Annotated in this window: 115 protein-coding genes, 1 other RNA gene, 1 pseudogene and 3 other annotated features (1 of these 120 running past the window's edge); of the genes and pseudogenes, 98 read left to right on the top strand and 19 right to left on the bottom strand. The window is 39.0% G+C overall.

What is annotated here, in order from left to right; all coding sequences use genetic code 11:
* From nadB to yajC, 13 genes and pseudogenes are all read left to right on the top strand, one after another.
* A protein-coding gene (nadB, locus tag ACE198_RS07255; protein ID WP_251457556.1) for an L-aspartate oxidase crosses the window boundary here: on the top strand, window positions 1-800 show its 3' portion. 784 nt of this gene lie to the left of the window's left edge; only the last 800 of its 1,584 coding nucleotides appear in the window; its start codon lies off the left edge, out of view; its stop codon occupies window positions 798-800.
* Window positions 769-1,617, top strand: a complete 849-nt coding sequence (gene nadC / locus ACE198_RS07250; RefSeq protein ID WP_375375089.1) for a carboxylating nicotinate-nucleotide diphosphorylase — start codon at window positions 769-771, stop codon at window positions 1,615-1,617. The genes nadB and nadC overlap by 32 nt, the downstream gene beginning before the upstream one ends.
* A gap of 1 nt (window position 1,618) precedes the next feature.
* Window positions 1,619-2,713, top strand: a complete 1,095-nt coding sequence (nadA, locus tag ACE198_RS07245) for a quinolinate synthase NadA (protein ID WP_375375088.1) — start codon at window positions 1,619-1,621, stop codon at window positions 2,711-2,713.
* Between the two features lie 173 nt (window positions 2,714-2,886).
* Window positions 2,887-2,973, top strand: a pseudogene (locus ACE198_RS07240) (LysM peptidoglycan-binding domain-containing protein); the annotation flags it as partial.
* Between the two features lie 1,954 nt (window positions 2,974-4,927).
* On the top strand, window positions 4,928-5,917 hold the full coding sequence (locus ACE198_RS07235) for a phosphotransferase (RefSeq protein ID WP_251457547.1): 990 nt from the start codon (window positions 4,928-4,930) through the stop codon (window positions 5,915-5,917).
* Window positions 5,918-6,022: 105 nt separating this feature from the next.
* A complete protein-coding gene (locus ACE198_RS07230; protein ID WP_375375087.1) occupies window positions 6,023-6,718 on the top strand; it encodes a YhcN/YlaJ family sporulation lipoprotein in 696 nt (231 codons plus the stop codon).
* Window positions 6,719-6,848: 130 nt separating this feature from the next.
* Window positions 6,849-7,403 carry an intercompartmental signaling factor BofC gene (locus ACE198_RS07225; protein ID WP_098575615.1) on the top strand — a complete coding sequence of 185 codons (555 nt, stop codon included), beginning with the start codon at window positions 6,849-6,851 and terminating at the stop codon, window positions 7,401-7,403.
* Window positions 7,404-7,485: 82 nt separating this feature from the next.
* On the top strand, window positions 7,486-7,767 hold the full coding sequence (locus ACE198_RS07220) for a hypothetical protein (RefSeq protein ID WP_375375086.1): 282 nt from the start codon (window positions 7,486-7,488) through the stop codon (window positions 7,765-7,767).
* A 92-nt stretch (window positions 7,768-7,859) separates the two neighbouring features.
* Complete coding sequence (gene ruvA / locus ACE198_RS07215; RefSeq protein ID WP_251457649.1) at window positions 7,860-8,471, top strand: Holliday junction branch migration protein RuvA; 612 nt, start codon at window positions 7,860-7,862, stop codon at window positions 8,469-8,471.
* 10 nt (window positions 8,472-8,481) lie between these two features.
* The gene (gene ruvB / locus ACE198_RS07210; RefSeq protein WP_251457538.1) at window positions 8,482-9,483 is read left to right on the top strand and encodes a Holliday junction branch migration DNA helicase RuvB; all 1,002 of its coding nucleotides are present in this window, start codon (window positions 8,482-8,484) and stop codon (window positions 9,481-9,483) included.
* A 33-nt stretch (window positions 9,484-9,516) separates the two neighbouring features.
* Entirely contained in the window at window positions 9,517-10,545 is a 1,029-nt protein-coding gene (queA, locus tag ACE198_RS07205; RefSeq protein ID WP_251457535.1) for a tRNA preQ1(34) S-adenosylmethionine ribosyltransferase-isomerase QueA, read from the top strand.
* A gap of 28 nt (window positions 10,546-10,573) precedes the next feature.
* Window positions 10,574-11,713, top strand: coding sequence for a tRNA guanosine(34) transglycosylase Tgt (tgt, locus tag ACE198_RS07200; protein WP_251457532.1), 1,140 nt, complete (start codon window positions 10,574-10,576; stop codon window positions 11,711-11,713).
* A 29-nt stretch (window positions 11,714-11,742) separates the two neighbouring features.
* The gene (yajC, locus tag ACE198_RS07195) at window positions 11,743-12,033 is read left to right on the top strand and encodes a preprotein translocase subunit YajC (protein ID WP_098575610.1); all 291 of its coding nucleotides are present in this window, start codon (window positions 11,743-11,745) and stop codon (window positions 12,031-12,033) included.
* 46 nt (window positions 12,034-12,079) lie between these two features.
* Here the strand turns inward: yajC and ACE198_RS07190 are convergent, their stop codons facing one another.
* The gene (locus ACE198_RS07190; RefSeq protein WP_251457647.1) at window positions 12,080-12,442 is read right to left on the bottom strand and encodes a TIGR04086 family membrane protein; all 363 of its coding nucleotides are present in this window, start codon (window positions 12,440-12,442) and stop codon (window positions 12,080-12,082) included.
* Window positions 12,443-12,700: 258 nt separating this feature from the next.
* Here ACE198_RS07190 and ACE198_RS07185 point away from each other — a divergent pair, with 258 nt between their 5' ends.
* Window positions 12,701-13,360, top strand: coding sequence for a DUF421 domain-containing protein (locus ACE198_RS07185; protein ID WP_251457529.1), 660 nt, complete (start codon window positions 12,701-12,703; stop codon window positions 13,358-13,360).
* A 33-nt stretch (window positions 13,361-13,393) separates the two neighbouring features.
* On the opposite strand, the gene spoVB is transcribed toward ACE198_RS07185, so the two are convergent.
* Window positions 13,394-14,941, bottom strand: a complete 1,548-nt coding sequence (gene spoVB, locus ACE198_RS07180) for a stage V sporulation protein B (protein WP_251457526.1) — start codon at window positions 14,939-14,941, stop codon at window positions 13,394-13,396.
* 138 nt (window positions 14,942-15,079) lie between these two features.
* Between spoVB and ACE198_RS07175 the strand changes: the two genes are divergently transcribed.
* From ACE198_RS07175 to dtd, 6 genes are all read left to right on the top strand, one after another.
* Window positions 15,080-15,376: a post-transcriptional regulator gene (locus ACE198_RS07175; protein WP_251457521.1), complete on the top strand. Its 297-nt coding sequence runs from the start codon at window positions 15,080-15,082 to the stop codon at window positions 15,374-15,376.
* Between the two features lie 144 nt (window positions 15,377-15,520).
* Window positions 15,521-17,785, top strand: coding sequence for a protein translocase subunit SecDF (gene secDF, locus ACE198_RS07170; RefSeq protein WP_375375085.1), 2,265 nt, complete (start codon window positions 15,521-15,523; stop codon window positions 17,783-17,785).
* Window positions 17,786-17,885: 100 nt separating this feature from the next.
* A complete protein-coding gene (gene recJ, locus ACE198_RS07165) occupies window positions 17,886-20,249 on the top strand; it encodes a single-stranded-DNA-specific exonuclease RecJ (RefSeq protein WP_375375084.1) in 2,364 nt (787 codons plus the stop codon).
* Window positions 20,240-20,752 carry an adenine phosphoribosyltransferase gene (locus ACE198_RS07160; protein WP_026563464.1) on the top strand — a complete coding sequence of 171 codons (513 nt, stop codon included), beginning with the start codon at window positions 20,240-20,242 and terminating at the stop codon, window positions 20,750-20,752. The genes recJ and ACE198_RS07160 overlap by 10 nt, the downstream gene beginning before the upstream one ends.
* A gap of 179 nt (window positions 20,753-20,931) precedes the next feature.
* Window positions 20,932-23,130, top strand: a complete 2,199-nt coding sequence (locus tag ACE198_RS07155; RefSeq protein ID WP_098575603.1) for a RelA/SpoT family protein — start codon at window positions 20,932-20,934, stop codon at window positions 23,128-23,130.
* An 11-nt stretch (window positions 23,131-23,141) separates the two neighbouring features.
* Complete coding sequence (dtd, locus tag ACE198_RS07150) at window positions 23,142-23,585, top strand: D-aminoacyl-tRNA deacylase (RefSeq protein WP_251457512.1); 444 nt, start codon at window positions 23,142-23,144, stop codon at window positions 23,583-23,585.
* 46 nt (window positions 23,586-23,631) lie between these two features.
* Here dtd and ACE198_RS07145 read toward each other — a convergent pair whose 3' ends face one another.
* A complete protein-coding gene (locus ACE198_RS07145; RefSeq protein WP_375375083.1) occupies window positions 23,632-25,143 on the bottom strand; it encodes an N-acetylmuramoyl-L-alanine amidase family protein in 1,512 nt (503 codons plus the stop codon).
* Window positions 25,144-25,308: 165 nt separating this feature from the next.
* On the opposite strand from ACE198_RS07145, the gene ACE198_RS07140 reads away from it, so the two are divergent.
* The 7 genes from ACE198_RS07140 to ACE198_RS07110 all read left to right on the top strand — a co-directional run bounded on the left by ACE198_RS07140 (window position 25,309) and on the right by ACE198_RS07110 (window position 32,123).
* On the top strand, window positions 25,309-25,485 hold the full coding sequence (locus tag ACE198_RS07140; RefSeq protein ID WP_186328577.1) for a hypothetical protein: 177 nt from the start codon (window positions 25,309-25,311) through the stop codon (window positions 25,483-25,485).
* Window positions 25,486-25,545: 60 nt separating this feature from the next.
* Window positions 25,546-25,787: a binding site (T-box leader), on the top strand.
* Between the two features lie 98 nt (window positions 25,788-25,885).
* Window positions 25,886-27,157 carry a histidine--tRNA ligase gene (gene hisS / locus ACE198_RS07135; protein ID WP_098575600.1) on the top strand — a complete coding sequence of 424 codons (1,272 nt, stop codon included), beginning with the start codon at window positions 25,886-25,888 and terminating at the stop codon, window positions 27,155-27,157.
* 13 nt (window positions 27,158-27,170) lie between these two features.
* Window positions 27,171-28,940 carry an aspartate--tRNA ligase gene (gene aspS / locus ACE198_RS07130; RefSeq protein ID WP_251457505.1) on the top strand — a complete coding sequence of 590 codons (1,770 nt, stop codon included), beginning with the start codon at window positions 27,171-27,173 and terminating at the stop codon, window positions 28,938-28,940.
* 66 nt (window positions 28,941-29,006) lie between these two features.
* Window positions 29,007-29,205, top strand: a non-coding RNA gene (ssrS, locus tag ACE198_RS07125) — 6S RNA.
* 158 nt (window positions 29,206-29,363) lie between these two features.
* Window positions 29,364-30,131 (top strand): tRNA threonylcarbamoyladenosine dehydratase, encoded by a 768-nt coding sequence (locus ACE198_RS07120; protein WP_251457502.1) that lies wholly within the window; start codon window positions 29,364-29,366, stop codon window positions 30,129-30,131.
* Between the two features lie 125 nt (window positions 30,132-30,256).
* A complete protein-coding gene (locus ACE198_RS07115; protein ID WP_251457499.1) occupies window positions 30,257-31,186 on the top strand; it encodes an ABC transporter ATP-binding protein in 930 nt (309 codons plus the stop codon).
* The gene (locus tag ACE198_RS07110) at window positions 31,179-32,123 is read left to right on the top strand and encodes an ABC transporter permease (protein WP_375375082.1); all 945 of its coding nucleotides are present in this window, start codon (window positions 31,179-31,181) and stop codon (window positions 32,121-32,123) included. Before ACE198_RS07115 ends, ACE198_RS07110 begins: the two co-directional genes overlap by 8 nt.
* Window positions 32,124-32,176: 53 nt before the next feature.
* Here the strand turns inward: ACE198_RS07110 and ACE198_RS07105 are convergent, their stop codons facing one another.
* Window positions 32,177-33,448, bottom strand: coding sequence for a replication-associated recombination protein A (locus tag ACE198_RS07105; protein ID WP_375375081.1), 1,272 nt, complete (start codon window positions 33,446-33,448; stop codon window positions 32,177-32,179).
* A gap of 163 nt (window positions 33,449-33,611) precedes the next feature.
* Here ACE198_RS07105 and cymR point away from each other — a divergent pair, with 163 nt between their 5' ends.
* The 22 genes from cymR (at window position 33,612) to ACE198_RS06995 (ending at window position 54,392) form a co-directional block, all read left to right on the top strand.
* Window positions 33,612-34,031 carry a cysteine metabolism transcriptional regulator CymR gene (gene cymR, locus ACE198_RS07100; protein WP_251457491.1) on the top strand — a complete coding sequence of 140 codons (420 nt, stop codon included), beginning with the start codon at window positions 33,612-33,614 and terminating at the stop codon, window positions 34,029-34,031.
* A 45-nt stretch (window positions 34,032-34,076) separates the two neighbouring features.
* Entirely contained in the window at window positions 34,077-35,219 is a 1,143-nt protein-coding gene (locus ACE198_RS07095) for a cysteine desulfurase family protein (protein WP_375375080.1), read from the top strand.
* A gap of 39 nt (window positions 35,220-35,258) precedes the next feature.
* Window positions 35,259-36,377: a tRNA 2-thiouridine(34) synthase MnmA gene (gene mnmA, locus ACE198_RS07090; protein ID WP_285850963.1), complete on the top strand. Its 1,119-nt coding sequence runs from the start codon at window positions 35,259-35,261 to the stop codon at window positions 36,375-36,377.
* Between the two features lie 36 nt (window positions 36,378-36,413).
* Window positions 36,414-36,563, top strand: coding sequence for a hypothetical protein (locus ACE198_RS07085; protein WP_375375079.1), 150 nt, complete (start codon window positions 36,414-36,416; stop codon window positions 36,561-36,563).
* Window positions 36,564-36,649: 86 nt separating this feature from the next.
* A complete protein-coding gene (locus ACE198_RS07080) occupies window positions 36,650-37,303 on the top strand; it encodes a tetratricopeptide repeat protein (protein ID WP_251457485.1) in 654 nt (217 codons plus the stop codon).
* Window positions 37,304-37,335: 32 nt separating this feature from the next.
* Window positions 37,336-39,786: an SF1B family DNA helicase RecD2 gene (gene recD2 / locus ACE198_RS07075; RefSeq protein ID WP_251457482.1), complete on the top strand. Its 2,451-nt coding sequence runs from the start codon at window positions 37,336-37,338 to the stop codon at window positions 39,784-39,786.
* 33 nt (window positions 39,787-39,819) lie between these two features.
* Window positions 39,820-40,293, top strand: coding sequence for a PRC-barrel domain-containing protein (locus tag ACE198_RS07070; protein WP_251457479.1), 474 nt, complete (start codon window positions 39,820-39,822; stop codon window positions 40,291-40,293).
* An 11-nt stretch (window positions 40,294-40,304) separates the two neighbouring features.
* Entirely contained in the window at window positions 40,305-40,496 is a 192-nt protein-coding gene (locus ACE198_RS07065; protein WP_026563482.1) for a hypothetical protein, read from the top strand.
* Window positions 40,497-40,578: 82 nt separating this feature from the next.
* The gene (locus ACE198_RS07060) at window positions 40,579-40,713 is read left to right on the top strand and encodes a YrzQ family protein (RefSeq protein ID WP_098575590.1); all 135 of its coding nucleotides are present in this window, start codon (window positions 40,579-40,581) and stop codon (window positions 40,711-40,713) included.
* An 89-nt stretch (window positions 40,714-40,802) separates the two neighbouring features.
* A complete protein-coding gene (locus tag ACE198_RS07055) occupies window positions 40,803-41,882 on the top strand; it encodes an AI-2E family transporter (RefSeq protein ID WP_251457476.1) in 1,080 nt (359 codons plus the stop codon).
* Between the two features lie 63 nt (window positions 41,883-41,945).
* Window positions 41,946-42,174: a binding site (T-box leader), on the top strand.
* A gap of 56 nt (window positions 42,175-42,230) precedes the next feature.
* Complete coding sequence (gene alaS, locus ACE198_RS07050; RefSeq protein WP_251457473.1) at window positions 42,231-44,867, top strand: alanine--tRNA ligase; 2,637 nt, start codon at window positions 42,231-42,233, stop codon at window positions 44,865-44,867.
* A 72-nt stretch (window positions 44,868-44,939) separates the two neighbouring features.
* A complete protein-coding gene (locus ACE198_RS07045) occupies window positions 44,940-45,206 on the top strand; it encodes an IreB family regulatory phosphoprotein (protein WP_026563485.1) in 267 nt (88 codons plus the stop codon).
* A gap of 2 nt (window positions 45,207-45,208) precedes the next feature.
* The gene (ruvX, locus tag ACE198_RS07040) at window positions 45,209-45,625 is read left to right on the top strand and encodes a Holliday junction resolvase RuvX (protein ID WP_098575587.1); all 417 of its coding nucleotides are present in this window, start codon (window positions 45,209-45,211) and stop codon (window positions 45,623-45,625) included.
* 12 nt (window positions 45,626-45,637) lie between these two features.
* Complete coding sequence (locus tag ACE198_RS07035; protein ID WP_098575586.1) at window positions 45,638-45,949, top strand: DUF1292 domain-containing protein; 312 nt, start codon at window positions 45,638-45,640, stop codon at window positions 45,947-45,949.
* A 167-nt stretch (window positions 45,950-46,116) separates the two neighbouring features.
* Window positions 46,117-47,253, top strand: coding sequence for an endolytic transglycosylase MltG (gene mltG / locus ACE198_RS07030; protein ID WP_375375078.1), 1,137 nt, complete (start codon window positions 46,117-46,119; stop codon window positions 47,251-47,253).
* Between the two features lie 303 nt (window positions 47,254-47,556).
* On the top strand, window positions 47,557-48,207 hold the full coding sequence (locus tag ACE198_RS07025) for an O-methyltransferase (RefSeq protein ID WP_251457467.1): 651 nt from the start codon (window positions 47,557-47,559) through the stop codon (window positions 48,205-48,207).
* Window positions 48,204-49,133 carry a peptidase U32 family protein gene (locus ACE198_RS07020; RefSeq protein WP_251457465.1) on the top strand — a complete coding sequence of 310 codons (930 nt, stop codon included), beginning with the start codon at window positions 48,204-48,206 and terminating at the stop codon, window positions 49,131-49,133. Before ACE198_RS07025 ends, ACE198_RS07020 begins: the two co-directional genes overlap by 4 nt.
* A 54-nt stretch (window positions 49,134-49,187) precedes the next feature.
* On the top strand, window positions 49,188-50,459 hold the full coding sequence (locus tag ACE198_RS07015) for a peptidase U32 family protein (protein WP_251457462.1): 1,272 nt from the start codon (window positions 49,188-49,190) through the stop codon (window positions 50,457-50,459).
* A 1-nt stretch (window position 50,460) separates the two neighbouring features.
* Window positions 50,461-51,096: a uridine kinase gene (gene udk / locus ACE198_RS07010; protein WP_098575581.1), complete on the top strand. Its 636-nt coding sequence runs from the start codon at window positions 50,461-50,463 to the stop codon at window positions 51,094-51,096.
* Between the two features lie 161 nt (window positions 51,097-51,257).
* Window positions 51,258-51,734: a transcription elongation factor GreA gene (gene greA / locus ACE198_RS07005; RefSeq protein ID WP_026563493.1), complete on the top strand. Its 477-nt coding sequence runs from the start codon at window positions 51,258-51,260 to the stop codon at window positions 51,732-51,734.
* A gap of 87 nt (window positions 51,735-51,821) precedes the next feature.
* Window positions 51,822-53,582, top strand: a complete 1,761-nt coding sequence (locus tag ACE198_RS07000; protein ID WP_251457459.1) for a peptidoglycan D,D-transpeptidase FtsI family protein — start codon at window positions 51,822-51,824, stop codon at window positions 53,580-53,582.
* 114 nt (window positions 53,583-53,696) lie between these two features.
* On the top strand, window positions 53,697-54,392 hold the full coding sequence (locus tag ACE198_RS06995; protein ID WP_251457456.1) for a YrrS family protein: 696 nt from the start codon (window positions 53,697-53,699) through the stop codon (window positions 54,390-54,392).
* A gap of 44 nt (window positions 54,393-54,436) precedes the next feature.
* Here ACE198_RS06995 and ACE198_RS06990 read toward each other — a convergent pair whose 3' ends face one another.
* Window positions 54,437-54,640 (bottom strand): DUF2536 family protein, encoded by a 204-nt coding sequence (locus tag ACE198_RS06990; protein ID WP_251457453.1) that lies wholly within the window; start codon window positions 54,638-54,640, stop codon window positions 54,437-54,439.
* Between the two features lie 324 nt (window positions 54,641-54,964).
* On the opposite strand from ACE198_RS06990, the gene mtnN reads away from it, so the two are divergent.
* From mtnN to ltrA, 6 genes are all read left to right on the top strand, one after another.
* Complete coding sequence (gene mtnN / locus ACE198_RS06985; protein WP_251457450.1) at window positions 54,965-55,660, top strand: 5'-methylthioadenosine/S-adenosylhomocysteine nucleosidase; 696 nt, start codon at window positions 54,965-54,967, stop codon at window positions 55,658-55,660.
* Window positions 55,661-55,673: 13 nt separating this feature from the next.
* The gene (locus ACE198_RS06980) at window positions 55,674-56,597 is read left to right on the top strand and encodes a PLP-dependent cysteine synthase family protein (protein ID WP_251457447.1); all 924 of its coding nucleotides are present in this window, start codon (window positions 55,674-55,676) and stop codon (window positions 56,595-56,597) included.
* The gene (locus ACE198_RS06975) at window positions 56,598-57,734 is read left to right on the top strand and encodes a bifunctional cystathionine gamma-lyase/homocysteine desulfhydrase (RefSeq protein WP_098575575.1); all 1,137 of its coding nucleotides are present in this window, start codon (window positions 56,598-56,600) and stop codon (window positions 57,732-57,734) included.
* A 488-nt stretch (window positions 57,735-58,222) separates the two neighbouring features.
* Window positions 58,223-58,363 carry a YrzI family small protein gene (locus tag ACE198_RS06970; RefSeq protein ID WP_081825320.1) on the top strand — a complete coding sequence of 47 codons (141 nt, stop codon included), beginning with the start codon at window positions 58,223-58,225 and terminating at the stop codon, window positions 58,361-58,363.
* A 45-nt stretch (window positions 58,364-58,408) separates the two neighbouring features.
* Window positions 58,409-58,549, top strand: a complete 141-nt coding sequence (locus ACE198_RS06965; protein ID WP_098575574.1) for a YrzI family small protein — start codon at window positions 58,409-58,411, stop codon at window positions 58,547-58,549.
* A 991-nt stretch (window positions 58,550-59,540) separates the two neighbouring features.
* The gene (gene ltrA, locus ACE198_RS06960; protein WP_375375077.1) at window positions 59,541-60,803 is read left to right on the top strand and encodes a group II intron reverse transcriptase/maturase; all 1,263 of its coding nucleotides are present in this window, start codon (window positions 59,541-59,543) and stop codon (window positions 60,801-60,803) included.
* A gap of 87 nt (window positions 60,804-60,890) precedes the next feature.
* Here ltrA and ACE198_RS06955 read toward each other — a convergent pair whose 3' ends face one another.
* On the bottom strand, window positions 60,891-62,687 hold the full coding sequence (locus tag ACE198_RS06955) for a M3 family oligoendopeptidase (protein WP_251457441.1): 1,797 nt from the start codon (window positions 62,685-62,687) through the stop codon (window positions 60,891-60,893).
* Between the two features lie 182 nt (window positions 62,688-62,869).
* Between ACE198_RS06955 and ACE198_RS06950 the strand changes: the two genes are divergently transcribed.
* Together ACE198_RS06950 and ACE198_RS06945 are read left to right on the top strand one after the other, a co-directional pair.
* Window positions 62,870-63,553, top strand: a complete 684-nt coding sequence (locus ACE198_RS06950; RefSeq protein WP_251457438.1) for a response regulator transcription factor — start codon at window positions 62,870-62,872, stop codon at window positions 63,551-63,553.
* A gap of 35 nt (window positions 63,554-63,588) precedes the next feature.
* The gene (locus tag ACE198_RS06945; protein ID WP_251457436.1) at window positions 63,589-64,566 is read left to right on the top strand and encodes a F510_1955 family glycosylhydrolase; all 978 of its coding nucleotides are present in this window, start codon (window positions 63,589-63,591) and stop codon (window positions 64,564-64,566) included.
* A 22-nt stretch (window positions 64,567-64,588) separates the two neighbouring features.
* Here the strand turns inward: ACE198_RS06945 and sigK are convergent, their stop codons facing one another.
* A complete protein-coding gene (gene sigK / locus ACE198_RS06940; RefSeq protein WP_026563502.1) occupies window positions 64,589-65,302 on the bottom strand; it encodes an RNA polymerase sporulation sigma factor SigK in 714 nt (237 codons plus the stop codon).
* A 344-nt stretch (window positions 65,303-65,646) separates the two neighbouring features.
* The gene (gene pssA / locus ACE198_RS06935) at window positions 65,647-66,186 is read right to left on the bottom strand and encodes a CDP-diacylglycerol--serine O-phosphatidyltransferase (protein WP_026563503.1); all 540 of its coding nucleotides are present in this window, start codon (window positions 66,184-66,186) and stop codon (window positions 65,647-65,649) included.
* Window positions 66,187-66,313: 127 nt separating this feature from the next.
* Between pssA and ACE198_RS06930 the strand changes: the two genes are divergently transcribed.
* A complete protein-coding gene (locus ACE198_RS06930; protein ID WP_251457433.1) occupies window positions 66,314-67,093 on the top strand; it encodes a phosphatidylserine decarboxylase in 780 nt (259 codons plus the stop codon).
* Window positions 67,094-67,137: 44 nt separating this feature from the next.
* On the opposite strand, the gene ACE198_RS06925 is transcribed toward ACE198_RS06930, so the two are convergent.
* Window positions 67,138-67,278 carry a sporulation histidine kinase inhibitor Sda gene (locus tag ACE198_RS06925; RefSeq protein ID WP_251457430.1) on the bottom strand — a complete coding sequence of 47 codons (141 nt, stop codon included), beginning with the start codon at window positions 67,276-67,278 and terminating at the stop codon, window positions 67,138-67,140.
* Between the two features lie 470 nt (window positions 67,279-67,748).
* On the opposite strand from ACE198_RS06925, the gene ACE198_RS06920 reads away from it, so the two are divergent.
* The 8 genes from ACE198_RS06920 to ACE198_RS06885 are packed head-to-tail and all read left to right on the top strand — an operon-like array spanning window position 67,749 to window position 72,798.
* Complete coding sequence (locus tag ACE198_RS06920) at window positions 67,749-68,264, top strand: YqeG family HAD IIIA-type phosphatase (RefSeq protein WP_026563506.1); 516 nt, start codon at window positions 67,749-67,751, stop codon at window positions 68,262-68,264.
* A 3-nt stretch (window positions 68,265-68,267) separates the two neighbouring features.
* A complete protein-coding gene (gene yqeH, locus ACE198_RS06915; RefSeq protein ID WP_251457427.1) occupies window positions 68,268-69,374 on the top strand; it encodes a ribosome biogenesis GTPase YqeH in 1,107 nt (368 codons plus the stop codon).
* Between the two features lie 32 nt (window positions 69,375-69,406).
* Window positions 69,407-70,246 carry a shikimate dehydrogenase gene (gene aroE, locus ACE198_RS06910; RefSeq protein ID WP_251457425.1) on the top strand — a complete coding sequence of 280 codons (840 nt, stop codon included), beginning with the start codon at window positions 69,407-69,409 and terminating at the stop codon, window positions 70,244-70,246.
* Window positions 70,240-70,530: a ribosome assembly RNA-binding protein YhbY gene (gene yhbY / locus ACE198_RS06905; RefSeq protein WP_098575567.1), complete on the top strand. Its 291-nt coding sequence runs from the start codon at window positions 70,240-70,242 to the stop codon at window positions 70,528-70,530. Before aroE ends, yhbY begins: the two co-directional genes overlap by 7 nt.
* Window positions 70,531-70,554: 24 nt before the next feature.
* Entirely contained in the window at window positions 70,555-71,124 is a 570-nt protein-coding gene (locus ACE198_RS06900) for a nicotinate-nucleotide adenylyltransferase (protein WP_251457422.1), read from the top strand.
* Window positions 71,114-71,680: a bis(5'-nucleosyl)-tetraphosphatase (symmetrical) YqeK gene (gene yqeK / locus ACE198_RS06895; RefSeq protein WP_098575565.1), complete on the top strand. Its 567-nt coding sequence runs from the start codon at window positions 71,114-71,116 to the stop codon at window positions 71,678-71,680. The genes ACE198_RS06900 and yqeK overlap by 11 nt, the downstream gene beginning before the upstream one ends.
* Before the next feature lie 3 nt (window positions 71,681-71,683).
* On the top strand, window positions 71,684-72,040 hold the full coding sequence (gene rsfS / locus ACE198_RS06890) for a ribosome silencing factor (RefSeq protein ID WP_251457419.1): 357 nt from the start codon (window positions 71,684-71,686) through the stop codon (window positions 72,038-72,040).
* The gene (locus tag ACE198_RS06885; RefSeq protein ID WP_251457416.1) at window positions 72,037-72,798 is read left to right on the top strand and encodes a class I SAM-dependent DNA methyltransferase; all 762 of its coding nucleotides are present in this window, start codon (window positions 72,037-72,039) and stop codon (window positions 72,796-72,798) included. The genes rsfS and ACE198_RS06885 overlap by 4 nt, the downstream gene beginning before the upstream one ends.
* 55 nt (window positions 72,799-72,853) lie before the next feature.
* Here ACE198_RS06885 and comER read toward each other — a convergent pair whose 3' ends face one another.
* Window positions 72,854-73,678: a late competence protein ComER gene (gene comER / locus ACE198_RS06880; protein ID WP_375375076.1), complete on the bottom strand. Its 825-nt coding sequence runs from the start codon at window positions 73,676-73,678 to the stop codon at window positions 72,854-72,856.
* An 87-nt stretch (window positions 73,679-73,765) separates the two neighbouring features.
* On the opposite strand from comER, the gene ACE198_RS06875 reads away from it, so the two are divergent.
* The 3 genes from ACE198_RS06875 to ACE198_RS06865 all read left to right on the top strand — a co-directional run bounded on the left by ACE198_RS06875 (window position 73,766) and on the right by ACE198_RS06865 (window position 77,347).
* Window positions 73,766-74,407, top strand: coding sequence for a helix-hairpin-helix domain-containing protein (locus ACE198_RS06875; protein ID WP_375375075.1), 642 nt, complete (start codon window positions 73,766-73,768; stop codon window positions 74,405-74,407).
* A gap of 74 nt (window positions 74,408-74,481) precedes the next feature.
* Window positions 74,482-74,940, top strand: a complete 459-nt coding sequence (locus ACE198_RS06870) for a ComE operon protein 2 (protein WP_098575560.1) — start codon at window positions 74,482-74,484, stop codon at window positions 74,938-74,940.
* A gap of 79 nt (window positions 74,941-75,019) precedes the next feature.
* Window positions 75,020-77,347 carry a DNA internalization-related competence protein ComEC/Rec2 gene (locus ACE198_RS06865; protein WP_375375074.1) on the top strand — a complete coding sequence of 776 codons (2,328 nt, stop codon included), beginning with the start codon at window positions 75,020-75,022 and terminating at the stop codon, window positions 77,345-77,347.
* A gap of 72 nt (window positions 77,348-77,419) precedes the next feature.
* Here ACE198_RS06865 and ACE198_RS06860 read toward each other — a convergent pair whose 3' ends face one another.
* Entirely contained in the window at window positions 77,420-77,554 is a 135-nt protein-coding gene (locus tag ACE198_RS06860; protein ID WP_026563518.1) for a YqzM family protein, read from the bottom strand.
* A 304-nt stretch (window positions 77,555-77,858) separates the two neighbouring features.
* Between ACE198_RS06860 and holA the strand changes: the two genes are divergently transcribed.
* Window positions 77,859-78,875: a DNA polymerase III subunit delta gene (gene holA / locus ACE198_RS06855; protein ID WP_251457401.1), complete on the top strand. Its 1,017-nt coding sequence runs from the start codon at window positions 77,859-77,861 to the stop codon at window positions 78,873-78,875.
* A 44-nt stretch (window positions 78,876-78,919) separates the two neighbouring features.
* Here holA and rpsT read toward each other — a convergent pair whose 3' ends face one another.
* Entirely contained in the window at window positions 78,920-79,180 is a 261-nt protein-coding gene (gene rpsT, locus ACE198_RS06850; RefSeq protein ID WP_098575557.1) for a 30S ribosomal protein S20, read from the bottom strand.
* Window positions 79,181-79,391: 211 nt separating this feature from the next.
* Between rpsT and gpr the strand changes: the two genes are divergently transcribed.
* From gpr to deoC, 13 genes are all read left to right on the top strand, one after another.
* Window positions 79,392-80,516 carry a GPR endopeptidase gene (gene gpr / locus ACE198_RS06845; protein WP_251457398.1) on the top strand — a complete coding sequence of 375 codons (1,125 nt, stop codon included), beginning with the start codon at window positions 79,392-79,394 and terminating at the stop codon, window positions 80,514-80,516.
* Window positions 80,517-80,641: 125 nt separating this feature from the next.
* The gene (gene spoIIP / locus ACE198_RS06840; protein WP_251457395.1) at window positions 80,642-81,844 is read left to right on the top strand and encodes a stage II sporulation protein P; all 1,203 of its coding nucleotides are present in this window, start codon (window positions 80,642-80,644) and stop codon (window positions 81,842-81,844) included.
* 19 nt (window positions 81,845-81,863) lie between these two features.
* Window positions 81,864-82,190, top strand: a complete 327-nt coding sequence (locus tag ACE198_RS06835) for a DUF3679 domain-containing protein (protein ID WP_098575640.1) — start codon at window positions 81,864-81,866, stop codon at window positions 82,188-82,190.
* A gap of 116 nt (window positions 82,191-82,306) precedes the next feature.
* Complete coding sequence (gene lepA, locus ACE198_RS06830) at window positions 82,307-84,142, top strand: translation elongation factor 4 (protein WP_251457392.1); 1,836 nt, start codon at window positions 82,307-82,309, stop codon at window positions 84,140-84,142.
* Window positions 84,143-84,221: 79 nt separating this feature from the next.
* On the top strand, window positions 84,222-85,355 hold the full coding sequence (hemW, locus tag ACE198_RS06825; RefSeq protein ID WP_375375073.1) for a radical SAM family heme chaperone HemW: 1,134 nt from the start codon (window positions 84,222-84,224) through the stop codon (window positions 85,353-85,355).
* Between the two features lie 132 nt (window positions 85,356-85,487).
* Window positions 85,488-86,519 carry a heat-inducible transcriptional repressor HrcA gene (hrcA, locus tag ACE198_RS06820; protein ID WP_251457642.1) on the top strand — a complete coding sequence of 344 codons (1,032 nt, stop codon included), beginning with the start codon at window positions 85,488-85,490 and terminating at the stop codon, window positions 86,517-86,519.
* A 106-nt stretch (window positions 86,520-86,625) separates the two neighbouring features.
* A complete protein-coding gene (grpE, locus tag ACE198_RS06815) occupies window positions 86,626-87,225 on the top strand; it encodes a nucleotide exchange factor GrpE (protein ID WP_373561729.1) in 600 nt (199 codons plus the stop codon).
* A 30-nt stretch (window positions 87,226-87,255) separates the two neighbouring features.
* On the top strand, window positions 87,256-89,091 hold the full coding sequence (dnaK, locus tag ACE198_RS06810; protein ID WP_251457386.1) for a molecular chaperone DnaK: 1,836 nt from the start codon (window positions 87,256-87,258) through the stop codon (window positions 89,089-89,091).
* 162 nt (window positions 89,092-89,253) lie between these two features.
* Window positions 89,254-90,381 carry a molecular chaperone DnaJ gene (gene dnaJ, locus ACE198_RS06805; RefSeq protein ID WP_098575552.1) on the top strand — a complete coding sequence of 376 codons (1,128 nt, stop codon included), beginning with the start codon at window positions 89,254-89,256 and terminating at the stop codon, window positions 90,379-90,381.
* An 18-nt stretch (window positions 90,382-90,399) separates the two neighbouring features.
* The gene (gene prmA / locus ACE198_RS06800; RefSeq protein WP_251457384.1) at window positions 90,400-91,341 is read left to right on the top strand and encodes a 50S ribosomal protein L11 methyltransferase; all 942 of its coding nucleotides are present in this window, start codon (window positions 90,400-90,402) and stop codon (window positions 91,339-91,341) included.
* A gap of 106 nt (window positions 91,342-91,447) precedes the next feature.
* Window positions 91,448-92,197 (top strand): 16S rRNA (uracil(1498)-N(3))-methyltransferase, encoded by a 750-nt coding sequence (locus ACE198_RS06795; protein ID WP_251457382.1) that lies wholly within the window; start codon window positions 91,448-91,450, stop codon window positions 92,195-92,197.
* Between the two features lie 6 nt (window positions 92,198-92,203).
* Entirely contained in the window at window positions 92,204-93,571 is a 1,368-nt protein-coding gene (gene mtaB / locus ACE198_RS06790) for a tRNA (N(6)-L-threonylcarbamoyladenosine(37)-C(2))-methylthiotransferase MtaB (RefSeq protein ID WP_251457380.1), read from the top strand.
* Window positions 93,572-93,670: 99 nt separating this feature from the next.
* Window positions 93,671-94,345 (top strand): deoxyribose-phosphate aldolase, encoded by a 675-nt coding sequence (gene deoC / locus ACE198_RS06785; RefSeq protein ID WP_251457378.1) that lies wholly within the window; start codon window positions 93,671-93,673, stop codon window positions 94,343-94,345.
* Window positions 94,346-94,369: 24 nt separating this feature from the next.
* Here deoC and ACE198_RS06780 read toward each other — a convergent pair whose 3' ends face one another.
* Complete coding sequence (locus ACE198_RS06780) at window positions 94,370-95,305, bottom strand: Na/Pi symporter (protein ID WP_251457376.1); 936 nt, start codon at window positions 95,303-95,305, stop codon at window positions 94,370-94,372.
* A gap of 216 nt (window positions 95,306-95,521) precedes the next feature.
* Here ACE198_RS06780 and rpsU point away from each other — a divergent pair, with 216 nt between their 5' ends.
* From rpsU to ACE198_RS06755, 5 genes are all read left to right on the top strand, one after another.
* Window positions 95,522-95,695, top strand: coding sequence for a 30S ribosomal protein S21 (rpsU, locus tag ACE198_RS06775; protein ID WP_007087607.1), 174 nt, complete (start codon window positions 95,522-95,524; stop codon window positions 95,693-95,695).
* A 15-nt stretch (window positions 95,696-95,710) separates the two neighbouring features.
* Complete coding sequence (locus tag ACE198_RS06770) at window positions 95,711-96,157, top strand: GatB/YqeY domain-containing protein (RefSeq protein ID WP_251457374.1); 447 nt, start codon at window positions 95,711-95,713, stop codon at window positions 96,155-96,157.
* Between the two features lie 122 nt (window positions 96,158-96,279).
* On the top strand, window positions 96,280-96,915 hold the full coding sequence (locus ACE198_RS06765) for an NfeD family protein (protein WP_251457371.1): 636 nt from the start codon (window positions 96,280-96,282) through the stop codon (window positions 96,913-96,915).
* A gap of 16 nt (window positions 96,916-96,931) precedes the next feature.
* The gene (floA, locus tag ACE198_RS06760) at window positions 96,932-97,924 is read left to right on the top strand and encodes a flotillin-like protein FloA (RefSeq protein ID WP_251457368.1); all 993 of its coding nucleotides are present in this window, start codon (window positions 96,932-96,934) and stop codon (window positions 97,922-97,924) included.
* A gap of 32 nt (window positions 97,925-97,956) precedes the next feature.
* Window positions 97,957-98,394, top strand: coding sequence for a hypothetical protein (locus ACE198_RS06755; RefSeq protein ID WP_251457365.1), 438 nt, complete (start codon window positions 97,957-97,959; stop codon window positions 98,392-98,394).
* Window positions 98,395-98,632: 238 nt separating this feature from the next.
* Here the strand turns inward: ACE198_RS06755 and ACE198_RS06750 are convergent, their stop codons facing one another.
* The 6 genes from ACE198_RS06750 to ACE198_RS06725 all read right to left on the bottom strand — a co-directional run bounded on the left by ACE198_RS06750 (window position 98,633) and on the right by ACE198_RS06725 (window position 105,456).
* Window positions 98,633-99,235 carry a recombinase family protein gene (locus tag ACE198_RS06750; RefSeq protein WP_375375072.1) on the bottom strand — a complete coding sequence of 201 codons (603 nt, stop codon included), beginning with the start codon at window positions 99,233-99,235 and terminating at the stop codon, window positions 98,633-98,635.
* A gap of 623 nt (window positions 99,236-99,858) precedes the next feature.
* On the bottom strand, window positions 99,859-100,035 hold the full coding sequence (locus ACE198_RS06745; protein WP_375375071.1) for a hypothetical protein: 177 nt from the start codon (window positions 100,033-100,035) through the stop codon (window positions 99,859-99,861).
* Window positions 100,036-100,182: 147 nt separating this feature from the next.
* Window positions 100,183-100,428, bottom strand: a complete 246-nt coding sequence (locus ACE198_RS06740; protein WP_375375070.1) for a cold-shock protein — start codon at window positions 100,426-100,428, stop codon at window positions 100,183-100,185.
* A gap of 1,337 nt (window positions 100,429-101,765) precedes the next feature.
* On the bottom strand, window positions 101,766-101,969 hold the full coding sequence (locus ACE198_RS06735) for a hypothetical protein (RefSeq protein WP_375375069.1): 204 nt from the start codon (window positions 101,967-101,969) through the stop codon (window positions 101,766-101,768).
* Between the two features lie 703 nt (window positions 101,970-102,672).
* Window positions 102,673-103,701 (bottom strand): hypothetical protein, encoded by a 1,029-nt coding sequence (locus ACE198_RS06730; RefSeq protein ID WP_375375068.1) that lies wholly within the window; start codon window positions 103,699-103,701, stop codon window positions 102,673-102,675.
* Window positions 103,702-103,857: 156 nt separating this feature from the next.
* Window positions 103,858-105,456 (bottom strand): recombinase family protein, encoded by a 1,599-nt coding sequence (locus tag ACE198_RS06725; protein WP_375375067.1) that lies wholly within the window; start codon window positions 105,454-105,456, stop codon window positions 103,858-103,860.
* Window positions 105,457-105,565: 109 nt separating this feature from the next.
* Between ACE198_RS06725 and yqfC the strand changes: the two genes are divergently transcribed.
* From yqfC to ACE198_RS06675, 10 genes are all read left to right on the top strand, one after another.
* Window positions 105,566-105,868: a sporulation protein YqfC gene (gene yqfC, locus ACE198_RS06720; protein WP_026563539.1), complete on the top strand. Its 303-nt coding sequence runs from the start codon at window positions 105,566-105,568 to the stop codon at window positions 105,866-105,868.
* Window positions 105,865-107,058 (top strand): sporulation protein YqfD, encoded by a 1,194-nt coding sequence (gene yqfD / locus ACE198_RS06715; RefSeq protein ID WP_251457362.1) that lies wholly within the window; start codon window positions 105,865-105,867, stop codon window positions 107,056-107,058. The genes yqfC and yqfD overlap by 4 nt, the downstream gene beginning before the upstream one ends.
* A complete protein-coding gene (locus tag ACE198_RS06710) occupies window positions 107,055-108,023 on the top strand; it encodes a PhoH family protein (protein WP_251457359.1) in 969 nt (322 codons plus the stop codon). Before yqfD ends, ACE198_RS06710 begins: the two co-directional genes overlap by 4 nt.
* A gap of 204 nt (window positions 108,024-108,227) precedes the next feature.
* On the top strand, window positions 108,228-110,399 hold the full coding sequence (locus tag ACE198_RS06705; RefSeq protein WP_251457356.1) for an HD family phosphohydrolase: 2,172 nt from the start codon (window positions 108,228-108,230) through the stop codon (window positions 110,397-110,399).
* On the top strand, window positions 110,396-110,866 hold the full coding sequence (gene ybeY / locus ACE198_RS06700; RefSeq protein WP_375375066.1) for an rRNA maturation RNase YbeY: 471 nt from the start codon (window positions 110,396-110,398) through the stop codon (window positions 110,864-110,866). Before ACE198_RS06705 ends, ybeY begins: the two co-directional genes overlap by 4 nt.
* On the top strand, window positions 110,850-111,230 hold the full coding sequence (locus ACE198_RS06695) for a diacylglycerol kinase family protein (RefSeq protein ID WP_251457350.1): 381 nt from the start codon (window positions 110,850-110,852) through the stop codon (window positions 111,228-111,230). The genes ybeY and ACE198_RS06695 overlap by 17 nt, the downstream gene beginning before the upstream one ends.
* A 268-nt stretch (window positions 111,231-111,498) precedes the next feature.
* Window positions 111,499-112,422: a GTPase Era gene (gene era / locus ACE198_RS06690; protein WP_026563545.1), complete on the top strand. Its 924-nt coding sequence runs from the start codon at window positions 111,499-111,501 to the stop codon at window positions 112,420-112,422.
* Window positions 112,423-112,577: 155 nt separating this feature from the next.
* Window positions 112,578-112,721 carry a YqzL family protein gene (locus ACE198_RS06685; protein ID WP_066257674.1) on the top strand — a complete coding sequence of 48 codons (144 nt, stop codon included), beginning with the start codon at window positions 112,578-112,580 and terminating at the stop codon, window positions 112,719-112,721.
* 34 nt (window positions 112,722-112,755) lie between these two features.
* Window positions 112,756-113,508: a DNA repair protein RecO gene (gene recO, locus ACE198_RS06680; protein ID WP_098575537.1), complete on the top strand. Its 753-nt coding sequence runs from the start codon at window positions 112,756-112,758 to the stop codon at window positions 113,506-113,508.
* 50 nt (window positions 113,509-113,558) lie between these two features.
* Window positions 113,559-113,744 (top strand) — a binding site (T-box leader).
* A 65-nt stretch (window positions 113,745-113,809) separates the two neighbouring features.
* Complete coding sequence (locus ACE198_RS06675; RefSeq protein WP_375375065.1) at window positions 113,810-115,192, top strand: glycine--tRNA ligase; 1,383 nt, start codon at window positions 113,810-113,812, stop codon at window positions 115,190-115,192.
* The last annotated feature ends 151 nt before the right edge of the window (window positions 115,193-115,343 follow it).

The following is a 115,343-nucleotide window of genomic DNA, read 5'->3' as shown; positions in this document are numbered from 1 at the left end:
GCATTATGGAGGGCGTTCACCCCTTAAAAGATCTCGGGCCGAGACATATCGTCTCTCAACGAATATATGAATACTTGAAAAAAGGAAAGCAGATCTATTTGGATATAAGTTCCATTGAAGAATTTAGGAAACGATTTCCTTCGATTACATCCCTTTGTGAGGACAACGGGATCCGGATTGAAGATGGGAAAATCCCTGTAGCTCCAGGCAGCCACTTTTTAATGGGCGGAATTAAAACCGATTTAATCGGAAGATCTTCTCTAAATGGACTATATGCAATTGGCGAAGCCTCCTGTACAGGTTTACACGGTGCGAATAGACTTGCAAGTAATTCCTTGTTAGAGGGATTATTTCAGGGGAAACAGTTATCGAAGTGGATAAATGAAGGATGGCAAGGTTCCCAAATAGAATCAAAACTTCCTGATTGTCATCCTAAAAAAGAGAAAGCAATACATTTACCGCATGTCCAACAAATTAAGGATTCAATGATGGAACAGGTGGGAATTGTTCGTAATGAAGGGAATTTAAAGAAACAGCAAGCCTGGTTACAGCAATTCAGGGCCGAAACGATCCATTTGGATACCTGTACAACGCAACAGATAACAAAGATTTTTATGCTGGTCACTGCCAAGCTAATGACAGATGCAGCTCTAGAACGGACAGAAAGCCGGGGAGGGCACTTTCGAAGTGATTGCCCGAAAGAAGATAATCACCATTGGTTAAGAAAATCAATCATTCATAACTTGAAACAAGGAAGGGAAAAGTCCAATGAACACATTGAAACTGCGCTCGCAACTTGAGAAGTTTTTTATAGAGGATATCGGGGAACAGGATATTACCACTGATTTAATCTTTGCAGAGGAAACAAATGGAGAAATTGTTTTTCTTGCAAAAGATCAAGGGATTTTTTGTGGAGAGGAAATTATTAAGACAGGCTTCCAGTTGCTAAATAACGAAATTTCCACGCATGTGTTTGTGAAGGAAGGCCAAGCAATTAACTATGGTGATAAATTAGCCCAAGTTTCTGGGAAAATAGCTAATTTATTAAAAGGAGAAAGAGTGATCCTGAATCTAGTCCAACGTATGAGCGGGATTGCCACACTCACACGAAAAACGGTCGATACCCTGGATAGCGGCCATACGAAAATATGTGACACTCGGAAAACTACTCCTGGCCTTCGCATGCTTGAAAAGTATGCCGTTCGCTGTGGTGGCGGCTATAATCACCGCTTCGGTTTATATGATGGGGTCATGATCAAGGATAACCATATCTCTTTTGCTGGTTCCATCTCGAATGCGGTAGAAGCGGTTCGAAAAAAGGCGGGTCATATGGTGAAAGTGGAAGTCGAAGTGGAAACGGAAGCTCAGGTGCTGGAAGCGGTAAATGCAGGGGCAGATGTAATCATGTTTGATAACCGAACCCCCGATGAAATTAAAGAATTCATTCAATTGGTTCCATCGACGATTATTACTGAGGCCTCTGGCGGAATCCAATTGGCTAATATTGCTGATTATCGTGACACGGGTGTCGATTATATTTCCCTCGGGTACTTAACTCATTCTTATAAAGCACTAGATATCAGTGTAAAAGTGCAATGGAATAAAGGAGACGAGTAACATGAATCTACTAGCCGCTTTACAAAAAAATATGATTCCTGAGAAATACAAACAAATGTCGAGAGAAGAACTAGAAAATCGGGTCATCGAGGTCAAAAAGGAACTAGGTTCTCGTCTTTATATCCCTTGTCATCATTATCAAAAAGATGAGGTGGTCCAGTTTGCTGATGCCACCGGTGATTCTTTACAACTAGCACAATTATCAGCAAAAAACACTGACGCTGAATTTATTGTGTTCTGTGGTGTACATTTTATGGCAGAGACAGCGGATATTTTGACGAATCAAAACCAAAAGGTAATTCTGCCTGATATGCGCGCAGGCTGTTCGATGGCTGATATGGCTGATCTTCAGCAGACTGAAAGAGCTTGGGAAAAGCTTCAGGAACTCTTTGGTGATACGATTCTTCCATTAACTTATGTTAACTCAACAGCAGCCATTAAATCGTTTGTTGGTGCACATGGCGGGGCAACGGTTACTTCTTCTAATGCCGAGACGATGGTTAAGTGGGCATTTGAAATGAAGGAACGAATTTTATTCTTACCGGATCAGCATCTTGGCCGAAATACAGCCGTCGAACTAGGGGTAGGATTAGATGAAATGGCAGTCTGGAACCCAATTACAAATGAACTGGAGTTTGAAGGTGACACGTCAGAAATTAAGGTCATCCTCTGGAAAGGTCATTGTTCGGTTCATGAAAATTTTACGGTACAAAATGTGATTGATACTCGCTATAAATATCCTAAGATGAAAATCATTGTTCATCCGGAATGCCGCCGCGAAGTAGTAGAATTAGCAGATATGGCAGGCTCAACGAGTTATATTATTAAGGCCATTGAAACCGCGGAGCCTGGAACGGCATGGGCAATCGGTACAGAAATGAACCTTGTCAATCGCTTAATTCAAAACCATCCGGATAAAAATATCATTTCGTTAAATCCGCATATGTGTCCATGTTTAACGATGAATAGAATTGACCTGCCTCATTTGGTATGGAGCCTTGATACACTTGAGGAGACAAATAATATCATTCAGGTTAGTCCTGAGGTTGCGGAAAATGCAAAATTGGCTCTGGAGCGGATGCTGATAAATTCATAGTAAGAGATAAAAAGATGCAATTTTTCCTGATTGCATCTTTTTATATTTCATGAATTCATCAGGCGGGATTCATATTCTTTTGAAAAATAGCATAAGTTTTTGTGAAGAAGGATAGCACTTTGCCCATTTTCACATAGACTATATGGACTTATGCCATAGGAGGGGAAATCAGAGTGAAGATCCATATCGTACAGAAAGGGGATACTCTTTGGAAGATTGCCAAGAAGTACGGAGTGAATTTTGAAGAGCTGAAAAAGTTGAATTCACAGCTCAGCAACCCTGATATGATTATGCCCGGTATGAAAATAAAGGTCCCAACTTCAGGTGGAACAATAAAGAAAGAAGCACCAATGGGAACTAAACCCGGTACAAAAATCACTTTAGGAATGAAGAATGAACAGCCGCTTGCTGAGCAGCCGTTAGTCAAAGAGAAACCCATAAAAGAAGCACCAATCAAAGCAATGCCGATTAAGGAAGCACCAATTAAAGAAGCACCAATCAAGGAGGCGCCAATTAAGGAGGCTCCAATCAAGGAAGCACCAAAAGCACCATATACTCCAAAAATGCCCCTACAAATCGTCCCAGAAATAGATATTAACAATTATTACATGATGAACATGCAAAATATGACAGTACAACAACCACAATTGCCGCCTAAACCTGCCAATATCCTGCCTGAGATCAAAGAAGTACCAAAGAAAGAGATGCCGATTAAAGAAATGCCAATTAAGGAAATGCCAATCAAAGAAAAACCAATCAAAGAGATGCCAATAAAAGAAGCACCAATCAAAGAAATGCCAATCAAAGAAACACCTGTTGTTCCTGCACCGCCACCAGTAATGGAAGCACCTGAACAGGTAGCACCGCAACAGGATTATTGTGTTCCAGTTACTCCAATCATGCCGGGGCCAGGATTCTGTCCTCCATTTGGTGGATTCCCGATGCCAGTACAGCCATACATGCCTTACCCACAAGGGCAAGGTGGGGCGATTCCAACACCGCCGGTAATGCCAAGTGGGTTCCCGGGCAATCCCGGGGCAGCGCCAACTGTTGCTGGAACATCGTTTGTTGCACCGCAATTCGATGATGAATCATCCTTTATGCCGCAATTGCCTGTTATGAATCCTGCCTATAATCCGGGGGCAGTAATGGGTGCTCAATCACACCAGGCGCCAATGGGTTACCCTTATGATCCATCCGCATTCGGTCAATCACCACAAGGATTTGGTCAGCAAATGCCAGGAGGCTTCGATCAAATGCCACAAGGATTTAGTCAGCAAATGCCAGGAGGCTTCGATCAAATGCCACAAGGATTTGGTCAGCAAATGCCAGGAGGCTTCGATCAAATGCCACAAGGATTTGGTCAGCAAATGCCAGGAGGTTTCGATCAAATGCCACAAGGATTTGGTCAGCAAATGCCAGGAGGCTTCGATCAAATGCCACAAGGATTTGGTCAGCAAATGCCAGGAGGCTTCGATCAAATGCCACAAGGATTTGGTCAGCAAATGCCAGGAGGCTTCGGCCAAATGCCACAAGGATTTGGTCAGCAAATGCCAGGAGGCTTTGGACAAATGCCACAAGGATTTGGCCAACAAATGCCAGGAGGCTTCGATCAAATGCCACAAGGATTTGGCCAGCAAATGCCAGGAGGCTTTGGTCAAATGCCAACAGGTTTCCCAATGGAAAGTCCTTCAGGATTTGGAATGCCACAAAATCCAGCTGTCTTTGCACCAACTCAGGTAATGCCAGGAAGCATGTTTGGAAATCCTGCTATGGGAAATACGTATGGAATGGGTGTACCTTATGGACAAATGCCATTCGGCTACCCGCAAATGAGTGGTCCAATGGGCGTACCACCTCATTTCCAATCACCAGAAATGGCTGGCCATGGTTCGTTCATGCAGGCACCACAAGGTTTTCCAGCAGGAGCTGGAGGTGATTGCGGCTGTGGAGGGGCACCAGTAGGAATGCCAGCGGGAATGCAGGCACCGATGGCGATGCCGCAGCTAGCACCAATGCAGCAGCGGGAAGCTATGCAACAACGGGAACCAATACAACAGCAAGAACCGATGGCACCAAACTTTGAGCCGCCAACCCCGCCAATTTACAGCGCACCATATACAGGGCCAGTTAATGCAGCACAGCCTCCGTATATGAATCCATATGGTATGGGGCCGATCGGAACAAGTCCTTATGGGATGCCAGGTTACCAAGATGAGAGCCTTTAATATACCAAATCAAAAAAAGGGAGACGATGATTATTTTGATCGTCTCCTCTCTTATTTTCAATCCCAGTTCCTTGAACGAATCGTTCAAATGGTTCCGATTCGAAAATCTGTTATTTATTTAAGAACAGATAAAAATACTTACGTCCTAAAAGGGTATCATACCAATAATAGGCTAAGACTCCAAGAAGCCTTTACAACCACCCTAAAAAAAGAAGGATTTACAAAGACCTATTTATTTTTAACTTCCCCAATGAGAGATCAGCTTTTTTTTGAAGGAACCTACTTTGGATGTATGGAGTACATTCCTCCAAATAAATCGGTATTTTCGTTCCAGTCGCATAAAAATCGTCAAGAAGGAATTGAGTTATTAGAACAATATCACCACACCACGGCATCGTTTGAAGCACGCTATCGAACTTTACTTCCAAAAGGTCATCTTATCGAAAAATGGTCGGAGCGACTAAATGTTTTTTCCAATAATCTTCCCTATCTTGGTTATTTTATCAATGAGCCAGTGATTACAGAAATGCTTGCTTGGGCTGACTGGTCACTAGAAGGGATGGAAAATAATCGGAGCTTCTTTCAAACGGAACCTTCTCTCATTCTCCATGGGGATGTAGCCCATCATAATTTCTTAAGGGATACAGGCGGACAATTAAATCTTATTGATTTTGATTTAATCAGCATTGGTCCTGCTTCCTTTGATTATTTACAATATGCGAATAGGATTTTACCTTATCTTGATTGGTCATTCGAAAAACTTTCTAGTCTTAAACAAATAAAGAAATACTTACACGAGGCCGCTTTTTTATATGCATTAGCCTATCCAGCAGATATCTTTCGGGAATGGAATCGAATGATTCGTGAAAAATCATATATGGACCATATGAAATATAAACAAGTAATGGACTTAACAATCAGTCAATTTTATGCTAGGAAAAAATTTATTGATCGTTTAATGGAGTTAGTGGATTAACCAGAGCTGGAATTTTCCGTCTGAATGAAATCCCCTCAAAAATAACACCCTAATAATGAGCATGGGTTTCACATGCTCAGGATGTTAATGGAGGGGGTTTTTCGCTTGAATAAGAAACAGTGGATGATTCCTCTTTCAGCCACATTAATGTTGGGACTGGCTGGATGTGCGAATAATGATAATCGTGCAGGGGTTAACGATAACAATAAAAATTCTTTAAATCCGGTCGGATATTATTCCAATGAAAACCACCCAAACTCAGATAATAATCTTTTTAGAGATGACGACGGGGCAATTACGGAAATGATGGATCATTCTCTAGGGGATGAGGACCAAGTTACGAATGAAAATAGAAGAAGGCAGCTTCAAACCAAGGATGGAAATGGGAATCTAAAGAATCCAACCAAACCTTTAGCTTCCAATGACCGTAATTTTTTCCAACGAGATAATCGCTTTAGTACGAGTGATATGAATTATCACGGTCATTTAAATGTAAACACCAGAAATACTGGTGTGAAAACCGACCCTGACTTTCAAAATAATATTACGAATAAAATCAGGAACAAAGTAGGTGCAGTTCCGAATGTACAGGACGTTCGATCCGTTGCCTATGGAAATTCGATTATTGTTTCCGTGCATTTAAATAACCATGGCAAAGCTGCTGCTACCAAAAGAGCGATTCAGAAAGCAGTACAGCCATACGCAAACGGAAGAACAGTAAAGGTCATCATTGACGAGGGAACCCTTGGACGCGATCGTAACTTTTATAATGATAGTCAACAGGAAAAAGGCGGAAGATAATCCTTACGGGGTGAGGGTAAAGCTATTTAGCTTTACCCTTTTTAACATGTTATGGAGGATAAAAAGGCAAAATAAGGCTAAACTATTACTGTATAGAATGTTTAATTTTTAACAATAAGAGGTGAGTAGCATGAGGTATCATTGGATGGCATGGTGTAGGTATATGTTCGCCGGATTCGCTGTTCTTCTCTTCATGTTTATTTTTAATGCCAACGAAATGACCATTATTGGCTCGGCCGCTCCCATGGATAAACCTCAGAAAGAGGAAAAAGCTGAACCTCTAACTATGAAGGTTATTTTGGAAAGGGTATATTTGGATGGGGAAATAAGTCAAGAAGTGGTCAATGAGACATGCTGGTCCTTGGAGAACTTTTGGGCTAAGTATGACCAATGGCAGTTGATTGACATTGACGGATCGACATTTGTTTTTCAAAAACAAGTCAATGACATATCCCCCTTGCTAAAAGCAAATGGCTTTTTTGGAATTACTGAAGAGGGTGTTTTGAGTATTTTTAATGGAAAACCTGATCAATTAAAAATTATCCAATCATTTTTTCAAATAGACATTAAGAGGCTCGAGAGCACAAAGCAAGAGGAATTAATTCAAGGCATTCCAATCAAAAATAAGAATCGATATGTAGAAGTATTAGAGACATTTAAGCCATATTCTTTAAAAAATGAATAGAAAAATCTATTAATCAGACTGATGCCGCCCTTTCAGCCTGGTTTTTTTTCGAAAATAGAGGTCAATTAGGGTGTTTCAGAGGTTGAATGAGCGAATTCCGATGATTAATGAGCGAATCCCGTACTTTAATAAGCGAATTCCGTACTTTAATGAGCGAATCCAATTTCTTTCAGGGAATTCCAAGTATCTATCAGTGAATCTCAAATTTCTATCAGCGAATTTCAAGCAATTATCAGCGAATATCCAGTATCTATCAGTGAATTCCAAGCATCTATCGGCGAATATTGCACTTCTATCAGCGAATCGAATAATTCCCCTCCTTGCGAAGCCGAACTCCGAAAGCCGAACTCCGAATTCCGAATAGTTCGATGTTTCTCCCAATAGTTATTTTCTATAACTTACTCAAAATTGTATGGTAGAATGAAATACAGTGTAAAACTAGGGGAGAGAATGCAAGTGTACGAATTTATTAAAGGGACCGTCGACTTTGTCGGGCCAGAATATATAGTGATCGAAAACAACGGAATCGGCTACCAAATCGCAACGCCCAATCCGTTTATCTATGCGGGTAAAATGGAAACAATGGTAACCGTATATACCTATCATTATGTTCGTGAGGATATCAATGCACTCTACGGCTTTGAAACTAGAGAAGAGAAAAAACTTTTTACAAAATTATTAAATGTCTCAGGAATCGGTCCAAAAGGGGCACTAGCCATCCTTGCGTCAGGTGAAGTGCAGCAGGTGGTTACAGCTGTTGAAAATGAAGATGAAAGCTTCCTCGTCAAATTCCCGGGAGTTGGCAAAAAAACAGCCCGTCAAATGATCCTAGACCTAAAAGGAAAATTACAGGACATTGTTCCAGACTACTTCCCTAACTTATTTAATGCTGACCAACTTGAGCTGCAAACACAAAAGGGAAATTCAAATTTAGAAGAAGCCATTCTTGCCTTGAAAGCATTAGGTTATTCCGAGAAAGAAATCAAAAAGATAACGCCTGAGCTAAGAAAAGAACAAATGTCTACGGACCAATACATTAAAAAAGCCCTGCAGCGGCTTTTAAAATAGGTGATGATTCATGGAAGATCGGATTTTATCTAGTGAAGTTAACGAGAGCGAGATGAGCATAGAACAGAGCCTTAGGCCGCAAGTTCTCAGTCAATATATAGGGCAAGATCAAGTAAAGGAAAACCTCGATATTTATATAAAGGCTGCAAAAATGCGGAAGGAAACATTAGACCATGTCCTTCTCTATGGGCCGCCCGGATTAGGGAAGACAACACTTGCCGTGATTATCGCCAATGAAATGGGCGTAAATATCCGGACCACTTCAGGACCAGCCATAGAAAGACCCGGTGATTTAGCAGCGATTCTTACGGCTCTTGAACCTGGAGATGTATTATTTATTGATGAAATCCATCGCTTGCAACGGACGATCGAAGAAGTGCTTTATCCAGCGATGGAGGATTTTTGTCTTGATATTGTCATTGGCAAAGGACCAAGCGCGAGGTCTGTCCGCCTGGATCTCCCACCGTTTACTCTGGTTGGTGCGACAACGAGGGCTGGCTCCTTATCAGCCCCATTACGCGACCGGTTTGGAGTTTTAAGTCGACTCGAGTATTATAAAGAAGACCAATTGAAAAATATTGTCCTGCGAACAGCGGAAGTGTTTGGAACTGAAATCGATGACCTTTCAGCAGCAGAAATTGCTCGGAGATCACGGGGGACCCCGAGGATTGCGAACCGTCTCCTCCGCCGGGTGAGAGATTTTGCCCAAGTAAGAGGGGATGGAACGATTGATCTAGCTCTTGCAGGGGAAGCACTTGAACTGCTTCAAGTCGATAAACTAGGATTAGACCATATCGACCATAAACTGCTGAAGGGCATTATCGAAAGATTCCGCGGTGGTCCCGTCGGTTTGGATACAATTGCGGCTTCGATTGGAGAAGAATCTGAAACTATCGAAGATGTTTATGAACCATATTTATTACAAATTGGCTTTTTACAAAGAACTCCACGCGGCAGGGTGGTAACCTCGCTGGTCTATCAGCATTTTGGGATGGATATGCCTGCCAATTGATTGATTATAAAAAAAAGATTAGGGTGTCATATTATGAAAGTAGATTTATTTGATTTTCATTTACCGGAGGAATTAATTGCGCAGGTGCCGTTGCACAATCGGACCGACAGCCGTTTAATGGTCCTTGATAAACAATCCGGAGATATAAAGCATGAAGTATTTAAAGATGTGATTGAATATTTGCGTGAAGGAGATTGCCTTGTCTTAAACGATACAAAGGTACTTCCTGCACGTCTTTTTGGTGTCAAACAAGATACAGGCGCCAAAATTGAAGTTTTACTCTTGAAGCAGCTAGAAGGAGACAGTTGGGAAACACTTGTCAAGCCTGCAAAAAGAGTAAAAGAAGGAACCGAAATCGAATTCGGCAATGGATTACTTAAAGCCGTTTGCACTGGAACCTCGGACCATGGCGGGCGTGTCTTAGAATTCAAATATGAGGGCATATTTTATGAGGTTCTCGACCAATTAGGAGAAATGCCGCTCCCACCATACATAAAAGAGCAGCTAGAGGACCGGGATCGATATCAAACTGTGTATGCGCGTGAACCTGGTTCAGCCGCAGCGCCAACAGCAGGTCTTCATTTCACCGACAGCTTATTGGAGGAAATTAAAGCAAAAGGTGTCCATATTGCCTTTATTACCCTCCATGTCGGACTGGGGACTTTCCGTCCTGTGAGTGTAGATGATGTATTAGAGCACGATATGCATTCTGAATTTTATATAATGACAGAGGGGACAGCCCGGCTGCTAAATGAGGTTAGAAGTAATGGGGGCAGAATCATTTCAGTAGGGACAACCTCCACTCGTACCCTTGAAACCATTGCCTCGGCAAATGATGGACAATTTATAGAAGGAAGCGGCTGGACAAGTATATTTATTTATCCCGGCTATGAATTTAAAGCCATTGATGGAATGATTACGAACTTTCACTTGCCAAAATCAACTCTGATTATGCTTGTCAGTGCGTTAGCAGGCAGAGAACATGTGTTACATGCCTATCAAACGGCTGTAGCTGAGCGGTATCGTTTTTTTAGTTTTGGTGATGCAATGTTGATCATCTAAGGATTGCCTTAGGAAGGAGATAAAAATTTTGACTGCTATTCGTTATGAATTAATAAAGACATGTAAACAAACAGGGGCCCGGCTAGGCCGAGTCCATACCCCGCACGGATCATTTGATACTCCTGCATTTATGCCTGTTGGTACACTTGCTACGGTAAAAACAATGGCACCTGAAGATTTAAAGGAAATGGGTGCAGGAATTATATTAAGTAACACCTATCATCTATGGCTAAGACCTGGACATGAAATCATTAAGGAAGCGGGCGGATTGCATAAATTTATGAACTGGGATCGTGCAATCCTTACCGATTCGGGTGGGTTTCAGGTGTTTAGTTTAAGTGAATTCCGTAAAATTGAAGAAGAAGGAGTTCATTTCCGCAACCATATGAGTGGTGAAAAATTATTTTTATCACCAGAAAAGGCGATGGAAATTCAAAATGCTCTTGGTTCCGATATTATGATGGCCTTTGATGAGTGCCCGCCATTTCCTGCCACTTATGAGTATATGCAAAAGTCTGTGGAGCGAACATCACGCTGGGCGGAGCGTTGTTTAACTGCCCATAGCCGTCCGAATGACCAAGGTTTATTTGGAATCGTTCAAGGGGGAGAATATGAGGAACTTCGCAAGCAGAGTGCGAAAGACCTTGTTTCCTTAGATTTTCCAGGCTATGCTGTTGGAGGATTGTCAGTCGGTGAGCCAAAAGATGTCATGAACCGTGTCCTTGAGTTTACGACACCATTGTTACCAACGAATAAACCGCGTTATTTAATGGGAGTGGGATCACCAGATTCATTAATTGACGGCTCGATTCGCGGAATTGATATGTTTGACTGTGTATTGCCAACACGAATTGCCAGAAATGGAACATTGATGACCAGCACAGGACGACTTGTCGTGAAAAATGCTCAATACGCAAGAGATTTTGGCCCACTTGATGAAAATTGTGATTGCTACACCTGCCGAAATTACAGCCGTGCATACATCCGCCACTTAATAAAATGCGATGAAACGTTTGGAATTCGTTTAACGTCTTACCATAATCTTTATTTTCTGTTAAGATTAATGGAGAAAGTCAGACAAGCCATCATGGAAGACCGGCTTGGTGATTTCAGAGAAGAATTTTTTGAACGTTATGGTTTTAACAAACCGAACGCGAAAAATTTCTAATAGATGTTTATTGAAAGGAGGGAAACAAGATGTCTGGAGGAATTGGTACAATCATTCCATTAATATTAATGTTTGTGTTATTTTATTTCCTATTAATTCGCCCGCAACAAAAGCGCCAAAAAGCGGTTCAGCAAATGCAAAACGATTTAAAAAAGGGTGATAAAATCGTCACGATTGGCGGACTACATGGTTTTATAGATTCAATTGATGATAATAAAGCCGTAATTAAATGTGGTGACGGAAGCCGTCTTACATTTGACCGTAATGCTATTCGTGAAGTCACTGCTGATGCAGGCGAAAGCGTAAACCTTTCAAAATAATAACTAGCAAAAAAGGAAGCCGCGAGTCGGCTTCCTTTTTTTTAGATTACACAGATCTTCGAGAATTGTTTGTAGATATATTTACCCCTAAAATACCACCCATCATCGCAATTAATGTGTAGCAAGTATGGTAAATCACTTGTTCGGCATCAAACAAGCGATCATATCCTAAGTACTGGAACAAAAAGACAATGACCGAGTAGATTAAGCCAGTCATTCCCCCAATAAGCCAGCCCTTTTCTTTTCTTTTTCCACCGGATAAAAAACCGCCTCCGAATAGCCCGATAAATGATAATGCTGTAATTACGTATTGGAGTGATACCTCCCGTGCAGACGTGAACCTAAGAATAAACGCAAATATTAGGCTGCTAATTACAGCAAAAACGAGAATAAAAATTAATCCGTACAGAATGGAAGTGCCAAAGCTTTTTGATTCGATTTTAACTCTCCCCCTTCAATTGCCCTTTAGGCTGGCATTTATATAAACTCTTTCGTGCCACCCTCTAGTAAAGTTTCTTCCTAGTACAAGCGTATTCGTGGATTGGGAAAAGTAGAATAAATTTTATAGAATTTTTCAAACGGAAGAGGGTGTTGGTATTTTATTCCGCTAATTTTTCACTTTAAAATGCAAACAATATCGTTGAATGTAAAAAAAGGGGCGACAGTTATGGAAGAATATGTGACGATTGTGTTTCGAACATTGTTTTTTTATGTACTTATCCTAGTTATTTTTCGTGTTATGGGGAAAAGGGAAATTGGAGAATTAAGTATTCTGGATCTCGTTGTTTTTATCATGATTGGTGAAATGGCTGTTGTTTCAATCGATGAACCAAAGGATCCTTTGATTTATACAGTTGTCCCCATGATTTTACTAATGCTCATTCAAATACTTCTAGCACTCATTTCTTTAAAAAGTAAAAAATTTCGTAATCTCATTGATGGACAGCCAAGCATTATTATTAATCGGGGGAAAATTGATGAGAAAGCAATGCGGAAGCAGCGGTACAATTTTGATGATTTAATGACACAGCTCCGTGAAAAGGACATCCGTAGTATTGCTGACGTTGAGTTTGCAATTCTTGAATCCTCTGGAAGTTTGTCCGTCATTGAAAAGATAAAGAATGAAAACGCAGAATCTCAGCAAGGCGATATTACGATTCCTTTAATACTAGATGGGAATATTGATGATGAAAATTTACTTAGAATTAATAAAACAAATCTCTGGCTGCGGCAGGAGTTGAAAAAACAGGGCTATCGGGATGTTAAAAAGATCTCCTTTTGTAGCTATGAAAACGGAAAGTTCTTTATTGATTTAAAGGATGAATGAACAAAAGACACGCTCGGGCGTGTCTTATTTCTTTTATACAAATAAATTTCCAATCCAAGGAATCCGTTTTAGTTCATCCCTTTTAATTAGACCTAACATTAGAACCAAAACAATATAGGAAATGGTCATAGTTAGTAATGATAATAGGACTCTTATGGTTAACACTTCATTTAGAAATAGGTGTGCAAATGACCAATATCCAAGCCAGCCAGATCCACCCATAACAAGAAATCCCTTTACATAATCACGAACATAAAACGAAAAGGAAATCTTTTTTAGTACAGTGGCAAAGTGAAGAATGGTCACTAAAACAAAGCCGACGAGAATGCCTATTGCCACCCCATTAATACCAAAGGAAGCTTGGGACGCCAATAAAAAGATGACGGCTGTTTTAACGATGGCCCCAATCAGACTATTAATCATAGCAGCTCGGGCAAGATTCAACGCCTGCAATACTGCTTGTAATGGACCTTGATAGTAATAGAATAGGAAGAAAGGAGCCATCAATCGAATAAAATAAGAGCCCTTTGCTGAGCCATACATAAGTTGCATTAACGGGTCAGCCAATACATAGAGAACAACAACGGCCAATCCACCTGATAAGAAGGCAAACCTTAAAGCTTGTTGTAATCGATATTCAATTAACTTCTTGTTGTTTTGGGTATTGGCTTCACTAATCGCCGGGACGAGTGAAGTGGCTAAAGAGAAAGTGATGAAAGACGGTAACATCAATAGCGGCATGGCAAAACCAGTTAATGCCCCATATTGTTTGGTGGCTTCGACGGTGACGACACCTGCAAGGGCTAAGCTATGAACCACAACAATAGGTTCAAAAAACCATGCCACCGAACCAATCATTCGGCTTCCCATGGTTGGCAAGGCAATATCCATTAAGTCTTTAAATGTTTGTTTCCCACTGTGAACAAATTGAAAGAATTTTTTCCGGAGCCTAAATCGTTTTTTTAATTTAAAAGTTGTCATTAAATAAATAAGTGAGACAAGTTCACCAATCACAGAAGCGATCATGGCAGCTGCGGCTGCATATTCAATTCCATAAGGAAGAAACGCTCTTGTCATTACGGCAATCAGGGAAATTCGAACAATTTGTTCTAAAACTTGTGAAATTGCAGACGGACGCATCTGTTGTCTACCTTGAAAGTACCCTCTTAACACAGAGGAAATCGCAATCACGGGAACAACTGGAGCGATCGCAATTAAAGGATAAAATGTCCGCGGGTCGGTAAACAATGTTTTCGACAGCAGTGGTGCAAGTAATAATAGTGCAGGGGTAAAAATAAGGGACAGAGAAATCGTTATCGCTAGGGAGACAACCAGAATTTTTTTAATCTCTGCAAAATTTCCCTTCGCTTCTGCTTCGGCCACATTTTTTGAAATAGCTACAGGCAGTCCCATCTGAGTGAGCGTCACTACTAGAATAAAGGTAGGAAACGCCATCATGTATAAGCCCACTCCTTCTTCCCCTATACTCCGAGCTATAACAATCCGATTTATGAAACCAAGGACTCTTGTGACAAGGCCTGCGATTAATAGGATAAAGGTCCCTTTTAAAAACTTCGACATGCTGATTCCCACCTTCTCAAATAAGAAGAATTCATATACAATTAACTATATGCGTAAGGGTGGACAAAGCATGACAAGTTGTATCAGCTTTTTGGCAAGGTTCAATTAATGGGGAGATTTTCCAAGGAGGCAGTCGTAATGGATGAAAGTCACAGATTCGAACATTTTCGCTCCCAAGTCCAGCCAGCCGTAGCGAGTAAACTTATAGAGTTTCAGTTGCTAGGGCTTGATTCGGTAACAGAGGAGGAATTTTGGGTTTTTTTAATTAAGAAAAAGTGGAAAAAAATCAAGAAAGAAATGAAACTGTACGAAATGATCCAAGAAATTCTGTCTGTTAAAGCAAGTGATTATCTCAATTTTGCGACGATAGAGGCCTATAAAGCTTCCGACTTCTCCATGGATGATGAAGATGAATTGAAGGAACTTTTAAAATAGAAATAAGATAGACCTTCATATTATTGTAAATTGACAGCCAATCCATATTCTTTCATAATGAAGGAAGTGACTTTTTTCTTATTTTCATATAAGGATTAGACGGAACAGTGCCGATGCACATGCATTAAGGAGGAACAATACATAATGGTAAAGCGCAGTAGAATCGTTGCTTTCTTACTTGTGGTCCTAATTATCGGAAGCACAATGGGGGCAACAACAAAGAACATCCTAAACAATATGAAACTTGGACTGGATCTTCAAGGTGGATTTGAAGTTCTGTACGATGTGAAGGAAGCAAAAAAAGGACAAAAAATTGACAAAAATGTAATGGCTAGTACCGCTGAGGCACTTGATAAGCGTATTAATGTCCTTGGTGTCAGTGAACCGAGTATCCAGATTGAGGGAAAGAATCGCGTTCGTGTGCAGCTTGCTGGTGTCACAGATCAGAATAAAGCTCGTGAAATCTTATCTACACAAGCAAATCTTACCTTCAGGGATGCCAATGATAAATTGATGATGGATGGTTCCGACTTAAAACAAGGCGGTGCCAAGCAAACATTTGATGAAAACGGAGCACCAAGCGTTTCCCTAACATTAAAGAGTGCCGATAAGTTCCGCAAGGTAACTGAACAAATAAAGAATATGGCACCTAATAATGTTCTTGTTATTTGGCTTGATTTTGAAGAAGGAAAAGATTCCTTCAAAAAAGAGGTAACAAAGGCAAATCCTAAGTATTTATCAGCACCAACTGTAAATCAAATCTTTAATCAAAATACAGTTTCAATTGTTGGTAGTTTCACATCTAAAGAAGCTCAAACTTTGTCATCACTTTTAAATGCGGGTTCGTTACCTGTTAAACTTGATGAGGTTTATTCCACCTCTGTTGGAGCGAAGTTTGGTGAACAAGCATTACATGATACGATTTTCGCAGGAATCATCGGTGTCATTATTATCTATCTGTTTATGATTTTCTATTATCGTTTTCCAGGCCTTATTGCTACCGTTACGCTAACTATTTTTACTTATCTAGTTCTATTAATTTTCGATTGGATGAATGGGGTTCTGACTTTACCAGGAATTGCCGCGATTATCCTCGGGATTGGTATGGCCGTCGATGCCAATATTATTACGTATGAACGGATTAGAGAAGAATTAAAAGTTGGCAGATCCATTAAATCAGCATTCCAGGCTGGTGAGAAGCATGCATTTACCGCTATTCTTGATGCAAACTTAACGACAATCTTAACAGCAGGTGTGTTATTCTTTTACGGGACAAGTTCGGTAAAAGGTTTTGCGACCATGTTAATCGTGAGTGTCCTTATGAGCTTTCTTACCAATGTTTATGGTGCGAGGTTATTGCTCGGGCTATGGGTTCACAGTGGTTTCTTAAACAACAAACCAGGTTGGTTTGCTGTACGCAAGTCCCAAATTAAATCTATTAACGATAATGTAGATACAGTTGATCTACCTACTCGTTTTGATAAAATTGATTTTGTAAAACTTAGAAATAAAGTATTTATCCTTTCGGGAGTTCTCATTGTCGCTGGGATTATCGCGATCGCTATTTTCCGTATGAATTTAGGGATTGATTTTTCAAGTGGAACACGGGTAGAAGTTCAATCGAAAACACCTTTAACAACCGAACAGGTGGAAGCTGCATTTACGAAGCATCATTTAGATCCAGACGATATCGTTATTTCTGGTGATAAAAAGCAAATTGGGGCAGTCCGAATGATTGGAGTCCTTTCTAAAGATGAAATTTCTACGTTAAAAGCAGATTTTAAAGAGCAATTTGGCTTTGAGCCGAATGTCAGCACAGTTTCTCCAACTGTTGGTAAAGAACTGGCGAAGAATGCCTTTATTGCCGTCTTATTAGCATCAATCGGTATCATTCTTTATGTATCGATCCGATTTGAAGCATATATGGCAATCGCAGCGGTTGCTGCCATCCTTCATGATGCCTTTTTCATGATTGCTATTTTCAGTATCACAAGACTAGAAGTAGATTTAACCTTTATTGCAGCAGTTTTAACGATTATTGGTTACTCCAATCATGATACGATTGTTACTTTTGATAGAATTCGTGAGAATATGCAAAAGAAAAAACGACTCAAAACTGTTCAAGATATTGCTGATGTGGTCAATGTAAGTATTCGTCAAACATTAACCCGGTCATTTAACACTGTTTTAACCGTCCTAATTACTGTATTGTGCTTAATGATTTTTGGAAGCCCATCAATTCTCAATTTCTCCATCGCATTATTTGTAGGATTGGTAATCGGTGTTTATTCTTCCGTCTTTGTCGCAGGTTCTTTATGGTATGTTATGAAGTGTAAAGAATTGAAGAAGAAAGGCGTTATTAAAACGGTAAAAGAAAAAAGAAAATACTCTGATCAACCACAAGTGTAAGTTTTCGAAAAAAACCGCAGATCCTCTGCGGTTTTTTCTTTTCATTGAATCCTGTCCTGTACTCCTGTATAATGAGAAAGTCTGAGGGGTGAACATACACATGTTAAGTTCGAAAACTAGATGGATTGTTCGGAAATCCGATGAGCAACTAATAAAAAAGCTTGAAACTGAATTGAAAATTACGCCTCTTGTCGCTTCACTGCTTGTTAACCGTGGCTTTGATACCGTTGAATCAGCACGGTATTTTTTATTTGGAAAGGAAGAGTTTCACGATCCTTTTCTTCTAAAAGGGATGGATATAGCTGTAAATAGAATTCGTCAAGCCATTGAACAGCAAGAGCCGATTCTTATTTTTGGTGATTATGATGCGGATGGAGTAAGCAGTACATCCGTATTGATGATTACACTTCGAGAACTTGGAGCCAATGTCCAATTTTATATCCCTAACCGCTTCACTGAAGGTTACGGTCCGAATGAGACTGCATTCCGGCATGCAGCGGAAAATGGAATAAAGTTGATTATTACTGTGGATACTGGAATATCTGCTGTACATGAGGCAGCCGTTGCCGAAGAGCTTGGATTAGATCTAATTATTACTGATCACCATGAGCCAGGTCCGGTATTACCAACGGCACTTGCAATTATTCATCCAAAGCTCCCCGATAGTACCTATCCGTTTCGAGAGTTGGCTGGAGTAGGTGTTGCCTTTAAATTAGCCCATGCCCTCTACGGAAAAGTACCAGATCATTTATTGGAGATTGCTGTAATTGGGACAATTGCTGATTTAGTCTCTCTAAAAGATGAGAATCGACTGATTGCTAAAAAAGGACTTGAAAAGTTAAAAACAACCAAAAATATTGGCTTGAAAGCCATATTAAAACTGGCAGGGGTTGATCCACTGTCAATAAATGAAGAAACGATTGGTTTTACACTCGCACCAAGGATTAACGCCGTAGGCCGCTTAGAAGATGCTGACCTTGCCGTCCAGCTTATCTTAACAGATGACCCGATTGAGGCAGAGACCTTGGCAGCGGAAATGGATGACCTTAATAAGTTAAGACAGTCTATTGTTAATGCAATTACGGCAGAGGCAATGGAAGAGGTTGAAACACACTTCCCAATTGATACCAATAAGGTTCTTGTCATCGGTAAGGAAGGCTGGAATGCTGGTGTTATAGGAATTGTTGCCTCCCGTCTGGTTGAAAAGTATTACCGTCCGGTAATTATTTTGAATTTTGATCCAGAAAAAGGGGTAGCTAAGGGTTCTGCCCGTAGTATTGCTGGTTTTGATCTCTTTAAGAATTTATCAACCTGCCGTGACATTCTTCCTCACTTTGGCGGACATCCAATGGCAGCAGGAATGACCTTAAAGCTAGAAGATGTTGCTGGACTCCGCACACGATTGAATACACTTGCTGAGGAGCAGCTTACGGATGAAGATTTTATTCCGGTCACCTATCTTGATGAGGAAGTCCAGCTGGAACATGTAAATTTATCTTCTTTAGATGAGATGAGTCTTTTAGCTCCTTTTGGTATGGACAATCCTAAGCCAAAAGTTTTAATAAATAATGTGGATATCACAAGTATGAGAAAAATCGGCAGTGAGCAAAACCATTTAAAGCTCCTTGTAAAAGAGAAGGATGCAAATCTGGATGGCGTCGGTTTTGGACTGGGCCACCTGGTGGACCATATCTCACCTGCATCAAAAATTTCGTTAATTGGAGAATTATCTGTCAACGAATGGAACAATATACGTAAACCACAAATTTTTATTCATGATATCGCAGTTGAGTCATGGCAATTATTTGATTATCGAGGACAAAAGAGAATCAACAGTCTTTCAAATACAGTCCCAGCGGAAAATCGGAAATTTATTATTTTTAATGAAGAGCACCTTGAAAAAATAAACCCTAATTTGATGCCCGAGACCATTCTAATTCAGGATATAGAAGCAGCAAAAGCTTTCGATGGGAAAAAGGCAAACATTGTTCTGGTTGATTTTCCATCCTCGAAAGAGATTCTCAAGGTTTTATTTAAAGGGAAACAACCTGCGAGGATTTATGCTTATTTTTATAAAGAATCGAGTGATTTCTTTAGTACGGTTCCGACCCGAGACCATTTTAAATGGTTTTATGCTTTTCTCTTAAAGAAGGGGCCGATTGATCTTAAACGTAATGCTGATGATCTTGCTAAACACCGCGGTTGGTCGCAGGAAACCATTAACTTTATGTCAAAGGTGTTTTCTGACCTGGATTTTGTTACAATAAACAATGGATTTATTACTTTAAAAACTGGAGCGCAAAAGCGTGACTTAACTTACTCACGAACCTATCAGTTAAAACAAGCACAATATGAACTGGAAAGAGAGTTATTATTTTCGTCCTTTCAGGAATTAAAAGGCTGGTTCGATCAAGTAATTCAAGAGTCGGTTGAATTTGAGGAGGCAATTACAGAATGGACTTAAAGGAATTTATTACAATTGTGCCTGACTGGCCAAAAGAGGGTATTAAATTTAAAGATATTACACCGTTAATGAATAATGGTGAAGCATATAAATATGCAACAGACCAAATCGTTGCATACGCCAAAGAACGTAAGATTGATATTATCGTTGGACCTGAAGCTCGTGGTTTCATTATTGGTTGTCCTGTGGCTTATGCCTTAGGTATTGGTTTTGCCCCTGTTCGTAAAGAAGGAAAGCTTCCTAGAGAAACCATTAAGGTAGGATATGGTCTTGAATATGGAAAGGATATTCTAACCATCCATAAAGATGCTATTAAGCCAGGGCAACGCGTCCTTATCACGGATGATTTATTAGCTACTGGTGGAACAATTGATGCTACGATTCAATTAGTGGAGCAACTTGGCGGTGTTGTTGCCGGTATCGCTTTCCTAGTTGAGTTAAGCTATTTAGAAGGCAGACAAAAACTTGATGGTTATGATGTTTTAACATTAATGCATTATTAAACCATTAGTGAGGGCACTCGAAGCGCGAGTGCTCTCTTTATATAATAAAAAAACTTCTCAATCCCTTTACATCTTGGCTATTTTTTTCGATAATAGTAACAATCGTTCATATTCAAGGAACTAATTTTTAGCGAATGACATTTATATAAATAAATTGAGACGAAAATAAAGGTGATTTCATGGCGAATGATTTAGTGTTGACAGCCGACCAAGTCATCGACAAGACTCGGAACTACTTAAATGAGGAACATGTTGAATTAGTAAAAAATGCATACGAATTCGCAAAACATGCTCATCGTGAACAATATCGAAAATCGGGAGAACCCTACATTATCCACCCCATCCAGGTTGCGGGCATTTTAGCTGACTTGGAGATGGATCCTGCTACGGTTGCTGCTGGTTTTCTTCACGACGTCGTAGAAGATACGAGTGTATCCTTAAAAGATATCGAAACAGCTTTTAATGACGAAGTGGCGATGCTTGTCGACGGTGTAACAAAATTAGGGAAAATTAAATATAAATCTCACGAGGAACAGCAAGCAGAAAATCACAGAAAAATGTTTGTGGCCATGGCTCAGGATATCCGGGTTATTCTGATTAAGCTTGCCGACCGTTTGCATAATATGCGGACACTTAAACATCTTCCTGTAGAAAAACAGCGTCGGATTTCAAATGAAACACTTGAAATTTTTGCACCTTTGGCACATCGTCTTGGGATCTCTAAGATTAAATGGGAGCTCGAAGATACAGCATTAAGGTATTTAAATCCGCAGCAATACTATCGAATTGTTAACCTAATGAAAAAGAAGCGGGCCGAACGCGAGCAATATTTAGAGGATGTCATTGACGAAGTAAAAAGCAGAATGGGAGAAGTGGCTATTAAAGCAGAACTTTCTGGCCGCCCAAAGCATATTTATAGTATTTACCGAAAAATGGCTTTGCAAAATAAGCAATTCAGTGAAATTTATGATTTACTAGCTGTCCGCATCGTCGTGAACAGTATTAAAGATTGCTATGCTGTCCTAGGAATCATTCACACCTGCTGGAAACCGATGCCTGGCCGGTTTAAGGATTATATTGCGATGCCTAAACCGAATATGTATCAATCGTTGCACACCACTGTAATTGGCCCAAAGGGAGATCCGCTTGAAGTTCAGATTAGGACGAAGGAAATGCATCGGATAGCCGAATTCGGGGTTGCTGCTCACTGGGCGTATAAAGAGGGCAAAGAAGCAATGAATGATACCACCACGTTTGAACAAAAACTAACCTGGTTTAGAGAGATCCTTGAATTTCAAAATGATACCGCTAATGCGGAAGAGTTTATGGAGTCATTGAAAATCGACTTATTTTCCGATATGGTGTTTATATTTACGCCAAAAGGTGATGTAATTGAGTTGCCATCTGGTTCTGTTCCTATTGATTTTGCTTATCGAATTCACTCTGAAATTGGCAATAAGACGATAGGTGCAAAAGTGAATGGCAAAATGGTTACCCTTGACTATCGACTCAAGACTGGCGATATTATTGAAATCCTTACTTCGAAACATTCATACGGTCCAAGTCAGGATTGGTTGAAGCTTGCGCAAACATCACAAGCGAAAAACAAGATCCGGGCCTTCTTTAAGAAACAGCGTCGTGATGAAAATGTGGATAAAGGTAAAGAGTTAGTAGAAAAAGAAATTCGTAATATGGAATTTGATATTAAAGAAATATTAACTACAGACAATCTGAAAAAAGTTGCTGAAAAGTTTAATTTTTCCAATGAAGAAGATATGTATGCAGCGGTGGGCTATAATGGAGTAACGGCCTTACAGGTGGCAAACCGTTTAACTGAGAAATGGCGTAAAAAGAGAGATCAGGAACAAAGTTCGAATATTACGAATGCCATAACGGATTTAAAGACTTTCCCAGCAACGAAAAAGCGGGAATCCGGTGTCCGAGTATCAGGCATCGATAATTTATTGATTCGCTTATCAAGATGCTGTAACCCTGTACCTGGAGATGAAATCGTAGGTTTTATTACGAAAGGCCGCGGGGTATCTGTTCATCGCTCGGACTGTACGAATATTGATTCGAATGATGCACAGTCAAGGTTAATTCCGGTTGAATGGGAATCATCTTTAAATGACCGGAAAGAATATAATGTTGACATTGAAATTAGCGGCTATGATCGCAGAGGGCTTCTGAATGAGGTGCTTCAAGCGGTAAATGAAACAAAAACAAATATTTCTGCGGTTTCTGGTAAAACAGATCGGAATAAAATGGCTACGATAAACATGTCGATTGCCATCCATAATGTGGCCCACTTGCAAAAGGTGGTCGAACGCATTAAACAGATCCCGGATATCTATTCAGTACGTCGAATGATGAATTAAGGAGTTTCAGAATGCGTGTTGTTGTGCAAAGAAGTAAAAATGCCAGCGTAACCGTTGCTGGGGAAGTAACGGGGGAAATAACCAAAGGACTAGTCCTGCTTGTCGGTGTGACCCATGAAGACAAACAAGAGGACGCTGCCTATCTTGCTGATAAAATTGCTAATCTCCGTATTTTTGAAGATGAAGACGGAAAGATGAATTTTTCTTTAATGGATGTCGGTGGTGAAATTCTTTCCGTTTCGCAATTTACCCTTTACGGGGATTGTCGAAAGGGAAGAAGGCCTAATTTCATGGGTGCGGCACGTCCAGAACAGGCTGTTGAACTTTATGAGGTTTTTAATAGCTTGCTTCGTGAAAAAGGCATCCGTGTGGAAACCGGTATTTTCGGTGCGATGATGGATGTTGAACTAATCAATGACGGTCCCGTAACGTTGATTATTGATAGTAAAGCATAAAAAGGCTTAGCACTTAATCAAGTGCTGAGCCTTTTTTTTTCGAAGTTTATTCATTTTCTTTAAAGTAGCGGGCCAGTCCATCAAACATCCCCGCTGCCGCATTTTCTTGGAATCCAGCAGATGTTATTACCATTTCTTCAGCTGGATTGCTTAAATAGCCTAGTTCCATTAAAACAGCTTTTTGACTATTTTCACGGATGACATGGAAATCACCAAAACGGACGCCCCGACTAGTCATTTTCGTTTGACCGACGGTTGATGCAAAAATGGATTCAGCAAGGGCTTGTTGATAAGAGTGATAATAATAGCCAGTCATACCGCGGGTACTTGGATCAACATTGCTATCGTAATGGAGACTGATAAAGGCATCCGCATTGTAAGAACTTGCTATATTCACACGAGAGGCTAGTTGTAAGTAAGAATCATTTATTCTCGTTATGTAAACATTAGCCCCTGCTGCCATTAATTTATCTGACAAAAGTTGTGCCGTCCGAAGTGTAAGGTCTTTTTCATATGTTCCGCTGACACCCGTTGCCCCTTTATCCGTACCGCCATGCCCTGGATCAAGGACAATCGTTTTATTTTTAAGATAGCCTTCAGCGCCTTGCTTTTTAATCTGTGGGTTGTTCCCGTTAACGGAAACCAGCCAGCCAGCAATATAACCAATTCTTCCGTTTTCTAACTTAACTTCATACCAGTCATTGATGATGCTTTTTACGGAATATGCTGCACCTGTATTGGTCCGTTCGATAACATCTGACTGTACATCTGGACCTTTGCGGATATTTGTCCCGTTATTTATTATCGTAATAATAGTTTCCTTCACGGTTTGTCCAGTTTGAGTTTTGGAAGTCTCTTTCTCGAGAAACCAGCCGGCTACCCACCCGAAACTACCAGACTGGTACTCTATCTTTGCCCAATTATTCAATTCTTCTACGATCGTAAAACGTTGCCCCATAGTTACAGTTCCAATAAGGTTGGAATTCAATGAGGCATTTGAGCGGACACTAAGGCTGTCGGCTGTTACTGTTCCAATCAAGCCATTCCTTTTTGCCGTACCTGAAGATGTGTCACCTGCTGCTTGGACGTCAATAAAATCAGAGATAACCCAGCCTCTTACATTTGAAAAACCAATCTCCAGCCAATTATCTTGTTTCGAATATATGGTGACGCTTGTCCCATAGGTAAGTTTCCCAACAACTGAGCTTAATGCGGAAGGTTCCTGGCGCATATTTAAGGTATCAGCATTCACCATACCGTAATTAGTTTTTATAGCCGAATTGGTTTCTTTGGTGACGAGCCAATTAACGAGCCAGCCTGTTTGACCATTTGCAAGTTCAATTTCAATCCAATCGCCTTGTTCTTTCACAATCGGATACTTTTCGCCCCGATATACAATTTTTATTAGTGGGTAACTTAGACCTGGACCGCCGCGAAGATTGACATTATCGGTGGAAATCGTAATGGACTCTGTTGCTGCCACACTTTTACCATGAGGCATAAAAGTTATCAAAATAAGAATAATAGATAATAGCCATAAACTACCTTTTTTGACCATAAAGCCCTCCTTTTCTATTCTATTATTTTAGCGTATCAAAAGCTGAAAATCATGCCTAAATTGCTAATATTGTCCAATTTGGTGAGAAAATCCTATCAGGATGCAAGTTTTTCACGATTGGTGGAGATAATATGAGTAATGATGAAAAGGCTGAGGTGATTAGAAGTGAGAGCAAGTGAAAAAGGAATGAACATCCAATCTATGGATGGACGGCTTTTCGGTGTTGATTTTCATGATTTTATTCAAAAGGAACAGCATGCAACCTCGTTTGAACTCGCATCAGAATTCGGAATAACAATGGGTGATGTCAGAAAGTTAAAAAAACATTTAGAAAGATCATAATTGGCTATTGACAATATCTGCGATGCTCCGTAATATTAATTAAATAAAATGACATATTGTGATATACCAATGATGGAGCATAGTAATTAAGCAAACTCATGAATAGAGAGGAAATGTCCTGGGCTGAAAGCATTTCTACATGGAACTTAATGAATGAACACTCCGTAGGCTTCTCTCTGAAAAAGGGTACCCTCTAGTAGGAGAAGAACGTAGCAGGCGTTAACTGTTAAAGAGGAAGTGCATGTTGTTCATGCCTTCAACTAGGGTGGCACCGCGGGATTAATCAAACTCTCGTCCCTTGTATTCATACAAGGGATGGGAGTTTTTTGTTTGTTTTTATTTAGGAAAATAGTAATAATTCCATCTACTTACATAAGAAAAAATAAGGAGGTTTTCCACTATGTCCATTAGCATTCCTCGGGGAACGCAAGACATTTTACCTGGAGAGGTAGAAAAGTGGCAACTGATTGAAGCTAAAGCGCGTGAACTTTGTGAGAAATATCAATATAAAGAGATTCGCACCCCAATATTCGAACATACAGATCTTTTTTCAAGAGGCGTTGGCGATAGCACAGATATCGTTCAGAAAGAAATGTATACATTTGAAGACCGCGGCAAACGTAGTCTAACCCTACGCCCAGAAGGTACCGCAGCAGTTGTCCGTTCTTATGTGGAGAAAAAAATGTTCGGGCTGGCTAATCAGCCGGTCAAGCTTTACTATATGGGACCGATGTTCCGATATGAACGTCCACAAGCAGGGCGCTTTCGCCAGTTTGTTCAATTCGGAATTGAAGCATTAGGAAGTAATGACCCTGCCATTGATGCAGAAGTCATTTCCCTTGCGATGAACCTATATAAAGAAATGGGTTTAAAAAAGCTGAAGTTGATTATTAATAGCCTGGGTGATAAGGAAAGCCGCGGCGCTCACCGCGATGCACTTGTCAATCACTTCAAACCAAGAATCGGTGAGTTTTGTCATGATTGTCAAAATCGACTTGAGAAAAATCCACTCCGGATCTTGGATTGTAAGCAGGACCGCGACCATGAATTGATGAAAACAGCACCATCGATTCTTGAATTCCTAAATGATTTTTCAAAGGATTATTTTGAAAAATTACAGAAGTATTTAACACAATTGGATATTCCTTTCGAGGTCGATGCCAACTTAGTTCGCGGACTCGATTATTACAACCACACGGCATTTGAAATTATGAGTAATGCTGAAGGATTTGGAGCGATCACCACGTTATGCGGCGGAGGCCGTTATAATGGTTTAGCAGAAGAAATTGGCGGACCTGAAACACCAGGTATCGGATTTGCTTTAAGTATTGAACGATTTATTGCGGCTCTCCAAGCAGAAGGGATTGAGCTTGCAGGTAACGAAGGCATTGATTGTTACCTTGCCGCACTCGGGGAGGAAGCGAAGGATTACACCGTTGGATTGTTACAGCAGCTGCGTCGTGCAGGTTTCTCAGCAGAAAGAGATTATTTGGATCGGAAAATTAAAGCTCAATTTAAAGCAGCCGATCGTCTAAGAGCTAAGTTTGTAGCGGTTTTAGGTGATGAAGAACTTAAAAATAATAAAATCAATGTAAAAAATATGGCTACAGGTGAGCAAGTAGAAATTGATTTAGCAACTTTTATTAAACAGTTCCAAGAGTTACAGGATTAAGAGGGGGATAATTATGTTTGGCAGATCATATTTTTGTGGGGAAGTCCCAGAATCAGCAGTTGGTGAAAAAATAACATTGAAGGGTTGGGTCCAAAAAAGACGTGACCTTGGCGGATTAATTTTTATTGATCTCCGCGACCGTTCAGGGATTGTTCAAGTAGTTTTTAATCCGGATTTATCACAAGAAGCATTGCAAATTGCTGAAACAATCCGTAACGAGTTTGTGTTAGATATAGTTGGAACTGTTGTAGCACGTGATGCAGCAACCTTCAATGAAAACCTGAAAACAGGGAAAATTGAAGTACAGGCAGAAAAAGTAACAATCATAAATGAAGCAAAGACACCGCCATTTATGATTTCTGATAAAACCGATGCATCTGAAGATGTCCGCTTAAAATACCGTTACCTTGATTTCCGTCGTCCGGTTATTTTTGAAACCTTAAAGATGCGTCATCAAGTGACCAAGCAAATCAGAGATTTTCTTGATGGAGAAGGCTTCTTAGATATTGAAACACCTATTTTGACAAAAAGTACCCCTGAGGGAGCACGGGATTATTTAGTGCCAAGCCGTGTTCATCCAGGCGAGTTTTATGCCCTGCCGCAATCACCACAACTGTTTAAACAATTGCTCATGGTCGGGGGCATTGAACGTTATTACCAAATTGCACGCTGCTTCCGTGATGAGGATTTACGTGCAGACCGTCAGCCAGAATTTACCCAAATCGATATCGAGACAAGCTTTTTAAGCCAGGAAGATATCATGGGAATGATGGAAAAGATGATGACAAAGTTAATGAAAGAAGTAAAAGGTGTAGACCTGCCTGAGGCATTCCCTCGGATGACCTATGACGAGGCAATGAGCCGTTATGGCTCGGATAAACCTGATACTCGTTTTGGATTAGAGCTCGTCGATCTTTCTGAAATTGTTAAGGACTCAGGCTTTAAAGTATTTGCATCGGCAGTTGCAAATGGAGGCCAAGTAAAAGCAATCAATGTGAAAGGTGCCGCTGACAATTACTCACGTAAAGACATTGATGCCTTAACAGAGTTCGTTGCTGTATATGGCGCGAAGGGGCTTGCGTGGCTTAAAGTCGATTCTGAAGGGCTAAAAGGTCCGATTGCAAAATTCTTCTCAGAAGAGGATGCCCAAGCGCTTAAAGCAACCCTTGAAGCAACAGAAGGAGATTTACTTCTATTTGTTGCTGACAAGAAAAAGGTTGTAGCCGATGCTTTAGGTGCCCTTCGCCAAAAGTTGGCCAGGGATTTAGATTTAATTGACCCAAGTTTATTCAATTTCTTATGGGTAACGGACTGGCCGCTTCTTGAGTACGATGAGGAGGAAGGACGTTATTACGCGGCTCACCATCCGTTTACGATGCCATTTAGGGAAGACCTTGAATATTTAGATTCTGACCCGTCAAAAGTCCGTGCACAGGCCTATGATATTGTCTTAAATGGATATGAGCTTGGCGGCGGATCCCTTCGTATATTCGAGCGTCCGATCCAAGAAAAAATGTTTAACATTCTTGGATTTACACCGGAACAAGCCAATGAGCAATTCGGTTTCTTATTGAATGCGTTTGAATATGGAACACCACCACACGGCGGGATCGCGCTTGGATTGGACCGATTGGTTATGCTTCTTGCTGGAAGCACCAACCTAAGAGATACCATTGCATTTCCTAAGACTGCTAGTGCCAGCTGCTTGTTAACGGATGCTCCTGGGGAAGTTTCTGAGGCCCAATTGAAGGAATTACATCTGTCACTAAATGTTAAAAAATAGCAGGAATTCGCTTTCATGAATCCTTGAATCCGGATTTTCAATATGCTATTATAAAAGCAACAAAGAAGAGTCCTGAGATGTACGTTGCGTTGCCTGAAGTTTTGACCGAACATTAATTATTCGGGAGTCTAGAGTTTCCTGATTGCGTAAATGCCCCACTCTTATACGGGTAAGGGGACTTACAATTTCGGGAACAGGGCACCCCCCTGCTGAATGCGGGATCAAAACTAAGGATGTTAAAAGTGACGGCATAATTGGGACTCTTTTCAATTGCAAAATGCTCAACCTCCTGGAGATTTCGGGAGGTTTTATTTTGCTTTTTACTTGATTCATCCTATCAAGATGCTTGTTTTTGGTAGAGTGTATGATATATTTTTAATCGGGAAAAAGAAACATAACGAATTTATAATTGGAGTGAACATCATGTTGCATCAATTTTCACGGAACGAACTAGCCATCGGTAAAGAAGGCCTAGAAATTATGAAGAACAGTACGGTCGCTGTTTTAGGTATCGGCGGTGTCGGTTCTTTTGCAGCCGAAGCATTGGCCCGTTCAGGCGTCGGCCGGTTAATTTTAATAGATAAAGACGATGTGGATATTACCAATATCAACCGCCAGTTGATCGCATTGCTTTCCACTGTTGGAAGGCCGAAAGTGGAAATTATGGAGGAGCGGATTCGAGATATTAATCCTGAATGCGAAGTTATTTCCTTAAAAATGTTTTATACAGAAGAGACCTATGAACAAATTTTTAGCCATAATTTAGATTTTGTGGTTGATGCTTCAGATACGATTATTTATAAAATACATTTAATGAAGGAATGTTTAAAAAGGAATATTCCAATTATTTCAAGTATGGGAGCAGCCAATAAAATGGACCCAACCCGTTTTAAAATTGCGGATATTTCAAAGACCCATACGGATCCGATTGCCAAAGTCATCCGTACGAAACTGCGGAAGGAAAGAATCCACAAAGGAATTCCTGTTGTGTTCTCTGATGAAAGCCCGATTGTGATTCGTGAAGATATTAAAAAAGAAGTAGGAAATGAAAATGCACCCATCCGCAAAGCGCAAATGCCGCCAGCATCAAATGCCTTTGTACCATCAGCCGCTGGTTTGATTATGGCAAGCTATGTGGTGCGACAATTATTAAGCAGCATCAAAATTCAACGTGTATCAGATGAGAAATAAGCTTTTGATGGAGCCCTAAAACCTTAATTGGTTTGGGGTTTTTCTTATATTTTGAAGTTTTAGGGAGGTAAATTTTTCTAGAATAAGATAAACTAGTGTGAGAATACATAGTGAGGAGAGAGAGTTTGGAAAAAATTGTCGAGTTGAAAAATGTAACGAAGGTAATTAAAGGTCGAACCATCATAGATAACATTAGCTTTCAGGTAAATAAAGGAGAGGTATTTGGCTTTTTAGGTCCAAATGGCGCAGGAAAAACAACGACAATTCGAATGATCGTAGGATTAATGGCGATTACATCTGGAGACATCGAGGTTGGCGGTTCCAGCATTAAAACTAATTTTGAAGAGGCTGTTCGTCATATCGGTGCAATTGTAGAGAACCCGGAAATGTATAAATTTTTGACGGGGTACCAAAATTTGATTCACTATGCCAGAATGGCAAATGGTATTTCCAAAGAGAAGATTGCTGAAATAGTAGAACTTGTAGGATTAACTGATCGAATTCACGATAAGGTAAAAACCTATTCACTAGGAATGCGCCAAAGACTAGGATTGGCTCAGTGCCTCTTACATGACCCTCAAGTCTTGATTTTGGACGAACCAACAAATGGATTAGATCCCGCTGGTATCCGAGAGATCCGCGACTATGTCCGTCTCTTAGCACGTGAAAAAAATCTAGCTGTGATTGTTTCAAGCCATCTGCTTTCCGAAATGGAAATGATGTGTGATCGGATTGGCATTATCCAAAGTGGCCGCTTAATTGATGTACAGCTTGTCCAGGAACTTGTTCACGGTGCTTCTGAAACGACCCATGAACTGGAAGTAGTCCCCGCTGATAAAGCCTTACAGCTGATTGGTGTTCACTATCCCAATGCTCGAGCGAACCTTTCTAGGAATGGAATAACGATCGAACTTCCAAAGGAACAAATTCCTTCACTAATTAAAAGTTTCGTAACGGAGGATATTCAGGTTTATGGAATCAGGGAAGTTGCGAAGACATTAGAAGATCGTTTCCTTGAATTGACAACCGAAAAGGGGGTGCCAAACCGTGGTTAATTTAATTAAAAATGAATGGATGAAAATTTTTAAACGACCTGGAACCTATGTAATGATCGCCATTCTTGTTGTAATAACTGCTGCCTTTGGTATCTTTCATAAGTATCAAGAAAAAGATTTCAGCATCGATAAAAATTGGGAACAGACATTACAGCAGGAAAATGACGCATTAAAGAAGCAGATGGAACAAAGCACTTCAAAGCTGGAAAAGCAATTTTATAAAGAGGAAATCGCAATAAATGATTACCGTATCAAGCATCATATCCCCTTTCACGAAAAATATAATGTCTGGACATTTGTAAAAGATGCGTCCCAACTGATAATCCTGCCTGGATTATTTACAATTATCATTTCAGCTGGAATTGTCGCCAGTGAATTCAACTGGGGAACCATCAAATTGTTATTAATACGACCAATTAACCGAAGCAAGATATTGATCTCGAAATATTTGACTGTCTTATTGTTCGCGTTATTAATGCTTGGCATTTTATTTGTTTTCTCAGCTTTGCTAGGCGCACTTCTTTTTGGAATGCCAGACCAAGCTGTTCCATATCTAAATTATTCTAATGGCCAAGTAACGGAACAACCGATTGTTATTCACTTGTTAATCTATTACGGATTAAGTTCCATTGATACGATTATGTTAGCGACGATGGCATTCATGATTTCATCTGTATTCCGGAACAGTTCCTTAGCCATCGGCTTATCATTATTTTTATTGTTCACAGGGGCTCAATTTACTGTCCTATTGTCTCTTAAATTTAGCTGGGCTAAATACATCTTGTTTGCAAACACAAACCTTATGCAATATGTAGAAGGGACACCTATGGTCGAAGGGATGTCAATGACATTCTCAGTCATCATGTTACTCATCTACTTCGCGGTATTCCAATTCTTTGCCTTCACCGTCTTTAAGAAACGTGATGTGGCCTCATAAAAAACAAAAGGGTGTCAGGCACCATGTGAAGAATTCACATGGCGCCTGACACCCTATTTTTTCTTTGTTAACTTTTCGTATACGATTGCAAGGGCTTGTTCGAATTTTCCGGTTTTCTTTGGTTGGTAGTATTGTTTATGTTTTAATCGATCGGGTAGATATTGCTGTGGAACCCAGCCGTTCTCATAGTCATGTGGGTACTTGTAGTCGACTCCTCTGCCTAGTTCCTTAGCTCCTTTATAATGCGCATCCTTTAGATGGTCAGGTACTTCTCCAACGATCCCTTTTTGGATATCTTCGAGTGCAGCCTGAATAGCCAGAACAGCCGAGTTTGATTTTGGTGACAGACATAATTCAATCACGGCATTGGCCAGTGGAATTCTTGCCTCAGGAAAACCAATTCTCTCAGCCGTTTCAATCGCAGCTAACGTGCGTGCACCAACGGGTGGATTAGCTAACCCGACATCTTCATAAGCAATCACGATCAATCTTCGGCTGATACTTGGCAGGTCTCCTGCTTCGATTAATCGGCCCAGATAATGGAGTGCAGCGTTGACATCGCTCCCGCGGATCGACTTTTGAAAGGCAGAGAGGACATCATAATGCCCATCCCCGTCTTTATCTGCAACAAGACTCTTTTTCTGCAAACATTCTTCAGCTGTCTTTACATCGATATGAATGATGCCATGTTCATCTTTATCCGTTGATAATACAGCTAATTCTAAGGCATTTAGAGAACTTCTTACATCCCCATTGGATCCCTGGGCAAAATGCAGCAGGGCTTCATTGGCCATTTCTACTTTTATCTTTCCGAGTCCACGTTCCTCATCCTCGAGTGCACGATGTAATGCCAATTTTACTTCATCGGGTGTAGGTGGTTTTAATTCGAAGATCTGACAGCGGCTCCTGATTGCTGGGTTAATGGCGTGATACGGATTACTGGTGGTAGCGCCAATTAAGACGATCATGCCGTTTTCTAAGTAAGGTAATAAAAAATCCTGCTTCCCTTTATCTAAACGATGGACCTCATCAAGAAGCAAAATGACTTTTCCTGACATTTTTGCCTCGGCGGCAACAATTTCCATATCCTTTTTATTATTCGTGACGGCGTTAAGTGTCCGAAAGGCATATTTGGTGCTGCCGGCAATTGCACTGGCAATGGATGTTTTGCCTATACCGGGCGGACCATATAAAATCATCGAGGTCAGTTGTTTTGCCTTCACCATTCTTGATATGATTTTTCCATCGCCAACCAAATGCTGCTGCCCGACAACTTCTTCAATTGTTCTAGGCCGCATCCGAAACGCTAAAGGCTTTTGCTGCATGATTACATCTCTCCAAAATTCGAATAACAATCTAACTATATATAGCCTTACTTTACCATTTTCCGTTGAAAAAGCATATTAAAGAAGAATATGATATAATTAATGCCTATCAAATTACTATGGATTTTAAATTAAATTTTATAGATACGAATAGAGGTGCGATATGAAAATATCAACAAAGGGTCGCTATGGTTTAACGATTATGATTGAACTTGCCAAAAAGCACGGCGAGGGTCCAATATCATTAAAAACAATTGCACAAGCGAATGATTTATCAGAACATTATTTAGAACAATTGATAGCCCCATTGCGTAATGCGGGTTTAGTAAAAAGTATTCGTGGTGCATACGGCGGCTATATTCTAACCAACATCCCATCCAAAATTACTGCTGGTGATGTGATCCGTGTATTAGAGGGACCAATTGCCCCAGTGGAAGGGATAGAAGATGAAGAACCAGCTAAGCGGGAATTGTGGGTTCGAATTCGGGATGCTATTAAGGATGTGTTGGACAACACGACCTTAGAGGACCTAGCGAATCATAGTAATGACGAAACGCCAGAAGGATATATGTTTTATATTTAGGGTAAAAAAGTAACATTGAGAATTATTTTGATAGAAGGTGTAAATGTGGAACGAATCTATCTCGACCATGCGGCAACATCGCCTATGCATCCTATGGTTATTGAAAAAATGCTTGAGGTGATGCAATCAACTTTCGGAAATCCTTCAAGCATCCATTCTTATGGGAGGGAAGCCCGTCACCTAGTTGACCAGGCCCGTTCGGTGTTAGCAGGCAGCATTGGTGCAAAGGAAACCGAGATTATCTTTACAAGCGGCGGAACAGAAGCGGATAATATGGCGTTATTTGGAGCCGCTGAAACGTATCAACATAGGGGCAAACATATAATCACCACTGAAGTGGAGCACCATGCTGTCCTCCATGCCTGCCAAAAATTAGAAAAACTAGGATATGAGGTCACTTATTTACCCGTCGATGATAGTGGCCAAATTTCGTTGGCAGACCTTCAAGCTGCACTAAGAAAAGATACCATATTAGTGTCGATTATGTACGGTAACAACGAAGTAGGAACGCTCCAGCCAATAACGGAGATTGGACTGTTATTAAAAGATCATCAAGCAATCTTCCATACGGATGCTGTCCAAGCATATGGTGTTGAAGAAATAGATGTCAATCAAAGTTTCATTGATTTATTATCTGTTTCAGCTCATAAAATCAATGGACCAAAAGGAGTAGGTTTCCTTTTTTCAAAATCTAATATTAAGCTTTCTCCACGTTCCTTCGGTGGTGAGCAAGAACGAAAAAGACGGGCAGGGACGGAGAATATTGCCTCAATAGTTGGTTTTCATGAAGCTGTTTTAATATCAAATGAAAATCGTGAGGCAAAGCGCAAACAATTCCTAGATCTGAAACGAACGTTAATTGATAAGCTGCAAGAGCTAGATGTAGAATTTAACATAAACGGATTACTTGATAACTCTTTGCCACATGTATTAAACTTAAGCTTTCCTGGGACAAGTGTGGAAGCAATGCTCGTCAATCTTGATTTAGCAGGTATTGCTGTATCGAGCGGCTCCGCCTGCACTGCGGGCTCAATTGAACCTTCCCACGTGCTTGTTGCCATGTTTGGAAAAAACTCAGAACGATTAACTAATTCGATTCGGTTCAGCTTTGGTTATAATACAACCATTGAAGAAGTTGTTAAGGCTGCGGAAGAAACTGCTAGAATTGTTACCCGTTTGAAAAAATAAATTTAGTAAAAGCTTTTGGCAATAGAGAGGTGAAATTCATTGGAAACAAAAGATCCGAAAAATACAAGAGTGGTAGTCGGAATGTCAGGTGGAGTAGATTCTTCTGTGGCAGCACTTTTGTTGAAGCAGCAAGGCTACGATGTCATCGGTATTTTTATGAAAAACTGGGATGACACAGATGATACCGGTTTTTGTACTGCAACAGAAGATTATGAAGATGTCATACGTGTATGTAACCAAATTGGCATTCCATATTATGCAGTTAATTTCGAAAAACAATATTGGGATAAGGTATTTACCTACTTCCTTGAAGAATATAAAGCAGGACGGACCCCTAATCCGGATGTTATGTGTAATAAGGAAATTAAATTTAAAGCTTTCCTTGAACATGCCATGAATTTAGGAGCGGACTATTTAGCGACCGGTCACTATGCTCAAGTTGAGTATCGGGATGGAGAATATAAGATGCTGCGCGGTCTGGATGAAAATAAGGATCAAACCTATTTCTTGAACCAATTGACCCAAGAGCAATTAAGTAAGGTAATGTTCCCAATTGGTAATCTTGAAAAACCAAGAGTCCGGGAAATTGCGAAGGAAGCAAACCTTGCCACGGCTGCTAAAAAAGATAGCACGGGGATTTGTTTTATTGGCGAACGGAATTTTAAAGAGTTTTTAGGTCAATATTTACCTGCCCAGCCAGGGAATATGGAGACGTTCGCCGGTGAAGTTAAAGGTAAACACGAGGGCTTGATGTACCATACGATTGGTCAGCGCCATGGTCTAGGGATTGGCGGTTCGGGTGAGCCGTGGTTTGCAATTGGTAAGGATTTAGAAAGAAATATCCTTTATGTCGGTCAAGGTTTTCATCATGAAAAACTCTATTCAGACTCGATTACGGCTGTCAATGTCAGCTGGGTATCCGACCGTGAAAAGCCAGCGGAATTTAAATGTACTGCAAAATTCCGCTATCGCCAGGAAGACAATAACGTAACCGTTCGTCTCTTAGAAGATAATCAAGTGGAAGTTATTTTCGACGAACCGATTCGGGCAATTACACCAGGACAAGCAGTTGTGTTTTACAATGGTGATGAATGTCTTGGCGGTGGGACGATTGATCATGTTTTTAAAAATGGTGAACGTTTAACCTATGTGGGATAATAGAAGACCTGATTCCTCAAATGGAATCAGGTTTTTTTGTGGGTAATTCAAGGGTTTGGCGAAATAAAAGTGAAAGTTGGCGAAATCTCCCCAGAGTTTGGCGAAATAAAAATTAAAGTTGGCGAAATCCCTCTAGAGTTTGGCGAAATAAACTTCAAACTTGGCGAGATCCCAAAGGGCAGTTAAATAGGGAATACCCCGTTTGGTTACAACTCTTGAAATTATTTTTTAATAAAATATGATATACTTTCTCTTAGATTGGAGTGGTACTAATGGATAAAAACCAATTAGGTGTACAATACATGCAGGATGGCAATCTGGAAGAGGCGGCAAAGGCCTTTAATGAAGCCATTCAAGAAAACCCAAACGACCCAGTTGCCTATATAAATTTCGGAAATGTACTTTCTGCAGTTGGGGACGACGAAAAGGCTCTTAATTTTTATCAAAAAGCCATTGAAATAGATGATAACGCTGCGGCTGCTTATTATAGTATTGGGACTTTGTTATTTAGCAAGGACCTATTAAACGAAGCTAAGAATATGTTTGAGACTGCAATGAAAAAGGGTCTGCAATCCAGTGATAATTATTTCATGTTAGGGCTGACGCTTGTTCAATTAGATCAAGGGAAATTTGCTCTCCCTTATCTACAAAGAAGTGTGGAGTTAAATGAAACTGATGCGGAAGCTCGTTTTCAATACGGATTATGCCTTGCACAACTAGAATTCATCGCTGAAGCTGTCATTCAATTTGAAAAATGTATCGAATTGGATCCAACACATTCCGATGCCTTTTATAATTTAGGTGTTTCCTACGCATTTCAAGACAATCCAGCGAAAGCATTAGAAATGTTAAACAAAGCACTCGACATTCAACCCGACCATCTGCTCGCAGGTCATGCGAAAAAATTAATAGAAAACAATCAATAATACTCATTATTATATAGAAGGGAGGGAGCTAAATGGAAAAGCAAGACACGTTGGATTTATTTGCTGAACAGGGGAAATTTGTAAAAGGCAGACCGATTGTCACCATTTTTCACAATGAACAAAACCTTTACACGGTTTTACGAATAAGAGTCGATGAAACCAATCATTCTTATGAGGACAAAGAGGCTGTGGTCACCGGTTATTTTCCAAAAATCCATGAACAGGAGACCTATATCTTTTTCGGGGAATTTAAGGATCATCCTAAGTTTGGACTGCAATTTCATACCAATCATTTCCGCAAAGATATGCCCCAATCGAAACAAGGGGTCATCAACTATTTATCAGGTGAGATGTTTAAAGGTATTGGGAAAAAGACGGCCGAAAACATTGTTGAAACCTTAGGAGAGGACGCCATTTCAAAGATTCTCCACCAGCCGTCATTGCTCGACTCCATTCCAAAACTCCCTCCAGAAAAAGCAAAAATGCTTTACGATACATTAATGGAGCATCAAGGGTTAGAGCAAGTCATGGTCGCTTTAAATCAATATGGCTTCGGACCTCAAATCTCGATGCGGATTTATCAAGCCTATAAAGAACAGACGCTTGAAATTATGCAGAAGAATCCTTATAAACTTGTTGAAGATATAGAGGGAATCGGTTTTGGCCGGGCGGATGAACTCGGGTACCAACTAGGGATTTCTGGGAATCACCCTGACCGGATTAAGGCAGCCTGTCTCTACATCCTTGAAAATGAAAGCATGCAGACGGGGCATGTTTACATCCATGCTGAGGACTTATTGGAACAGGTAAAAGACCTTTTAGAAGAGAACAAGCGCGATCAAATAGAATACATAGATATTTCAAATGAAGTCATCAAGCTGCAAGAAGAGGGCAAATTAATTGGTGAAGAGAAACGCGTGTACTTACCATCCTTATATTTTGCCGAAAAAGGGCTAGTAACAAATATCCAGCGTATCCTCGAACAAACCGAATATAAGGATCAATTTCCGGAATCTGAATTTCTTCTCTCATTAGGAAGTTTAGAGGAACGACTGGGTGTCCAATATGCACCCTCGCAGCGTGAAGCCATCCAAACGGCGTTAATGTCGCCTATGTTGATTCTAACTGGTGGACCAGGGACAGGAAAAACTACGGTTATCAAAGGAATTGTAGAACTTTATTCAGAACTGCATGGCTGTTCCTTAGAGCTTAAGGATTACCAGAAAAAAGGCGAACCCTTTCCGTTCTTATTAGCAGCCCCGACTGGAAGAGCCGCTAAAAGGATGAGTGAATCGACCGGCCTCCCTGCGGTAACCATCCATCGCTTACTTGGATTTAATGGTCAAGAAGGATTTGACCGTGACGATGCAAGTCCGCTCGAAGGGAAAATTATCATCGTAGATGAAACCTCTATGCTCGATATATGGCTTGCAAATCAATTGTTTAAGGCGCTTCCCGAAAATATCCAAGTCATCATGGTTGGTGATGAAGATCAATTACCATCGGTCGGACCGGGACAGGTCTTAAAAGATTTGCTCACATCTGAACGGATTCCAACCGTACGGTTAACGGATATTTACCGACAGGCAGAAGGTTCTTCAATTATTGAACTTGCCCATGAAATTAAAAAAGGCTACTTGCCCGCTGATATCACTCAGAAGCAAGCAGATCGGTCGTTTATTAAATGTTCAACAGCCCAGGTAGCACAAGTGGTTGAAAAAGTCGCCTTTAATGCGAAAAATAAAGGCTATTCCGCAAAGGATATTCAAGTGTTAGCGCCTATGTACAGGGGGCCTGCTGGAATTGACCGCTTGAATGTTTTATTACAGGAAATATTTAATCCTAATCCTGATGGTAAAAGAAAGGAAATTGCTTTTGGTGAGGTCAAATATCGGATTGGTGATAAAGTACTCCAACTGGTGAACCAACCAGAAAGCAATGTTTTTAACGGGGATATTGGGGAAATTATCTCGATTATCTATTCGAAGGAAAACACCGAAAAACAGGATATGATATACATTTCCTTTGAAGGCAATGAAGTCGAGTACACTAGACAAGATTTAACTCAAATTACCCACGCCTATTGCTGCTCCGTCCATAAATCGCAGGGCAGTGAATTCCCGATTGTCATTTTGCCAGTGACAAGAAGTTATTATCGGATGTTACGTAGAAATTTAATCTATACAGCCATCACACGAAGTAAACAATCCTTAATTCTTTGCGGTGAAGTCGATGCTCTTAAAATGGGCGTAGAAAGAGCGGATGAACTTTCCCGTCAAACTACATTGTGTCAAAAGCTGCAAGAGTCGATTGCACCGGCTTCACATGTTGGTAAAAAGCATGAATCAAATACAGCGATAGAAAGTAATGACCAAGGTGAAGAAATAGGTTCTGCCATGTCCTACGAAGAAAAATTCATGCAGGCTAATCCAATGGTTGGAATGGAAAACGTTTCACCTTATGATTTCATGGCAAATGACTAACACTATGAATGTTCACAGGAGGTGGGACACTCTTTGCGGACATTCTCTTTATTAAAAGGACAGCCTGTTTTTGAAACAAACAGCGGTCAGAAAATTGGCGAGGTAAGTGATTTATGTATCTCGAGCACCGGCAGGGTAGACGGATTATTGGTAAAAAAAGGCGTTTTTTTCAAACAATCCTTTTTTTTGGATATCCAAAAAGTGGCTTCCTTCGGTGTAGATGGGGTAATGATTGAGGATAACACCTCTTTAGTAAAGCTGAAAGACCCCCAATATACACTTACACATCAACAGCCATTAGACGGGATGATGATGCTTTCAAAAAGCGGGGAATCCCTTGGTTTGTTAAAAGATGTATATTTTCAGGAGGAATTGGGCACAATCATAGGGTACGAAATCACGGATGGCTTCTTTTCGGATCTTACGGAAGGCAAACAAGTCATTCAATCCGGGAAGCCCTTAGCAATCGGAAAGGATGCCATTATCGTAGATGTAAATAATACGTGAGGTGTCTTTCCATGTTAAAGTGTCCCAATTGTCAAAGTAAGGATATCGGTAAAATTGGAATTAACCAATATTATTGTTGGAATTGCTTTATTGAACTTTCAGTAAACAAAGGCCTAATCAATACCCATCAAGTCGAAGAAGACGGGTCACTTAGTTCCTTGGACGATTTGTTTGAAGAAGAAGAGCGTCGTTACACCCTTTAAGAGAGAAAAGCGGAAACGCTATGCTAGACCGTTATCAAAGTGAGTAGAAACTTATTTAACGTCTATTAAAGAGGTGAAACGTATGAATAAAATGATGACGACGATGATTGCGTTTGGTGCGGGGATGGCAGCCTATAATGTCGCCCAAAGAAATAATATGATGTCCACCCGCAATATGAAAAGAATGACAAAGAAAGTAAAACGAGCGATTTTTTAGAACGAATCCCCCTCGCAGCAGAGGGGGATTATTAATGCATATTTTTACCGAGTGTCTCTAACACTAACCTGAAGGGAGGCTCGGATAATGTGGAAATTCGTATGAAGTGGTATTACCGCATCGGTTTTTTACTCCTTTTATTAATTGCTATTTATGTTTTTCTAAAAATCCGCTTTGTGTGGCTGCCTATTTTAAGGGTGGTTATCCTTATTATTCTTCCCTTTGCAATTGGAGCATTTATCACCTACTTGCTCCATCCAATTGTGGAAAAATTACATCAAAAGGGTCTCCACCGTGGATTAGCTATTTTTCTAATTTATATCTTATTTTTTGGTGGACTCGGCTTTTGCGTGTATAAAGGAGTTCCAGCAATCATTGACCAAATAAAAGATCTCTCTGAAAGTGCACCAGTATTAGCAGAGCAATACAGAGGTTGGATTACTACGCTTCAATCGCACACACGGGAATGGCCAGATGGTCTGCAGACTAGAATGGATGAAGGCATTGATGCGTTTGAAAAAAAACTGGATTCCTTATTAACGGTCATTGTCAATATTTTAATTAAGTTTCTTAATTCAGCATTAATTATGATGATCATTCCATTTATTGCCTTTTATATGTTAAAGGATTTTCCGTTGATCAAACGGGCAATTTGGTATATAACACCTAAACAATGGCGGAGAAAAGGGACGCTATTCCTGAAGGATGTGGATGAATCCCTTGGCAGCTATATTAGGGGACAACTACTGGTATGTATCATTATTGGCAGTGTCTCTGCCCTATTGTTTTGGCTGTTCCATTTAAAATATCCGTTAATATTAGGTTTAATAGTGGGGATTACAAACGTCATTCCCTATTTTGGGCCCATCATCGGGGCAGTCCCGGCCGTCATTATCGCTGCCACATCATCCGTAAAATTAGTATTGATTACATTAGTTATCGTGTTTGGTCTCCAATTTCTTGAAGGAAACATTTTATCCCCTTTGATTGTGGGGAAAAGTCTTCATATGCACCCCTTAATTATTATGGCTGCATTAACAGCTGGAGGAGAAATCGGCGGGATTCTGGGACTGATCTTGGCCGTCCCGGTCCTTGTGGTGATCAAAGTAGCCATAATTCATGCGAAAAATCATTTTATTCGAAGGAATGCAAAGGAACCTAGCACTTAAGCGGAAAGATTGATTTGACAAACTTTTTTCGGGTGTCTATAATTCGTGTTATAGAGTCATTGGATGAAAATGTTGAAGGATAAAGTATGTTGTAGTCCATCTGTATCGCATTTGCGAAGAAGAGAGGAGCTTCCCTAGCTGAAAGAAGCTCTAGATGAAGGACGACAGAAAGCTAATCTGGAGTGCAGCTAATCACTGCCGTATGCCTGCGTTAAGGGTTTTTTGAGAGATGGATACGTTTTATTGTATCCATAATCAGGGTGGTACCGCGAGATAGGCTCTCGTCCCTGTTTTTTGGGATGAGGGCTTTTTTGTATGCTTTTTTATAAAAAAGGAGGTCTTCTACATATGAAAGATTTAACAGGTTCACAAATTCGTTCCATGTTTTTAGAGTTTTTTAGCAAAGAAAAAGGTCACACGATTGAGCCAAGTGCATCACTAGTGCCTCATGATGATCCATCACTTTTATGGATTAACAGTGGTGTCGCAACCTTAAAGAAATATTTTGATGGACGTGTTGTTCCTGAAAATCCGAGAATTACAAATGCACAAAAATCAATTAGAACCAATGACATTGAGAATGTTGGGAAAACGGCTCGACACCATACATTCTTTGAGATGCTTGGTAACTTTTCCATTGGTGAATATTTTAAGGTGGAAGCGATTGAATGGGCGTGGGAATTCTTAACATCTGAAAAATGGATTGGCTGGGATCCAGAACTTCTTTCAGTTACGATCCATCCTGAAGACAACGAGGCATATGACATTTGGAGAAACACCATTGGTTTGCCAGAAGAGCGTATTATTCGTTTAGAAGGGAACTTCTGGGATATTGGAGAAGGCCCAAGCGGCCCGAATACTGAAATTTTTTATGACCGCGGTCCAGAGTATGGAAATGATCCATCAGACCCAGAGCTTTATCCAGGCGGTGAAAATGACCGTTATTTGGAAGTATGGAACCTTGTATTTTCACAATTCAATCATAATCCTGACGGCACTTATACACCGCTGCCAAAGAAAAATATTGATACGGGGATGGGATTAGAGCGTATGGCTTCTGTTGTACAAAACGTCCCTACCAATTTTGATACAGATTTATTTATCCCGATTATTCGTGCAACAGAAGAGATCTCTGGTGAAAAGTACGGTCAAAACAAAGAAACCGATGTTGCGTTCAAAGTAATTGCTGACCATATTCGGACGGTTGCTTTTGCTGTCGGAGATGGAGCATTGCCATCCAACGAAGGCCGTGGCTATGTACTTCGCCGCCTGCTGCGCAGAGCTGTTCGGTATGCCAAACAAATCAACATTAATCGTCCATTCATGTATGAACTCGTACCAGTAGTTGGCGAAATTATGGATGACTTCTATCCAGAAGTAAAGGACAAAACAGATTTCATTCAAAAAGTTATCAAAAGTGAGGAAGAACGCTTCCATGAGACACTTCATGAAGGCTTAGCGATTCTAGCAACTGTCATTAAGAAGGAAAAAGAAAAAGGCAGTGATACCATCAAAGGTGCTGATATTTTCCGACTTTACGATACCTATGGATTCCCTGTTGAATTAACAGAGGAATATGCCGAAGAAGAGGGGATGAAGGTAGACCATTCCGGCTTCGAGGTCGAAATGGAGCAGCAGCGTGAACGTGCCCGTGCAGCAAGACAAGATGTTGATTCGATGCAGGTTCAAGGTGGAGTCCTTCGTGATGTAAAGGTTGAGAGTAAATTTGTTGGCTACGATGAACTCAAAACAAATTCTACTATAGCAGCGATTATTAAAAATGGTGAACTTGTTGACAGTGCGACAAGTGGTGAGGAAGTACAATTAATTCTAGATGTGACACCATTCTATGCCGAGAGCGGCGGACAAATTGCTGACCGTGGTGTAATTGTAGGTGAAGGCAGCAGTGTTGCTGTTAAGGACGTACAAAAAGCACCAAATGGTCAAAATCTACATCAAGTCATGGTTACAGCTGGAACCTTAAGAACGAATGACAAAGTGAAAGCTGAAGTGGATGCCGAAAATCGTGTCAAAATTATTAAAAACCATACAGCGACACATTTGTTACACCAAGCCTTAAAAGACGTACTTGGCGAGCACGTGAATCAAGCGGGTTCCCTCGTAGAACCTGATCGTCTCCGCTTTGATTTTTCGCATTTCGGTCAAATTAAGCCAGAAGAACTTGAACAGGTTGAACAAATCGTCAATGAAAAGATCTGGAGAAATATCGAACTGGATATCAGCTTAAAACCAATTGCTGAAGCAAAAGCAATGGGAGCGATGGCTCTTTTTGGCGAAAAATATGGTGACATTGTTCGTGTCGTAAGAGTGGGAGACTACAGTCTTGAGCTTTGCGGCGGATGCCATGTACCGAATACCTCGGTGATTGGATTATTTAAGATTGTTTCTGAGGGTGGAATTGGTGCTGGTACAAGAAGGATTGAAGCAGTAACCGGTGAATCGGCTTATAAGTCCCTAAATGAGCAGGTTGGTATGTTAAAGGATGCAGCTGAGAAACTAAAAACCAATCCTAAAGATATCGCTGCAAGAATTGATAGTTTGATGCTTGAAATCAAACAACTTCACAGAGAGAACGAATCTCTTGCAACGAAGCTTGGAAATATTGAAGCTGGAAATCTCGTAACCAAAGCAAAAGAAATTGATGGGGTGACTGTATTAACGGCAAATGTTCAAGGTGCTGATATGAACAACCTCAGAAATATGGCGGATGACTTAAAGCAAAAGCTTGGCTCTGTTGTGATTGTTTTGGGAAGTGCACAGGAAGGAAAGGTAAACTTAATTGCAGCGGTAACGAAGGATCTAATTGAAAAAGGTTACCATGCTGGTAAGTTAATCAAAGAAGTTGCTACACGCTGCGGCGGTGGCGGCGGCGGTCGTCCTGACATGGCTCAAGCTGGTGGGAAAGACCCAGAAAAGCTTGATGCAGCGCTTCAATTCGTTGAGGAATGGGTAAAATCCATTTGATATTGAAATAAAGTAGTGTAAAATGAAGAGAAATAGAATAATTTTCCTCAAATAAAAAGCGAGGTGCATGCAATGAGCTCATTTGACAAAACGATGCGATTCAATTTTCCTGAAGAACCATTTGAACATGATATCAATGATGTTCTTAATCAAGTGTATGAAGCTTTGCAGGAAAAAGGCTATAACCCGATTAACCAAATTGTTGGTTATCTATTATCAGGAGATCCTGCCTACATTCCACGTCATCGTGATGCTCGCAATATAATTCGCAAGCTTGAACGTGATGAAATTATTGAGGAATTGGTAAAATCCTATCTTAAACAGCAGCGAGAGGGTTAATAATGCGCTTATTGGGTTTAGATGTAGGCACGAAGACAGTCGGTGTGGCGTTAAGCGATGAATTCGGCTGGACTGCTCAGGGCCTCACCACTCTTAAAATCAATGAAGAAAGAAATGAGTTTGGTTTTGAGGAAATTGGTCAATTAATAAAAGAGTATCAAGTAGAGAAAGTTGTTATCGGTCTGCCTAAAAATATGAACGGGACGATCGGACCACGTGCAGAAGCAAGTATGCAATATGCCGATGAAATTGAAAAGCAATTTGCCGTTCAAACAATTCTTTGGGACGAGCGTCTTACAACTATGGCAGCTGAGCGCGTATTACTTGAGGCCGATGTGAGTCGGAAAAAACGGAAGAAAGTTATTGATAAGATGGCAGCAGTAATGATTTTGCAAGGCTATCTTGATAGTAAAAATTAATGAGGTGAAGAAATGGTAAACGAGCACGAGCACGAACATGAAGAGGAACAATATATTACATTAGTAGACGAAAATGGTAATGAACAGTTACATGAAGTACTTTTTACTTTTGATTCTGAGGAATTCGAAAAGTCCTATGTATTCTTTTATCCAGTCGGATCTTTTGATGATGAGGAAGAAGATGTCGATATCCATGTCTATGCCTACATTCCAACAGAAGACGGCGGATATGGTCCGTTAATGCAAATTGAAACAGACGAAGAATGGGACATGGTTGAAGAAGTTTTCAATACCTTCAACGAAGACCAAGAAGACGAAGAATAGAAACAGAAAAACCGGCCATTTCCATGGTCGGTTTTTTTTATGGATTTCGTTTTAAAATCTGACAAATTTATTGTTAAATTGACATTCTTCTTACTATATGCTGAAATAATTAAGATGGTCTATTTTTTCGTACGTAGTTCGATGAGTCAAAGGAAAGGGGGAGTCAAATGACAACAAACCATACAGATACAAAAAAAGATGTTATTCGTAAAAAAATGTTAGAACATCAAAAAGAAGCAAAAGTTGTCAGAAAGATAGTTTTGATTATTTCTATTTTATTGCTATTATTTATACTCTTAATCAGTGGTGGAGGATATTTGTATATAGATTCAGCGCTTAAACCTATTGACGCAGATAGCAAGAAGTTTAAACAGGTTGATATTCCGTTAGGTTCATCGGTAACTGGTATTGCCGAAACATTAGAATCAAATGGCATAATAAAGAGTGCAAAAGTATTCAAATATTATGTTAAGTTAAAAAATGAAGGCGGGTTTATGGCAGGGCAATATCAACTAAGTCCGTCTATGGATGTCCCTGAAATCGTCAACCGCCTCAAGACGGGAAAAGTACTGGCACAAGCCAGCTTCAAAATTACAATACCAGAAGGTAAACAACTAAGGGAAATCGCTGTGATCATGGCGAAAGCAACTAAGCAGAATGAAAATGATGTTTTTAATAAATTGAACGATCAGGAATTTATTAAATCATTGATGGCTAAATATCCTGATATCTTAACAGAGGAAATCTTAAATTCCTCAGTGAAATATCCTCTTGAGGGGTATTTGTACCCTGCAACCTATCCGTTTTATAAAAATAATCCCTCAGTGGAGGAAATGGTTGCTGCTATGCTTACGAAAACTCGGACAGTATTATCTGACTATGCGGAACAAAGTGAGAAGAAAAAGCTATCTGTTCATCAACTTTTGACGATGGCCTCCTTAGTAGAAGAGGAAGCAACCGAAAAGGCAGACCGCAAAACGATTGCAAGTGTTTTTTATAATCGCATAAAAAAGGGAATGATGCTCCAAACAGATCCAACTGTTCTCTATGCACAAGGGAAACACAAGGCAAGGGTATTATATAAGGATCTAGAAGTGGAATCTCCCTATAACACTTATCAAAATACCGGTTTACCTCCAGGACCAATTGCCAATGCTGGAAAGTCTTCGATTGAAGCATCACTTGATCCTGCGCAAACAGATTTTTATTACTTCATAGCAACAGCTGACGGAGAGGTTATTTTTACAAAAACACTCGAAGAACATAATAAAGAAAAAGCAAAACATATTACTAGTAAAAAATAAAGGCTTCTACGAGGGAAACAATCGCTTTCCCTCGTTTTTTTGTTGAAATTTACGTTTGGTTTATGATAAAATAGTTCAAGTATTTTAATAAAGGATCCATAGCGTAACTCACAGTAAAGGTACCCTAAGCAGCAACTGCTTGGAACGCATGATGGCGGATTTTTGCCGTTAAATGCTGAAGATTACTGTGAACGCTATTTTTTCATGTCTAAAGAGCATTATGGATAGAGATAATAAAAGTATTTTACTTAGAGAATTGCTACATGAGTGCAATTCTTATTTAAGGATAGAGGTGAGGGCAGCTTGTTAAATGAAAAGCTGCATTCTTATATAGAAGGTCTTATTTCAGAACGAGATCCATTACTAACAGAAATGGAAAACTATGCAAGTATTCATAATGTTCCTATTATGGAACTCGCGGGTATAGAAACCATGCTTCAATTATTGCGGCTTCACCGTTCGGCAAGAATTCTTGAGGTAGGCACGGCAATCGGTTATTCAGCCTTACGAATGGCTGATGCGTTGCCAAAAGCCCATATCGTTACCATCGAACGTGATATGGAACGGCTGCAAGTGGCAGAGGAATTTATTCAACGTTCGGAACATCAAAATCAAATTACTTTGATTAAAGGTGATGCACTAGAAGTTGAGGATGCTGTGAAAGACCATGCCTCATTTGACGTCATTTTTATTGATGCAGCAAAAGGTCAATATAAAAAGTTCTTTGAGATGTATTCAAAATATTTAAGTGATGATGGAATGATCATTACTGACAATGTTTTATTTAAAGGACTGGTCGCTGAACCAGAAATTGAAACGAAAAGAATTCGTAATCTCGTCAAAAAAATTGATGAATTTAACCACTGGTTAATGAGCCATCCAGATTATCATTCGGTCATTCTACCTGTAGGGGATGGGGTTGCGATCAGTAAAAGAAGAGGTGAGAGGGAATGAAAAAACCGGAATTACTTGTAACTCCGTTGACAGTTGATGATATCTTGCCATTAATTGAAGCAGGTGCAGATGCGTTTGTAATTGGTGAACAACGCTATGGGCTGCGGCTGGCGGGTGAATTTACTCGTGACGATGTACAAAAAACGATTGAACTAGCTCATTCAAAAGGTAAAAAAGTCTATGTGGCCATGAATGCGATTTTTCATAATGAAAAAATTGATGAATTAGATGATTATATTAAATTTGTTTCTGACGCAAAGGCTGATGCGATTATTTTCGGTGACCCAGCCGTTTTAATGACTGCCAGAGAGGTTGCTCCTGATATGAAACTCCATTGGGGTACGGAAACCACTGGAACAAACTGGTTTACTTGCAACTATTGGGGAACAAAGGGTGCAAAAAGAGCTGTCCTTGCCAGAGAAATAAACATGGACGCCATTGTGGAAACAAAAGAAAATGCAGAAGTGGAAATCGAAGTTCAAGTTCATGGGATGAGTTGTATGTTCCAATCGAAACGTTCCTTGCTGGGAAATTATTATGAATACCAAGGGAAGGTATTAGAAATCGAAAACCGCAAAATGGAAAAGAATATGTTCCTGCATGATAAAGAACGTGAGAATAAATACCCCATTTTTGAAGACGAAAATGGAACCCATATTATGAGTCCAAATGATATTTGTATCATTGATGAATTGCAAGAAATGTTAGAAGCGGGTGTAGATTCGTTTAAAATAGATGGAATCTTAAAAAGCTCTGAATATATTCTTGCAGTAACAAAGGCTTACCGGGAAGCCATCGATTTATTTAGTGAAGATCCAGACGCATATGAAGATAAAAAGGACGAGCTTTTAGCTGCAATTGAAGAAATTCAGCCAGAAAATCGTTCATTAGATACAGGATTCTTTTTCAAAGAGACCGTTTATTAACAGAAAAGTGGAAGCGCCTAGGCGCAGAAGCTAGACAATTGGAGGGGTTCAGCTATGAGTACAGTTAAAGATAAGATTTCTGAAATTATCGATGGAAAACGTGTCATTGTTAAGAAGCCGGAACTCCTTGCTCCAGCTGGAAATCTTGAAAAATTAAAAATTGCTGTCCATTATGGTGCTGACGCCGTGTTTATCGGTGGCCAGGAGTATGGACTTCGTTCAAATGCAGACAACTTTACCTTCGAAGAAATGAAAGAGGGTGTAGAGTTTGCTAAGAACTATGGAGCAAAGATTTATGTAACTACTAATATTTTTGCTCATAATGAAAATTTGGACGGATTAGAGGAATATATCTTAGGCTTGAAGAAAACAGGAATTGCGGGAATTATTGTTGCAGACCCGTTAATTATTGAAACTTGCCGCCGTCTTGCACCGGAAATTGAAATCCATATTAGTACACAACAATCACTTTCTAACTGGAAGGCAGCTCAGTTTTGGAAAGAGTCAGGGGCAGAGCGAGTTGTTTTAGCACGTGAAGTAAGCGCAGAAGAAATTAAGGAAATGAAAGAAAAGGTCGATGTCGAGATTGAAACCTTTATTCATGGTGCCATGTGTATCGCTTATTCAGGCCGTTGTACTTTGAGTAACCATATGACTGCGAGAGATTCAAACCGTGGCGGCTGCTGTCAATCATGCCGCTGGGATTATGATCTTTACCAACTGGAAGGCAGCAATAAAGAAGTGGCTCTCTATGAAGAGGGAGACGCTCCATTTGCAATGAGCCCGAAAGATCTTAACTTAATTCAAGCAATCCCGCAAATGATTGAACTTGGAATCGATAGTTTAAAAATTGAAGGCAGAATGAAATCCATTCACTATATTGCAACAGTCGTTAGTGTATACCGCAAAGTAATCGATGCTTATTGCGCCGATCCTGAGAATTTTGTTATCCAGAAGGATTGGTTAACAGAGCTGGACAAGTGTGCTAATCGAGAAACAGCACCAGCATTTTTTGAAGGTGTTCCGGGGTATAAAGAGCAGATGTTTGGTAATCATAGCAAGAAGACAAATTTTGAATTTGTAGGTCTTGTTTTGCATTATAATCCAGAAACCCAAATGGTTACACTTCAGCAGCGAAACCATTTTAAACCAGGTGAAGAAGTGGAATTTTTTGGACCTGAAATTCAAAACTTTACACATGTCATTGATAAAATATGGGATGAAAAAGGTAATGAATTGGACGCAGCAAGACATCCACTTCAAATTGTACAATTTAAATTGGACAAACCGGTCTACCCTAACAACATGATGCGAAAGGAGAACTAGCATGATGCGTAAACCGGTTGTTATTGGTGTAACCGGCGGCTCCGGCTCCGGAAAAACCAGTGTAACAAAATCCATTTATGAAACGTTGAAAGATCTTTCGATTTTAGTTATAGAACAGGATTATTATTATAAGGACCAGAGTAATTTACCATTTGAAGAGCGTTTGAAAACAAATTATGATCACCCGCTTGCGTTTGATAATGACTTACTTATTGAACATATCGAAAAACTTTTACGATATGAAATCATCCAAAAACCTGTTTATGACTATTCAATCCATACACGTTCTGACAAGGTCATCCCTGTAGAACCAAAAGATGTAATCATTTTAGAAGGAATCTTAGTACTTGAAGATGAACGACTACGAAATTTAATGGACATTAAATTGTACGTAGATACGGACGCAGATTTACGAATTATCCGCCGTTTGACACGTGATATTAGTGAGCGTGGCAGGACCTTTGATTCCGTTATTGAACAATATCTAAATGTTGTTCGTCCGATGCATAATCAATTTATTGAACCTACTAAGCGATATGCAGATATTATTATCCCTGAAGGCGGCCATAATCATGTGGCGATTGATTTAATGGTCACAAAAATTCAAACAATTCTTGAACAAAAGTCTTTTTTATGAAACAATAGCAAGGAATAGTCTAAATATTAATTTCAGACTGGAAAAATATTTTCTGTCGCGCGCCCTTATAAAAGAGGACGCGCTACTATCTATTATGCTGATGGGCATAGAATTACATAGAGTACATACACAATTCTTAAGGACTAGAAGGAGTGAGGGTTTTGGCTACAGAGAAAGTATTTCCGATGACACAAGCAGGTAAAGAAAAACTGATCCAAGAACTTGAATATTTAAAAGCTGTGAAACGTAAAGAAGTGGTGGAGAGAATTAAAATCGCGAGAAGTTTTGGTGATTTATCTGAAAACTCTGAGTACGATTCTGCGAAAGAGGAACAGGCATTTGTTGAAGGCCGAATTACTACTTTAGAAAATATGATTCGTAATGCCAAGATTATTGCAGAGGCTGCCATGGCAAGTGACTCTGTAACATTAGGTAGTTCTGTTACGTTTGTTGAGCTTCCAGATGGTGATGAAGAAACGTATTCGATTGTCGGAAGCGCTGAAGCTGATCCATTTGAAGGGAAAATCTCTAATGATTCCCCAATCGCCAAAAGCCTTTTAGGTAAAAAAGTAGGCGATCAAGTATCAGTTCAAACTCCTGGCGGAGAAATGAGCGTCCGAATCGTTAGCATAAAATAATCGTTATTATAACTATTTTTGGTCTTTCATTTGAATAATTGATTGAAATAAGAAAACCTCGTCAAAACTTTTGACGAGGTGTTTTTTATGTGGCGAAAACGAGCGATAGGATGGCTTATAATATCTATAACCGGTTTGCTATTACTTTTAGCACGTTTAATGCAAATACAGTTAATTGAGACAGAGACATTTTCGAAACATAATGTAAATTTACTAGAAGAAAGCGTAAAACAACGAACACAGGAACTAGTTATTGATAATGGCAGAGGGAATTTTCTAGACAGAAATGGTGAAATGCTCACGCATAAAAAGGTGTCTGTTCTAGTCCTTTTCCCTTTTTTAAAAAAAATGGACTGGGATACTGACAGGGTATCTGACATTTCTGGTATACCTGTAGAGGTCCTTAAAAAGGCTGTGGAAAGAGCGAAAAAGCCTTTTGCCTTTGGTGACCCTGAACCTTTAGAACTTACGACTTCACAAAAGGATAGAATCAATCGTTTGAAAATCCCAGGAGTATTTGCGATTGAAAAGAAATTTGAGCGTTCAGAAATACCAGCAGAGCAGCTAATTGGGCTTACAGGAGAAAATGCAACCGAATTAAAGAAGCGTTACCCGGATAAAGAACTAACCGAGAAAACCTTGATTGGTGTATCAGGGCTGGAAGAAAGTTTTGATGAATTCCTTCTTCCTGAAGGAAAGTCTAAGCTCATTTATCATGTCGATGGAGGCGGGGCGCCCCTGTTTGGAATTAATGTGAAATATGTGGATCCGGCTAATCCGTTTTATCCTGTTAATGTTCGGACAACCCTTGACAAGACTTTGCAGCAAAAAGCGGAGGATTTAGTGGACCAATATGAAATTAAAAAAGGGGGGGTGGTTCTTCTTAATATTGAGGATAATAGCATTCTTTCACTTGTTTCGCGGCCAACCATCAATAAAAATGATCCCTATAATGGTGCAGGAATGACAAATATGATGTTAAAACAGCAGATTATGGGTTCAGTTTTCAAAACGGTTGTCGCAGCTGCGGCTATCGATCATAATCTTGATAATCCGCAGCGACTGTTTGATTGTAGTAAGAAAATCAATGGAAAACCTGAGTTAAGATATAATTACGGAATGTTGGACTTTACGAATAGCTTTGCGAGAAGCTGTAATCGAACGTTCGGGGAAGTAGCAAAGGAATTGCAAAAAATAAATCCACACCTTATAGAAGACTATGCAGAAAAACTGTCGCTTACAAGTTCTGTTGGCTGGCATGGCGATATTTTTCATACAAATGATTTTAAACAACTGGCTGATGAAGATAGAGGCAGAGTATTTCTATCGGATGATGCAAGAAAGGATGCAAATATCGCGGCGATGTCTGGAATTGGTCAGCATGAGGTACGGGCAACTCCTTTGGCTGTCGCTAATATGATGGCAACAATCGCAAGAGGTGGAGAAAAAGAGATGGTAAGAGCCGTCTCAAAAATAGAGTATAAGAACGGGACGACAATGGCAGATTTCCCAAAGCAAAACCTAAAAGGTGAGAACATCTCTCCTTATACCGCAATGAAACTTCAAAGATTACTGCGGGAAGTTGTCGTAAACCCAAATGGAACGGGAAGATGGTTTAAAGACTTGCCCTACGAGGTCGCAGGGAAATCCGGGACAGCAGAGACTGGAAAATATCAAGCGGGGATGCAGCTGCATAATAAATGGTTCGCAGGTTATTTCCCTTATGAAAATCCCAAATATGTCCTTGTTGCCGTGAATTTAGATGTGCTCGATTCGGAGGGCGGAGTAAATTTGTTATTCGCTGAAATGGTAAAAATGTTATATCAAAAAGATCATGGAATGCAATAGGAAATGGTTTTTCCTTCAAGTTCTCTTGAAATCATGTTAGAATATTGAGAGTCTATAAATGTCGGGCTCCAGTCTGTAGGGGAGTTCTGTATTTTTACTTAGGAGGGAATAATTTTGACTAATAACATTAATTCTAAATCACGTTCAGGTTATCGTGCAAAAAGAAAAAAGACTAATATCGTCTTAAATAGTTTAATCGTCGTTGTACTCTTACTGATAATTTTTGTCGCATACAATATTTTTGCTACAGGAAATGATAATGCATCACCAAAAAAGGAAACAACGAAAACAGAACAAAAAGAATCGGCACAAAAGGATACAGAAAAAACAAAGTCGGAAGATGTCACTTCAGCTGAGGACGACACTGATACTGATACTGCTGCACAAGAAGAAGAACTAAGTGAAGAGACTTCAACAACGGAAGAATCCGCAACGACAGAAGATTCTTCAGCTACTGAGGAAGCGGATAAATCACAGGAAGTGGTAACAGAGGGTGATGGGGGAAGTGAGACTGAAAATTCATCATGGGAGCCTGTTGGTACAACTCAAACGGGCGAGCATATCGCTAACTATGATAAATCTTCCGCTGACTGGCAAGAAATGTTAAATGCTATTTCCTATGCCACTGGTTTAGACCAAGCCAACATGACAGTATATTGGCTTGGAAGAGATAAATCTACCGCAAATGGCTCGTTTAGCACAGTCGCTTCAAAAGATAATAAGCAGAAGTACAATGTCTACCTTCAGTGGGTGGATGGCCAAGGCTGGAAACCTACCAAGGTAGAAGATCTCTCTGGGAATGACCATTAAAAAATGGATAGTGAAAAACCTCTCAAAATCTCTGAGAGGTTTTTTTATTTCTTTTTAAAATGGACAACAGCAGTAAAATATGTTTGGCCATTTTCATTAACATGCATTTGGTGGGAAACGGAATGGACAGAAAGTAAAATTGCCCGATTTTCGTCAATTTGCGATTCAATCTTTTTTTGTAAGGTTTTTAAATTATTTGCCTCAAAAAATTCCACTTTATCCTCAATAAGTTCAAATTGAAAATTCATATGATCACCTTCCTATTGTTTGTATTTTAGCTTTTTCCAAGAATTCGCACAACGAAATTGTGAAGAGCCTGGCAAATATAATTCGTTGGGAACAGGTTTTTCACGAACCCATATGATACTTATAGGATTGGAGATATAGCTCTGTCGCGGGGGAAATTGGAGAAGTACTTGCTGTATTATTAGCATGCTTTTTTCAAAAACGGTAGAATAGTGTTTGCGGATACGATGGATGAATCCGAGGAAGATTATTAGCAGAAACGTTACGACCTTAAACAAGGCTAGACAGCTAAGGAAGGCGTAAAAAAATGAGAAAGAGGTCCAAGTATGAAAATCGCAATTATCGGAGCAATGGAAGAAGAAGTTACCTTACTTAGAGACAACATCACCAATCAAACACAAGAAACCGTCGCAGGATGTGAGTTTACTTTTGGGCAAATGCATGGTGCGGATGTTATTTTGCTCCGCTCTGGAATCGGGAAAGTAAATGCGGCCATGTCAACGACTATCCTGTTAGAAAAATATAAGCCTGATTGTATCATAAACACTGGTTCTGCAGGTGGCTTTAACCCATCACTTAATGTGGGAGATGCGGTTATTTCTACTGAAGTCAGACACCATGATGTTGATGTAACGGCATTTGGCTATGAATATGGTCAAGTACCACAGCTGCCTGCTGCATTTTTAGCAGATGAAAAATTAATTTCAGTTGCTGAAACAGCTGCACAAGAGCTTGATAATTTCCAAATTGTTAAAGGCTTGATTGTCACAGGAGACTCATTCATGGAAGACCCGGTCCGAGTTGACTTTGTCCGGTCTAAATTTAATGACCTGCAGGCCGTTGAAATGGAAGCAGCAGCGATTGCCCAAGTGGCCCATCGATTTGGAGTTCCTTTCGTAATTATTCGTTCGCTTTCAGATATTGCTGGAAAAGAATCCGAACTTTCGTTTGATCAATTCATTGATAAAGCGGCGACCAATTCTGCAACCCTTGTAATGAAAATGGTGACAGCTTTACGATAGTAGAGGTGGAAAAATGAAGGTTTATAAAAATGTTCATGAGCTGATCGGGCATACCCCGATTGTTGAGATTTCACAGTTTCCTTTGCCTGATGGAGTTCGTATTTATGCAAAGCTAGAATTTATGAATCCAGGCGGCAGTGTAAAAGACCGCCTTGGGGTCGAGCTATTACAGGAAGCATTTGCATCTGGAAAATTGCAGACCGGTGGAACTGTGATTGAACCCACCGCCGGGAATACCGGGATTGGTTTAGCACTTGCTGCTATTAACAAAGGAGTACAGGTGATCCTATGTGTTCCTGAAAAGTTTAGCATGGAAAAGCAAGATTTAATGAAAGCACTTGGAGCTAAGATCGTTCATACTCCAACTGAGCAAGGAATGAAAGGGGCAATTGCCAAGGCTGAGCAGCTTCTGAAGGAAATACCTGGTTCGTATTGTCCACAGCAATTTGGTAACCCTGCCAACCCTGAAACGTATTATAAAACACTTGGACCGGAACTTTGGGATCAAATGGACGGTCAAATTGATATCTTTGTAGCGGGAGCAGGCACTGGCGGAACATTTATGGGAACTGCTCGTTACTTAAAAGACCAAAAGAATACTGTGAAAACAGTGATTGTTGAACCGGAGGGCTCTATCCTTAATGGTGGAGAATCAGGTCCGCATAAGACTGAAGGGATTGGAATGGAATTTTTGCCAGGATATATGGATCCTGATTACTTTAATGCAATTCATACTGTACCTGATGATTCTGCTTTTGCTTTGGTAAAGGAAATCGCTATGAAAGAAGGCTTGCTGGTGGGCAGCTCTTCGGGAGCAGCCTTTCATGCAGCATTGATAGAAGCTATGGCGGCTGAGCCTGGCACAAATATTGTGGTTATCTTCCCTGATGGAAGCGAACGATATTTAAGCAAGAAGATTTTTGAAGGAGGTATTTAGATGAAAAGGAAAACCCAATTGATTCATGGTGGAATAAGTAATGATCCTGCAACGGGGGCGGTTACCTTTCCTATTTATCAAGTGAGTACGTATAAGCAAGAAGGTGTCGGTGGACATAAGGGGTATGAATATTCTCGTACCGGAAATCCTACAAGATTTGCGCTTGAGGAATTGATTAAAGAGCTTGAAGGAGGAAAAGCAGGATTTGCTTTTGGCTCTGGGATGGCAGCCATGACAGCAGTAATGATGCTGTTTAACAGTGGGGATCATGTCATTTTAACAGATGATGTTTACGGTGGCTCGTTTCGTGTAATGACTAAAGTCTTGAATCGGTTAGGCATTGATTCTACTTTTGTTGATACAAGTAAGGCTGATAATATTTTAAGTGCCATTAAACCCAATACGAAAGCGATCCATTTAGAAACACCTACCAATCCGCTATTAAAAATTACGGATATTGAGGCAGTTGCAAAGCTTGCCAAAGAACATAATCTTTTAACCATTGTCGATAATACATTTTCAACACCTTATTGGCAAAATCCAATCGAACTGGGTGCGGATATTGTTGTGCATAGTGCCACCAAATATCTTGGCGGGCACAGCGATGTCGTCGCAGGCTTAGCTGTTGTAAACAGTGAAAAGCTCGCGGAAGATCTCCATTTTGTGCAAAATTCAACAGGAGGAATCTTAGGTCCGCAAGATTCTTATTTATTAATTCGTGGGATTCGTACTTTAGGGGTTCGCTTGGAAGAGATGGAAGCCAATACAAAGGCTATTGTAGAATTTCTACAAGGACACGAGAATGTGAAGAAAGTTTATTACCCTGGGCTTGAAACACATCCCAATCATCAAATCGCCAAAAAGCAAACAAGAGGATTTGGCGGGATGGTTTCATTTGATGTTGGAAGTGCCGAGAACGCTGACAAATTACTTAGTAAGGTGAAATATTTTACATTAGCAGAAAGTCTTGGAGCAGTAGAAAGCTTGATTTCAGTACCAGCAAGAATGACACATGCATCGATACCAGCAGAACGCAGAGCAGAACTTGGAATCACAGACGGCCTCGTAAGAATCTCAGTGGGCTTAGAAGACGCAGAAGACCTCATCGAAGATCTTGACAATGCATTAAAAGCTTAAAACTTGGGTGTCAAGCACATGTGAAGAATTCACATGGTGCCTGACACCCTTTTTTAAATTAGGCTTATTAATTAATTTATAAAAACTTCTGTAAAAAAGGTTTACAAAGTGGTAGTGTATGGATATAATTACCGTAGAAAGTAAAAAATTCCAAAAAGGAGGTCGAAGAAAATGATGTTAACTTTAACTCGTAAGATTGTTGCACCAATGGGCATGACTTTAGCATCTACAACTGTATATATGAATATCAAACATTCGACCCGACTGGAATGGATTGCTTAAGATTACGTTAAGTTACCCATACATATCCATGCCGCAGGGAGAATGATCCTTTGCGGTATTTTTGTGCCTAAAAAATCACCAATCCGCAGGGGATAATCTTCTGCGGCCTTTTTGTGCCCTTTTTGAGAGCATTTTGGATATGTGCTGCATAAATTAAATTTGTTGTGACTGAGTAATTAAAAATTATTTAAAGGAGGTGGTACCACATGACCCTGAACATACTCTTCTTCACGATTACATTCAAAAAACGTGAGATCAGTCTTCAAGAGGCTGCAAACCAGGAAATGGTAGAAAAGCTTTATGAACAAAACAAGGATAAACAAATTTCCATGTACCGCTATATGTAATGGAAATCCTTAATTAAAAGCTAAAAACAAAGGAAGTGTACCGAAATGACTCTAAATATCATCTTCTTTTCGATTACGATTAAGAAAAGAAAAGTAAGTACAGAAGAAGCTATTCATCAAGAAATGGTTGAGAAGCTTTATGAACAAAACAAGGACCGTCAAGCATCCATGTTCCGCAGCATGTAATTAGCAATAAATTTGATAAAAAGAAAGGTGGTTTTAAATATGAAGTGTTTAGTAATGCAAGGTCGGGGTGCAAGTTTCTGGATTATGAAGGATACCACCTAGCTGAGAATAAAAATTAGGAGGTAACGAGATGCCGCTCCATATCTTATTATTGTCGCTATTCTTTAAATCAAAGAAAAAAAGTTCATAATGATATCATAGGTAAATATTATTGCTAATAGCCTCACTTTTTTGTTAACAAAATGTTCGAATTTCCCCCCGGTAGATACTGTGAAAATATGATAAATTCAAATTAGAAAGAACAGGATCTATCTAAGGGGTGGAGAGTATGTTCATGGTTGTGATGGCAATCGTCATTACTGCGGCAATCAGCTGCGTAATTTCAGCTGAACTTAGTGTAGAATAAAAGTAAGCATCGACCACACCAATCGGTCGATGCTTTTATTGTGTGCCCGGCATGGGTGCAGGCTCTAGGGTGCGAGTCCCGAACGGTGAAGGCAGTAGTAACCGTAGCTTAAGACAAGGATATGCGGGGTGACCTTCATATCTGAAGGAAGTCAGCGGCAAACTTCCGCTCCGAGGAACACGAATCTCATATAAGGCTAGGTGACTCTGGATGAGTCTGCAATACAAGACAAAGTCCATACTGCCGAAGGGGTCACAGAGTAAATGAGGCGGAGACATGGAAGGAAAGTCTGCACTCTTACCCGGGGAGAACCTGTCGGTATGCCGTACTCATGCGGTAAGCCTATCCGTGAGGATAGGTTGAACGACAGGCGTCAGCAGAAGCCATAGTACTTATTCGCTTAAGAGGATAAGGAAGGGCTGAACCAGTTATGGAAAATAGGGACTAGGCGTATCTTTCCTTCAATGAAACAGAAAATATGTACCTGTGTAATGAAAGAAACGGTGAATCCGTGGGGGTCTTTAAACAGGGTGGAGAACGGGAAGAACACAAACAGAATACCTATTTACGCAGGAGGTTATATCAATGTTAATGGAACGAATCCTGTCACGGGAGAACCTACTTAACGCAATTAAAAGGGTTGAAAAGAATAAGGGGAAACATGGAGTAGACGAAATGCCCGTTACTGCTCTTCGTGGACATATTATGCTCAACTGGAGTGAACTGCGAGAATCCCTCTTCGAGGGAACCTATATCCCATCCCTCGTCCGTCGAGTCGAAATCCCGAAACCAGACGGCAAAGGGAAGCGGAAACTAGGAATCCCCACCGTGACCGACCGTTTCATTCAACAGGCAATTACCCAAGTGCTTTCCAGAAAGTACGACCCAGGATTCTCCCAAAATAGCTTTGGATTTCGTCCTAATAGGCGAGCACATCAGGCTGTTAAATTAGCCCAGAGCTATATAGAAGAGGGTTATCGATGGGTAGTCGATATTGACCTTGAAAAGTTCTTTGACAAGGTTAATCATAATAGATTAATGAGCAAATTAGCTGAGAGGATTAATGATAGAATTCTCCTAAAACTAATCAGACGATTTTTAACCTCTGGTGTTTTGGAAGGCGGACTTGTCAGTCCGAACCTTGAGGGTACACCACAAGGTGGACCTTTAAGTCCCCTTCTTTCGAATATTGTTTTGGATGAACTGGATAAAGAATTGGAGAGCAGAGGACATCGTTTTGTACGTTATGCCGACGATTGTAATATCTATGTGAAATCTAAAAGAGCCGGTGAAAGGGTTATGAAGGCGATGACCTATTTTATCGAGGGGAAGCTTAAACTGAAGGTTAACAGGGATAAAAGTGCTGTAGACCGCCCATGGAAAAGAAAATTTCTTGGATTCAGTTTTACAAGAAACCTTAAACCGAAAGTGAGAATTTCACCTCAGTCAATTAAGCGGTTTAGAGATAAAATCAGACTACTCACAAGCAGACGAAAATCAATTAAGATGGAAGCTAGAATTCATAAACTCAATGAATACCTTGTGGGTTGGGTCAATTATTATCATTTAGCTGACACTCGCTCAGTAATCGCAAAGCTCGAAGGATGGCTAAACCGAAGGTTAAGAATGATTCGATGGAAAGAATGGAAACATCCACGAACTAAGGTCAAGAAGCTAATCAAACTAGGCGTACCGGAAGGAAAAGCACACGAATGGGGAAATACGAGAAAGGCTTATTGGCGAATATCCAAAAGTCCAATCCTTCATAAAACATTAGGGAAAGCCTATTGGCTTTCCCTAGGATTGAAAAGTATCACTGCTAGATATGACGTACAGCGTTCGACATAATTAGGAACCGCCGTATACGGAACCGTACGTACGGTGGTGTGAGAGGGATAAATGGAGGTTAGTCGCCTCCCCCTATCTCAATTTTCCTTATTTATCTGTTAACATTAAGAACTCATCAATATCATCAAGACAAATTTGAACGGCTTTCTCCCAGAATTCTGGTTGAGTTAAATCAACCTGTAAATGTTTCTTTGCAAGGTCTTCGACTGACATGGATGCTGTATCCCTTAACAGGGCAATGTACTTTTCTTCATAACCTTTCCCTTCTACTAGCGCCTGTGCATAAATGCCAAGTGAGAAAAGAAAACCGAATGTATACGGAAAATTATAAAACGGAACCCCAGTAATAAAGAAATGTAGTTTTGAAGCCCAGAATAATGGATGATACTCTTCTAATGCATCGTTATAGGCCATTTTTTGAGCTTCAAGCATTAACTCATTTAAACGTTCCACCGCAACAGGCCCTTGTTTTCTTTCCGCATAAAAACGTGTTTCGAATAAGAAGCGCGCATGAATATTCATCAATAAGGCAACAGTTCTTTGGATTTTGTCATCTAAAAGAACAAGTTTTTCTTCCTTATCCTTCGCATTTTTCACGGCAGCATCTGCAACAATCATTTCAGCAAAGGTTGAAGCCGTTTCAGCGACATTCATCGCATAATTGCGGTTGAGATGATGGACACCCTTCATGGCAAATGTGTGGAAGCCGTGACCTAGTTCATGTGCTAATGTTGAAACGTTTGATGGTGTTCCTGAGTAAGTCATGAAAATACGAGACTGATTACTTTCCGGAAAGAAAGTACAAAAACCGCCAGGTGCTTTTCCAGGTCGATCTTCCCCCTCAATCCATCGTTCTTCAAATGCTTTTCGAGCAAAAGAAGCCATTTTCTCTCCAAAAATCGCGAAGTTCTGTTCGATAAATTGAGCTCCCTCTTGATAAGTAACCTTTGAAGCCGTTTTTCCCAATGGAGCATCTAAATCGTACCAGCTCAATTTTTCAATACCTAAGAGCGATGCTTTCCGATCTAAATACTTAACGAGCTTTTGTTTGTTATCCGAAATGACTGCCCACATGGTTTCCAAAGTACCCTTTTCCATACGGTTAATGCTAAGCGGCTCTTTCAATATATCCTCCCAGCCTCTTTTCTGGTAAACATTTAAACGAAAGCCCGAAAGGTGATTAAGGGTTTTGGCTAATAAATCAGCCTGTTCTCCCCAAGCCTTCTCCCAATTCGCAAAGATTGCTGCGCGGATATCTCTGTCAGGGCTTGAAAATTTGTTGAAAGCCTGACCGACGGACAGTTGTTTCTCTTCTCCGTTTTCGTTAAAAGGGATTTTTATTTTTCCAACGATTAAATCATACAACTGACCCCAACTATGATAACCATCCACACCAAGGGCGCTAATTAATGCTTCTTCTTCTTTAGATAGTTTATCTTTTGCACGTTCACGCCGTTCCGTTAATATGTAAGAAAGGACATTTAATTGTTCATCCGCTAACAGCTTCGTCCAAACTTCATCAGTGATCGATGTTAATGAAATGTCAAACTTACTAAGAGCTGTTTGAAAGGCAGCACTTAAGCTGGTTACTTTGGAGTCCAAGTAGTATGCCTTTTTATCGTCTGTATTTTGTGCCTGCAAACACCCAACAAAGGCACCTGCCTGACGCAGCTTTTTAGCAGCATGCTCAAAGTCCTCAAGTAATTCTTTCAAGAGATTTGCGTCCTCAATCGCATTGAGTGGTGACCAGTTATTCACTTTTGATTGGAATAGCTCAATTAATTCTGAGGTGAGGATTAAATGGTCTGCAAATTCAGCGGATTCACTGCCACCTTTAAAAATTGCGTCTAGGTCCCAAACATCTAAATATGGAGTGGTTGTCAATCTATATACCCCCTTTATGTATTTACAATATAATTATATAAATTTCTTTCGAAAAATTCTATAAACTACGCTTTCCGAAGAATCGGTCGAAAGCGTAGGAAATTACTATTATCTTCATATTTGTATTAGTTGGTATATAGTATAATTTAAATCTAGATTTCTATTTATGGGAGTGGAAGTTCGTGAAAAAAATACTACTCGTAGACGATGAACCAAGAATGTTAGATTTACTTTCCCTTTATCTAACTCCCAAGGGATATACCTGCATAAAAATGACTACTGCTCGTCAGGCCATTCATTATTTGCAAGAAGAGAAAAAAGCAGAAATCATTTTGTTAGATGTAATGATGCCTGAAATGGGGGGGTGGGAAGCATGTCAGGAAATTCGAAAACACTGGGACATCCCAATCATCATGCTAACCGCACGAAGTGAAAAAAATGATATTGTAAAAGGTTTAAACATGGGGGCAGATGACTATATTTCAAAACCCTTTGATGAAGAAGAATTACTTGCTCGTATTGACGCCGTTTTAAGAAGAAAAACAGGTTTTACAGGATTGATTGACTTTAAGGGTCTTGAATTGAACGAGGACTCTTTCAGTGTTGTTTTCAATAATCAGCAAATCCCTGTAACACCAAAAGAATTTGCTTTATTAGCGCTTTTCCTAAAAAATCAGAATAAAGTGTTTACCCGTGAACACTTATTGACAACAATCTGGGGTTATGCGGCTCAGGCAGAAGACCGGACAATTGATTCCCATGTTCGTAATTTACGAGATAAATTACGAAAAACAGGATTTCCAGTTGATGAATATTTGACAACCGTATGGGGACTGGGGTATAAGTGGATGGATAAGGATTCATAAGTGAATACCTCATAGTTTAGTATGGAGGGAAAAAAGTGAAGAAAACAATGAAAGTCTTTCTTGCAATGTTGATTGGAACCATGTTGCTAGTGGCCTCAGGCTGCCAAGACACAAGCCAAGAACAAAAGCAGCGGCCACAACCAGAAAAGAAAGAAAAGGTCACCTATGATATTATTCAAGCAAAATCATTAAAAGTAGATCAGATTCTTGGTATTGGTTATCCAGGAAATGATTTTGCTTTATACGTTGCGACCGATAAGGGCTTAAAAATGTTTAACGGTTCAAATTGGTTTGAAACAACAACGAACCAACATGAATACTATAGTTTTCAAGCGGTAAGTACTGGTTTTATTGCAAGCGGACATCCGCAAAAAGGATCGGGATTAAAGGACCCGCTTGGTATCATTCAAAGTGTCAATAAAGGACAAACTATCAGTAAACTATCCTTCTACGGTCAATCGCTTTTTCATTTCATGGGGGCAAGTTATTCAGGAAAAGGTCTCTATGTTATTAAAGAAGACCAAAATGCAAAAACCTTAGGCCAAGGCCTGAACTATTCTAAGGATAATGGGAAGACGTGGAAAAATAGTACATTAAAGAATTTTAATGCGGATTCCTATGGGAGGATTGCCGTTCATCCGAAAAATGGGGATATCATCGCGATGCCGACACGGTCTGGTATTTATTATTCGACCGATAAGGGAAATACGATGAAACAAATTACCAATCCATTTATGGTTACGTCACTTACATTTAGCGGAGATTCAGTTTTATTTTCAAGTGTGGAAAATAAGAACATATTATTAAAAACGATTAATCCTGCAACCGGTGAACAAAAAAATATCGAGATTCCCTTCCTTGATTATGAAAATCCAATCACTTACTTAGCAGTTAATCCTCAAGATCCTAAGCAAATAGCTTTCACCACCATAAATAATGATATCTATGAATCGATAGATGGTGGAGTTAAATGGAATAATCCGATGCAGAATGGAAAAACAGAGCTGAAATAAACTTTCGGCTCTGTTTCATTTCTTATTTTTTCTTTTTTTCTTTCTCAGCCCGATAAAATTCATGGAACATTTTCATTAAGGCGCGTTTTTCAATTCTTGAGACATAGCTTCTTGATATGCCCAATTCTTTCGCAATTTCTCGTTGTGTTTTTTCCTTTTGCAGGTCTAGTCCGAAGCGTCCGACAATTACTTCTTTTTCTCGGTCATCGAGAACTTCAATGTATTTCTTTACTTTCTCAAGTTCCATGTTCAACTGAATTGTATCAATCACATCTTCGGATTCTGATTTTAGTACATCGATTAATGATATTTCGTTTCCTTCCTTATCTTGACCAATCGGATCATGTAAGGAAACATCTTTTTTTGTTTTTTTAAGGGCCCGTAAGTGCATCAAAATTTCGTTTTCAATACAACGTGCAGCATAGGTTGCTAGCTTAGTTCCTTTTCCTTCTGAGTAGCTCTCGATCGCTTTAATTAGCCCAATCGTTCCAATCGAAATTAAATCTTCCGAGTCTTCCCCTGTGTTTTCGAATTTCTTGACTATATGCGCGACCAGTCTCAAATTGTGTTCAATTAGCATATTACGCGCATGTGAATCCCCCTCTGCCATTAAGCGAAGATATTTTCTTTCTTCTGCAGCAGATAGGGGTTGAGGAAAGGCATTATTTTTAACATAGGAGACAAGGAATAAAAATTCTTTCATTAAATATCCGAGAGCTGTTAAGATTCCAGACATCCGCATCTACCCCCGTCTTTTTTGGCCATTTCGCCTATTATTAATTCCTATGAAGGAAAAGGGAAATTGTGTCTGTCCATAAACTTTTTTATTTGAGAGACATTTTTTTGGCGTAGTGTTAAATAAACTAGTCTGTTGATTTCCTCTCCAGGCACTTTGCTTTCCGCGGGCGTTGCGGGGAGCCTCCTCGGCGCTTTCAGCGCCTGCGGGGTCTCCCCTGCCCCGTACTCCCGCAGGAGTCTTCGTGCCTTCCGCTCCAATCAACAGCGGCAAAAATTCACTTCGAAATATAACCAGAAAAAAACATCCATCGTCGGAGTGATGGATGCTTTAAGTTTCAATAATTAGACTTTTTTCAGTTTAAATGGACTTACCATAAGGAATGATAGAATGATGGTTATGAATAAGAATGATTGCGATGGAATATAAGGAATGGCCAAGTAGCTTAGAGTTGCTAAGCAACCTGCTGCGGTAATGGGTAAACCTGTAAAGTATCCATTGCTTTCCGATATATTGAAGCGTGCTAATCTGAAGGCACCACAACCAATGTAGAAAACGGTGAAAAATGAACCCGGTCCGCCAAATTCATGTAAAATTCCTTGATATAGTAATAGTGCAGGTGCTACACCAAATGATATAATATCACTCATGGAATCTAACTGTTTGCCTAATTCCGATTCGATATTAAACTTTCGTGCAACCATGCCATCAAAACGATCTGCCAAAGCCGCAATAAAAATTAACAGCAAGCTTAATCTTAGATTCCCATGAAGCCCGAATATAATTGCAAATCCGCCAAGCGATAAGTTTGTTAAGGTGAGTACATTAGCTGTTTGGGATTTAAGTTTTTTTATTGTTTGATCAAGTACGTCCAACAAAAACATTCTCCACATCACTCCTTTTTTTAGCCAAAAGGGAAATCAAATTTGTTAATTTATTCTATATTATTTAATTTTAAGCGTTTTATGTCTTTTCGTAAAGAGTATTTTTACACTATTTGGGGGTAGTTCGATGATTCAAGGTCTTTATCGTTTCATGATTGAGTTAACCAATGGCAGGTGGACTTCAGTTATATTAAGAAGGTTTGCTCGTTCATCTGTCAGTCGTTTTATGATACCATCCTTCGCCAAGATTTATCACTTAAACTTAGAAGAAACGGAGAAGGATTTGTCAGACTATGCTACTCTTCATGATTTATTTGTTAGGACACTGAAAAAGGAAGCAAGAGTAATTGATAAAAACGAAGAAACAGTTGTTAGCCCTGTGGATGCAGTTATTGAAGATGTTGGCCCAATTACAGAAACAAGTGATATTCTGGTCAAGGGCAAGACGTATTCCATTAAAGAAATGCTCGGCGACCAAGAATTATTAGCCAAATATATACATGGTACATATATGATCCTTTATTTAAGCCCAAGTCATTATCATCGTATTCATAGTCCTGTTAATGGAGTCGTCACCAAGCAATGGACGCTGGGAGCTAAATCATATCCTGTCAATAAGCTGGGATTAAAATATGGGGTTCGAACGCTTGCCAAAAATTATCGGGTAATTACTGAAGTTAAAACAGATTACGGGCATGTAGCCATTGTTAAGGTAGGGGCAATGTTTGTTAATTCGATTGAAACCACCCACAAGGGATCCGAATTAGAAAAGGGCGGAGAATTAGCTTACTTTAGTTTCGGTTCAACGGTTGTCTTGTTATTCGAAAAAGATATTTTTCAAATCGATTCAACCATACATACCCCGAAGGACATTAAAGTGGGAGAGAAAATTGGGATTTTTAGATAGTACGAAAGAAAAATGGGCAAAAAGAAAAGCCCGATTAGGGCGGATTATGAAGACATTTTTATTTTATGGTATAAGGAACGTCGCAGCATTTCTGACTCGATTAGTCCAATAAATTCAGGACTAAGGTTTAATTCTCTTGCTTTAAAATACGATTCAATTAGTAATTCATCTGAAAGTTTTCGCACGGCAAATTCCACCTCCGATTTGCAAATAAAGTGTTCTATTATAGGAATGATAAACATAAAATGGTATGTTCAATGGTGTACCCTAAATCTACCAAATTTATTCCTATAGAACAATCGTTCCAATTATCCACATATTCTGGTGGATAACTTGTGATTACTTTGTTTATAAAATGATGAAAAGTGTATGATTCAATGGGTATAATGTTAATAACTTTATCCACAATATTTGGAAATGATGAAATTTGTCGAAAAATATTTTTAATCTTTTTATCAAGTGGATTTTTTTATTGCTGCAAGAAGAGATTCTACGGATGAACATGGAGAGATAAATTATTCATCATGCATTATCATGTTTTGATGAATAATAAGTTTAAAACTTCTTTTAATCTTTGAAACAAAAGTTAAAATTGGTTATGATGGTACATGTGAAAAAAATGAACGAATTTTGATGTCAATGAGGTGTTAACTTAGTGTTAAAACAATTTTTACCGAATGAGCATGTCAAAAGCATTCTTGATATATCTCCTGAGCAGTTAAGTGCCAAAGGAATAAAGGGGATCATTACGGATTTAGATAATACGTTAGTAGAGTGGGACCGTCCCTTTGCTACTCCTCAGTTAATTAAGTGGTTTGAGGAAATTAAAAGACACAATATCCTGGTGACAATTGTATCTAATAATAATGAAGAACGAGTCAAAGCTTTTTCTGATCCTTTGAAAATTCCGTTTATTTTTAGGGCGAGGAAGCCTTTTGCAGTCGCTTTTCATAAAGCAATTTCACAGATGGGAATAAAAAAGGAAGAGGCTGTAGTAATTGGAGATCAGTTACTAACAGATGTACTTGGCGGAAACCGGGGTGGATTTCATACTATCCTGGTTGTCCCTGTTGCGCAAACGGATGGCTTTTGGACAAAGTTTAACCGTTTTGCTGAAAGAAGGATTTTAAATTGGTTTCGAAAAAAAGGTATGCTTCAATGGGAGGATTAATGTGTGAGTGAACATCAACATATATGTATGGGTTGTGGAGTAAAAGTTCAAACCGATAACCCAGAGGAACTAGGATATGCACCAACATCAGCTTTGGAAAAGGACATGATTATCTGCCAGCGATGTTTTCGTCTTAAGCATTATAATGAAGTTCAAGATGTCAGCTTAACGGACGATGATTTCTTGAAAATATTAAATGAAATGGGTAAGTCAGATGCTTTAATTGTCATGATTGTCGATATTTTTGATTTTAATGGCAGCTGGCTCCCAGGGTTACACCGTTTTGTTGGAAGCAATAAAGTGCTTCTTGTCGGGAACAAGGTAGATTTGTTACCCAAATCTGTAAAACATAGCAAATTAATTCATTGGATGAAACACGAGGCAAAAGAACTTGGATTAAAGCCGGAAGATGTATTCCTTGTTAGTGCAGCGAAAGGGTTGTTTGTTCGAGAAACCGCGGCCGCCATTGATGAGCATCGAAACGGTAAAGACGTCTATGTTGTGGGTTGTACAAATGTTGGGAAATCTACCTTTATTAATCGAATTATTAAAGAGGTAACTGGTGAAACCGATGTAATTACCACATCTCATTTTCCAGGAACGACATTGGATATTATCAAAATTCCGCTCGATGATGAAAAGTCATTAATTGATTCTCCTGGTATTATAAACCATCATCAAATGGCGCATTTTGTTGATAAGCAGGATTTAAAAATTATTACCCCTAAAAAGGAAATCAAGCCTAAAGTATTTCAATTAAATGAAGGTCAGACTTTGTTCTTCGGCGGGTTGGCTCGCTTTGATTATATTAGCGGCGGCCGTAGGTCATTTGTTTGTTATGTCTCCAATGAATTAAATATTCATAGAACTAAAATGGAGAATGCCGATGAGCTTTATGAAAAACATGTGGGGGAAATGTTAACTCCGCCACGTATGAATCAAATCGATTCCTTTCCGGAACTTGTGAAACAGGAATTTACCATAAAAGAAGCAAAAACAGACATTGTATTCTCTGGGCTTGGATGGATTACTGTCAATGAGCCTGGTGCGAAGGTAGCTGCTTACGTGCCTAAAGGGGTACAAGCATTAATTCGGAAATCCTTAATATAAATAGACAATGCTTAATGGGTGGGGGGATACTGGTGAAGAAATTATATGCTGTTTTAGGGGATCCAATCGGACATTCAATGTCTCCGTTTATGCTTAACGATTTATTTTCCTTTTATAACATGGATTCCGTTTATTTACCATTTCATGTAAAGTCTGAGAATTTACAAGATGCTGTCAAGGGTTTAAAGGCAGTGGGTGTCGGTGGATTCAATGTAACTGTCCCACATAAAAGCAATATTATTCCCTTTTTGGATGGTATAGATGAATTGGCTGAAAATATCGGAGCGGTCAATACAGTTGTGAATGAGAATGGTCAATTAATTGGCTATAACACGGATGGTCCTGGTTTTTTAAAAGGATTAAATGCTATATTACCTAATTTAACAGGCCAAAAAGTTTTAATTATTGGAGCCGGCGGCGCAGCGAGAGCCATCTATTTTACCTTGGCAAAGGAAAACACTCAGAGATTAGACATTGCCAATCGTACAATGGATCGGGCTATTGGATTGATCAATGATTGCCCTTATTCCGTTGATTCTCGAGCGTGTTCTTTTGAAGAAGCCATTGAATCATTAGGTGAATATGATTTAATTATTCAAACAACATTGATCGGCATGTCTCCCAAAATTTATGAGCAGCCGATTGCAATAAATAATGTACGGAATCAGTCAGTCTTTTGTGATATCATATACAATCCACTTGAAACACAATTTTTAAAAGACGCACGTCAAAATGGAGCAAGAATCCAAAACGGAATAGATATGTTTGTTTATCAAGGTGCGCTAGCTTTTGAAAAATGGACAGGAATATTCCCGGATGTAGAAAGAATGAGAGATAATGTGTTAAAACAACTAGGAGGAAAAACATGTTAACAGGAAAGCAAAAAAGATTCTTACGTTCAATGGCCCACCACTTAGATCCTATTTTTCAAGTAGGTAAAGGGGGAGTAAATGAAAATATGATTAAGCAAATTGCTGATGCACTTGAAGCAAGAGAGCTTTTTAAAATCAGCGTCTTGCAAAATTGTGAAGAAGACAAAACCGTCGTTGCTGAGCAATTAGCAGAGGGTACAGGAGCAGAAATTGTGCAACTAATTGGTAACACGATAGTTCTCTATAAAGAGTCTGTAGAAAAGAAGACAATCAAGCTTCCATAATTGAATGTATAAGGAGACGAGCTCATGAAAAAGGTGGGGATATTGGGAGGAACCTTTGATCCTCCGCATTACGGACATCTTTTAATTGCAAATGAGGTTCTTTCCAGCCTTCATCTAGATGAAATTTGGTTTATGCCAAATCAAGAGCCTCCACATAAGAAAAAATCGGAATCGATATCAAATGAAGACCGCCGGCAAATGCTTGAATTAGCCATCAAAGGAAATGATGCTTTTCGAGTCGAAACGATTGAACTTCATAGAAAAGGCCCTTCTTATACAGTCGATACGATGAAAATGATCAATGCCCAGTATTCTGACCATCAATTTTTCTTTATTATTGGCGCTGATATGATAGAATACCTCCCAAAATGGCATAAAATTGAAGAGCTGATTAAACTGGTCCAATTTGTTGGAGTTGAGAGACCAGCATATAGCAGTCAAACTGAATACCCTGTCCTTTACGTAGATGTGCCAGCAATGGATGTATCATCGAGTATGATACGTGAGAGGGTAAAAAACAAACAGACCATTCGGTATCTATTGCCGGATTCGGTCATTCAATATATCGAGGAGAAGCATTTGTATGGAACGTGAAGCGGCCTTAGAACTTGTTAAGAAACAATTAACCGACCATCGTTATCAGCATACCTTAGGAGTAATGGAGACAGCAATCGTCCTTGCAAAGCAATATGGCGGGGATGAACAGAAAGCAGAATTAGCAGCCATTTTCCATGATTATGCAAAATTTCGGCCGAAAGAAGAAATGAAGGAAATTATCGCTAGTCAAGGATTCCCAGAGGATTTACTTCATTTTAATTCAGAATTGTGGCATGCCCCTGCTGGTACGTACTTGGTGGAAAAAGAAGCGGGCATAACCGACCCTGAAGTGTTAGATGCCATTCGTTATCATACATCAGGAAGACCAGGAATGACCCTTTTAGAAAAAATAATCTATTTGGCCGATTACATTGAACCTGGCCGTCATTTTCCAGGTGTGGATGAAGTAAGAGAAATGGCGAAAGAAAATTTAGATAAAGCATTAATTATGGCAATTAAAAATACAATTAGCTTTTTATTAAAAAAGAATCAAACGGTTTACCCTGATACATTCTATACGTACAATGACCTAATCGCGAAACTGGAGGATTGATTCATGGATAATTATGAACTACTAAAAATTGCCGTAAAGGCTGCGGATGACAAACGAGCGGAAGATATTCTTGCATTAAATATGAAGGGGATTTCCCTAATTGCAGATTATTTTATCATTTGTCATGGTAATTCAGATAAACAAGTACAAGCAATTGCAAGGGAAATAAAAGAAAAAGCGCAAGAGCAAGGATGTGAAGTAAAAAGAATAGAAGGCTTTGATGAAGCTAGATGGGTATTAATTGACCTTGGTGATGTCGTTGCCCATGTATTTCATCGTGACGAACGAAGCTATTATAAGTTGGAACGCTTATGGGGCGATGCACCAATGGAAGATATCCTTAGTGAGTTAAATACATGAGGTATCAACAATTCGCGTATCTTTATGATGAATTAATGAAGGATGCACCCTATGAGGAGTGGGTCGAATTCGTTAAAGATAGGTGCGTAAAATATCATGTTGAGGGCACTCGCTTCCTTGATTTAGCATGTGGCACGGGTGAATTATCTGTCCGTTTAGCCCAAGATGGTTTTCAGGTAACGGGTGTCGATTTATCTGAGGATATGCTAGCAGTGGCCCATGCAAAAGCTGAGGAAACAGGGCTAAGAATTCCATTTTTTCAACAGAGTATGACAGATTTGGAAGGACAGGCGGAGTTTGACGTCATTGGTATTTTGTGTGACTCGTTAAATTATCTCCAAACTGAGGACGAAGTTAGGGAAACTTTTTCAAACGTTTTTCAGCATTTGAGCACTAAGGGAATTTTCCTCTTTGATGTCCATTCCATTTATAAAATAGCTCATCTATTTATAAATCAAACATATGCTTCAAGTGAGGAAAATGTTTCCTTTATTTGGAATAGCTTTGCTGGAAAAAGTCTAAATAGTGTCGAGCATGAGCTGAGTTTCTTTGTTCTGGACGAACAGACCGGTAAGTATGACCGCTTTGATGAGCTTCATTTTCAACGTACATATACCATACAGCAATATTCAAACTGGTTAATTGAGGCCGGTTTTGAAGTCCTGGAAGTCAGCGCGGATTTTGAAAATACCGACCCTCACTCACAATCAGAACGAATCTTCTTTGTAGCAAGAAAACATAAAGAAAGCCATCTATAAAAAAAGATGGCTTTTTTATCATAATAAAAAAGGAATTTGTCAGTTCATAGCGAAATTAATAATTTGAGAATTGTGATTCGACTTTATCAAGGTCGTCTTTAAATTTTGCTTTTGTTGCCTGAAAGATATGTTCAAAAACATCCCCGAGTTCATTATCTAATACTTTTATTCCTTCACCTGTAATTCCGCCCTTAACACATACCTTATCTTGTAGTGACGGCAAGGTGTAATGCCCTTGCTTTAATAATTCACCTAGTCCGACAATCATTTCACTAGCCATCGTCGTTGCATCATTTTCATTAATTTCAGTCTCTTTAACTGCCGCATTAATGAAGCTTTGGAGTAGATAACTGAAAAATGCAGGACCACAACTTACGATATCAGAGGCAGCCCTCGTAATTTTTTCGTTGATATGGACTGGCACTCCAATTTTAGTAATTATTTCTTCGATCTTCCTCTTCCATCTCTCACTGCAATTTTCTCCATAGGTAATCAGCGTTACCCCGGATAATGCTCGGTTGGTAATACTTGGGATTACTCTTGCGACTGAACAGGAAACCTTTTTTTCAATTTGGCTTGTACTGACAGGACTCGTTATCGTGATTACACATTTTTTTGGACTTAACCGTGGTTTAATTTCATGTAAAATTTTATATACATCTAATGGTTTGACACAAACAAATACCAAGTCGGACTCAGCAGCTACTTCTCCTGGATTTGCCCCAACCTTTATTTCTTTATATTTATCTTTAAGCAACAAGGCTTTTGATTTTGTTCTGTTTGTAATGATCATAGAAGCAGGGGAAATGGCTTTTCCTTCAATCATGGCTTCTACCAACATGCTCCCCATATTACCAGTACCGATAATACCTATATTCATTGTTCCGACCCTCCTCACATGCAATTATTCTTTTATAACCATATGAAATCAGGTAGTGAAATATACCTTTAGAAAGGAAGGATCAAAGTGAAAGACTGGTTGATTGAACACAAGATTTCTGTTTTGCTGGGGGCTTTATTAACTTTAGGCGGTATTTATTATTTTTATGTTAGTGATTCTGCAACCACTTCCCCCGTTAACACACTTAGTATGGAAGAAAAGGTTCAAGAGAATGTGGGAGAAAAAGGAAGTACCCAATCCGGCAACCAACCTGAACTACCAGAAAAAATTATGGTGGATGTGAAAGGACAAATTAAACAGCCTGGAGTTTATCAAGCAAATACGGGTGAAAGAGTGATTGATGTTATTAGCCGGGCTGGTGGTTTAACGGATAAAGCAGACCAAGGCATGGTGAATTTTGCCGAACACGTCAAGGATGAAATGATCATTTACATACCCGCAAAGGGAGAGGAGGGTCTTTCTTCACCTATTACCTCATCAGGTAACCCAGCTTCGTCAGTTGGTAGTCAAAATGAAGCAAAAATTAACATTAATAAGGCAGATGAAACAGAACTGCAGAATCTTCCTGGCATCGGTCCAGCTAAGGCAGCGGCCATCATCGAATATAGGAATACAAGCGGCCCATTCAAAACGGTTGAAGATTTAAAAAATATCAGCGGGATTGGGGACAAAACGTTTGAAAAATTAAAGGATTTGATTGCTATATAAAAAATCTTTATTTGACCAAAAAGGACAAGCACTATTACACTAATAGAGAACGATCAAAAAAGGGAGTGGGAGAAGTGGAGAGAATTTCTTGGGATCAATATTTTATGGCACAAAGCCATTTGCTCGCACTTAGAAGCACATGTACCAGGTTGACCGTGGGTGCAACCATCGTTAGAGATAAACGAATAATTGCCGGGGGATACAATGGTTCCATAGCTGGCGGTGACCATTGTATTGATAAGGGGTGTTTTGTAATTGACAATCATTGTGTCAGAACGGTCCACGCAGAAATGAATGCATTACTGCAGTGTGCTAAATTTGGTGTTCCAACCGCTGACGCTGAAATTTATGTCACCCATTTCCCGTGTCTTCAATGCTGTAAAGCAATTATTCAAGCGGGGATTAAAACGGTTTATTACGCAGAGGATTACAAGAATCATCCGTATGCAATTGACCTTTTTAAACAGGCAAACGTTACAATTGAGAAGGTTGCTTTAAACGAGTCAGTGATGGATTTACGGGTGGTTAAATAATAATTTTTTCAAATGGACGCCGGTTATGTGCCGGCCTCCCTAAATCTAAATAAATGAAATTCTAAATGGAGAAAATCGAATGAATCGAAAATATCTTTATTTTGCCATTGCCGCTTTATTTGGTGTATTATCTTCGCTCTATAAGGTCCTTCCCTTTTTCTTATTACAAGTCTTTGTTCTTTATCTTCTATATATATACAAACGTTTTTCCACCTTGCAACTAACAAGTATCACCATTTGTTTCTTGATATTCTTTTTTATTGGCCTTCATTCTAATTCAATAAATAAATCGGTTATCCCCGCTCCTACAACAACTTTTACGCTTCAATATACTCAAGACCCCAAAATTGATGGCGATCTTTTACAAGTGCAAGCAATCGAACAACGCTACAAGGAGAGGGTCTTAATTCGTTACAACATTTCATCTGAGCAGGAAAAAATGAATTTAAAAACAGAAATGTTTTATCAAAGATTATGTACCGTATCAGGTACCTTAGAAAAACCGGCGACCGCCAAAAATCCTAATTCGTTTAATTACCGAGCTTATTTAATGAGGAAGAACATTTATTGGATAATGGAAGTACAAGTAAATCCGCTTCAACATTGCATTCCGCTGAAACCATCTCCGTTAGTGATCATCAAACAACTGCGTTATACAGGAATTAACTACCTCGAGTCGCACTTTCCCGTGGAAATTGCTTCCCTTTCAGCTGCATTAATTTTTGGCGACACAAATTTATTTGACCCAGATGTATTATCAGCTTATCAAAAAACGGGTCTTGTCCATTTACTTGCAATCTCTGGTCTCCATGTCTCCTTATTAATCGCGATGGTTTTTTATCTTGGGGTCCGCTTCGGACTTACGAGACAGTTCATGATTAATTTCCTTCTAATGATCCTTCCAATCTATGTGATATTAACTGGTAGTTCGCCCTCTGTTATTCGCTCAGGACTAATGATTTTTGTTGTCTTACTTACTGTGAAGTGGCGCACTCGACTGAAGTTACTCCCACTTGATGCCATTAGTTTGGCTTTTATTGCTTATTTAATAGTTAGTCCAATGGTGGTTTTTGATGCTGGCTTTCAACTATCTTTTGCAGTGAGTCTAGTCATCATTTTATCTGCTAATAGTATTCTTACAGATTATGCTAATCATTTAACACGGATGCTTGCGACTTCATTAGTTGCTCAATTAGGGGCACTGCCATTCTTGCTGTATCATTATTTTGAGGTTTCATTAATTGGCATTATCGCCAATTTGGTCTATATTCCGCTCTTTTCATTTCTATATCTACCGGGATTATATCTTTTGTTTTTTATTCAGTTTATTTTCGGAACAACTCCACCATTTCTTACTAAATTCTTTTTAATCATGATTACTGTCGCTAATCACCTTATTGAATATCTCTCCGATTTTACTTTCTTCCATTTTACTCCCGGGAGACCCAATTTGATTTTACTCATCACTTATATTTTACTGCTGCTTGCTATTTTTTATCTTTGGGAGTCAAAAACGTATCCCAAAAGAAAGGCTTTCCTGATTTTTTTAAGTATCATGTTGGTAATTTCACAAAAAAGTTGGAACTGGTTATCCCCATACGGGGAAGTAACAATGATTGATGTTGGTCAAGGGGATAGTATCTTAATCCATTTCCCACATTCAAAAGGGACCTATCTCATTGATACAGGTGGAACCATGCACTTTGCTGAAGAAAAATGGCGAGAACGTGCAGAACCCTTTGAAGTGGGAAGGGATGTAGTTGTTCCATTTTTAAAAGGAAAGGGAATAACGCAAATTGATAAACTAATTTTAACGCATGGGGATATGGATCATATTGGGGGGACAGTTTCAATTATAAAAGAGCTTAAAGTTAAACAAATCATAATGCCTGCTGTGGTTGAACCATCGAGTACTGAACTTGATATTATTAAGGAGGCCAAAAAATTAAATATTCCAGTCATAAAAGTTTCGGACGGCGATCAGTGGACAAATGAAGAAAATGGCTTTTTTATTGTGTCGCCAGAAAAGAATTATAAGGGAGAAAGAAATGGAGGATCCATTGCTTTTATTGCTCAATTAGGAGGTGTAAGTTGGTTTTTCGGAGGAGATCTAGATCAAGCAGGGGAAGAGAAAATCATACGTCAATATCCTCATTTACATATTGATGTGTTAAAAGCTGGTCACCATGGCAGTAAAACTTCAAGTGCAGATACTTTTATTAACCAAATAAAACCAAAAGTCGCCCTCATTTCAGCAGGTGAAAATAACCGCTTTGGTCATCCCCATCAAGAGGTGCTTAAACGGTTAGAAAAAACAAATACGATTATTTTTCGTACAGATCTACAGGGGGCAATCACCTATAAATTTTATCATCAAAAAGGAACCTTTTACCCGTATTTACCATAGGATAAAGCATCTTAATAATTAAAAAAGACTGCATCATTGCAGCCTTCTACCTTACACATATGTAGCCAATCATTACGAACCGATTACCTTAATGACTGTTGCAACAATAAACATTATGGCAAAAAAACCAAAAGAAACCCCAAATCCTACCCCTGAATCAATTGCGTCGTTTCGTTTACTTTGCACATCTTTTTCAAATTCATTCACAGTCTACCCCTCCTATTTCACAATATAGTATAAGTCATTCTCGAAAAAAAATCCAGCATACATCAAATTGCTTTCCACAACTGACAAGAGTTGTCAAAATAGTGAGACGGATAAACGGCTAAACTATATTTACTTAAGGAACTCCGCCAGACAATAGAATATCCTAGGGCTTCTATTGCGGGCGTTCATTATAGATAGGGAATTAGCACTTTTTAAATAAGGGCTAATTCCCTTTAAAATGCTTGTCAAAATGGCCAAGCTTCTTTACCATAGGTATGAATGGAAAGAAGGGGAGCGCTGAAACATGGTAATGGATAGTTGGAAAAAAATCAAACAAAAGGAATTTGCTCCTATTTATTTATTGTTTGGAACTGAGTCTTTTTTAATTAATGAAACAAAGGAATTACTACTCAATCATATTTTAACCGAAGAAGAGAAGGATTTTAATTTTGCTAGTTATGATTTAGAGGAAACGCCAATCGAGGTGGCCATCGAAGATGCTGAAACCTTTCCTTTTTTAGGAGAAAAAAAAGTTATCTTTTTACATAATCCTGTTTTTTTAACAGCAGAAAAGTCCAAGGATAAGGCGGTACATAATTTATCCAGGTTCGAAATGTATTTGAAAGAGCCTTCGCCTTATTCGGTGTTGGTAATTTCCGCGCCGTACGAAAAGTTAGATGAACGGAAGAAAATAACAAAGGAATTAAAAAGAAATGCTGAAGTTGTTGAGGCAAAAAAGTTAAATGAACATGACTTAAAGAACTGGGTTAAGGGCAGGGCCAAGAACAGCGGGATTGAATTTGAGCCAGATGCAATCGACCAATTATTGGCATTAGTTGGAACTAATATGTTTATGATAACCAGTGAAGTAGATAAATTGGCTTTATACGCAGCAGGTGAAAAAAGAATAGACATAGGTCTAGTAGAGAAATTAGTTGCACGATCGCTTGAGCAGAATATTTTTACACTCATTGAAAAAGTCGTCCAGCGAAAACTTGATGAAGCGTTAAGGATTTATTACGATTTGCTAAAACAAAATGAAGAACCGATAAAGATTTTGGCCTTGCTTGCAGGGCAATTTAGATTGATTTACCAAGTAAAGGAATTATCGAGGAGAGGGTATGGGCAGCAGCAAATTGCTGGTTACTTAAGAACGCATCCTTTCCGTGTTAAGTTGGCACTCGGACAAGCAAATAAATTTACGGATGAAGAATTGGCTCATTTAATCGACCTTCTTGCTGAAGCGGATTACCAAATGAAAACCGGTGGAATGAATAAATCTTTATTGATTGAAATGTTTCTATTTCATTTAAAGAAATAAAAAAAACGATTCCTTTTAGAAGGGAATCGTTTTTTTTCTCTAAATTAAAGAGCGTTAGTCTTCTTCATTAGACGAGATTTTTTACGAGCAGCAGCATTTTTGTGGATAAGACCTTTTGCAGCAGCCTTGTCTAATTTACTAGCAGCAGCAGCAAATACTTCTTTAGCAGCAGCACCGTCGTTAGTAGAAATTGCAGCTTCTACTTTCTTAACAGCAGTACGCATTGCAGATTTCGCAGTTGTATTTTGAGCGTTACGAGCTTCACTTGTTTTTACACGCTTAATAGCAGATTTAATATTAGGCATTACTTTCACCTCCTACAAAGAATCGAGACTATATGAACTCGACTTAACATTCCTAAGAAATAATTCAGAACATGAAATATTTTATCAAATGGAAGGCTATAATGCAATACTGTTTTCGAAGAAGAATATCATTTGCATGAATTAAGATGGTAAGGGCAAAAATAGGAAATAGTTTCTAGACTTTTGAAAGATTTGATGGGAGTGAATATTAATGGATGAGTCAATTGACTTGAGTCAATATTCTGTTCGAACGGATTTGGCGATTGAAGCAAGAGAGATGGTCCTTACACAGCAAAAAGGGTCAGTCGGGCAAGAGAAAGATCTTTCGCAAATTGAAGGCGTGATTATTAAGGAAAAAGATGTGGATGACATAAAAGTGTCCTTGGTCGAAGTAACCGAAAAAGGGGCCGACCAGCTAGGGAAAAAACCTGGTCGATATTTAACTGTTGAGGTACAAGGGATTCGCCAGCAAAACACAGAGGTACAGCAAAAGGTGGAGGGAATTTTTGCTAGAGAGTTCTCCTACTTTTTGGAGGGGTCTGGGATCAAAAAAACGGATTCATGTCTTGTGGTGGGGCTAGGCAATTGGAATGTGACCCCAGATGCCCTAGGACCGATGGTGTGTGAAAATTTACTGGTCACCCGTCATCTGTTTCAGTTACAGCCGGAAAATGTAGAAGAAGGCTTCAGGTCCGTTAGTGCCCTTTCACCAGGTGTAATGGGATTAACGGGGATTGAAACAAGCGATATTATTTTTGGTGTAGTGGAAAAAACAAAACCTGATTTTGTTATTGCTATTGACGCACTTGCATCTCGTTCGATTGAACGAGTTAATTCAACTATCCAAATTTCCGATACAGGTATACACCCTGGCTCGGGGGTAGGTAATAAGAGAAAAGAATTGAGTAAAGAAACCTTAGGAATACCTGTTATTGCAATTGGGGTTCCGACCGTGGTAGACGCTGTATCTATTACTAGTGATACCATTGATTTTATACTAAAGCATTTTGGAAAAGAGCTTAAGGAGGGCAATCGTCCTTCAAGAGCGCTCGCACCTGCAGGCATGAGTTTCGGTGAAAAGCGAAAGTTGACTGAAGAAGACTTACCTGAAGAAAAGCACCGTAAGACCTTTCTTGGAATGATTGGGACATTAGAAGATGAGGAGAAAAGGAAATTAATTTATGAAGTTTTATCGCCAATTGGTCATAATCTAATGGTTACTCCTAAGGAAGTTGATGTTTTTATTGAAGACATGGCCAATCTAATTGCCAATGGTTTAAATTCTTCACTTCATGGTGCTGTTGATCAAGGTAATGCTGGCTACTATACAAAATAAAGGATGATGAGAGGCATTTTTCAAATCTATTTATTTGAAAGGATGCCTCTTAAGTTAAAATTCGGGTTCTACCAATTCTAGTAGCTTCATATCATTTACTAGAATCCGTTTTGCGAGGTGGAACCATGAAGGCTAGAAATTCAGGAACTTTTGTTATGGTGCAAGGGACAAGTCTACTTAAAGCCGCTGGAGTATTGTTGCTATTTATGCTTTTGATTTTCTCTATTAGTGGGTTGTTAACCTCGTTAAAGCCACAATATCGACCGATGTCGTCTTCAGTAAATCAGGCAGCTACAAATGTAAATGGGGAATTGCTCTATCAATTAATGGGTTGGGAAAATCATCATTTCTTATCCGTTGAACAAGATTGGACCTCAGCTCCAACATTAACGAACCTTGTATTTAAGCTATCAAGCAATATTAATTTGAATGATCCCCGAAGTCTCTTAGGAAGAGAACTCCCAGGTTTTTATGAATTTGATGGAAAAATTCTAGTCGCTGGTGAGGGGACGAACTACACAAATATGCCGATTGAATCTGCGCCGCCGCTTGATATTATGAAAGCGGAACGAGAGGCAGCCTTGACAGATTTAGAAATTACCGAGCATCCATCTAGTGAGAATACCCCGTCAGCACCAGATCAAACCACTGGTAAACGGAAGGTAGTCTATCTATACTTCTCACATAATCGGGAATCCTATCTTCCATATTTAAAAGGGGTAACAAATCCCAACCTTGCATATCATTCGAAAATCAATGTGACGAATATTGGTGATCATTTAAAAGCAAGTCTCGAGGACAGAGGAATCGGAACAACTGTTAATAAAACAGACATTCAGGCAAGCTTAAATAAGAAGGGGCGGAAATTTTGGCAATCCTACGATGAATCCCGTCCGGTGGTTCAAGCAGCCATGGCATCAAACAAAGATATAAGTTATTTGATTGATATTCACCGGGATTCTCAACGAAAAGCACAAACAACCGTGGATATTAAAGGTAAATCCTATGCGAGACTGGCCTTTATTATCGGGGGGAAGAATCCTAATTATGAAAAGAATGCAAAACTTGCAAAAGCTCTCCACGAACTTCTTCAAAAGAAATATAAAGGCTTAAGCAGAGGAGTAATTATTAAAAATGCAGCCGGTTCAAATAGTATCTATAATCAAAACCTCTCTGAAAATGCCATGTTGATTGAATTTGGCGGAGTAGATAATAGCTTTGAAGAATTAAATCGTTCCGCAGATGCCTTAGCGGATGTATTTAGTGAATTTTACTGGCAGGCTGAAAAGGTTAACAAGGATGTTGAACAATCAACAAAAAAACAATAGTTGTAAGGGAGCATTTTTTATGAAGATGTTCATGTTAAAAAGCCTATGCTTGGCTGCTCTCATGTTAATCTCTGTTTTAGTAGGTATGCAATTGGCTAATGATGGTATTCACAAAATGAAAGGCTATGATGATCCAAATTTTCAAAATGCTGTACGTTTAAATGGGGCAGACAATAACTTTCAAGCTACCTTTTTGGGAAACGAAATCTCAAGTCATGATCTAGAGGCAAAGCAAAAGAAACTCGAACAAATAAGTGCATATAATTTTTTCTCTTCTATGGGGAAGAAGATGTCTGAGGGGATATCAGGGGTTTCTGAAAAATTAGTTCATCTTATTGCTGATTAAAATAATTGAAGTGGCACCAGTTAGGTGCCGCTTTTCGATTTTGATTGAATCTTGTTAATCCTATTGATATAATTCAAAATAGTGTATATGTGCGAGTATAGTAGGAGTGAAAGACCGTGAACAATAATGAAAGACTCAAACGACAATCAAAGATTAGAAATTTCTCAATTATTGCCCATATTGATCATGGGAAATCAACATTAGCTGACCGAATTTTGGAGAGAACCAATGCATTGACCTCTCGGGAAATGAAAGATCAGCTCCTTGATTCGATGGACCTTGAAAGAGAACGTGGAATTACTATTAAATTAAATGCCGTCCAGTTAAAATACAAAGCAAAAGATGGAGAAGAGTATATTTTCCATCTAATTGATACACCAGGACATGTCGATTTTACGTACGAGGTATCAAGGAGCCTTGCAGCATGTGAAGGGGCTGTTTTAGTCGTTGACGCTGCACAAGGAATTGAAGCACAGACACTAGCCAACGTTTATCTTGCCCTTGATAACGACCTTGAAATCTTACCCGTCATTAACAAAATTGACTTACCTAGTGCAGATCCAGAGCGTGTTCGAGGTGAAATTGAAGATGTTATCGGTTTGGATGCTTCGGAAGCCGTATTAGCTTCAGCAAAGGCTGGGATTGGGATTGAAGAAATCCTTGAACAAGTTGTTCAGAAAGTCCCTGCACCACAGGGAGACCCAGAAGCACCATTAAAGGCCCTTATTTTCGATTCCCTTTATGATGCCTATCGAGGTGTTGTCGCGTACATTCGTGTGGTCGAAGGAACCGTTAAAGTCGGCGATAAAGTAAGAATGATGGCTACTGGGAAAGAATTTGAAGTAAATGAGGTAGGCGTATTTACACCAAAAGCAACTATGCGTGATGAGTTAACCGTTGGTGATGTTGGCTTTTTATCAGCATCAATAAAAAATGTCGGCGACACTCGTGTGGGTGATACGATTACAAATGCAAAAAATGGGGCAACAGAGCCACTTCCAGGTTACCGGAAACTAAACCCAATGGTTTATTGTGGACTTTACCCAATTGATACAGCAAAGTTTAATGATCTGCGTGAAGCGCTTGAAAAGCTTCAGTTAAATGATTCTTCACTTCAATTTGAACCAGAAACATCGCAAGCACTTGGATTTGGTTTCCGTTGTGGATTCTTAGGATTGCTTCACATGGAAATTATTCAAGAACGGATTGAACGTGAATTTAAAATTGATTTAATAACGACAGCTCCGAGTGTTATCTATCATGTTCATATGACAGATGGCTCCGAAATAAGGGTCGACAATCCATCAGATTTACCGGATCCACAAAAAATTGACCGTGTGGAAGAGCCATATGTGAAGGCTACGATGATGGCTCCAAATGATTATGTAGGGACCATTATGGAACTTTGCCAACAAAAACGCGGTATTTTTGTGACAATGGAATACCTGGCAGAAAACAGGGTAAGTATTATCTATGAGATGCCATTAGCAGAAATTGTCTATGATTTCTTTGATCAACTGAAATCAAGCACAAGAGGTTACGCATCCTTTGATTACGAGCTCATAGGTTATAAACCTTCCAGCCTTGTTAAGATGGACATATTGTTAAATGGTGAAAAAGTGGATGCATTAAGCTTTATTGTTCATAAAGACTTCGCTTATGAACGAGGGAAGATAATTGTTGAAAAACTGAAGGAGCTAATTCCAAGGCAGCAGTTTGAAGTTCCGATTCAGGCAGCAGTAGGTCAGAAAATTATTGCTCGTTCTACAATTAAGGCTATGCGTAAAAACGTTTTAGCCAAATGTTATGGCGGAGATATTTCTCGTAAACGAAAATTATTAGAAAAGCAAAAAGAAGGTAAAAAGCGGATGAAGCAAGTAGGATCCGTGGAAGTACCACAAGAAGCATTTATGGCTGTCTTAAAAATGGACGATAGCAACACAAAAAAATAAACTAGCTGGGGGTTAGGACAAGCCATATTTTTAGGCGAATTCTAGCCTCTTTTTGTTGAAGAATGAGGAAGTGAACGAAATGATTAAATCAGCCTATCTCCATATCCCTTTTTGTGAGCATATTTGCCATTATTGTGATTTTAATAAAGTATATCTAAAGGGTCAGCCGGTTGATGATTACCTAAAAGCACTTGAACAAGAAATGAAAATGACTTTAACCCAATATCCAACAACGTCTCTTGAGACGATATTTGTGGGTGGGGGTACACCGACATCGTTAAATGAGAAGCAACTTTATCAATTTTGTGAAAGTATTAACAGAAATTTACCAATGGATGAGACTATAGAATTTACCTTTGAGGCGAATCCTGGTGATTTAACGGCAGGGAAATTAGAAATATTAAAAGAGGCTGGGGTTAACCGGATTAGCCTAGGAGTTCAAACGTTTAATGAGGAACTACTGCAGAAAATCGGCCGTGTCCACAAAGCGAAAGATGTTTACCAAACCATTGATAAAGCAAAATCTATAGGTTTTGAAAATATCAGTATTGATCTTATCTTTAGTTTACCTTCACAAACTCTTACGGATTTTAAGGAAACATTAAAAGAGGCTTTTTCGCTTGATATCACACACTATTCTGCCTATTCCTTAATCATTGAGCCAAAAACAGTTTTTTATAATTTGTTAAAAAAAGGAAAACTGCCAACTCCTGGTGAGGATGTGGAAGCTTCGATGTACGAATTGCTAATGGAAGAAATGGAAAAGCATGGTTTCAACCAATATGAAATTAGCAATTTTTCTAAACCAGGGTATGAGAGCAGACATAACCTTACCTATTGGAATAACGATTCCTATTATGGGTTTGGGGCAGGTGCACATAGCTATTTAAATGGGATAAGACGTTCGAATATTGGTCCCTTAAAAAGGTATATGGAGCAAATAAACAATGGCATCCTACCAGTAATGGAAGAACATCAAACATCAAAAATTGAGCAAATGGAAGAGGAAATGTTTTTGGGACTGCGAAAAACTGCCGGTGTTGCCATTCCTCATTTTATTGAAAAATTTGCGGAAGATCCCCTTCAATTATTCGAAAAAGAGATTAGAGAATTAACGGCAAAACAGTGGTTAGATGTGGGAAAAAATCATATATTTTTAACGAAAAAGGGTAGACTGCTAGGAAATGAGGTATTCCAGGCATTTTTAAGGTAAGCAAGATAATAATTATTGTCTTGATAAGTGCGGTTTCCTGTTCTTTTTGATTGACACCATCCCCCTTCATTTGATAATTTATTAATATAATTAGCACTCGTTAACTAGGAGTGCTAACAGAGGTGATGAATGTTGCTAACAGATCGTCAATTGTTAATTCTTCAGGTTATTGTTGATGACTTTATTCGATCTGCCCAACCAGTCGGCTCAAGAAGTTTGTCGAAAAAGAAAGAGATTTCTTTCAGTTCGGCAACCATTCGTAATGAAATGTCCGACCTTGAAGAGTTGGGGTATATTGAAAAGACACATACCTCTTCAGGTCGTGTCCCATCTGAAAAAGGATATCGCTATTATGTGGATCATTTATTGTCTCCGCAAGTATTAAATCAACATGATACATCTATCATTCAGTCGATTTTTGCTGAGAAAATTTTCGAATTCGAAAAAATTATCCAAAGGTCCGCGAAAATATTATCGGACTTAACGAATTACACATCAATTGTTCTTGGTCCGGCTGTTAGTATTAATAAGTTGAAAAAAATTCAAATTATCCCGTTAAACAAAGAAACAGCCGTAGCTATTTTTGTTACAGATACGGGCCATGTAGAAAATAGGACTTTTTCATTACCAGCATCAGTAGATGCTAGTGATTTAGAAAAAACAGTGAACATTTTGAACGATCGCTTATCCGGCGTTCCTCTCGAAGACCTGAATGATAAGATTTATAAAGAAGTAGCGATGCTTTTAAGGCAGCATATCCATGATTATGACTTAATGCTGCATACTATCGCTGATTCATTAAAAATGCCAGTTAATGAAAAACTTTTCTTCGCTGGAAAGACCAATATGTTAAGCCAGCCAGAGTTTCATGATGTAACAAAACTCCGCAGCCTATTAACGATGATTGATCAGGAAGAGTGGATGTATAATTTAATCAGGAATGATTCAGCTGGAATTCAAGTTAAAATTGGTACGGAAAATAATAATAGTGTCATGGATAATTGCAGCTTAATCACAGCTACCTATACGGCTGGTGTTGAAAATTTAGGGACGATTGCCATTCTAGGTCCCACAAGGATGGAATATTCCCGAGTCATTAGCTTATTACAATTTTTAAGTAAGGATTTAACGGCTGTCTGGACGAAATTGTATCAAAATAAATAGCTCGGGTAATATTGAATAGGGGTGAAATACCTGTTTCAACCCCCTTTTACTATGAAAATGAATTATCCTATAAATGACAGTAAATGCTTTAAGGGAGGTGAGTAAGTTGACAAACGAGAATAACAATACGTTAAATGAAGAAATGGAAGTTGAAAGTACTGATAATGTTGAACTTACCGAAGAAAAAACGGTTGAGACTGTTTTTGACGAAGGTGCAGCAACAGAACAAACAGAGGATTCACCTGTTGATGAAAAAGACCAAGAAATTCAATTGTTGAAAGAAAAGTTAGAGGAAGCAGATAATCGATATCTACGCTTGCAAGCAGACTTTGATAATTTCCGGAGACGTTCTAGGTTAGATCTAGAAGCGAGCCAAAAATATAGAGCACAAAAACTTATTACCGATTTATTGCCTGCAATTGACAACTTTGAAAGAGCAATGAAAATTGAAGCAGATAATGAACAAACTAAGACACTTCTACAAGGAATGGACATGGTTTACCGCAGTTTGCTTGATGCCCTGAAAAATGAGGGTGTTGAACCAATTGAATCTGTAGGTAAAGAATTTAATCCACATCAGCATCAAGCTGTCATGCAGGGTGAAGATGAGAATTATGGCCCAAACATTGTAACGGATGAATTTCAAAAAGGTTACTTATTAAAAGACCGTGTGATTCGAGCTGCAATGGTGAAAGTAAATCAATAAAACTACATATATTTTTAGGAGGAAAAGGAAATGAGTAAAATTATCGGTATCGACCTTGGTACAACTAACTCTTGTGTTGCAGTCCTTGAAGGTGGCGAACCAAAGGTTATTCCAAATCCAGAAGGTAATCGTACGGCTCCTTCCGTAATCGCGTTTAAAAATGGGGAACGCCAAGTTGGTGAAGTTGCTAAACGTCAAGCAATTACAAATCCAAACACGATCATGTCCATCAAACGCCATATGGGCACAAATTATAAAGTGGATATTGAAGGAAAAGAATATACACCACAAGAATTATCTGCGATTATTCTTCAATACTTAAAGTCTTATGCAGAAGATTATCTGGGCGAGCCAGTTACAAAAGCAGTAATTACAGTACCAGCTTACTTTAATGATGCAGAACGTCAAGCAACAAAAGATGCGGGGAAAATTGCTGGTCTTGAAGTAGAACGTATTATAAATGAGCCAACTGCTGCTGCACTTGCATATGGTTTAGACAAAACCGATGAAGATCAAACCATCCTTGTCTATGACCTTGGCGGTGGTACATTTGACGTTTCCATTCTAGAATTAGGAGACGGTGTCTTCCAAGTTAAATCAACTGCTGGTGATAATCGCCTTGGTGGAGATGATTTTGACCAAGTCGTAATTGATTACCTTGTAGACCAATTCAAAAAAGAGAATGGAATTGACCTCTCACAAGATAAAATGGCATTACAACGCTTAAAGGATGCGGCTGAAAAGGCGAAAAAGGACTTATCAGGTGTAACTTCTACGCAAATTTCATTACCATTTATCACTGCTGGTGCTGCTGGTCCGCTTCACCTTGAAGTTACTATGACTAGAGCAAAGTTTGATGAATTGTCTGCTCATCTTGTAGAGCGTACAATGGGTCCAACTCGCCAAGCATTAAGCGATGCTGGTTTAACTCCTTCAGAAATTGATAAAGTAATCCTTGTTGGTGGTTCAACACGTATTCCTGCTGTTCAAGAAGCAATTAAAAAAGCGACTGGACAAGAGCCGCATCGTGGGGTTAACCCTGATGAAGTGGTAGCAATGGGTGCTGCGATTCAAGGTGGAGTTATAACTGGAGATGTAAAAGACGTTGTATTACTTGACGTTACGCCACTTTCCCTTGGTATTGAAACAATGGGTGGTGTATTTACGAAACTAATCGATCGTAATACAACAATTCCAACATCTAAATCACAAGTATTCTCTACTGCTGCTGATAATCAGACAGCTGTTGATATTCATGTTCTTCAAGGGGAACGTCCAATGGCGGCTAATAACAAGACCCTAGGACGCTTCCAATTATCTGATATTCCACCAGCTCCACGTGGAATTCCGCAAATTGAAGTAAACTTTGATATCGATAAGAATGGTATCGTAAATGTTCGTGCAAAAGACCTTGGCACTAATAAAGAACAACAAATCACAATTAAGTCTTCAACTGGGCTTTCAGATGAAGAAATCCAAAACATGGTTAGAGAAGCAGAAGAAAACGCAGAAGCGGATAGACTGCGTAAAGAAGAAGTGGAACTTCGTAACGAAGCAGATCAACTTGTCTTTACAACAGAAAAGACTTTAAAAGATCTTGAAGGTAAGGTTGATGCTGGTGAAGTAGCTCAAGCTAATGAAGCTAAGGATGCGTTAAAAGCTGCGATTGAGAAAAACGACCTTGAAGAGATCCGTGCGAAAAAGGATGCATTACAAGAAATCGTTCAAGCTCTAACAGTTAAACTTTATGAACAAGCGGCAGCTGCTCAGCAAGCTCAACAGGGAGGCCCTGAGGCTGGAAATACTGCTGGTCCTAAAGATGATGTTGTTGACGCAGAATTTGAAGAAGTAAAAGAAGATAAATAGAAAAGCGGAAGCGCCTAGGCGCTGGAGCTAGACATTTATCCAAGTTTTCACAGCTCAGAAAAAAGTCAAAGTCAGAACTATGGGCTTTGGCTTTTTTATTGCATTAACATTGTGATGAATGATACAATAACCTCTATGTGACAGATTCGGGAGTGGGTAATCATGAGTAAACGGGATTACTATGAAGTACTAGGGCTAAGTAAAAGTGCTTCAAAGGATGAAATAAAAAAGGCCTATCGAAAGCTATCAAAACAATATCATCCAGATATTAATAAAGCAGCAGATGCGGCAGATAAATTTAAAGAAATAACAGAGGCATATGAAGTATTAAGCGATGATCAGAAAAAGGCCCATTATGATCAATTTGGCCATACGGATCCAAACCAAGGATTTGGCGGCGGTGATTTCGGCGGCGGCTTTGGAGGATTTGAGGACATCTTTAATACTTTCTTTGGCGGCGGTGGAGGCGGAAGAAGACGTGATCCAAACGCACCAAGACAAGGAGCAGATCTTCAGTACACGATGACGGTTTCTTTTGAAGAAGCAGCCTTTGGGAAAGAAACTGATATTGAAATTCCTCGCGAAGAAACTTGTGGAACATGCAGCGGTTCTGGTGCAAAGCCTGGAACGAAACCAGAGACTTGCCAGCACTGTCATGGAACAGGTCAGTTAAATGTAGAGCAAAATACTCCATTTGGAAGAATCGTCAATCGACGTACTTGTAATCACTGTCATGGGACAGGGAAAGAAATTAAACATAAATGTTCTACTTGCGGTGGTAAAGGAAAAGTGCAAAAACGCAAGAAAATTCATGTTAAAATCCCTGCGGGTATTGATGATGGTCAACAACTCCGCATGTCAGGACAGGGAGAAGCAGGAATTAACGGTGGACCTCCAGGGGATCTTTATGTTGTATTCCAAGTAAGGCAACATGAGTTTTTTGAAAGAGATGGCGATGATATTTATTGTGAAATGCCGATCACTTTCGTTCAAGCGTCACTAGGTGATGAGATTGAAGTGCCTACCCTACACGGGAAAGTGAAACTAAAAATTCCTGCAGGTACTCAAACAGGGAAAAAATTCCGTTTAAAAGGAAAAGGTGTTCCTAATGTTCGTGGATACGGTGTTGGCGATCAATATATTATAGTTCGGATTATTACCCCAACAAAGTTATCTGATAAACAGAAGCAGCTTTTAAAAGAATTCGCAGAGCTTAGTGGCTCTTCACCGATTGGTGAACACGAAGAAAGTTTTTTCTCAAAAGTAAAACGTGCCTTTAAAAGCGAGTAAGGATTGGAGTTGGTAGATGTGAAATGGTCTGAAATCAGTATTCACACAACAAATGAGGCGATTGAACCTATTTCTCATATTTTGCACGAAGCTGGGGCGAGTGGCGTAGTCATTGAAGATCCATTTGAACTAACGAAAGAAAGACAAGATCAATTTGGAGAAATCTATCAACTCAATCCCGATGATTATCCAGATGAAGGCGTGATATTAAAGGCGTACCTTCCGGTTAATAGCTTTTTAGGTGAAACGGTGGATGCAATTAAGGAATCCATTAATAATTTGATTATTCATAATATCGATATCGGTAAAAATAAAGTGACAATAAGTGAAGTAAATGAAGAAGAATGGGCAACAGCATGGAAAAAATATTATCATCCTGTGAAAATTTCTGAAAAATTTACAATAGTACCAACTTGGGAGATTTATACTCCGGTCAGCAGTGATGAATTAATCATTGAATTAGATCCAGGAATGGCGTTTGGAACCGGAACACATCCGACTACTGTCTTGTGTATTCAGGCTCTTGAAAGAACGGTTCGTCCTGGTGACCGGGTTATCGATGTGGGAACAGGATCGGGAGTATTAAGCATTGCCGCAGCTATGCTAGGTGCTGAAGATGTTCGTGCATTTGATCTTGATGAAGTAGCAGTAACAACTGCAAGAGTGAATATTAAACTTAATAAAGTAAGTGATCGAGCAGTTACTGCCCAAAATAATCTATTGGATGGGGTAGAGGAAAATTCTGCTGATGTTGTTGTAGCTAATATATTGGCCGAAGTAATATTACGGTTTACTGAAGATGCTGCAAGAGTTGTCAAACCTGGCGGATCGTTCATTGCCTCTGGGATCATTCAGCAGAAAAAAGATCAAGTCAAAGATGCGTTAGTTGCTGTTGGCTTTGAGATATCCGAAACTATTTTGATGGAAGATTGGGTTGCTATTGTTGCCAAACGGATATAATGGTTGAATAAGAGGGGGCATACCCCTTTTTTTCGTGCCATGCTTTTAGAACAGACTTTTCATTTAGTAAAATAAGGTGTGAATGATTTAGAGAGGGTGCAAAAGTGTGCAACGGTACTTTGTTAAACAACGAGTAAACGACGGGCGCTTTTTGATTGATGATGAAGACCGCCATCATATCGTAAAAGTTATGCGCATGCAAATTGGTGACCAAATTATTTGTGTTGATCTAGAGGGGAAGCAAGCAGTATGTGCTCTTGCAGAAATTACCGATACAAGTGTTGTTGCAGACGTTGTACAATGGAAAGATGGGGTTTCTGAACTGCCCATTTCAATTACGATTGCTAGTGGACTGCCTAAAGGGGACAAGTTGGAATGGATTATCCAAAAAGGAACAGAACTAGGTGCGTATCAATTCCTACCATTTGCAGCAGCTCGTTCAGTTGTTAAATGGGATGAAAAAAAAGCAGCGAAAAAAGTAGACAGATGGCAAAAAATTGCAAAAGAAGCTGCGGAGCAATCCCATCGTGCCCTTTTACCAGATGTCCTTAGTGCCATTAGCTTTAAAGATTTGCTCTTAAAAAGCAAAGATTTTCATTATAAATTAGTTGCCTTTGAGGAAGAAAGTAGAAATGGGGAAACTTCCGTTTTTGCTGATACACTAAAAAAAATCAATAAAGGTGAAACACTCCTTATCGTTTTTGGCCCAGAAGGCGGCTTAACTGATGAAGAAGTTAGGCAATTAAAGGATAGCGATTTTGCAGTTTGTGGGTTAGGTCCAAGGATATTACGAACCGAAACAGCCCCTTTATATGCACTATCAGCAATTTCCTATCATTTTGAATTAATGAGGTGAAAAATAATGGCAACAGTTGCGTTTCATACTTTAGGTTGTAAAGTTAATCATTATGAAACTGAAGCTATTTGGCAGTTATTCAAACAAGAAGGATACGAACGGGTTGATTTTGAATCAATTTCGGACGTCTATATTATTAATACTTGTACCGTAACAAACACTGGCGACAAAAAGAGCCGTCAAGTCATTCGCCGTGCCGTTAGGAAAAATCCTGATGCGGTTATTTGTGTAACAGGATGCTATGCACAAACATCCCCTGCTGAAATTATGGCTATTCCTGGTGTTGATGTTGTGGTGGGAACACAGGACCGTATAAAAATGCTTGAATATATTGAGCAATATAAGCTTGAACGTCAGCCAATTAATGGGGTTGGCAATATCATGAAAAGCCGCGTCTATGAAGAACTAGATGTTCCCTCCTTTACAGACAGGACTCGTGCTTCTTTAAAAATTCAAGAGGGTTGTAACAATTTCTGTACTTTCTGTATTATTCCTTGGGCCCGCGGGTTAATGAGATCACGTGATCCGAAGGAAGTAATTCGGCAAGCCCAGCAATTAGTTAATGCAGGTTATCAGGAAATTGTTCTTACAGGTATTCACACAGGCGGATATGGGGAAGACATGAAGGATTACAATCTTGCCCAATTACTTCGTGATTTGGAAGCAGTAAATGGACTAAAGCGCCTGCGCATATCATCTATAGAAGCAAGTCAGATTACTGATGAAGTAATTGAAGTGATTAAACACTCACCTATAGTAGTCCGACATTTGCATATTCCGTTACAATCTGGGTCGAATTCTGTCTTAAAAAGAATGCGCCGTAAATATACAATGGAGTTCTTTGGAGAAAGATTAGATCGACTAAAAGAAGTTCTTCCAGGCCTTGCTGTCACGTCTGACGTTATTGTCGGTTTCCCAGGTGAAACTGAGGAAGAGTTTATGGAAACATATAATTTTATTAATGAGCATAAATTTTCTGAGCTACATGTGTTCCCTTATTCTAAACGTACAGGAACTCCCGCTGCTCGGATGGAAGACCAAGTCGATGAAGAAATAAAAAATGAACGAGTTCATCGCCTCATCGCGCTTTCTGATCAATTGGCAAAAGAATATGCTTCAAGATTTGAGGGTGAAGTCCTAGAAGTAATCCCTGAAGAGGTGTCAGCAGAAGAAGCCGATTCTGGTTATCTAATCGGATACACTGATAACTACATGAAGGTTATTTTCTCGGCGCCAGAGGATATGATTGGTAAAATTGTTAAAGTTAAAATTAACCAAGCTGGATACCCGTACAATCGTGGGCAATTTGTTAAGGTTGTTGAGGAGTCAATTTCCAAAACAGAATTGTTTATTGAAGAAGAAGCTGCCATTTAAGGACCATTTAGGTCCTTTTTTTTTATTGTGTTTAGGTTAAACTATGGACAGCAGCATATTACTTTCTAATATTATTTGGCAATCGAAGGGAGTTTGTACATGGCTACTAAAAATATTGCTGCAATGATTGATCACACACTACTGAAGCCAGAAGCGACGAAGCACCAAATTGAAGCACTTTGCCAGGAGGCGAAGGAATATAAATTTGCTTCGGTTTGTGTAAACCCTACATGGGTAAGCACCGCAAAAGAATTGTTGCAAGGTAGTGGAGTGATGGTTTGTACCGTAATTGGATTTCCATTAGGGGCAACCACTTCTGAAACAAAAGCATTTGAAACGAAAAACGCAATTGATCATGGCGCGGAAGAAGTGGATATGGTCATTAATATTGGAGCCCTCAAAGATGGTAACGATGAATTAGTGGAAAACGATATCCGAGCTGTTGTTGAGGCTGCAAAGGGTAAGGCACATACGAAGGTGATTATAGAAACTAGTCTGTTATCAAAAGAGGAAAAAATTCGAGCCTGTGAGCTATCTTTAAAGGCTGGTGCAGATTTTGTTAAAACTTCCACAGGATTCTCTACAGGGGGAGCGAAGCCAGAGGACATTGCTTTAATGAGAAAAACAGTCGGTCCAGACATGGGTGTAAAAGCATCTGGTGGGGTTAGAAGTACAGAAGATGTCCAAAAAATGATTGAGGCCGGCGCAACTAGAATTGGGGCAAGTTCAAGTATCGCTATCATCAATGGCCTTACAGTGACTTCCAATTATTAAAAAAGACGGCGAATGCCGTCTTTTTTAGGTGATTTTAGATGGTCTATCATGTAAAAATAAAATCATCTTGCCAAATCTGGTTGCAAAAGGTAAGACAATTATCGAAGTAACTACATTAAAAATGACGCTAATATGTGCTAATTGTACATTTTTGGTCTCTGCAAGAAGTGGAGCATTTTCAGTAAGTGTTGGGATTAGTGGGATAAACAGCAAAACCCCAAATACATTGAGCCAAACATGCGCAAATGCAGCTAATCTCGATTCCTTGCCGCCGCCAATCGAAGCAATTAGAGCTGTGATACAAGTACCAATATTCGCACCAAGGACAATAGCTATACCCGCATCTAGCTTCAAGAGTCCGGTTAATAAAAAACTCATTGCAATTCCAGTCATCGCAGTACTCGATTGAATAATGGCTGTAATAATTGTACCAGTTAACAGGCTTAAAAGAATATGATCATTAATGGAAAGGATATAATTATTGATAAAATTCATAGATGTTAATGGGACTGCAAGCATCTCGAACCCTTTCATAGCTGCAAAAACTGAAGAGATACCAAATAGCAGCATCCCGATACTTCTTGCTTTTTTATTTTTTAATAAAATAAGCAGAGCTCCGCAAATGGCGAGAGGAACGAGAACTTTATCTATATTAAAGGTAATTAATTCTGTTTTAAAGGTAGTTCCAATATTTGTACCGAGAATTATTCCAATTGACTGAGGGAAGGTCATTATTCTTGCTGAAATTAACCCAATTGTAATTACCATTACGGCAGTACTACTTTGTAAAAGTGCAGTAATAAATGTCCCTGTTAGCATCCCTTTTAAAGGAGTACTAGTAAGTTTAATCAGCCACCCCTTTAATTTGTTGGCCGATAAATTAAACAATGCAAATCGCATAATGGTCATCCCAAAGATAAATAATAAAATGCAAAGAACAAATAATAATATGTATAGCATTATACGGCCCCCCCTTGCTTCATTGTATGGTTGTACTATGAGGGACATGCCAGTTTTTAAGGAAATAAAGACAAGTCTTCAATTAATTGAATAAAAAAATAAAAAGCTTGTTTTATCCATGCGAATTTCAGTTGACCTTGTTTCAAGGTTATATTATAATTGCAAGGTACATGGATTGAATGTTAGTGTGTTGTGTTTCGGAGGGAGGGAAAGAGAATGTCTAAAACCGTCGTTCGTAAAAACGAATCGCTTGAAGATGCTCTTCGTCGCTTCAAACGTACAGTATCAAAAACTGGTACTTTGCAAGAGGCAAGAAAGCGCGAATTTTATGAAAAGCCAAGTGTAAAACGTAAGAAAAAGTCTGAAGCAGCTAGAAAACGTAAGTTTTAAGAGAGGGTGTAATACATGAGTCTTCTCGAGCGTTTGAATAATGATATGAAACAAGCGATGAGAAACAAGGAAAAAGACAAACTCTCAGTCATTCGGATGGTTAAGGCTTCATTGCAAAATGAAGCTATTAAGCTCGGCACGAAAGAGCTTTCCGATGATGTAGAGTTAACAGTCCTTTCTCGCGAAGTGAAACAACGCAAAGACTCCCTCCATGAATTTGGTAAAGCTGGTCGTGAAGACCTAGTTGATAAGTTGCGCACGGAATTGGCTATTGTTGAATTATATATGCCAAAACAGCTTTCTGAAGAGGAACTGGCAGAGATTGTTAAAGAAACGATTTCTGAAGTCGGCGCAAAATCAAAAGCAGAAATGGGAAAAGTGATGTCTGCGATTATGCCTAAAATTAAGGGTAAAGCAGATGGGGCACTTGTAAATAAACTTGTACAACAACACCTTTCATAGTATTCTGACATAAAGACTGCAGGTCAATGGCCTGCAGTCTTTTTAATTTTAATAATGAAACTTAATTCATTTACATACGTAATAAGTATAGTCGAGACTAAAGAAAGAAAGGGGGCTCTCGAATGACACAATTTCTTACTGACCCGATTGTTGTAACCATCCTTTTATCGATTGCGGGAATCGGAATTGTACTGGAGCTATTTTCAACAAGGTTTGGTGTGGCAGGATTTATCGGTGTGTTAGCGCTCATAGTATTCTTTTATGGCCATTTCCAAGCGGGTCTTGCGGGCTATGGCACCTTACTATTATTTGTGGCAGGTTTAATCCTTATATTCCTCGAGTTCTTTTTACCAGGAGCTATTGCCGGTACACTAGGTGTGGCTGCATTAATCTTAAGTCTTTTTTTAGCAGGAGAAGATACGATCCAAATCGGCGTATCTATCTTAATAGCTATTTTCTTATCCGTATTAATTTTCTTTATGATGATTAAAATTTTTAATAAAAAACTTGTTCTATTTAATAAAATGGTCCTATTTGATTCAGCAAGGAAAGAAGATGGATATGTCTCCAATATTAACAGGACTGATTTGTTGGGAAAGGAAGGTTTCGCCCTAACAGTATTGCGGCCTGCTGGAACTGTTATTATTAATAATGAACGAGTCGATGTAGTTAGTGAAGGCGGCTTTATCGAGCAGAACGCTCTCGTTAAAGTGATAAAAGTCGAAGGGGCACGTATTGTTGTAAGAGAGTTAAATTAAAAAGGGGTGTTTAAATATGTTTGCAAGTAACGGAACGATTTTTATTATTGCGGTTGTAGTAGTTGCCTTACTATTATTTGGAATCTTATTATCATTTGTACCGGTCATGCTGTGGATTTCCGCACTGGCAGCAGGTGTACGTATCAGTATCTTTACCTTAGTTGGAATGAGGCTTCGGAGGGTAACGCCAAGCAGGGTGGTTAATCCCCTTATAAAGGCCCATAAAGCGGGTTTAAACGTTACCACTAATCAACTGGAGAGCCATTACCTAGCCGGCGGAAATGTTGACAGAGTCGTAAATGCTCTAATTGCTGCACACCGGGCTAATATTGAATTATCCTTTGAACGTTGTGCTGCTATTGATCTAGCTGGTCGTGATGTTTTAGAAGCGGTTCAGATGAGTGTTAACCCAAAAGTCATTGAGACGCCATTTATCGCTGGTGTGGCTATGAATGGGATTGAAGTAAAGGCAAAAGCAAGAATTACTGTTCGTGCTAACATCGAACGACTTGTTGGTGGTGCCGGGGAAGAAACGGTGGTTGCTCGTGTCGGGGAGGGTGTTGTCTCTACCATCGGTTCGTCAGATAGTCATAGCAAAGTGCTTGAGAATCCAGATCTGATTTCCCAAACTGTTCTTTCCAAAGGCCTTGATGCTGGTACGGCCTTTGAAATCCTCTCCATCGATATTGCGGATGTAGATATCGGTAAAAATATTGGAGCTGAATTACAAACAGAGCAAGCAGAAGCAGATAAGAAAATTGCTCAAGCGAAAGCAGAAGAGCGCCGGGCGATGGCAGTGGCTCTAGAACAAGAAATGAAAGCAAAGGTTCAAGAGATGAGGGCAAAGGTTGTAGAATCTGAGGCAGAGGTTCCACTGGCAATGGCTCAAGCACTTAAATCGGGCAATATAGGTGTAATGGATTATATGAACTATAAAAATATATCAGCAGACACTGATATGAGAGGTTCTATCGGTAAGATGACTGGAGACAAAAAAGACGGACAATAATCCACTTTGGGATATGAAAGGGGTGGAGATTATTGGAAAGCATACTATTTATGATTATCATCGGTATTGCTTCTATGGTTTTCCGTAATGCCAAAGGGAAGAAAGGAACAACTAGAAACAAAACATTTTCAAAGGAAACTTTTGATGAAATTCGAACTTTGGTAAAAAAACAACTGGATTTTGAGGAATCTCGAACAACTGGACCCTTACCATCAAAGAATATTCCAGATACTCCAAAAGATAATCTTGAAAATAAATACCTTCAACTAAAACAAAAGCCTGAGGTCAATCGGATCGGAATGTCCGTTGGCCAACAAAAGGCTGAAAAAGTAGATGGAAATCCTAGACCGGTAGAGGACAGCAACATCGCCCTAAATTCCGATGAAAAAACGCTCATTAACAGTATTATTTGGGCTGAGATTCTTGGGGAACCACGGTCAAAAAAACCATACCGTCCCAGAAACAGTTAGTGGTAAATCAACTTAGTTAATACGAAAAAGGTGTGCTAGAACGTCCTTTCATTTCATAAATATGAAATTTGTTATAGGTGGTTGGTAATAAGAAGCTTTGACTCGGTAACTTTAGAATTTAGGGATGTGTGAATAAGGCAACCTACCCCATATCCCGCAAATGAACCCTGTCAAGATGTGGAATTCACGCCCCCGTATCTATTCAAAAGAAAAGAGACTCCTCGGTTTGGGAGTCTCTTTAACTTGCCTCATATTCCTTGACTTTGCGATAGAATGTAGCCTTGGTCATATTTGATTTCTTCATTGCTTCAACTGCGGTGATTTCTCCTGTTTTCCATTCCTTATAAGCCTCTTCAAACTCAAATGTAATAGATGTTTTAGGTCTTCCTAGGTGTTTACCATGCGCCTTTGCTGATGCTATACCCTCAGCTTGACGAGTCTTAATCTTAGTTCTCTCTTCTTCAGCAACCCATGATAGTACTTGTAAAACCAAGTCAGCCACAAAAGAACCGATTGAATCATTGTATTTACGTGTATCCAATAATGGCATATCCATTACAACCATATGTGCTTTGATGTTCTGTGTGATGTCTTTCCATTCGTTTAGAATCATCTCTTTATTTCGACCAAGTCTATCTAACGAATGAATATATAATGTATCTCCTTTACGCAAGCGCATTTTCAAAGCTTGGTATTGAGGTCTATTGAAGTCTTTACCGCTTTGCTTGTCGATATGAATATCACGCTCATCAATTCCAAGAGCATACATACTATCCAGTTGTCGTGCTTCGTTTTGGTCTTTACTACTTACTCGTACATATCCGAACTCTTTGTTATCCATGTTTAAATCCACCTTGTTATTTGATACTCTTATCTTATCTGAAGTGTATCTAAAGGTCAATAACAAATATGATACGTATCAAAAATCGATTAAATACCATATGAGACTATTCAAACCCTTATTCAACCGTTTCATGATATGTGTACCAAAAAGTGTACCTTTTGAAACATGAATGCCTTATTGATAACAATATGTGTTAAAAGCTATGATATCCTTTCTTAGGTAGCACTCAATAGGTTATACCCTGTTATCGATTACTCGTCTCGAACAACATCAGCTTATTACTTCCTGTTTTATCGCTTTACCTTGCTAAATCAAATCGAATAGATGAGTCGTGTCGGAAATTTACCGAATACTGTTTTGTGAATGAGAGTGGTTTCTATTTCACGCCTACACACTAAGCACTGATATGAGGCATACAGAATGCCCTCAGATTCAATCTGTGAGCATAACTTAATTAAAGGGGAAGAAGGGGAGGAGAGACTCTTAAGAAGCCACTACGAGCGTATATGGGTGTGTTTGCTTTGTGTACTCACAATTCGGGTTCTAACAGACACAATAAAGAACTTGGAGAGTTTCCAAGTCCTTTAACATCTGTTGTATGGCTTTTCACGAGTTTTAATTTATTTTTCTAGTCTTTTAACCAACCTAATTATCCAATACAATATTATCCAAGGCAGAATGAACTTTGTAGCCCATTCTATTACATTAGGAATCACATATGAAGTGTTAATACCGATAAACGGAAGTATTAACCAAAGTGCAAATAAAACTATAATACCAATAATCAAATTTTTCATTTTAGATGCCCCCTTCTGATTCCAATATTACCATAAAAATCCATTAATTTCTCTATACATAAGGGATTAAGGTTACTACTCCTTTTCCAAGTACAAAAAAGCGTTCCTGCTAAATACAGAAACGCACACCGCTACTTAAGAAACCTTTTAATCGGATATTATAGTTACATTTTCTGCGACCTGCTTTTGGTCAACTGAACCTGAGTTTTCAATTAAATCAAATAATACCTTCTGTCCTTGTTTAAGGTATCGGAAACCATTTGGAAACCTAGCCTCATCATGCAAAATTGAACCAAAATGAACAAAGACATAATTCCCATCTTCTCCGTCAAGCATAATGCGACCATATCCTTTTTCTTCCTTAAACCATTTTACAATTCCCTCACGTTTCAATCCTATCACCCCGTTCTTTATATTACCTTTCAAGAGTAAGGGGTTTGATGTTTCTCTGCCCCCTTTTCTCTATTCATACCATTGTATTGATGGGATGGTTTCTCTATCACCAATAACCAGACAACTTCACTAAAGGCTAACACAATACCCTCAGATTCACTCCTAAGTACATCTTAGCATTTAAGGGAGGGGAAGAGGGAACTCTCCAACCGCCACCACAAGCTATTCTGAGCGTCTGTAAGTGTCTGTGGTTAAACCCTTACCACAACAAAAAAGCATTCCTGCTTGGCTACAGAAACGCCCAATTATACCAACCAAGTTTATAGGTTTTAAGCTTTCTTTTTAACTAACTTGACCACTCCCCATACTACTACACCGATAATTACTGCCCAAAGTATAATTGGAAAAATAGTTCCTACAGTTTCCATGAATAACCCCCTCCCTAAACTACATAGTTAAGCAAGAAAATCGCTATAAAAACTACGCAAAGTAAACCGACCCTTTGAATTAAAGGCTTCTTTGCAAACCATTTCCATCTTTTGCTTTCATAATTAAACATCATGAAATCAATAATGCTTAGCAGTAATGCTCCTAGTACGACCCAAGTAATATTTGACATAGAACATCTCCCTTTATTACCCAATACTGGTAATTATTTATTTCTACACAATTGCTTTGAATTCCTTCTTCAAAAGAGGGAGTGGTTATTCCTCCCTTTTCCATTCTACGGATGAGAATAGTTTCTTATTACCGAATATAACTAACCAAACAACTCCAAAATAGACTTAACATAAAGCCCTCAGATTCAATCCTAACCACATTAAAGAAAAAAGAGGGGGAAGAGAGAATAGAAAGAGGAAAGACTCCTGTAACATCACCACGAGCCATTCTGAGCGTTTGTGAGTGTGAATATGAACCGCTAACCTCTCCTTACCCCAACACAAAAAAGCGACCCTTCGTTATGGAAGAATCGCACCCGAAACTTAAATAAGAATGTATGTTTTTACTTTTTTTCTTTGATTGCTAAAAAGGTAAGTATTAATGCAAATAAAACCAACAAGTAAACTGGTGTCATCCAAATTAAATAAATAGAGTCAGGGCTATTTTGTACAAATCCAGTGTCAATTGCAATGGCATTCCAATATAGACTAACGGGGATTATCAACTTCGATTGAAATTTTAGGAAGGTATAATATGCTGTGTGTAGCCCGTACAACTATATAAATTATGCTAAACAACAATAGTCCATTAGCAACTAATAATTTCTTCATTTAACAAACCTCGCCTGCGACAAAACTCTCTTCGATTCCAAAACACATCCCCAGAAAACATAATAATTAAATTTCTCCTAACGAGTACCAAAATCCTTCTTTAACTGTATCCGTTAGATTATTTAGTATCCTTTTTTTGCTATCTCTCTTATTCTCTAACCGTAACCTTATCCATATGCCAAAAGCACATGCAGCTACCACAGTGAAAGTGCCTAAATAAAATTGCAACTTGATAATAAATGGAATCTCTACTCCCGTGCGCCAATCCATATGTCATTCCTCCTATTTCCGTATTGACCACTATCTTCCATATTGAACTCCAAAATCACTACACCCTTAAAATATAATAAGACCAACAACTTCTCCTTACTTACTCCTATTGGCAAACACAATAAGAAACATAACAAAAGCACCTATGATAAATACACCTATATGAAACCCAATATTCCAAAACAATGGGAGTGGGTCACCTCCTCTATAAATGATTAACTATATAGTACAGTTTACCTCCTATGTTAACATATAGCAGGGAAATGTGGTTGGATTTTCCATTTCCTTCTTCAACTCCCCGTAACTTTAAGCACATACTTTTACAATCAATTTAGCTTGTAAAAGCAGCTAAGGTATCCTTTAGATTCAATCTTGACATAACCGAATATAAAGGGAATAAGGTAAGAAGACTCCTTAACCACCACACCACGAGCCATTCTGAGCGTCTGTGGTTAAACCTTTACCACAACAAAAAAGCGTTCCTGCTTAGTACAATAACGCTACTCTTGAGTTGATATGTACTTGCTCTACTGATAAACCTCAGATAAACACAAGAAGATAAAGCCACGATCTGGTCGTGGCTTATCTTCTTGCTAGAACTAACATCCTTTTTCAATAGCTTTGGATTAAGTTAGCAGGGGAGTGAAAGGGATTGTTACTCTTATTAAAATCAGAGTTTTATTAGACATCGGGTTTCATACCCTTAAAGGTTGTTTTCATTTGCATAAATGATGGTTTTACTTGTAGCGAGTTTGAACCTTTCCTTCAATTCCTTATTAGCCTTTTTGTACTCTAGATTATACTTATCCTTTATTTCAGATATACTCCTGTCAAACTCCCTACTCAGTATTGCCTTTTTGTTCTGTTTCTCTCGTTTAAATCCATATTCCCAAGGTTGCAATTGATTATAATCGATTTGAACATACCTTAGTATTCTGTCTTTGGTTGTATAGCCATGACGTTGAATATCCTTTAAAATAAACTCCTCAATCTTTGATTGAACATATTGACTATATTCTGATATATAGCGCTCATCATGGAATACTGTATCAGCAAACTGTTGTCCAAATACCCTAATAAGATAAAACTTACTGAAACCATTGGCACGAAAATTATTGTCTAAAAGAACTCCCGCTCTTCGATTTGCTTCGGTTAACAACTCATCATTATAGATTGGAATAGTGTAGTAATTAATAGGCGATAGCTTTTTATGGTCTATACCCATTCTTTTGGCTAATGCTTTTGTTTCCCTCAATGCTCTACGCTCTGTCGTTCGATTATTAGTGTCATCGTATTTAAGTTTATTCATTAACCCCAATGTACAAAAAATGGAGATGTTTCTGCTCCATGTATTATAACCACCAGAGTATAAAGATGCTAAATACCTAGATGATACATAAAAGTAATAATTGCCTTGCTTTCGTGCCAGTCGACTAACAATTTTGTCTCTAGAATACTCAATTATTGTTGTCAAATAATGCAATCTGCGCTTAATCAGCTTATAGAGAAAAGGGTAACTTTTTTCTAACTCCTGCTCATTTTGCAGATGAGCAAGATTCCTTTTAATCTTTTCGTAATTGGAAGAATAAAGTTTTTCTTTTTCTTTCAATTGATACTTTTGATATTCTAGAGCAAAATCATCTAGAAATTCATCCAATTCTTTCTTAACGTGGGCTATTGGTTCATCAATTGGAGTTGATTGGTTGTATACGTCTTTTTCGTTGTTGCTCAATATATCACCTTCAACCTTATGTTTATACTGTGGGTTTATTATGCTTATAACTATGTGGAACAATAAATAGTACCAGTGTCATGGTACGTAAAGAAACGAATCTACACAATCTGTCAGTTAAAGATTAAAGAGGATACTCCTATTCATGGATATCCTTCATTTTGATGCAATAAGTATCTCTATAAAATCACCTTTTTCAACTTTAAGGCTTTTCGTTGAATGATTTATACCCGTTACTTTCTCAGTAAGCCTTGTATAGTAAACTTTGTCCAACATCAATTTTAATAAACGATTGCATTCAGCCAAATCTTGTTGAGAAGCCTCGCTATTATACAATTCATAGAATCGCTTAATCTTTTCTATTTTAGCTTCATACTTTAATGTAATGGATTCCTTGTCCATTGATTCGATTTCTGATTGTAAATCACCAATTGTACTCGAGATGCGCATTAATTCTGTTTCTGTTTCAGTCTTCTTCTTTTGAAACTGTTCCCTTGTTAAATCTCCATCAGCACGCATTTCAATGTATCCCTCGAGTCTTTTTTTTAGCTTCTCGGCGGTCTTATTCAGTTCTGAAATTGATTGTTCTAAATCATCCTTAGTAACGCTCTGAGGGGTGTTTATAGCCTTCTCCCACTCTTCTCGATAGAACTGCTCAAGGAATCTAAACTTCTTTTGAAATGCATCCAATAGTAAAGCTTCTGACACCCCACGATTCCCACATTTACAAGCCTTGAGGTAGATTGCATTAGCTTGTTTAGAATCCTTTCGAAATCCAATCTTACTTTTACACTTTTTACAGAAAACTAAATCTTTTAAGATAGATAACACTTGTCCTTTCGAACGAGTTCGTTTAGCTAACCCATCCTGACCACCTGATAAACGACTTGAAACAGCTTCCTGTGCTTTCTTAAAATCCTCCGCAGTGATAATAGCCTCATGAGCATCTTTAACCATAATGGTTTCAACAACCATCTTTTGTTTATTCTTTACGTGATAAGTGATTACGCCTGTGTAAACAGGGTTTTTAAGGATAGTATTAATTTGCGATAGTCCAAACGGTTTGCCTTCATGGATTGTTCCTGCATTCTTCCCACCTTGTACTTCATAAGTGCGTGTCTTATAACCCGCTAATGCTAACTTATTTACAATAGAAGGAATACTGTAACCGTTAATGGAATAATCGAAAATCTTCCTTATTATATTGGATTCCTCAAGATTAATTTCTAACTTCCTTGTTCTATCGTTTCTTTGGTAACCAAAGGGAGCAACACCTTGTACAAATTCACCACGTAAAGCACCCATCCGTTTACCACGTTTTTGTCTTTTAGCAATTAACCGCAACTCCTGCGCTGACATTACTCCTTCAATATCGAATAGTAAACGGTCTTCACTATTTAAATCATAAATTCTTTCTTTAGTCAGAAGAGGAATTTCATACTCTGCTAAAGTATCTGCAATCATTTGTGAAGCGCCTAGTTTACGACTTAAACGGTCAGTTGATACAACGAATACTGCATCATATAACCCCGCTTTAACACCTTCTAAAAGCTTGGTTAATTCTTTCCGTTCACTAACATTTTTTCCGCCTGAAATGATTTCCTCATAACATTTATAGTTATAATTCCGTTCTTTACAATATTCTTCTGCAATTGTTCTATGTGAGAGTAAAGTATCTCTTCCTTCTCCTGCTTCCCTTGAAATACGGAGTAGAATTCCTACGTTTTTAATAAGTGTGTCTGTTCCTGCAGTCATAGTTGCCAACTCCCAAGAATATGATTAACAGAAGCAAGTATATCATGAATTCCCTACATATATCTATAAAAAATTGCATAAATATGAGATGAAAGGGGGTTCTTTTTTTATGGCGAAAAACTGGGCCGGGCGGGTTCGTAACTGGATGGCTAAAAAAATGGATCTTCCTCAAGATGTCATGATGGATTTACCCCGTATTACGATGATCGGGCAAATTCATGTCTATATTGAGAATCATCGAGGGTTGTTGGTATTTACAGATAAGGAACTTCGCTTGTTGTTAAAGCAAGGACAGTTATTAATAAAAGGAAAATCCTTTGTGATTAAAACCATTTTACCTGAAGAAATTTTGCTAGAAGGGAAAATTGATCAGGTCATTTATATAAATGAAAATCCGGGAGGAACAAAATGAATAACCAGTGGATCGAATTTTTTAATGGCAGGGTTACTGTAAAAGTATCAGGAAAGGGCACTGAACGTTTTATTAATGTCCTGACAAGAAATGATTTTCCAATCTGGAATATCAAAAGACATGGAACCGAGACAATAACGTTTAATATGAGGCTTAAAGATGCCAAGAGTATCAGGCGATATGCGAGGAAAAGCAATTGCTCAGTATCCTTTTTACGAAGGAACGGGCTTCCTTTTTTATTTCGCAGAATGTTGAAAAATAGTGGCTTTATAGCAGGTGCAGGAATTTTCTTGTTCCTATTATTGCTTCTGTCTAATGTTATCTGGGGAATAGAAATTAAAGGCGCAAAACCAGCAACAGAGTACCAAATCCGTAAAGAGTTGGACAAGATGGGCGTAAAAATTGGAAAGTTACAATTTTTTGTAGATAATGTGGAAGGTATTCAGAGGAAACTGACTAATAATGTCGGGGACTTAACATGGGTTGGTGTGGAGTTAAAGGGGACAACCTTTCACCTCCAAGTAGTTGAAAAAAATGAGCCCAAAAAACCCGAGCATTTATCACCGCGGAATCTTATTGCGAAAAAGAAAGCAATAATAGTTAATATGTATATTGAAAATGGTCAAAAAATGGTGGATATTCATGATCACGTAGACAAAGGTCAACTCCTTGTTTCAGGTGCATTTGGACAAGAAGATAGCCCAGAATTGGTTGCTGCTAAGGGTGAGGTCTGGGGCGAAACATGGTATAAAAGTCACGTTGAACTCCCGTTAGAAACCAACTTTAAAGTTTTTAACGGTAAAGAAAAGGAAAAACATTTTATATTACTTGGCAATTTTGAACTCCCAGTTTGGGGGTTTGGTAAGCCAGAATTCAGTAATTATGAAACAGAAGAGAATGTTCATAAAATTCATTTCTTGAAGTGGGAATTGCCAGTTTCCTACCTCAATAAGACCCTTCGCGAGCGAGAAGAGGTGCAGCGTTCTTATACTAATAAAGAGGCGCAGCAAATAGCAATTGAACTTGCAAAAAAACAAATAAAAGGGCAGTTAGATGAAGATGCTATTATAAAGGATGAAAAAATTTTACACAAAGTAAATAAAAATGGTAAAGTTATACTGGATATTCATTTTAAGGTAATAGAAAATATTGCGGTCGGACAACCGATTTCCAAGGAGACTAGTGAATGACAGAAAAGTTAACTACCATAAGTGTACAGCTTGAAAATCCTGCAGAAGCAATTAGTTTGCTAGGGAATTCAGATTCCAATTTAAAAATCATTGAACAGGAACTTGGAGTCACAGTCATTACTCGTGGTGAAGCAGTTAGTTTGTCAGGGGACGAAGAAAAAGTTACTCTGGCAGGGCAGATTCTTAATAAATTAATGATCGTGATCCGTAAAGGGGTAAATATTAGTCAAAGAGACGTCCTGTATGCTGTGCAAATGGCGAATGCAGGGACATTGGAATATTTTGTGAATTTATACGAAGAAGAAATTGGCAAAAATGTAAAAGGAAAAACTATTCGAATTAAAACACTTGGTCAAAGACAGTATGTGATGGCCATCAAAAAAAACGACCTTGTATTTGGGATTGGACCTGCTGGAACGGGTAAAACCTATTTAGCTGTGGTCATGGCTGTTAACGCTCTTAAAAATGGACAGGTAAATAAAATAATTCTAACAAGACCAGCGGTTGAGGCAGGGGAAAGTTTAGGCTTTTTACCAGGGGACTTAAAGGAAAAAGTGGATCCATATTTACGGCCATTATACGATGCACTTCATGATATATTGGGGGCAGAGCATACACAAAGGTTAATGGAAAGAGGGACGATTGAGATCGCCCCGCTTGCTTATATGAGGGGACGTACATTAGATGATGCATTTGTCATCTTAGATGAAGCCCAAAATACAACACATGCACAAATGAAAATGTTTTTAACAAGGCTTGGATTTGGGTCTAAAATGGTTATCACTGGGGATCAAACACAAATTGATTTGCCAAAAGGGGCAAAATCCGGCTTAGTTGCAGCAGAAGCAATCTTAAAAAATGTCAACGGAATATCGTTTATCTTTTTAGAACAAACGGATGTTGTTCGACATCCGCTCGTTGGCAGAATTATTGAGGCATACGAGAAGAAAGCAATTCAACAATAACAAGGGGGTAAACCTATAAAGGTTTGCCTCTTTTTTTCTAAAAAATGTAGTAAAAACAAATCTTCTCCTAAAGAAGGTGAAACTTGTACGAAAAACTGTTATCATTTTACATGAAGCAAAAACAGTGAAAATATGACAATTATTGAGAATTGATTTATGAACAATTTGAATCTTTTTTCAAGGGCAGTGGTTGGAGGGATATAGTTGGGTAAACTTCAGCAATACTTCATACGGATACGTAAGCTGCTGGATATAACTTTCTTTCTAGTACTATTCTTTATAATGTTAGGTACCGTTTTATTAGCAGCAATGTATAGTAATGTAAAACCTGAGAAATTAGATTTAAGCCTATTTTCAGTTGCGGAAAAAACAATTCGTTCACCAGGAACAGTAGAAGATAGAAAAAGTACAGAAAATAAGCGTAAAGAAGCAATAGATCAGGTTCAGGATGTCTATACCTTAAAAAAAGAATACACACAAAATCGAGTGGATTTAATTAGCTCCATTTTTCAAGCTACAGTTGAGATGAATGATGAAATAAAAGAAGAAATAAACAAGCATGCTGAGTTAGCAGCAGAAGAAAAACCTGATAAAGCTGAACCAAGTGATTCGGAAAAAATGGACCGGTTAAAAGCGAAATTAACACCAAATGTCTCCAAGGGACTTTCTGATCAAGTCTTTGTTGCTTTAGTACAAGCCAATCCTGATGAATTATCGATTGCTAAGGATTTAACTGTTACAGCGATTAATAATGTAATGGCCCAAAGGATTTCTGCAGATGATGTTGAGAATGCCAAGAAAAGAGTAGAGGAAGAATTAAAATACACCACCTTGAATGATAATTTAAGAAGGGGTGTCATCGAATTAGGCAGGTATGCTATTATTCAAAATGAGTTTTATGACCCTAATGCGACCGAGGAACTGAGGCAGCAAGCAGTAGAAAGTGTGGAACCTGCCAAAATTCTACAGGGGCAAATTATTGTTGAAGAAGGAGAGTTAATTAACCAGGATATTTATCGGCAATTAAAGTTGGTCGGTCTCCTTGATAATGAACGACCCTTCAAACCCTTTATTGGCTTAATCGTTCTAATAACGATTATTCTATCAGCTATCTATTTTTATTTTTCTCAAATTAAGTCTATACCAGGAAAAAAGCAGACGGACTTGTTATTATTTGGGATAATATTCATCCTTACGATACTTATAATGAAAATCATCAGCATGCTGCAAATTTTTAATTATGCTGGAATTGGCTATTTATTCCCTGCTGCTTTAGGAGGGATGTTAATTAAAATATTAATTGATGAAAAGTTAGCCACGCTAATGTCTATTATCATGGCGGTTTGCGGCAGTATTTTATTTAATGAAGGGGTTACGGGGACTTTAAATTTTTCAGAGGGTATCTATATCCTATTCAGTTCCTTGGCGGGTATCCTATTTTTAAGTAAACTTAATCAACGGTCGAAAATCTTTCAGGCAGGCTCCTTTGCCGCACTCGTAAACCTGTTAACTATCTTAGCGTTAATGTATTTGCCGAATGGGCAATTTACTGGAATTGAGTATGGATATTATCTAATTACAGCCCTTGTTTCAGGAATAGGTTCAGCGGTACTAACGATTGGACTCCTTCCTTTTTTTGAGGCGAGTTTCGGAATCTTATCAACGATGAGGCTAATCGAACTTTCTAATCCCAACCATCCATTGCTTAGAAAAATTTTAATGGAAGCACCAGGTACATATCATCATAGTGTGATGGTCGCTAATTTAGCGGAATCTGCTTGTGAAGCAATTGGAGCGAATGGTCTATTAGCGAGAGTAGGAAGTTATTATCATGATATTGGAAAAACAAAGCGCCCGAATTTTTATATTGAAAATCAGATGCATCTTGAGAATCCACATGATCGCCTCCCGCCAGATAAAAGCGCGAATATTATTATCGCACATGTAACAGATGGATCTTCTATTTTGAAAAAATACAATATGCCCAAGGAAATTATTGATATTGCCGAGCAGCATCATGGAACTACCTTGCTAAAATTCTTTTACCACAAAGCAGCTCAAGCTGATACTGAAGTTAAGGAAGCAGATTATCGATATCCTGGACCTAAGGCACAAACAAAAGAGTCTGCAGTAGTTGGGATTGCTGATAGTGTGGAAGCGGCTGTTCGCTCTTTATCCCAGCCTACGCCTGAATTAATTGAGTCACTAGTTAAGAAAATTGTTGCGGATCGTCTTCAAGATGGACAATTAAACGAATGTGATCTCACTATGAGAGAAATTGAAACGGTTTCTGAAGCGTTATGTGAAACTTTAAAAGGGATTTTTCACTCCAGAATTGAGTATCCAGAAATGATAAAGAAGGTGAAGCAAGCATGACATTACTAATTGATTGTATTGATGAAACTGAAACACTTACAGAAGAACAAATGCTTGAAATCGAACGGGTAATTAACTTTGCCGCAAAAAAACAGGATGTGGAAGAGCATAGTGAGGTTTCTGTCACATTTGTTTCAAACGAAAGAATTCAAGAAATAAATCGAGAATACCGGGATAAAGACAAGCCAACAGATGTTATCTCGTTTGCGATGGAAGAACTAGGGGAAGGTGAAGTGGAATTTGTAGGAGCCGATATGCCTAGGGTTTTGGGTGATATCATTATCTCTGTTCCAAAAGCAATCGAGCAGGCAGAAGAATATGGGCATTCTTTTTTACGTGAACTTGGTTTTCTAGCTGTACATGGATTCTTGCATCTCCTGGGTTATGATCACATGACGGCAGAAGAGGAGAAAGAAATGTTTACATTGCAGAAGGATATTTTAGACGAATATGGACTCAAACGCTAAATCGGCACAGTATGGGTTGTTAAGGTCATTTTCGTTTGCATTTGCGGGGATTGCAACTGCCCTGAGGGGCGAGAGGAATATGCGCTTCCATTTTTTTAGTTCGATTGTTGTTTTACTTATTTCTTTTTATTTTTCAATTACTAAATTTGAATGGTTATTCATCCTTATGGCAATTGGAGGAATGTTTGCGTTGGAAATAGTGAATACAGCTATCGAAAGAGTAGTAGATCTCGTTACAGGAGAATATCATTCCTTGGCAAAACAGGCGAAAGATTTGGCGGCTGGCGCCGTCTTTGTATATGCCGTTCTTTCATTTGTCATTGGGATTGTGATCTTTTTACCTTATATTCTAGAGTTATTTTAGATAGTTAGAATAGGGGGTTCGACGAAATTTGAAATCGAATAATGAATTCGGTAAAATGACTCTACAGCGAAAAAAAAAGTGGACTCGCTAATTTATGAGAAAATTCTAATTTTTTAATTTTTTTCATCTATATGTAATGATTTTCAATGGATTTTGAGGTAAAATAAAGGAACAGCAGACATCTGCTGGAAGGGAAGAACACGAGTGAATATCGAACACCTAATTGAAGAAGCAACAGTATGTGTTACTGTAACATCGGAGGATCTCCATGTTAAATAATGAGAACTCCAGCAAAGGTTATAAGTCAGGTTTTATTTCTATAATTGGCCGGCCTAATGTCGGGAAATCCACGTTTCTAAATCGGGTGATTGGCCAAAAAATTGCGATCATGAGTGATAAAGCGCAAACCACTCGTAACAAAATCCAAGGCGTGTTAACAGTAAATGATGCACAGATGATCTTTATTGATACGCCAGGAATTCATAAACCAAAGCACAAATTAGGCGATTTTATGATGAAGGTAGCAGTGAATACGCTTAAAGAAGTAGACTTGATTTTGTTTATGGTGAATGCCGAAGAAGGGTTTGGCCGTGGCGAAGAATTTATCCTTGAAAAGTTTCAAACCGTTAATACGCCAATTTTTCTTGTCATTAATAAAATTGATCAAGTTCATCCAGATAAATTATTGCCAATTATTGAATCATATCAAGAAAAATATCCATTTAAAGAAATTGTCCCCATCTCAGCGCTTGAAGGTAATAATGTCGAAAGATTGCTCGAGCAGATTAAGTCTTTCTTGCCAGAGGGACCACAATACTATCCAGCAGACCAAGTGACAGATCACCCGGAACGTTTTATTATTACAGAGCTTATCAGGGAGAAAGCCCTTCACTTAACAAGAGAAGAAATTCCACACTCACTTGCTGTTGTTCTTGACAAAATGGAGCGACGAGAGGGTAAGGACATGATCGATGTCATGGCAACCGTAATTGTTGAACGTGATTCCCAAAAAGGAATCATAATTGGAAAGCAAGGAAGTATGTTAAAAGAAATTGGGAAGCGTGCACGGGCAGATATAGAAAATCTTCTAGGGTCTAAGGTGTATTTAGAGTTATGGGTAAAAGTTCAAAAAGACTGGCGTAATAAGATGTCCCAGCTTCGAGATTATGGTTTTAACGAAGATGAATATTAATTAACCCTAACTAAAGTATTACTGTTTATTTCAAATTATGCATGGACAACATTAACAAATATTTCGTCTTATGATTTTTGCGCTGGCAGGCTATGATAATTGTAAGGTTTGGGACCGAATAACAGCTAGTCTAAATATGAAAGGTGGGGTTTTCGATGATGGATTTTACGTGGAAAGTATTCCTCCAAACAGGTAATATTGACACATATCTTCTCATTAAAGAACTAGAGAAGGAAAACCAGGAAATACCCGGAAATCTGAATGATGAGCTAGCACAAATCGATTTTCCCGTTTCATAAGTTTGTCTTCGTGCTACTTTAGAAGGTGACAATAATGCTTCAGAAGTGTGAAGGCATTGTTATTAGAACAACTGATTATAGTGAAACAAATAAAATTGTAACAATATATACTAGGGAATGGGGAAAGGTTGGAGTCATGGCTCGTGGTGCAAAAAAGCCTAACAGCCGCCTTTCCTCCATCACACAGCTTTTTACACATGGTTATTTTCTAATTGCAAGAGGGTCTGGTTTAGGCAGCCTGCAGCAGGGAGAAACGGCTACATCATTACGGTCGATTGGTGAAGACATTTTTTTAACTGCTTATGCTAGTTATATTGTCGAATTAACGGATAAGTGCACGGATGAAAAGAAACCAAATCCTTTTCATTTTGAGTTGCTTTTTCAAACATTAAATTACTTAAATGAAGGTTATGACCCAGATATCCTCATGAATATTTACGAGATGAAAATGTTAAATGTGATGGGTTTGAACCCAATCTTAAATCAATGTTCCGTTTGCGGCAGTACAGACGGACATTTTTCTTTTTCGATTCGTGAAGGCGGGTTTCTCTGTCATCGATGTCTAGAAAAAGATCCGTATCATCTTAAACTATCCGCTGCTGCGGTTAAATTATTAAGGGTATTTTATTATTTTGATCTTTCAAGATTAGGGAATATTTCTGTTAAAGAAGAAACAAAAGCTGAACTTAAGAAGGTTATTACTGCCTATTATGAAGAGTATTCTGGTTTGCACCTTAAATCCAAGAAGTTTCTAAATTCCATGGATAAATTTCGCAATCTCTTATAATCGCCTAGTTGACAATGTTTGGAGTTTTCGCTATTATTTTCATTAATAAAATAATTGCAGTGATGGAGAAGAGTACTTAGTCATCCTCTATAAAAGCGAACCTAGGATAGTGTAAGCTAGGGTATAGAGAACTAACGAAGGCGTTCCTGAGCAATATTTGTGTTTATTAACACGATAAAAGAGGCTGCTTCTTAGCAGCAATTAGGGTGGAACCGCGGGTAACTCTCGTCCCTATGCTAATCTAGCATAGGAACGGGAGTTTTTTTGTTTGAATCAAATTTATTTTAAAGGAGCAATTTCTATGAATGTAACAATGGAACAAATCGTTTCACATGCCAAACACAGAGGATTTATTTTTCCTGGTTCAGAGATCTACGGAGGTCTTGCCAATACTTGGGATTACGGTCCGTTAGGTGTTGAATTTAAAAATAATATTAAGCAGGCATGGTGGAAAAAATTCGTCCAAGAGTCACCATATAATGTCGGTTTAGATGCGAGTATTTTAATGAACCCGCGTACTTGGGAAGCATCTGGCCATATTGGGAACTTCAATGATCCGATGATAGATTGTAAAAATTGTAAAGCACGTCATCGTGCCGATAAATTAATTGAAAATGCTCTCGATGAAAAAGGCATTGAAATGATTGTCGATGGCTTACCATTTGAAAAAATGGAAGAGTTGGTGAAAGAACACAATATCGCTTGTCCAGATTGCGGCAGTCATGACTTTACTGGAATTCGCCAGTTCAACTTAATGTTTAAAACTTTCCAAGGAGTAACAGAATCAAGTACAAATGAAATTTTTCTTCGTCCTGAAACAGCCCAAGGTATCTTCGTTAATTTTAAAAATGTCCAGCGGACGATGAGAAAGAAAATGCCATTTGGTATTGCTCAAATTGGGAAGAGTTTCAGAAATGAAATTACTCCGGGTAATTTCACTTTCCGAACAAGAGAGTTTGAACAAATGGAACTTGAATTTTTCTGTAAGCCTGGTGAGGAGTTGAAATGGTTTGATTATTGGAAGCAATTTGCTGAACAATGGTTAATGTCATTAGGCCTTACAAAGGAAAATTTAAGACTTCGCGACCACTCTGAGGACGAATTGTCTCATTACAGTAATGCTACAACTGATTTTGAATTTAAGTTTCCGTTTGGCTGGGGCGAACTTTGGGGGGTTGCTTCAAGAACAGACTATGATTTGAAGCAGCATATGGAGTATTCTGGTGAGGACTTCCATTACCTCGATCCAGAAACAAATGAAAAGTTTGTTCCTTATTGTATCGAACCATCTTTAGGAGCAGACCGTGTTACTTTAGCATTCTTAATTGATGCTTATGATGAAGAACAGCTTGAAGATGGTACTTCTAGAACGGTCATGCATTTCCACCCTGCATTAGCTCCGTATAAGGCAGCGGTTCTTCCGTTATCAAAGAAATTGTCAGAAGAAGCACGTGAAGTTTTCGCGACTCTGGCTAAACATTTTTCAGTTGATTATGACGAATCAGGATCGATTGGAAAACGCTATCGTCGGCATGATGAAATTGGTACTCCGTTTTGTATTACCTATGACTTCGACTCTAAAGAAGATAATATGGTTACAGTTCGTGACCGTGATACAATGGAGCAAAAGCGTATCTCGATACATGAACTAGTTAGCTTCTTGCAAGAAAAGATGATGTTTTAAGAGGAAACTCGCCAATTGGCGAGTTCAGATTGTAGACAAAAGGCATTCGATGAGCTTAATCGAATGCCTTTTTATGGTTTTTTTGCTCGTAAGAGCAAATTTTGACCTTTTCTATACCTTTATCTAGGCCTTTTCTGGACTTTTCCATGTC

Source organism: Neobacillus sp. KR4-4 (assembly GCF_042136325.1).
GTDB lineage: Bacteria > Bacillota > Bacilli > Bacillales > Cytobacillaceae > Neobacillus.
Note: the sequence above shows the minus strand (reverse complement) of the source record. Positions and strands in the feature narration are given on the sequence as shown.

Bases quoted from the DNA above. Each gene is read 5' to 3' on its own strand.
- spoVB (WP_251457526.1), bottom strand. From the start codon at position 14,941: ATGTCGAAGTTTTTAAAAGGGACCTTTATCCTATTAATCGCAGGCCTT.
- recO (WP_098575537.1), top strand. From the start codon at position 112,756: ATGCTTCAGAAGTGTGAAGGCATTGTTATTAGAACAACTGATTATAGT.
- ACE198_RS07020 (WP_251457465.1), top strand. From the start codon at position 48,204: ATGAAAAAACCGGAATTACTTGTAACTCCGTTGACAGTTGATGATATC.
- ybeY (WP_375375066.1), top strand. From the start codon at position 110,396: ATGACATTACTAATTGATTGTATTGATGAAACTGAAACACTTACAGAA.
- dnaJ (WP_098575552.1), top strand. From the start codon at position 89,254: ATGAGTAAACGGGATTACTATGAAGTACTAGGGCTAAGTAAAAGTGCT.
- ACE198_RS06835 (WP_098575640.1), top strand. From the start codon at position 81,864: ATGAAGATGTTCATGTTAAAAAGCCTATGCTTGGCTGCTCTCATGTTA.
- alaS (WP_251457473.1), top strand. From the start codon at position 42,231: ATGAAAGATTTAACAGGTTCACAAATTCGTTCCATGTTTTTAGAGTTT.
- secDF (WP_375375085.1), top strand. From the start codon at position 15,521: ATGGTAAAGCGCAGTAGAATCGTTGCTTTCTTACTTGTGGTCCTAATT.
- gpr (WP_251457398.1), top strand. From the start codon at position 79,392: ATGGATGAGTCAATTGACTTGAGTCAATATTCTGTTCGAACGGATTTG.
- ACE198_RS06685 (WP_066257674.1), top strand. From the start codon at position 112,578: ATGATGGATTTTACGTGGAAAGTATTCCTCCAAACAGGTAATATTGAC.
- mltG (WP_375375078.1), top strand. From the start codon at position 46,117: ATGACAACAAACCATACAGATACAAAAAAAGATGTTATTCGTAAAAAA.
- ACE198_RS06865 (WP_375375074.1), top strand. From the start codon at position 75,020: ATGAATCGAAAATATCTTTATTTTGCCATTGCCGCTTTATTTGGTGTA.
- ACE198_RS07015 (WP_251457462.1), top strand. From the start codon at position 49,188: ATGAGTACAGTTAAAGATAAGATTTCTGAAATTATCGATGGAAAACGT.
- ACE198_RS07160 (WP_026563464.1), top strand. From the start codon at position 20,240: ATGGACTTAAAGGAATTTATTACAATTGTGCCTGACTGGCCAAAAGAG.
- nadC (WP_375375089.1), top strand. From the start codon at position 769: ATGAACACATTGAAACTGCGCTCGCAACTTGAGAAGTTTTTTATAGAG.
- ACE198_RS06975 (WP_098575575.1), top strand. From the start codon at position 56,598: ATGAAAAGGAAAACCCAATTGATTCATGGTGGAATAAGTAATGATCCT.
- ACE198_RS06765 (WP_251457371.1), top strand. From the start codon at position 96,280: ATGACACAATTTCTTACTGACCCGATTGTTGTAACCATCCTTTTATCG.
- ACE198_RS06965 (WP_098575574.1), top strand. From the start codon at position 58,409: ATGACTCTAAATATCATCTTCTTTTCGATTACGATTAAGAAAAGAAAA.
- ACE198_RS06780 (WP_251457376.1), bottom strand. From the start codon at position 95,305: ATGCTATACATATTATTATTTGTTCTTTGCATTTTATTATTTATCTTT.
- ACE198_RS06885 (WP_251457416.1), top strand. From the start codon at position 72,037: ATGAGGTATCAACAATTCGCGTATCTTTATGATGAATTAATGAAGGAT.
- recJ (WP_375375084.1), top strand. From the start codon at position 17,886: ATGTTAAGTTCGAAAACTAGATGGATTGTTCGGAAATCCGATGAGCAA.
- dnaK (WP_251457386.1), top strand. From the start codon at position 87,256: ATGAGTAAAATTATCGGTATCGACCTTGGTACAACTAACTCTTGTGTT.
- ACE198_RS06735 (WP_375375069.1), bottom strand. From the start codon at position 101,969: ATGGATTGGCGCACGGGAGTAGAGATTCCATTTATTATCAAGTTGCAA.
- hisS (WP_098575600.1), top strand. From the start codon at position 25,886: ATGTCCATTAGCATTCCTCGGGGAACGCAAGACATTTTACCTGGAGAG.
- ACE198_RS07175 (WP_251457521.1), top strand. From the start codon at position 15,080: ATGGATGAAAGTCACAGATTCGAACATTTTCGCTCCCAAGTCCAGCCA.
- ACE198_RS06770 (WP_251457374.1), top strand. From the start codon at position 95,711: ATGAGTCTTCTCGAGCGTTTGAATAATGATATGAAACAAGCGATGAGA.
- floA (WP_251457368.1), top strand. From the start codon at position 96,932: ATGTTTGCAAGTAACGGAACGATTTTTATTATTGCGGTTGTAGTAGTT.
- holA (WP_251457401.1), top strand. From the start codon at position 77,859: ATGGTAATGGATAGTTGGAAAAAAATCAAACAAAAGGAATTTGCTCCT.
- ACE198_RS06725 (WP_375375067.1), bottom strand. From the start codon at position 105,456: ATGACTGCAGGAACAGACACACTTATTAAAAACGTAGGAATTCTACTC.
- ACE198_RS07120 (WP_251457502.1), top strand. From the start codon at position 29,364: ATGTTGCATCAATTTTCACGGAACGAACTAGCCATCGGTAAAGAAGGC.
- aspS (WP_251457505.1), top strand. From the start codon at position 27,171: ATGTTTGGCAGATCATATTTTTGTGGGGAAGTCCCAGAATCAGCAGTT.
- ACE198_RS07105 (WP_375375081.1), bottom strand. From the start codon at position 33,448: ATGCAGCAAAAGCCTTTAGCGTTTCGGATGCGGCCTAGAACAATTGAA.
- ACE198_RS07145 (WP_375375083.1), bottom strand. From the start codon at position 25,143: ATGGTCAAAAAAGGTAGTTTATGGCTATTATCTATTATTCTTATTTTG.
- rpsT (WP_098575557.1), bottom strand. From the start codon at position 79,180: ATGCCTAATATTAAATCTGCTATTAAGCGTGTAAAAACAAGTGAAGCT.
- ruvX (WP_098575587.1), top strand. From the start codon at position 45,209: ATGCGCTTATTGGGTTTAGATGTAGGCACGAAGACAGTCGGTGTGGCG.
- yqfC (WP_026563539.1), top strand. From the start codon at position 105,566: ATGGCGAAAAACTGGGCCGGGCGGGTTCGTAACTGGATGGCTAAAAAA.
- dtd (WP_251457512.1), top strand. From the start codon at position 23,142: ATGCGTGTTGTTGTGCAAAGAAGTAAAAATGCCAGCGTAACCGTTGCT.
- ACE198_RS07155 (WP_098575603.1), top strand. From the start codon at position 20,932: ATGGCGAATGATTTAGTGTTGACAGCCGACCAAGTCATCGACAAGACT.
- ACE198_RS07060 (WP_098575590.1), top strand. From the start codon at position 40,579: ATGAATAAAATGATGACGACGATGATTGCGTTTGGTGCGGGGATGGCA.
- ACE198_RS06990 (WP_251457453.1), bottom strand. From the start codon at position 54,640: ATGAATTTTCAATTTGAACTTATTGAGGATAAAGTGGAATTTTTTGAG.
- sigK (WP_026563502.1), bottom strand. From the start codon at position 65,302: ATGTCTGGAATCTTAACAGCTCTCGGATATTTAATGAAAGAATTTTTA.
- queA (WP_251457535.1), top strand. From the start codon at position 9,517: ATGAAAGTAGATTTATTTGATTTTCATTTACCGGAGGAATTAATTGCG.
- ACE198_RS06745 (WP_375375071.1), bottom strand. From the start codon at position 100,035: ATGAAAAATTTGATTATTGGTATTATAGTTTTATTTGCACTTTGGTTA.
- ACE198_RS07035 (WP_098575586.1), top strand. From the start codon at position 45,638: ATGGTAAACGAGCACGAGCACGAACATGAAGAGGAACAATATATTACA.
- ruvB (WP_251457538.1), top strand. From the start codon at position 8,482: ATGGAAGATCGGATTTTATCTAGTGAAGTTAACGAGAGCGAGATGAGC.
- ACE198_RS06750 (WP_375375072.1), bottom strand. From the start codon at position 99,235: ATGGATAACAAAGAGTTCGGATATGTACGAGTAAGTAGTAAAGACCAA.
- deoC (WP_251457378.1), top strand. From the start codon at position 93,671: ATGGCTACTAAAAATATTGCTGCAATGATTGATCACACACTACTGAAG.
- yajC (WP_098575610.1), top strand. From the start codon at position 11,743: ATGTCTGGAGGAATTGGTACAATCATTCCATTAATATTAATGTTTGTG.
- mtaB (WP_251457380.1), top strand. From the start codon at position 92,204: ATGGCAACAGTTGCGTTTCATACTTTAGGTTGTAAAGTTAATCATTAT.
- ACE198_RS06930 (WP_251457433.1), top strand. From the start codon at position 66,314: ATGATTCAAGGTCTTTATCGTTTCATGATTGAGTTAACCAATGGCAGG.
- ACE198_RS07235 (WP_251457547.1), top strand. From the start codon at position 4,928: ATGAGAGCCTTTAATATACCAAATCAAAAAAAGGGAGACGATGATTAT.
- ACE198_RS07225 (WP_098575615.1), top strand. From the start codon at position 6,849: ATGAGGTATCATTGGATGGCATGGTGTAGGTATATGTTCGCCGGATTC.
- ACE198_RS07000 (WP_251457459.1), top strand. From the start codon at position 51,822: ATGTGGCGAAAACGAGCGATAGGATGGCTTATAATATCTATAACCGGT.
- ACE198_RS07080 (WP_251457485.1), top strand. From the start codon at position 36,650: ATGGATAAAAACCAATTAGGTGTACAATACATGCAGGATGGCAATCTG.
- recD2 (WP_251457482.1), top strand. From the start codon at position 37,336: ATGGAAAAGCAAGACACGTTGGATTTATTTGCTGAACAGGGGAAATTT.
- nadA (WP_375375088.1), top strand. From the start codon at position 1,619: ATGAATCTACTAGCCGCTTTACAAAAAAATATGATTCCTGAGAAATAC.
- udk (WP_098575581.1), top strand. From the start codon at position 50,461: ATGATGCGTAAACCGGTTGTTATTGGTGTAACCGGCGGCTCCGGCTCC.
- yqfD (WP_251457362.1), top strand. From the start codon at position 105,865: ATGAATAACCAGTGGATCGAATTTTTTAATGGCAGGGTTACTGTAAAA.
- mtnN (WP_251457450.1), top strand. From the start codon at position 54,965: ATGAAAATCGCAATTATCGGAGCAATGGAAGAAGAAGTTACCTTACTT.
- cymR (WP_251457491.1), top strand. From the start codon at position 33,612: ATGAAAATATCAACAAAGGGTCGCTATGGTTTAACGATTATGATTGAA.
- ACE198_RS07185 (WP_251457529.1), top strand. From the start codon at position 12,701: ATGGAAGAATATGTGACGATTGTGTTTCGAACATTGTTTTTTTATGTA.
- ACE198_RS06900 (WP_251457422.1), top strand. From the start codon at position 70,555: ATGAAAAAGGTGGGGATATTGGGAGGAACCTTTGATCCTCCGCATTAC.
- ACE198_RS06970 (WP_081825320.1), top strand. From the start codon at position 58,223: ATGACCCTGAACATACTCTTCTTCACGATTACATTCAAAAAACGTGAG.
- ACE198_RS07045 (WP_026563485.1), top strand. From the start codon at position 44,940: ATGAGCTCATTTGACAAAACGATGCGATTCAATTTTCCTGAAGAACCA.
- ACE198_RS06675 (WP_375375065.1), top strand. From the start codon at position 113,810: ATGAATGTAACAATGGAACAAATCGTTTCACATGCCAAACACAGAGGA.
- ACE198_RS06710 (WP_251457359.1), top strand. From the start codon at position 107,055: ATGACAGAAAAGTTAACTACCATAAGTGTACAGCTTGAAAATCCTGCA.
- yhbY (WP_098575567.1), top strand. From the start codon at position 70,240: ATGTTAACAGGAAAGCAAAAAAGATTCTTACGTTCAATGGCCCACCAC.
- rpsU (WP_007087607.1), top strand. From the start codon at position 95,522: ATGTCTAAAACCGTCGTTCGTAAAAACGAATCGCTTGAAGATGCTCTT.
- ltrA (WP_375375077.1), top strand. From the start codon at position 59,541: ATGTTAATGGAACGAATCCTGTCACGGGAGAACCTACTTAACGCAATT.
- spoIIP (WP_251457395.1), top strand. From the start codon at position 80,642: ATGAAGGCTAGAAATTCAGGAACTTTTGTTATGGTGCAAGGGACAAGT.
- yqeK (WP_098575565.1), top strand. From the start codon at position 71,114: ATGGAACGTGAAGCGGCCTTAGAACTTGTTAAGAAACAATTAACCGAC.
- hemW (WP_375375073.1), top strand. From the start codon at position 84,222: ATGATTAAATCAGCCTATCTCCATATCCCTTTTTGTGAGCATATTTGC.
- ACE198_RS07065 (WP_026563482.1), top strand. From the start codon at position 40,305: ATGTTAAAGTGTCCCAATTGTCAAAGTAAGGATATCGGTAAAATTGGA.
- ACE198_RS06980 (WP_251457447.1), top strand. From the start codon at position 55,674: ATGAAGGTTTATAAAAATGTTCATGAGCTGATCGGGCATACCCCGATT.
- rsfS (WP_251457419.1), top strand. From the start codon at position 71,684: ATGGATAATTATGAACTACTAAAAATTGCCGTAAAGGCTGCGGATGAC.
- ACE198_RS06695 (WP_251457350.1), top strand. From the start codon at position 110,850: ATGGACTCAAACGCTAAATCGGCACAGTATGGGTTGTTAAGGTCATTT.
- pssA (WP_026563503.1), bottom strand. From the start codon at position 66,186: ATGTTTTTGTTGGACGTACTTGATCAAACAATAAAAAAACTTAAATCC.
- comER (WP_375375076.1), bottom strand. From the start codon at position 73,678: ATGAATATAGGTATTATCGGTACTGGTAATATGGGGAGCATGTTGGTA.
- era (WP_026563545.1), top strand. From the start codon at position 111,499: ATGTTAAATAATGAGAACTCCAGCAAAGGTTATAAGTCAGGTTTTATT.